The organism is Intrasporangium sp. Soil_C_50, assembly GCF_057656595.1.
This window is the reverse complement of sequence record NZ_JBDGKB010000008.1, coordinates 56680-143745: the sequence shown is the minus strand read 5'-3', so window position 1 is coordinate 143745 and position 87066 is coordinate 56680. Positions and strand designations below refer to the sequence as shown.

The following is an 87066-nucleotide window of genomic DNA, read 5'->3' as shown; positions in this document are numbered from 1 at the left end:
GGAAGCTAAGCCCTTCAGCGCCGATGGTACTGCACTGGTGACGGTGTGGGAGAGTAGGACGCAGCCGGACACACATTCACGACAGAGGCCCGCCCGGGCAGCAATACCCGGGCCGGGCCTCTTTCGCGTACCCGGACTCTTCACACGTTCACCCGGCCCTTTTGTAGGGCCGGGTCGACGTCCGTTCAGGCCTATTCCTGTGTCGCGAAGGCCGCGACCGAGAACTCGTCGAGATCCTCGACCGTCAGGACGAGGTCACCCGCCGCCAGGTTGTCCTCGAGATGGGCCGGCGACGACGTGCCGGGGATGAGCAGCACGTTCTCGGCCCGGGCGAGCAGCCACGTATGGCCCACCCGCGCCGCCGGCGCTCCAAGACAACGCCACCTGACCAACGGCTGACCGAGTCTTCGCGCGGCGGTCACTCCCGCGCCGGGGCGCGTTCGCCTCCGGGCGCGAGGGTGGTGCGACTGATCCACCACCTTCCAGGAGTGCACCCCATGGTCAACCTCGACCGTCGACGCTTCCTCCAGATCGCGGGCGGCGCGGCCGCCGCGACGGTGCTCGACCAGAGCATCGCCCGGGCCGCGTCGATCCCGGCCAACCGCGCGACCGGCTCCATCAAGGACGTCGAGCACGTCGTCGTCCTCATGCAGGAGAACCGGTCGTTCGAGCACTACCTCGGCACGCTGCGCGGTGTCCGCGGCTTCGGCGACCCGCACCCGGTGACGCTGCCGAGCGGCCGGTCGGTGTGGCACCAGTCCGACGGGACCCGCGACATCCTGCCGTTCCACCCGAGAACCGACGACCTCGGCGCCGCCTTCCTCGAGGGCCTGCCGCACAGCTGGACCGACGGCCAGGCGGCCGTCAACCGGGGCCACTACGACGGCTGGGTGCCCGCCAAGGGCACGACGACGATGGCCCACCTCATGCGCCAGGACGCCGCGTTCCACTACGCCCTCGCCGACGCGTTCACGGTGTGCGACGCCTACTACTGCTCCTTCATCGGCAACACCGATCCGAACCGCTACTACCTGTGGAGCGGCTGGACCGGCAACGACGGCAAGGGCGGCGGTCCCGTCCTCTACAACGACGAGCTCGGGTACGACTGGACCACCTATCCCGAGCGCCTCGAGAAGGCCGGCGTCACGTGGAAGGTGTACCAGGACGAGGGCACCGGCCTCGACGGGCCGGGCTCGTGGGGCTGGACCTCCGACCCGTACCTCGGCAACTACGGCGACAACTCCCTGCTCTACTTCAATGCCTACCGCAACGCAGAGCCCGGAAACCCTCTGTACGAGAAGGCTCGTCGAGGCACCAAGGCGCGCGACGGTGAGGACTACTTCGCCCAGCTGCGCAGCGACGTCGAGGCCGGCACGCTCCCACAGGTCAGCTGGATCGCCGCCCCGGAGGCGTTCAGCGAGCACTCGAACTGGCCGACGAACTACGGCGCCTGGTACATCAGCAAGGTCCTCGACACCCTGACGGCCAACCCCGAGGTGTGGGCCCGCACGGCCCTGTTCATCACCTACGACGAGAACGACGGGTTCTTCGACCACCTCGTGCCACCGCACGCGAACAGCCGGGTCATCCCGGGCGCGTCCACGGTGCCGACCGACCACGAGTTCTACGAGGGTGAGCACGGCCCCGGCGCCTACGGCCTCGGCCCGCGCGTACCGATGTTCGTCGTGTCGCCGTGGAGCACCGGCGGCTGGGTCACGAGCGAGACCTTCGACCACACGTCGGTGATCCGCTTCCTCGAGCGACGCTTCGGGGTGCAGGAGCCGAACCTCACGCCCTGGCGTCGGGCCGTCTGCGGAGACCTCACCTCGGCGTTCGACTTCTCGCAGAAGGCAGCCGACGTGCAGATGCTGCCCGACACGACGCACTGGAAGCCCTTCGACGACCAGCGCCACCCGTCCTACCGCCCGACGCCGCCCGCGCAGGGCACGATGCCCCGGCAGGAGCGCGGCACGCGTCCGGCCCGACCGGTCGGCTACGACCTGCGCGACCGCGAGCGCGCCACGTCAGGCGCCGTCACCGTCGAGCTGGAGAACCTCGGTCGCATCGGCGCACACCTGCAGGCCCGGCTGATCGAGCCCGCCGGCGCGCCGCACAGCTACACGATCGGGGCCGGCGACGCGCTCACCGCGGCCTGGCCGGTCAGCGGCGGCTACGACATCGAGGTGCACGGCCCGAACGGGTTCTACCGGCGCTACGCCGGCGACACCGCGCGGCGCGACGGCGCGGTCCACGTCGAGCTGGTCCGCGAGGGCCGCTCGCAGCGCCTCACCGTCAAGGCCGATGCGCCCCGCGGCACCCGCGTGCTCGTGCAGGACGCGTACGGCAGGGAGCAGGACGCCGGACGCCGCGCCGTCGTCGTCGACACGGCGCGCTCGGGCGGGTGGTACGACCTCACGGTGACGGTGCCGGGCACGCCGTGGCTGCGCGCCTTCGCCGGCCACCTCGAGAACGGCAAGCCGTCGGTCAGCGAGCCGGCACTCGGGCGCGCCTGACCGTCACCCCCGGCCCCGTCCCGGCGCCCGACAGGATCGTCGGCTCCACGCGCCGGGACGGGAGTCCAGGGTGGGGACGGGCCCCGTCGGGTCGCGTCCGTGGGCAGTCGTCCGTCAGGTCGACGACGACGGCGTCGCCTCGCCCGTCGAGCCGTTGGAGTCCGTCGACCCGGTGGAGCCGCCCTGCTGGCCGTAGCCGTTCATGCCGCTCTGGCCGCCCATCCCCATGCCGTGCGGTCCCTCGCCGTCCCCGTCACCGCGACCGCCGGGTCCGTCGGGTCCACCGGGTTCGCCCTGCCCCATGACCTGGACGTTCGTCACCGCGTAGCTCTCGTCCACCTGGACGATGATGTGCGTCCCGTCCGTGCGCACCATGTGAGCCTCATAGACACCGTCCGAGTCCGTCTCGACCCGCTCGATCGTCGCGGTGGGCTCCTTGGCCTTGGCGGCCGCGGTGACCTTGGCGGCGACGTCGCCGGTGAGCAGCTGCTCGTCCGAGCGCATCGGCTTGCTCGGGTCGGTGTTCCCGTTGCCGTACCCGCCCCCACCGGCACCGGGCATGCCCTGGCCGCCCTCACCGCCGACGACGCCGTAGCCGGCGTTGGCGGCGAAACCGGTCTCGGCTCCCGAGCCGCCGCTCGCACTCGCGAGCGAGGCCGCCCCGATCGCGATCCCTGCCGCGGCGACGATGCCGGCGCCGGTGAGGGCGATTCGCTTGCCGTTCATGCGTTCTCCCTGCTCTCTGCCTGGCGCTCTGCCATTGACACCCACGGTCCGGAGCCGACCTGTGCGCCGCCCGTCATCCGGCCCAGCCGGGCGTGTGGCTCGCTGTGACGCGCCCAGGCGGGGCCCCATTGAGTCCAAATGGGACAAATCGGGTATGTGGCGCTCAGCCCGGTGCCAGTCCGGCGCCGCGACGCGGAGGTCCGCCCGTGCCCGGTCCGCTCGACCAGCCCTCGTCGCCGACGCGCCCAGCGCGTCACGCCCACCGGACGCAGCGGCTGCGTCGCCCTCGGCGGAGCGCCACGGTGCTCGTCGGGATCGCACTCGTCGGATCGCTGGTGCTGGTCCCGGACGCCAAGGCAGCGGGGACCCCGAGCCCGCCACCGGCGTCGGGACCCTCGAGCACCGTGGACGCGTCGGGCCATGCCGCCACGCCGACACCGGCCGCGACGCCGACCGACGCGTCCACCCCGCCACCGTCGGCGCCGGCCGCCCCGCCGGGCACCGTCGCAGTCACGGGCACCCCGCGCGTCGGCGCCACCCTGACGGCTGAGACGCAGGGTTGGGACCCCGACCTGACCCTGACCTACCAGTGGACCCTCGACGGTGCCCCTCTCGAGGGCGCCACCGACCCGACGCTCGCCGTCCCGGCGTCGGCGCTCGACCACAAGGTCGCGGTGGTCGTCACCTCGCACCGCGACGACACGACCGTCGACGGGGTGACGAGCGACCCCGTCGGGCCGGTCGTGGCGGGCAGCTTCACGGCTGCCCCGACCCCGACGGTCGCCGGCACGCTGCGGGTCGGCCGCGTGCTGTCCGCGGTGCCCGGCGCGTGGGCGCCGGCGGCGACGTTCACCTACCAGTGGCGCGTCAACGGGGTGGTCGTCAGCGGCGCCACGGGCCCCACGTACACGCCTGTCGCGGCCGACCGGACCACGCGGGTGAGCGTCACCGTCACGGGGTCGAGGGACGGTTTCACGTCGGTGTCACGCACGTCCGCGCCGTCGGCCGTCATCGACTGGGGCGTGTTCGCCGCAGCTCCGACGCCGGTCGTCACCGGTACACCACAGATCCGATCGTCCGTGCGGGTCGCCGCGGGCGTGTGGTCGCCGGGTGCGACGCTCGCCTACCAGTGGCGCATCGACGGTCGGGCCCTGTCCGGCGCGACGGCGTCACGCCTGTACCTGGGGCCGACGAGCCTCGGCCACCGGGTCGACGTCGTCGTCACGGCTCGACGTCCCGGCTTCATCACCGCGGTGCGCACGAGCCCGGCGCGCGGGCCGATCACGCGGCCGTTCACGACGGCCCCCACCCCGGTCCTGGGCGGTTTCTTCCGGCGCGTCGGCTGGCCGGTCACCGTGGCCACCGGCACGTGGGGACCCGCCGCGAGCATCGCCGTGCAGTGGAGACGCAACGGCATCGCGATCCCTGGCGCCACCGCCCGGGCCTACCGCCCCACCACGGCCGACCTCGGCAAACGCCTCACCGTCACCGTGACGGGTCGGCGCTCCGGCTACACGACGACGGCCCGCACGAGTGCCGCCTCCCCCGGCATCGGGGCGGCGCCGTACGGCTTCACGAACTCCGGCACCCCGGCGACGCCGCCCGTCGCCGCCTACGCGCCCTCGGCGATCATGCTCATGACCGACGATCAGTGGGCCAAGGTGCGAGCCAGCGGCGTCTGGCGCGACGGGTGCCCCGGGTACCGGACGTCGTTCCGACGCGTCGAGGTGCCGTACTGGGGCCTCGACGGCCAGACCCACCGGGGCTGGGTCAACGTCAACGCCGACGTCGCGTCGAGCACGGCGAAGATCTTCAACACCCTGTACGCCAAGAAGTTCCGGATGCACCGCGTCGAGGGGATCGAGATGTTCGGCGGGTGGGAGTGGCTCGGTTCCAAGGCCAACGCGTCGACCGCGCTCAACTGCCGCAAGCCCTCCGAGCAGAACTCGGCGAACTCGTCGTCGCCGCACGCGTGGGGGCGCGCGCTGGACTTCAACCCGGTGCAGAACCCGTACATCAACCCGCGCACCGGCAGGTGGGACCCGAACGCCCCGGCGTCGGCCGGCGCCCCGGGCGCGGTCCGCTCCGGCGGCCTTGCCTGGACGGTGCTGCGGTCCTACGGCTGGACCTGGTCGGGCACCGACGCGTGGCACGACTACATGCACTTCGACACGGGGTACCCGTCGCGGCCCAAGGCCGGCTACGTCGTGACGCCGGACGGTGACGCCCTGATGCACGGCGCCTTGGCCTGAGGCGTCAGGCGCCGAGAGACGCCCCGAGCCGGCCGAGCAGGTCGGCGAGGGTGGCTCGCTCCGATGCGCCGAGCACCGACAGCAGACGCGCCTCGTTCGCGAGGTGCTCGGGCACGGCCCGGTCCATGAGCGCGCGGCCGGCGTCGGTGAGCGCGACGATGCGGCTGCGGCGGTCACCGCTCGCGACCCGCCGTTCGACGAGGCCTGCGCCCTCGAGGCGGTCGATGCGCTTGGTCACCGCTCCGGAGGTCACCATGGTCTGCTCCATGAGCGCGGTCGGCGTCAGCTCGTAGGGCGGGCCGGTGCGACGCAGGGTGGCGAGCACGTCGAAGTCGCCCTCGCCGAGGCCGAAGCCGTTGTAGACGCGGACGAGCTCGGTCGTCAGGGCGAGTGCCACGCGGTGGAGGCGTCCGATGACGAGGATCGGCGACGCGTCGAGGTCGGGACGCTCGCGGGCCCACTGGTCGACGACGTGCTGGGCGTGGTCCGCCGGCCGTGACGGCGTCGGTGTCGTCGCTGGCCTCGGTGGCGTACGTCGGCTCATGGGACTGGACTATACCTTCCATGGAAGGTAAATTACCTTCCATGGAAGGTAATAGGGGTTCGTGGAGCACGGTCGCCCTCACCGCGCTGCCCGCGGCGATCTGGGGCTCGACGTACGCGGTCACCCAGGAGTGGCTGCCGCCCGGTCGCCCGCTCTTCGCGGCCACGGTCCGGGCCCTGCCCGTGGGGCTGCTCATGCTGCTGTGCCTGCGCCGCCTGCCGCGCGGCGACTGGTGGTGGCGCGCGCTCGTCCTCGGCAGCCTCAACATCGGCTTCTTCTACGCGCTGCTCTTCGTCGCGGCCTACCGCCTGCCGAGCGGTCTCGGCGCGACGCTCGTGGCCACCGCTCCCGTCGTCACCATGGTCGTGGCGCGGATCCTGCTGGGGGAGAGGCCGACCCGCGTGGCCGTCGGTGCGGGTCTCGTCGGTCTCGTCGGCGTCGGGCTGCTCGTCCTGCGGGGCGGGCTCGACCGCCCGATCGACGCCGTGGGCCTCGTCGCCGGCGTGCTCGCCGTCATCTCGGCCTCGACCGGCTTCGTCCTCACCCGGCGTTGGGCGCCCCGCGACGACGTCGTCACCGTCACCGCGTGGCAGCTCGTGGCAGGTGGGCTCGTGCTGCTGCCCCTCGCGGCCGTCGTCGAGGGCGCGCCGCCTGCGCTCGACCTCCCGGCCCTGGGCGCCCTCGCCTACCTCGGCCTGCTGGGCAGCGGACTCGCGTACGTGCTGTGGTTCCGCGGGCTGTCGCTGCTGGGTCCGACGAACGCCTCGATCATCGGTCTCGTCAACCCAGTCGTCGGCGTCCTGCTCGGCGTCCTGCTCCTCGGTGAGGAGTTCGGCATGGTCCACCTGGCCGGGATGGTGCTCGTCGTCGGCAGCGTCCTGTTCGCCCAGCAGCCGGTCCGTGACGGACTGGCGCGAGTGGTCGCTCCGCCGAGGACGGCCGAGGCGATGGTGGCCGTCCCCACCCGGGAAGGGGTCGACGCGGGGGCCTGCCGCGGGTAAGGGTGGGGCATGAGCAGCGGCCCCGACGCAGACCACACCTTCGACGTCATCGTCATCGGGCTCGGTCCCGGCGGTGAGCACGTCGCCGGCACCCTCGCCGAACGGGGCCTGCGGGTCCTCGGTGTCGACCGGCGACTCGTCGGCGGTGAGTGCCCCTACTGGGGATGCATCCCCTCGAAGATGATGATCCGCGCGGCCGACGCGCTCGCCGAGGCCCGACGCGTCCCGGGCCTCGCCGGCACCGTCGGCGACGTCGCGCCTGACTGGAGCGTAGTCGCCCGGCGCATCCGCGACGAGGCCACTGACGGCTGGGACGACACGGTCGCCGTCGACCGGCTCACCGGCAAGGGTGCGACGTTCGTCCGCGGCACCGGCGTCATCTCCGGGCCCGGCCGCGTCGACGTCGACGGCACCGCCTACGCGGCGACGACGGGCCTCGTCGTCAACACCGGCACCACCCCCGCGATCCCGCCGATCGAGGGCCTCACCGACGTCCCGTACTGGACCAACCACGAGATCATCGAGGCCACCGAGCTGCCCGCCTCGCTCGTCGTCCTCGGCGGGGGCGCGATCGGGTGCGAGCTGAGCCAGGCCGTGTCCCGGTTCGGCACGACCGTCACCGTCGTCGAGGCCGCGGACCGGCTGCTCGCGCTCGAGGAGCCCGAGGCGTCGGCGAAGGTGGCCGAGGTGTTCGAGGCCGAGGGCATCACGGTGCGCACCGGCGTCGGTGCCGCGAAGGTCGAGCAGCGCGACGGCGGCGTCCGGGTCACCCTCGCCGACGGCACCCACGTGGACGCCGACCGCCTCCTCGTCGCCACCGGGCGACGCACCGACGTCAAGGGCGTCGGGCTGCACCACGTCGGCGTCGCCGAGGACGCCCGCGTCGCCCGCGTCGACGACGAGTGCCGCGTCACCGAGGGCGTCTGGGCCATCGGCGACATCACCGGCAAGGGGGCCTTCACCCACGTGTCGATGTACCAGGCGGGCGTCGTCATCCGGGACGTGCTCGACGAGGACGGGCCGCCGGCCGAGTACGCCGCGCTGCCGCGGGTCACCTTCACCGACCCCGAGGTCGGCGCCGTCGGCCTCACCGAGGCCGCGGCGCGCGAGGAGCTCGACAACGTCACGGTCGGCGTGACGCCGCTCGGGGAGACGACCCGCGGCTGGATCGCGAAGGCCGACGGCCTCATCAAGGTCGTCGCCGACGCCGACAGCGGCCTGCTCGTCGGGGCGACCGTCGTCGGTCCCGCCGGCGGCGAGGTGCTCGGCGCCCTCGCCGTCGCCGTGCACGGCAAGGTGCCGGTCGAGCGGCTCCGCTCGATGATCTACGCCTACCCGACGCTGCACCGCGGGATCGAGGATGCGCTGGGTCGCCTCGCCTGAGAGGTAGGTGACGCGCCAGTGACTCGTGGGTGACGTCGCGGTGGACGGCGTCGGTCGGCGGCGCGGCGGCACGGCGGACGTCGTGGGTGGCCGCCCGGAACCGTCCGGGGCGGGCGCTACGGTGAGGCCATGCTCCAGCGCCTGCTCGCCCTCGACCTCGACGGGACGACCCTCAACCACATGGGCGAGCTCTCGCCCCGCGTCCGCGACGCGATCCGCGCGCTGCCCGAGGAGATCCGCGTCGTCGTGTCCACCGGGCGCTCGATCATCGCCACGACGCCGGTGCTCGAGCAGCTGGCCCTCACTCGCGGGTACGCGGTCTGCTCGAACGGGGCCGTCACCCTCGAGCTCGACCCCGCGGCGGACCAGGGCTACCGGATCATCGACACCGTCACCTTCGACCCGCGCGCGGTCCTGGAGAAGATGCGCGTGGCCCTGCCCGACGCGCTCATCGCCGTGGAGGAGCTCGGCGTCGGGTTCAAGGTGAGTCGGCACTTCCCCGACGGCGAGCTCATGGGCGCCTCGCGTGAGGTGACGTGGGAGGAGCTCGTCGAGCACCCCGTCACCCGTGTGACCCTCCGCCAGCCCGAGGCCAGCGCCGAGGAGTTCATGGAGATGGTCGAGCGGGCCGGCCTGCACGGCGTCTCGTACGCCGTCGGCTGGTCGGCGTGGCTGGACATCAACCCCGAGGGCGTCTCCAAGGCGTCGGCCCTCGAGCTCGTGCGGCGCCACCTCGGCGTCGAGCCGATCCACACCATCGCCTGCGGCGACCAGCGCAACGACCTCGAGATGCTGCACTGGGCAGCCTGGGGCGTGGCCATGGGCAACGCGCCCGACGAGGTCAAGGCCATCGCCGACGAGGTCACCGGGCACGTCGACGAGGACGGCCTCGTACCGATCGTCGAGGCTGTGGCCGCCGCGGCGCGCGACGGCATCCCGTTCCGCGAGGGCGTCCCGTCCACGGCCACGGCCCGCCTCGAGCTCTGAGCCGGTCGGCTGCTGACGGTCCTCCCGTCAAGAAGTCGGCGGGTCGTGTCGAGACCGGGCCGGCTCGTTCGACGCAAGGGTGAGAGCAGGGGCCACCTGCACCGACCAGAGGAGAGCACCGTGCGTTTCATGATCATCGTCCCGGCCAACGCCGACTCGGAGCAGGGCCGCACCGGGACCGTGCAGCAGTTCGCCGACATGCAGGCCTACAACGACCAGATGCTGCGAGCCGGCGTCTTCGTCACGGGCGAGGGCCTGCACCCGACGACCCGCGGCGCGCGCGTCACGTGGGCCGACGGCGACTGGTCGGTGACCGACGGCCCGTTCGCCGAGGCCAAGGAGCTCATTGCCGGGTTCACGATCATCGAGGTGTCCTCGCGCGAGGAGGCCATCGAGTGGCTCAAGAAGTGGCCGGCCTCGTGCGCCCCCGACCCCGGCCAGCACCTCGAGCTGCGGCAGGTCTACGCACCGGAGGACTTCGGCGAGGAGTTCACCGCCGAGCTGCGCGAGCGCGAGGAGCAGATGCGCGAGGAAGCCGCCCGCAACGCCGCCCGCGGCTGACCCGGCGAAACCTGCCCGCCACGTCACTGCTCAGTCAGAGTGAGCACTGACGTAGCGGCGGGAGCGGTGTCTCCTCCGGGGCGGTGCGGCTCTGCTTCCTACGTCAGTGCTCAGTGAGAGTGAGCACTGACGTGGGGATGGAGGACGAGAGCCGACGCCAGGAGGTCGGTGCGGCGTGCGAGAGTGGCGCCGTGGCTGAGACGACCCAGACCGACCCCGACGAGGTGCGCCGGACGCTCGAGGCGGTGTGGCGCATGGAGGCGGCCAAGGTGACGGCCATCGTCGCCCGCGTCGTCGGCGACATCGGCCTCGCCGAGGACCTCGCCCAGGACGCCTTCGTCCAGGCGCTCGAGCAGTGGCCGCGCGACGGGATGCCCGACAAGCCGGGCGCCTGGCTCACGCAGACGGCGCGTCGCCGGGCGGTCGACCGGATCCGCCGCGACGTCAACCTCGCGCGCAAGCTGCAGCAGGTCGGACACATGGAGGAGCTGATGGTGGCCGAGCTGGCCGAAGGCGACTTCGACGCCGCGCTCGAGGACATCGACGACGACGTCCTCGGCCTCATCTTCGCTGCCTGCCACCCGGCCCTCACGGCCCAGGCGCGGATCTCGCTGACGCTGAGGATGATCGGCGGCCTCACCACCCGCGAGATCGCCCGCGCGTTCCTCACGACGGAGACGACGATCGGCCAGCGCATCTCGCGGGCCAAGCGGACGCTCAGCCAGGACGGCGTCACCGTCGAGGTACCGTCCGGAGCAGACCTCGCGCCGCGGCTCGCATCGGTGCTCGAGGTCGTCTACCTCGTCTTCAACGAGGGCTACGCCGCGACGTCGGGCCGCGACTGGGTGCGCGGCGACCTCATGGAGGAGGCGATCCGACTCGGGCGGGTGCTCGCCGCGCTCGCCCCGCGCGAGGCCGAGGTGCACGCGCTGCTCGCCCTCATGGAGATCCAGGCCTCGCGCACCCGGGCCCGCATCGGCCGCGACGGCGAGCCGGTCCTGCTGCTCGACCAGGACCGCACCACCTGGGACTGGGCGCTGATCCGCCACGCCCTCGCCGCGCTGGACCGGGCCCTCGACCTCGCCGCGTCACCCGGCCTCGACGGCTCGCCGCCGCCCGGACCCGGTCCGTACCTGCTCCAGGCCGCCATCGCCGCCTGTCATGCCCGCGCCCGCACGCCGGAGGACACCGACTGGGCGCAGATGGTCGGCCTCTACGAGCAGCTCGCCACCCTGCGTCCCTCGCCGGTCATCGACCTCAACCGCGCCGTCGCGCTGTCCTACGCCTCCGGTCCGGAGGCGGCGCTCGCCGTCGTCGACGGGCTCGGCGCCGGCGGTGCGCTCGCCGACTACCACCTGCTGCCGAGCGTCCGTGGCGACCTGCTGCTGCGCGTCGGCCGTGAGGACGAGGCGCGGGCCGAGTTCGCCCGTGCTGCCGACATGGCCCAGAACGAGGCCGAGCGGGCGCTCCTGCAGCGCAGGGCCGTCGGACAGGACTGACCGCCAGGTCGGGGTCAGGGCTGACGCCGACGAAACCCGCACCGGCGCCGGCGTATCAGGACTACCGTCGAGAGACCCTGCACAGACAGATCGTCGACCGAGTCCCGACTGTGGGGAGGCGTCCGTGGGGGTCGTCCACCGCTCGTGCACCGGGTACGCATCCGAGCCGTTTGCGACGCTCGTGGCCGAGTACCCCGGCGACGACGTGTACCCCAGCGGCGACTTCCGCACCGAGTGGGGGCCGATCTTCCACCGCGGCCTGCTCGACGGCAGTGCGCGCGTTCTCGTGCTCGGGCAGGACCCCGCGGCCCACGAGTCGGTGGCCCGCCGCATCCTCGTCGGCGTCGCCGGCCAGCGGGTGCAGGGGCTGCTCGCCAAGGTCGGCGTCACGACGAGCTACGCCATGGTCAACGTCTACGTGTACAGCGTCTTCGGCCAGTCCGCGGGCAACCGCCACGCCAACGACCCGGCCATCGCCGCCTACCGGCACCGCTGGCTCGACGCCCTGCTCGTCGGGACCGACGTCACCGCGGTCCTCGCCCTCGGGGACCTCGCGGCCCGCGCCTACCGCGCGTGGGCGAAGACGCAGCCGGACGCGTCGGAGCGCCTGCACCTCGCTGCCGTGCGGCACCCGACCTACGCCGACGCCATAGCCCGTGCGACCGGTCGCCCCCTCGCCGAGACGACTGCCGAGCAGCTCGCCAACTGGAACGCCGCGCTGCCCGGGATCGCCGAGCACGTCGTGGCCGACGAGCCGACGCCGCTCGTGCCCTACGGCGACGCGTGGGCCCCGGGCGACCTCGCCCCGATCCCCGAGCAGGACCTCCCGGCAGGCACGCCGGCGTGGTGGCGCGACGTCGAGCCGTGGGCGGCCCGCACCGGCGACTCCGCCCAGGCCAAGCGCGCCACCCTCACCGTCACCGTCCCGGAAGGAGCCCGCACGTGGCCAGCACTGTGAGCCGGAGCGCCGGTCGGCACGCGACCGGCACGAAGTCCGACCTCGAGCACTGGGAGTCCGGCGCGTCACGCCCCCGCCGCGGCCGGGACCCGTTCGACACCGCCTACGCCCGGGGCATCACCGAGGAGCTGCCCGAACCCGCCGTGCGCAGCCGCGCCCTGCCCCCGGCTCCCTTCGCCCTGCACGGCGCCGTCATCACCCCCGACGGCGCGTGGTCGAGCGGCTACGTCACGGTCGCCAACGGCGTCGTGGCGCGGGTGTCGAGGCGCAAGCCCACCGACGTGCCGGTCCAGGAGACCGACGGCGTCATCCTGCCCGGCCTGCTCGACCTGCACGGGCACCCGGAGTTCAACGTGTTCGCCGCGTGGGAGCCGCCGAAGCTCTACGCCAACCGGTACGCGTGGCGCCGGTCGACGCCCTACCAGCAGCTGGTCCGCGACCCGCAGAACGCCCTCCTGACGCAGGTGCCGCCCAAGACGCAGACGCGGTACGCCGAGGTCCGCGCGCTCGTCGGCGGGGTCACCGGCATCCAGGGCGCCTCCGGCGCGAGCACGTCGACGTCCGAGCCCCTCGTGCGCAACCTCGACCAGTGGGCCTTCGGGGCGCACCGGGCCCGCTCGATGGTCGACCTGCCGTCGGGCTCGTTCGGCCTGCCGACCTTCCAGCGGGTCATGGAGCGCATCACCGCCGGCGACGTCACGGCGTTCTACCTGCACCTGGCCGAGGGCAAGCGGGGAGATGCGGTGAGCGCCAAGGAGTTCCAGCACTTCCTCGACCTCGGCGGAGCGACACCGGCGACGAACGTCATCCACGGCAGCGCCCTCTCGGTCGACGACCTGCGCACTCTCGCGGGCGCCGGGTGCCGGCTCGTGTGGTCGCCGCAGTCGAACCTGCGCCTCTACGGCGAGACGACCCTCGCCGGCGAGGCGCTCGCGGCCGGGATGTCCGTCGCGCTCGGGGCCGACTGGCTGCCCTCGGGCTCGACGAGCCTGCTTGCCGAGATGAAGGTCGCCCGCAGGGAGCTGGCCCGGCAGGGTCACCCGGTGGCCGCGGCCGACCTCGTCGCGATGGTGACGTCGGTGGCAGCGCGCGTCGCCGGGCTCGACGAGCACCTCGGCGCGGTGGCCGAGGGACGGCCGGCCGACCTCGTCGTGCTCGAGCGGCACCACCCCGACCCCTACGAGAACGTGTGCCTCGCCGACCCGTCGTGGGTCGATCTCGTCTGCATCGGCGGCGACGTCACCTATGCCCGCGCGGACTGGTTCGCGACCCTGTCCGGCGCCGCGCAGGCCGCGACGATCGAGGACCTCACGGCGTGGGGCAAGCCGATGCGCCTCGACACCGGGTTCCAGGGAGGCTCCGACGTGCCGTCGCTGTCGACCGTCCGTGGTCTGCTCACCGGCGCCTACGCGGCCGTCGGCCCGATCTTCGCCTGAACCCGGTGCGTGGCTGGTGAAGGCTGGGCGGGAGCCCGAACACGACCCGAACACGACCCGGACCGACGCTTCACCTGAGCACGGCACCGTGGGTGCCATGACGAACCAGACCCGCCGGACGACCTGCACCCTCCGCGCCGCCGCGCGCCCCTCCAGCGCGGTCGCCGCCGCGGTCCTCCTCGCCGGCGCCCTCGCCCTCGGCGCCTGCTCGAAGCTCCCTGCCGGTGACGCGTCCGGGGTCTCCGGAACCGTCGGCACCGCCGCCCCGGCCCAGCAGACCGACGCGTCGGGTGGCGACGCGAGCACCGTCGACCTCGTCGGCGCCGCCCTGACCACGCCGGCCGTCGACACCGGGGCCGCGGCCGACACCCCGCTCGGCGCCGGCGACCACCGGGGCCTGCGGGCCCGGCTCCTGCGGGCCCTGCACGCCACGTGGGTCACCGAGAGCAAGAGCGGGCCCGTGACCCACCAGGCGATCCGCGGTGAGGTCACCGCGGCGTCCGGAACATCGGTCACGGTCAAGGCCAAGGACGGCGTCTCGATGACCTTCTCGGTCACCGGCGACACCCGAGTACGCGCCCGCGCAAACGGCAAGGGCACCGACTCGACGGCGTCGGCGATCCGCGTCGGGGACAAGGCGTTCGTCGCCGGTGTCGGGGCGACGAACCCGCAGGCCCGCGTCGTCGTCTTCAGGAGCGGGACCGCGACCAAACCGGCCACGCCCGCACCGAGCGCGACGAGCTGACGATCCTCCGCCGGCCGCCGACGGGGCGCCGACGGGATCGGGGGGAGGCGCGTCACCCGCGGTGGGTGACGCGCCTCCGGTCGTGCGCAGAAGGATGCGTCAGGAGGTGACGCTCTCGTCGGCGGACACGTCGCTCGACGCGTCGGCCGTCGCCTCGGCGCGACGCCTCGCGACGAGGCTCGTCATCGTGACGACGGCAAGGATGCCGACGATGACGCCGAGCGAGGCGAGGGTCGGGATCTCCGGCACCGCCGACCACACGGTGTGCCCCCAGTGCAGGACGAGCTTGACGCCGATGAAGGCGAGGATGAGCGCGAGGCCGTGGCCGAGGTGAACGAGCGAGGACAGCGCGTTCTCGAGGACGAAGTAGAGGGCGCGCAGGCCGAGCAGGGCGAACGCGTTCGTCGCGAAGACGAGGTACGGGTCGCCGGTGATGCCGTAGACGGCCGGGACCGAGTCGATGGCGAAGACGATGTCGGAGCCGAGGATCGCGATCGCGACCACCGCGAGCGGCGTCAGCATCCGCCGTCCGTCGCGCCTCACCGACAGGTGCGTGCCGTCGTAGTCCTCGGTGACCGGGTGGAAGCGTCGGATCAGCTTGACGCTGCGGAGGTTCGCGACATCGATGCCGTGGTCGGCGTGGCTCAGCGCGTCGCGACCGACCTTGATCGCGGTGACGAGCAGGATCGCGCCGAAGAGCAGGAAGGTCCACGAGAAGCTGGCGATCATCTGCGCGCCGAGGGCGATGAAGATGCCACGCAGGACGAGCGCCCCGGCGACGCCGATGAGCAGCACCCGCTGGCGCAGCTCACGCGGCACGGCGAACGCCGACAGCAGGATGATGAAGACGAAGAGGTTGTCGACCGACAGCGACTTCTCGACGAGGTAGCCGGTGTAGTACTCGATGCCCTGCTGCGAGCCGTACTGCGACCACAGCCAGGCGCCGAAGGCGAGCGGGATCGCGATGTAGAAGGCCGACCAGCCGACGGCCTCGCGCATGCTCGGGTCGTGGGGCCGTCGCGTGATGACGAAGTCGATGGCGAACAGGGCCACGATGCCGAGGATCGTGGCGGTCCACAGGGTCGGCGTCCCGATGGACGCGAGCGACGCCGCGGTCTCGGCGGCGGGTGCGCCAGAGGGCGCGAGCGGGGCCGCGGCGGGCGGCGCAAGGGTCGTGAGCACGGTGGTCTCCTCAGAACGGACACATGATGGTTCGTCTGAGGTCTCCTTCACCGGCTGACGCCGGCTCCCGTCCGGGGCGGGCTGGGCCGCCGTACTGACCGGGTCGGGACGTGGGAAGTACTCCCCTCGTGGTCAAGGGTACGGGACGTCGCGGCCTGTCCCGAACGCGAGGTTCGGCCGCGACGTCCCGATGTGCGCGCTGGGCGTGGTCAGCCCCGGGCGGTCAGACCTGCTCGCGGTAGCGCACCGACGCGTCGGCCGCGGCGCGGACGCCGTCGGCGTCGGTCGGCTTGCCGCCGAGGCTCCAGTCGGTGGGATCCTTCGTGTAGAGCGTCGCGTACGCGGCGGTGTCGCGCTGGGTGCGCCATCCCTCGGCGAGCGGCCCGAGGTCGAGGGTGTCGTAGCCGATCTCGTCGAGCAGGCGGGTCACCGTGGCCTTGGCGTCCGCGTCGTCGCCCGCGATGGCGAGGGCGCTGCGCTCGGGGCTGCCGGAGGGGCGGCCGAGGGTAGCGAGGTGCTCGAAGTAGATGTTGTTGAAGCCCTTGACGACGTGCGACCCCGGCAGGTGGGCCTGGAGCAGCTCGCTCGTCGTCGTCGACTCGTCGTCGAGCTCGGCGACCTGTCCGTCGCGCTGCGGGTAGTAGTTCATGGTGTCGATGACGGTCTTGCCGCGGAGCGCCTCGGCCGGCACGTCGCGGTAGCGCCCGAGCGGGATCGTCACGACGACGACGTCCCCGGCCGCTGCGGCCTCCGCGGAGGTGGCGGCCCGGGCCCGTGGGCCGAGCTCCTCGACGAGGTCCGCGAGCGTCTCGGGCCCGCGGCTGTTGCTCAGGACGACGTCGTGGCCGGCATCGACGGCGAGCCGCGCGACGGTGCTTCCGATGTGTCCGCTTCCGATGAATCCCCAGGTGGTCATGCCGGCGTCAACCGGAGGCATCCTCCGGTCATTCCCGATGGGTCAGCCCGGGGTGGGGGCGGCCGGGAGGCGGAGGGTGAAGCGGGCGCCGCCCTCGGGGGCGTGGCCCGCCTCGACGTGCCCGCCGAGCAGCTCGGTGAGGCGCCCGACGATCGCGAGCCCGAGACCGGTGCCGACGGGGCGCAGGCCGCGGTAGCGCTCGTGCAGCACCGAGGGCTCGAAGGCGACGGCGAGGTCGTCGTCGGTGAGGCCGGGACCGCCGTCGCGCACCTCGACGACGTGCACGGGTGGCCGTCCCGCGACCGACTCGGTGCGCACCTCGACGACGATCGGGCGGCCTGACGGGGTGACGCGCAGGGCGTTCTCGAGCAGCCCGTCGACGAGCTGGCGCAACCGGGCCGGGTCGGAGACGACGGGGGCGCTCGGCGTGGCGGGGACGTAGGCGAACGGGACGCCGACCGCGCCGCACCGGGCCGACCAGACGGCCTCGACCTCGCGGCCCAGCACGACGAGATCGGTGGGCTGCGCGTGGATGCTCGGCGAGTCGGCCCGCAGCCGAGCGAGGTCGAGCAGGTCGCCGACGAGCCGCTCGAGGCGCCGCGACTCCGCGTGCACCACGCCGCCGACCCGGGCCGCGTCTTCCGGCGGCACGACGCCGCTCGCCAGCGACTCCGCGTACCCGCTGATGCCGGTGAGCGGCGTCCGCAGGTCGTGCGACACCGACAGGAGGAAGTCGCGCTGCCGGCCCTCGGACCTCGACAGCGACGCCGACAGCGTGTTGAGCGCGCTCGCGACGTCGGCAACCTCGGCCGGGCCCTCCACGGGCACCGCGACGTCGCGCCGCCCCTCCGCGAGGGCGTGCGCGGCGTCGGCCGTGCGCCGCAGCGGACGCGAGAGCCGGCGAGCCACGGCGGCGCTGACGACGACGGCCACGAGCGCCGCGATGCCGAGCGCGAGCAGCACCCGCCGCACGAACCGGTCCGAGTCGGCCGTCGCGTCGGAGCGGCGCTGGACCAGGACGATGCCGCCGGCGTCGGTCGGGCGGCCCTCGACGAGCACCGTCGTGCCGTCGAGCTCGTCCCGGCCGGACACCTCGCGGCCGGCGAGCAGGGCCTCGCGGCGGGCGGGCGTCAGGGCCTCGCGGGCCAGGCGGCTCGTCGACAGGACGGCGCCGGCCCGGTTGACGCTCGCCGACTCGACGCCGAGTGCGCCGAGGGTCCGGACGGCCCGGTTCTGCGCCACCCGGGCCACCTCGCCGGAGTCGGCGCGGACGGCGGCGGCGTCGGCGATCCGGGCCAGGGTGCTGCGCGCCGAGTCGTCGGCCGAGGACCGGGTCAGGCCGACGGCGAGGGCCCCGGCGAGCACCGCGGTCAGTACCGCGATGCCGACGGCGAGCAGGGTGACCTGTCGTGACAGCGAACCACCTCGCGACGGGCTCACGACGCGTGGCCGGCGTCGCCGGCGTCGGGGGCCGGCGGGCGCTCGGCCGCGTAACCGACGGAGCGGACCGTGCGGATCGGGCTCGCGCCGCCGAGCTTGGCCCGCACCTGCGCGACGTGCACGTCGACGGTGCGCCCGCCCGCCGTCGACGCGTATCCCCACACGTCGCTGAGCAGCTGCTCACGGGTGAACACGACGCCGGGGCGGCGCATCAGATGCGTCAGGAGGTCGAACTCCGTTGCGGTGAGGGCGATCTGGCGTCCGTCGACGGTGACCTCGTGGCTCGTCAGGTCGATCCGCAGCGGGCCGTGGCCCAGCTTGGACGAGCCTCCGGCCGTACCCCGGGTGCGCCGCAGCACGCCGCCGACGCGGGCGACGAGCTCGCGCGGCGAGAACGGTTTGGTCACGTAGTCGTCGGCGCCGAGCTCGAGGCCGAGGACGCGGTCGACCTCGTCGTCGCGGGCCGTGACGAACAGGACCGGCGTCCAGTCGCCCTCGGCGCGCAGCCGTCGGCACACCTCGATGCCGTCCATCGTCGGCAGCCCGATGTCGAGGACGATCGCCGAGGGGCGCAGCTCGTGCACTGCCGCCAGGGCGCGGCCGCCGTCGGTGGCGACCTCGACGCCGTAACCGGCCGCGCGCAGGTTGAGGCGCAGCAGGTCGGCGATCGTGGCCTCGTCCTCGACGACGAGCACGAGGCCGCGCGTCGGGGAGGCGTCGCTGCTCGGGGGCGGGGCCGTGGGCACGCTCGCAGCGTAGGGCGCGGGGGACGCGGCGACGTCACGCCGACGTCAGGATCGTGTCAGGGCGTGTCGGTGACGGGTGCCCCGGTGCCGACTCCCTCGGCGGGCTGTGGGTCGCCCGCGAGCGGTCCGACGACGGCCGGCTCCCCGGCCGCGTGCCGCCGGCGTCGCACGACGAGCGTCGCCACGACAGCCGCGACGAAGGCACCGAGCCCTGCAGCGGCCCAGACCGACCCGGCCTCCGCCGCGAGCCACGTGTCGACGACGGCGAGCCCGACCGTGGCGTAGAGCGTGGCCCAGATGACCGACCCGACGACCGCTGCCGGCACGTACCAGCGCAGCGGCATCCGCATGACGCCGGCGGTGAGGTGGACGGCGGTCTGGAACCCGACGGTGAGGTAGGAGAGGGTCACGGCGACGGGGCCGAGACGGCGCAGCCAGGCCTCGGCTCGGGAGGTCAGCTCGCGGTGGGTGCCGCGGTAGCGCCGCCAGCCGTTGACGGCGCCGCGCCCGACCCAGTACGTGCCGTTGGAGCGGACCATCGCGCTCGCGAACAGCGCGAGGAACGCCTGCCAGAAGGGCAGGGCGGCAATGGCGTCGAGCATGGCGCCAACTCTAGGTGCGGGCTACCCGGCGGAGTCCGCGGCCTCCGGCGGTGAATCCTGGGCCTCCTGCGTCTCCTGGGTCTCGGCGGGCCCGAAGCTGACGGCGGCGGTGTCGACGACGTCGGCGGTGCGCCCACGGACGCTCGACCAGGGCCAGTACGCGTTGGTGAACCCGACGACGTCCTCAGGGCCGATCGGGTGGCCCCACTCGCGGAGGTCCTCGGTGGTGTGCGCGTCGCCGACGAGCGTCGTGTCGTATCCCCGGACGACCGCGCCGTGCAGCGTGGCCCGGATGCACGCGTCGGTCTGCGCGCCCGCGACGACGAGCCGGCCGACGCCCCGGTCGGCGAGCACCGACTCGAGGTCGGTGTCCTCGAAGGAGTCGCCAAAGGTCTTGTGCACGACGGGCTCGCCGTCGGCGAACGGCAGGTCAGAGACGTACTGCCAGTCGTCGGAGTCGCGCGGCATGTTCTCGTCGGAGTGCTGCACCCACACGACGGGCACCTGCTCGGAGCGGGCGCGCTCGACGAGCGAGGCGATGTTGGCGACGACGCCGTCGCGGTTCCAGGCCTGCCCCACGACGCCGTTCTGGACGTCGACGACGAGCAGCGCGGTGTTGGGTCGGTCCTCGAGCGTGGTCATGGGCCCCTCCGTACGACGGTGTGACGGCGATGTCGGTGGCCGGGCTAACCGGTCGATCCCACGGTAGGTCGGTGCACCGACGGTGGGGGTGTTCCGGGGCTACCGTCATCGGGTGGGGCACACACCGACGTCGGGCCGGCGGCCGCGCGACCGGGCCGTCGCGTGGCGTCCGGCCGTGCCCGGCGTCGCCGAGGTGTTCCACGCCGACTGGCACGACCACGCCTACCCGGCGCACACCCACGACACGTGGACCCTGCTCGTCGTCGACGACGGCGTCATCGGCTACGACCTCGACCGCCACGACCACACCGCGGTCCGTGCCGGCGTCACCCTGCTGCCGCCGCACGTCGTCCACGACGGCCACGCCGTCACCGACCGCGGCTTCCGCGGACGCGTCCAGCGGGCGCACGCTGGGGGCATGGAAGACCTGCTCACGCCGCCGTTCGCCACGAAGGTCGCGGTCCTCGTCCGCGACGACCTGGAGCCGTGGCAGCGGCTCAATGTCACGGCGTTCCTCGTCAGCGGCGTCACGGCCGCCAACCCCGACCTCGTCGGGCAGCCGTACGCCGACGCCGACGGCCAGACCTACCTCCCACTGCTCGGCATGCCGGTGCTCGTGTTCGAGGGCGCCGCCGAGACCCTCACGGCCGCCCACGAGCGGGCCCTGCGACGCGGCACGCGCGTCGCCGTCTACACGCGCGAGATGTTCGCCACCGGGCACGACGCCGCCAACCGGGCCGCCGTCGCGGCCGTGCCCACCGCGTCGCTCGACCTCGTCGGCCTGGCGCTGCACGCCCCGAAGAACGGCGTCGACCGTATCCTCAAGGGCGCCCGCCTGCACCACTGACGCGCCGGCGCCTGCGGCACCACGCCGTCCGTGCCGCGAACCACCGCGGCCGGTGGGATGCTGGCTCTGCCATGCCGAACCCCAGCACGCACCCCAGCCACGACGGGCACGACCTCGTCATCACCTCCCCGTCCAACCCGCGTCTCAAGTCCCTCCTCGGGCTGCGCCGCCGGCGGACCCGCGAGGAGACCGGCCGCACCATCGTCGAGGGCTACGAGGAGATCGGCCTGGCCCTGTCGGCCGGCGTCCGGCCGGCGTCGGTCTACGTCTGCGAGGAGCTGTTCAGCCCGGCGGGTGTCGCCGGGTCGCAGCACATCGGGCACCAGTCCGAGCTGCTCGACCGGCTCCGCGACGACCGGGTCGAGGTGGTGCAGCTGAGCCGGGCCGCCTTCGAGAAGGTGTCCTACCGCGAGGGTCCCGACGGGCTGCTCGCGGTCGTCGGGGCCGTCGGGCGGCCGCTCGCCGACCTGCGTGTCGAGGGCCCGGACCACTTGACGCTGCTGTCCCAGGGCGTCGAGAAGCCCGGCAACCTCGGCGCGATGCTGCGCACCGCGGACGCGGCCGGCGTCGATGCCGTGGTGGCCGCCGACCCCGTCACCGACTGGGGCAACCCCAACGTCGTGCGCGCCAGCAAGGGCACCGTCTTCGCCGTGCCGGTCGCCACTGCCCCGACCGCCGACGTCGTCGGCTGGCTGCGTGCCAACGACCTGCGGCTCGTCGTCACGACCCCGGAGACCGACCTGCTGCACACCGACGCCGACTACACCGGACGCGTCGCCGTGGCCGTCGGCAGCGAGAAGCACGGGGCCGACGACGCCCTGCTCGCGGCTGCCGACGTGCGCGTCCGCATCCCGATGCACGGCCGCGCGAACAGCCTCAACGTGTCGGTCGCAGCCGCCGTGGTGCTCTACGAGGCCGTCCGCCAGCGCACCCGCTGACGTCCGGTCTGCGTACGCGCGGGACAGCCGTGTGAAACCTGCGTAACGGCTCGTCGGGGGCCCTACCTGCCGGGGGAGGGGGTGGTCAAGAGCACCCCTTTGGGTGTGTCACGATGTTCTGTATGCGAGTTGACCACGTCTCTTACGCGGCCGAGGCGGGTGGCCTCAAGGCCACGGCCGAGCGGCTGAGCGCGCTCATCGGAGTCACGCCCGTCGACGGCGGTGTCCACCCCCGGTTCGGCACGCGCAACATCATCTTCCCGCTGGCCAAGGACCACTACCTCGAGGTCGTCGAGGTGCTGGACCACCCGGCGTCCGACAAGGCCCCGTTCGGTCAGGCCGTCCGCGCCGCCTCCGAGGCCGGCGGCGGGTGGCTCGGCTGGGTCGTCGCGGTCGACGACATCACCGTCGTCGAGAAGCGCCTCGGCCGCGAGGCCGTCGTCGGCAACCGGCACCGTCCCGATGGCACCGAGCTCAAGTGGCGCCAGCTCGGCATCAAGGGCCTGCTCGCCGACCCGCAGGTCCCGTACTTCATCGAGTGGGACGACATGACCGTCCACCCGTCCGCGGGCCACGACACCCAGGTGTCCATCGACAACCTCCAGATCGCCGGAGACCCCAAGCGCGTGCGCGAGTGGCTCGGCCCGGAGGACACCTTCGACAAGGGCGGCATCGACTTCACGTTCGTCGCACCGCACGGCACGCCGGGGCTGCTCTCGGTCACGTTCGACACCCCGAACGGCAAGGTCACCATCTGACCCGACGCGCTCGGCTCGCATCGCACGAGAGGCCACCATCCGCACGGGCGGACGGTGGCCTCTCGTCATGCCCCGGGTGATCACACCCGGTTCGAGGTATTCGGCGATCACATGTGATCGCCGAATACCTCGAACCAGCGATGGCGGCGGGGGCCGGGGGTCAGGCCGGGGGCCGGCGGGTCAGCGGGGGAAGCGGCGCAGGCGCAGCGAGTTGCTGACGACGAGGACCGAGGACAGCGCCATGGCGGCGCCGGCGATCATCGGGTTCAGCAGCCCGAAGGCGGCGAGCGGGATCGCAGCGACGTTGTAGCCGAACGCCCACGCGAGGTTCTGCTTGACGACGCGCAGGGTTGCCCGGGACAGCCCGATGGCATCGCCGACGGCCGACAGGTCGGGCCGCACGAGGACGATGTCGGCCGAGTCCATGGCGACGTCGGTGCCGGTGCCCATGGCCAGCCCGAGGTCGGCCTGCGCGAGGGCCGCCGCGTCGTTGACGCCGTCGCCGACCATCGCGACGACCTTGCCCTCGCGCTGGAGCGAGGTGACGACCTCGTGCTTGTCGGCGGGCAGCACGTCGGCGCGCACGTGCGAGGGGTCGATGCCGACCTGCTCGGCGACGCTGCGGGCGTTGGCGGCGCTGTCGCCGGTGAGCAGGTACGGGGTGAGGCCGAGGGCGCGGAGCCGGGCGACCGCGGCGGGTGAGGTGTCGCGGACGGTGTCCTCGACGGTCAGGGCCGCCTGCGCGACGCCGTCCCACCCGACGTAGACCGTCGTGCCCGCATGTCGGGCCGCGTGCTCGACGAGCGCCGGGTCGACCTCCTCGAAGAGCAGCGCCTTGCCGACGGTCACCTCGGTGTCCTTGATGCGGGCCGTGGCGCCCTCGCCGGGGTTCGCGCCGAAGTCGGTGATCCGCGGCAGGTCGAGCTCGGCCAGACGGGCGCCGGCGACGATCGCCTCGGCGATGGGGTGCTCGCTGCCCTGCTCGACGGCCGCCGCGGCGACGAGCGCGGCCGTCTTCGACAGGCGCCCGCGCACGGCGATGCTCCGCAGCCGGAGCCGGCCCGTCGTGACGGTGCCGGTCTTGTCGAGCACGACGGTGTCGACGCGTCGGGTGGACTCGAGCACCTCGGGACCCTTGATGAGCGTGCCGAGCTGGGCGCCGCGGCCGGTGCCGACGAGCAGCGCGGTCGGCGTCGCGAGGCCGAGCGCGCACGGGCAGGCGATGATGAGGACCGTCACCGCGACCCCGAGCGAGCGCCCGACGTCGTGGCCGGTGAGCAGCCAGCCGACGAGCGTCGCCAGGGCGAGCACGAGCACGACCGGCACGAAGACCGCCGACACGCGGTCGGCGAGGCGCTGCACGCGGGCCTTGCCGGTCTGGGCGTCCTCGACGAGCCGCTGGATGCCGGCGAGCATCGTGTCGGCGCCGACGCGTCGGGCCTCCACCACGAGGCGCCCGGTGGTGTTGACCGACCCGCCCGTCACCTCGCTGCCCGGGCCGACGTCGACCGGGGTCGACTCGCCGGTGACGAGGCTGGCGTCGACGGCGCTCGACCCGTCGAGCACGACGCCGTCGGTGGCGATCTTCTCGCCCGGGCGCACGATGATCTGGTCGCCGACGACGAGCTGGCCGACGGGGACGCGGGTCTCGCTCGTCGTGCGGGTCGTCGGGTCGATGCGCAGGACCGACGCGTCGCGCGCTCCGACGTGCAGCAGCGTCGTCAGCGCCTGCCGGCCGGAGTCCTTGGCGCGGGCCTCGAGGAAGCGCCCGGTGAGCAGGAACGTCGTGACGACGGCGGCGACCTCGAAGTAGAGGTTCTCGCCGCCCGCGAGCAGCGCGACGAGGGAGTAGGACCACGCTGCGAGCACGCCGAGGGAGACGAGGGTGTCCATCGTCGAGGCCAGGTGGCGGGCGTTGACGGCGGCGGCGCGATGGAACGGCCAGGCGCTCCAGAGGACGACCGGCGTCGACAGGAGCAGCTGCAGCCAGCGGCTCCACGTCGGCTCGGGGGCGAGCATCGCGAGGAGGAACACCGGCACGGTGAGGAGCGCGGCCCCGAGGAGGCGCGGGCGGATGACGGCGGTCGCGGACGGCTGGTCGGGGTGGTCGGCGCTCACCGTGTGGCTGTCGGACGCGCGGCGGTCTGGCCCGTCGTGACCGGCGTGGGCGGGGTGTGGGGTGCCGTTCCCGCGACCCGGGGTCGTCGGGGGCCGACCGGTGCGAGAGTGGCGCGCCTCCTCCCGGGCGCGCAGCTTCTCCAGCAGGGCACCGGCGACCGGACGGGACACGCCGGAGGGGTCAGGGGTGTCGGCGGACGGGGAGGGGGCGGTCGCTCCAGCCGCGCGGGGTGGGGCGGACGCGCGGCGCGCGCGAGCTGCGTCGGCGCGGGACGCGTCGGTGCGGGACGCGTCGGTGCGGTGAGCGCCCGACGCGTCGGGGCCGATGACGCGGGCGCCGTACCCCGTCTTCTCGACCTCCGCGACGATGTCGGCGACGGTGACCGGGGCGGCGTAGGTGACGTAGGCCTTCTCGGTGGCGAGGTTGACGGTGGCCGACTCGATGCCGTCGAGCCGGCCCAGCTTGCGCTCGATGCGGGCCGAGCACGACGCGCACGTCATCCCGCTGATCGCGAGGCGGACCTGGTCGGGTCGCTGCGACCGCGGGGGCGACTGGCGCTCGTCGGTGCTCATCGGCTGCTCATCGGCTCCTCATCGGCTGCTCATCGGCTCAGTGCCTCACCGCAGGGCGTAGCCCGCCTCGGCGACCGCGGCCTCGACGGCGGCCGGGTCGAGGGGTCCCTCGCTCGTGATGGTGACAGGGGAGTCGGAGCCGGCGTGGAGGTCGACGTCGACGGCGCTGACGCCGGGCACCTCGGACAGCTCCTCGGTGACGCTCGCGACGCAGTGGCCGCACGTCATGCCCGACACGGTGATGGTCGTGACGGTCTGGCTCATCGTGGTTCGTCTCCTGCTTCGGCGTTGTTCGGGTCGTTCGGCTGGTTCGTGTGGATCCGGTGGATCCGGTGGATCGGGTGGGTCAGCTGCGGACGAGGCGTGCGATGGCGTCGGCCGCCTCGCGGACCTTCTCCTGGGCCGCTTCGTCGGACTCGCGGGCGGCGTCGACGACGCAGTGTCCGACGTGGTCCTCGAGCAGGCCGAGGCTGACGGCCTGCAGCGCCTTGGTCACGGCGCTGACCTGGGTCAGGATGTCGATGCAGTACGTGTCGCTGTCGACCATCTTCTGGATGCCGCGGACCTGCCCCTCGATGCGGCGAAGCCGCTTCAGGTAGTCGTCCTTGCTTCCGGTGTATCCGGGCACGGGGTCACCTCCTCGTTCTCGAGAACATGGTACCCCGGAGGGGTATTTCGGTCATCGGGCGCCACGTCCGGTCCGCTGTCATGACGGGCGTCCCGTCGTGCCGTCGAGGAAGGCGGCGGCGAGGCGCTTGGGGGCGCGGGCGAGCCAGGCGTCGGTCAGCACCTCGCGCAGCTCGTCGACGGTGAGTCGGCCGAGGTCGCGCTCGAGCAGCAGGACGGCGTTGTAGCCGTTCCAGTGCGGCGTGGTGAACCACGGGGAGCGGGTGTCGGCGACCATCGCCTCCTTGTCCTCGGCCGTGCAGTGGAACGCGAGGACGTCGGTGTAGGGCTCGCCGGTGTCCGGGTCGAAGGCGTCCTTGCGGGGACCGCGGGCGAAGGCGAACGTCTTGCCGCCGACGGCGTACACCGGGCGCTCGCCGTCGGAGGGCTCGCGCGTCACCTCGGGCAGGGCGAGGGCGATCGCGTCGATGTCGGCCAGCCGGGCCCTCCGCGAACGTGCCATGCCTCAGCACGGTAGCCCGCGTCGACGGCACGGTGCAGGAGCCGCGCTGGCAGGGCGCTCGATACATACCCCTAGCGGGTATCGGAACTGATGGGCTATGGTGGCGACGAGATACCCCCTGCGGGTATCGAACCACGAACGAGAGAGGCACTCCCATGACCCGGACCACCACCTACACCGTCGTCGGCATGACCTGCGGTCACTGCGTCTCGTCCGTCTCCGAGGAGGTCGGGGCGATCGCCGGCGTCGAGACGGTCGACGTCGACCTCGCCACCGGCGCGCTCACCGTGACCGCCGACGCCTCCGTCGACGAGCCGGCCGTCCGGGGCGCCGTCGAGGAGGCGGGCTACACCCTCGATGCGGTGGCGTCATGAGCGCCGTCGGGCTCCTCGACCGCATCGGGACGGGGGGCCGGGTGGCCGGGTTCGTCCTCGGTCTCGCCGCCGTCTTCGCGGCGGCGCTCGGGGTCGGCGCCCGCGTCAATCCGGGCACGTCCGTCGCCGCCACGGCCGACCGCGAGGCGGTCCCGCCCGGGGCCATGGGCGCCGGAGGTGCCCATGGCGGGCACGGCGGGCATGACGCGTCGGGTGACGACGGCGCGGGGACGCCGAGCGCGGCCTCGCTTCCGGGCGGTCTCGCGGTGGCCCGGGACGGCTACGCCCTGCGGCTCACGTCAGCCGCGCCCTCCGCCGGGCACGGCGTGCCCGTGACGTTCACGATCGCCGGTCCGGGTGGCCGCGCCGTGACCGCCTACGACGTCCAGCACGAGAAGCAGCTGCACCTCATCGCCGTTCGCCGCGACCAGACCGGGTTCCAGCACGTGCACCCGACCCTTGCCGCCGACGGCACGTGGTCGACGCGCCTGGACCTGACCCCGGGCTCGTGGCGGCTCTTCGCCGACTTCAAGGCCACCGGCGGTGAGGCGCTGACGCTCGGGTCCGACCTCGCCGTCGCCGGCACCTTCCTGCCGGCTCCGGCGTCCCGGGAGGCGCGCACGGCCCGTGTCGACGGCTACACCGTGACGCTCTCCGGCGACCTCACGGCCGGGCGGGACGCACGCCTCGCCCTGCGCGTCAGCAAGGACGGGCGCCCCGTCACCGACCTCGACCCGTACCTCGGGGCCTACGGCCACCTCGTCGCCCTGCGCGACGGCGACCTCGCCTACCTGCACGTCCACCCCGACGGCGAGCCCGGCGACGGCCGCACGGCGCCCGGCCCGGAGGTCGTCTTCCACGCCGCGGTGCCGAGCGCCGGCGGCTACCACCTCTACCTCGACTTCCGGCACGAGGGCGTCGTGCGCACCGCCGCGTTCGTCGTCACGGCGCCCGACGCGCCCGACGCGCCCGACGCGACGTCGCCACGTCCCTCCATGCCCCGCACCACCACCGACGCAGGAGGCTCCGATGGCCACGGCCACTGACCCGCGCCGCGTACCCACCGCGCCCGACGCGTCCGGCAAGCCCGACGCGTCCGGCGTGCTCGGCCCCGCCGACGCGTCCCGCACCGTCGAGCTCGACATCACCGGCATGACGTGCGCCTCGTGCGCGAACCGCATCGAGCGCAAGCTGGGCAGGCTCGACGGCGTCACCGCCACGGTCAACTACGCCACCGAGAAGGCGCGCGTCACCGTGCCCGACGGGCTCGGCGACGCCGACCTCGTCCGCACCGTCGAGCAGGCGGGCTACGGCGCCGCCGTGGTCGTGCCGCCGGCCGCCGAGGTCACGGCCGACGCGGTCCCGGCGGGTGGCGACGCCCGGGCCGACCACCTGCGCTCGCTGCGGCAGCGCCTCGTCGGTTCGGTCGTGCTGACCGTGCCCGTCATCGCGCTGTCGATGGTGCCGGCGCTGCAGTTCACCTACTGGCAGTGGCTGACCCTGACGCTCGCCGCTCCCGTCGTCGTCTGGGGCGCGTGGCCGTTCCACCGAGCCGCCTGGACCAACCTGCGCCACGGCACCACGACCATGGACACCCTCGTGTCGATGGGCACGCTCTCGGCATTCGGGTGGTCGCTGTGGGCCCTCTTCCTCGGTGAGGCCGGTGTGCCCGGCATGGTGCACCCGTTCGAGCTGACCGTGGCCCGCACCGACGCGTCCGGCAACCTCTACCTCGAGGTGGCCGCCGGCGTCACGACCTTCCTGCTCGCCGGACGCTTCGTCGAGGCGCGGTCGAAGCGTCGGGCCGGGGCCGCACTGCGCGCGCTGCTCGAGATGGGGGCCAAGGACGTGGCGGTCCTGCGCGTCGGGCCCGACGGGCGCGACGTCGAGGAGAGGGTCCCGGTCGGGTCCCTCACAGCGGGAACGCGGTTCGTCGTGCGGCCCGGTGAGAAGGTCGCGACCGACGGTGTCGTCGAGGACGGCACGTCGGCCGTCGACGCGTCGATGCTGACGGGTGAGTCGGTGCCGGTCGAGGTCGGCCCGGGCGACGCCGTGGTCGGCGCCACGGTCAACGCCGGCGGCCGGCTCGTCGTGCGGGCCACGCGCGTCGGCTCCGACACGCAGCTCGCGCAGATGGCACGGCTCGTCGAGGACGCCCAGAACGGCAAGGCGCAGGTGCAGCGGCTCGCCGACCGCGTGTCCGGCATCTTCGTGCCGGTCGTCATCACCCTGGCGGTGGCCACCCTCGGGTTCTGGCTCGGCACGGGCGGCGGCGCGGTGGCGGCGTTCACGGCCGCCGTGGCCGTGCTCATCATCGCGTGCCCGTGCGCCCTCGGGCTCGCGACGCCGACCGCGCTCATGGTCGGCACGGGTCGCGGCGCGCAGCTCGGCATCCTCATCAAGGGCCCCGGGGTGCTCGAGTCGACGCGGCGGGTCGACACCGTGGTCCTCGACAAGACCGGCACCGTCACGACCGGTCAGATGCGGCTGCGCGACGTCCTACCGGCCGTCGGCGAGTCGGCCGACGACGTGCTCCGCCTCGCCGGGGCCGTCGAGGACGCGTCGGAGCACCCGATCGCGCGGGCCGTCGTGGCGGGGGCGCGCGAGCGGCTGGGGACCGACGTGCTGCCGTCCGTCACGGGCTTCGCGAGCACCGACGGGCTCGGCGTCCAAGGCGTCGTCACCGACGGGGCCGGATCGCGAGCGGTCGTCGTCGGACGCGCCTCGTTCGTCGCCGACTGGGCCGTCAGCGTGCCGGACGAGCTGACCGACGCGCTGCGCCGGGCCGAGGAGTCGGGCGGCACGGCGGTCGTCGTCGCGTGGGACGGCGCGGCGCGAGGTGTCGTCGTCGTGGCCGATGCCGTGAAACCGACGTCGGCAGAGGCGATCTCGCAGCTGCGCGGCCTCGGCCTGCGACCCGTGCTGCTCACCGGTGACAACGCCGCGACGGCACGGGCCGTGGCCGCCGAGGTCGGGATCGCCCCGGACGACGTCGTCGCCGAGGTGCTGCCCGCCGACAAGGTGGCGGTCGTGACCCGGCTGCAGGGCGAGGGGCGTGTCGTCGCCATGGTCGGCGACGGCGTCAACGACGCGGCGGCGCTGGCCCAGGCCGACCTCGGCCTGGCGATGGGCACCGGCACCGACGTCGCCATCGAGGCGAGCGACCTCACCCTCGTGCGGGGCGACCTGCGGGTGGCAGCCGACGCGATCCGCCTGTCACGGCGGACCCTCGCGACGATCCGGGGCAACCTCTTCTGGGCCTTCGCCTACAACGTCGCCGCCCTGCCGCTCGCAGCCGCGGGGCTGCTCAACCCGATGCTCGCCGGCGCAGCGATGGCCTTCTCGTCGGTCTTCGTCGTGACGAACAGCCAGCGCCTGCGCACCTTCCGCGGCATGACCACGACCACCCCCTGACCGCCAGACCCTGACCGGTCGCCCTCTCACCATCGAGTGAGCACTCGGCCCCACGCGTCACACGACGCGTGGGGCTGGTGAGGTTCCGTGCTCACTCGATGAAGAGCGCGGGGGACGAGAGGGAGAGGAGAGGCTGGGGAGGTTCCGTGCTCACTCGATGGAGGGCGAGAGCGGCGGGCGGGTCAAGGGAGGTAGTCGTCGACGAGGCGGCTCGCGAGGGCGGTGTAGGTCTGCGGCGTCAGGGCGACGAAGCGCGCCTCGACGTCGGCGGGCAGGCCCAGGCCGCGGACGAACTCGCGCACCTCGTCCCCACCGACGCGACGCCCGCGGGTCAGCTCCTTGAGCCGCTCGTACGGCTCCTCCATGCCCGGAACTCCCTGTGCGCCAAGGGCCCTCATCGCCGACTGGATCGGCTCGCCGAGCACCTCCCAGTTGGCCTCGAGGTCGGCGGCCATGCGCTCGGGCACGGCGTCGAGGCCGGCGAGACCGCGCGACACGTTGTCGATGGCGAGCAGGCTGTGGCCGAACGCCGTGCCGATGTTGCGCTGCATGCTCGAGTCGGTGAGGTCGCGCTGCAGACGGCTCTGCACGAGCGTGCCGCCGAGGACGTCGAGCAGGGCGTTGCTCACCTCGAGGTTGGCCTCGGCGTTCTCGAAGCGGATCGGGTTGACCTTGTGCGGCATCGTGCTTGACCCGACCGTGCCCTGACCACGGACCTGGGCGAAGTAGCCCATCGAGATGTAGGTCCACACGTCGGTGCAGAGGTTGTGCAGGATGCGGTTGAAGCGGGCGACGTCGGCATAGAGCTCGGCCTGCCAGTCGTGGCTCTCGATCTGCGTCGTCAGCGGGTTCCACGTGAGGCCGAGGCCCTCGACGAACGAGCGCGAGACCGCCGGCCAGTCGACGTCAGGCAGCGCGAGGGCGTGCGCGCCGAACGTGCCGGTGGCGCCGTTGAACTTGCCGAGGTACTCCTGCCCGCCGATGCGGCGCAGCTGGCGCCCGAGGCGGTGGGCGAGGACGGCGAGCTCCTTGCCCATCGTCGTCGGGGTGGCCGGCTGGCCGTGCGTGTGCGCGAGCAGCGGCACGTCCTTGAGCTCGCGCGCCATCGTCGCGACCTGGTCGACGAGCGCCTGCGCCCGGGGCAGCCACACCTGCTCGACCGCGCCCTTGACCATGAGGGCGTAGGAGAGGTTGTTGATGTCCTCGCTCGTGCAGCCGAAGTGGATCAGCTCGGCGAGGCCCTTGTCGGCCTCGGCCGGGGCGATCTCGGACAGGCGCTTCTTGAGGAAGTACTCGACGGCCTTGACGTCGTGCACCGTGACGCGCTCGATCTCGCCGAGCTCGGCCACCTCGTCGGTGCCGAAGTCGTCGACGACCGTGCGCAGCGACGCCACCTCGTCGTCGGTCAGCGAGCGGACGCCCGGCACGACGCCCTGACGCGTCTGGTGGATGAGCCACTCGACCTCGACGTGGACGCGCTGACGGTTGAGCGCGGCCTCGGACAGGTGGTCGACGAGCGGTGCGACCGCGCCGCGGTAGCGGCCGTCGAGCGCGCCGAGGGCGATGGGCGGGGTCGCGTCAGCGAGGGAAGCCATGGCCCACATCCTCCCAGAGCCGTGAAGGTGCCCCGTCCGCCGTCTCAGGCGGGCCCGACGCCGGATCAGCCCTTCGACGCGTCGGTGCCGGACGCGTCCGTGGTGGCGGACGCGTCCGTGGTGGCGGACGCGTCGGGCAGCTGCATGACCGAGAACGTCTCGCCCTGCGCGCCGGCCACGACGGCCATCCGGCCGTACGGGGTGTCGAACGGCGACTGGACGACCGTGCCGCCGAGACTCGTGACGCGGTCGGCCGCGGCGTCGGCGTCGGGGACGGCGAAGTAGGCCATCCAGTGCGACGGCACGTCGGCGGGCGCCTCGGCCGGGATGGCGCCGATGCCGGCGACGGGTGCACCTCCGTCGGCGAGCGTGGCCACCGAGTAGCTGAAACCGCCTTCGCCGATCTCCTCGAGGTGGAACCCGAGGACGCCCGAGTAGAAGGCCTGGCTGGCCGTGTAGTCGCGGCTCATCGACTCGGCCCAGCACAGTGAGCCCGGCTCGCCGACGAGGTCGGTGCCGGTGTGCGACCGTGCCTGCCACAGCCCGTAGGCCGCGCCCGCGGGGTCCGCGCCGACGGCGATGCGCCCGACGTCGAGCACGTCCATCGGGCCGAGGAAGAAGACGCCCCCCGCGGCACGCGCGGCCTGCACCGTGGCGTCGACGTCGTCGGTCGCGAGGTACACCGTCCACACGTCGCGCTGGCCCGGGTCGTCGGGGCTGCGCTCCATGAGCCCGGCCACGACGTGGCCGTCCTGGCGCGCCATGACGTAGCCGCCGGCCTCGGGCGGGAGGTCCTCGTAGGTCCAGCCGAACAGCGCGCCGTAGAAGTCGCGGGCCCGGGGCAGGTCGCCGACCATGACGTCGGCCCAGCACGGCGTTCCGGGGGCGAACCTCTCCTCGTGGACGGGCACGGTGGTTCCTCCTGCGGTCGGTGGGCACGGCCGGGTCGACGGGTGCAGGGAGTCCGTACCCGGGTTCAGTCGAGGTCGGGCACGAGGAGCGAGAAGACCTCGCCCTCGGGGCCTGCGAGCACCGCCCCGACGCCGTACGGACCGTCGAACGGCCCCTGCAGCAGCGTCGCACCCAGGTCGAGCGCGCGCGCCATCGAGGACACGACGTTGTGGGTCGCGAACGAGGCCACCCAGTGGGGCGGGATCTCGGCCGGCCACTCGTCGTCGATCTCGGACAGGCCGTAGGCCGGGTTGCCGTCGCCCGTGTGGGCCGTGGCCCAACGCGGGCCACCGGGCTCGGTCTCGTCGGTGAAGGCGTGGCCGAAGACGCCGAGCTGGAAGTGCTGGACGCGGTCGTAGTCGCGGGTCAGCAGCTCGTTCCACGTCAGCGAGCCCGGCTCGTCGAGGACGCCGGACCCGGACAGGTCGCCGGGCTCCCAGACGCCGAAGTACGCGCCGCCGGGGTCGACGGCGACGAGCGTTCGGGCCAGGGCGCCGATGGACACGGGCCGGCCGAGCACGCGTCCGCCGTGCGCCCGCACGGCCGTCGCCGCGGCGTCGATGTCGCCGACGCGCAGGTAGGTCGTCCACTGGCTCGCCACGGGGGCGTTCGCGGGTTTGCGGCTCAGCCCGGCGACGGGATGGCCGCCGAGGAGAGCCATGGTGTAGCCGCCGGTGGCGGCGTCGCCGCTCAGCCACGTCCAGCCGAACAGGTGGGCGTAGAACTGCTTGGCACGGGGCACGTCGGTCGTCAGCAGGTCCAGCCAGCAGGGGGACCCGTAGGGGTAATCGGGCACGGTGGGGCTCAGGTCTCGCTCAGGTGTCGCGCAGGTCAGGGGAGGGGTGTGGTGCGCTGGACGTCCAACGCATCCCTGACGTGGTCGAGGATGCCATGACAAGCGGCCTCGACCTCGCTGAAGCACCTGGCGAAGTGATCCTCGCCCCCGTACCAGGGGTCGCTCGTCTCGAGGGTGCCCGCCTCGACGGCGGCCGGGTCGAACTCGCGGACGAGCCGGATCTTGCGGCGGTTGGACGGCGTGCGGGCCAGTCGCTGGAGCGTTCGCACGTGCCCCTCGTCGGAGGCGAGCACGAGGTCGATGTCGTCGAACTCCTCCGGGTCGAACTCCCGGGCGCGGTGGCGCGAGCCGTCGTAGCCGTGCTGGGCGAGCACCGACACGGTGCGCGGGTCGGCGTGCTCACCCACGTGCCAGTCGCCGGTGCCGCTCGAGCTGACCCGGATGTCGCGCTCGAGGCCGGCGTCGGTGACGAGCGACTGCAGGATGACGTGCCCCATCGGCGACCTGCAGATGTTGCCACTGCACACGAAGGTGACGTGGAGGGGGCGATCAGGCATGGTGCCCATTGAACACCGCAGATCCTCGACCGGTGCCCGAAGTGCGCACATTCGCGAAGTTCGCGGTGAGACGGGCTGTCGGTGGTCGGTGCCACGGTGGTCCCATGACGACGACCCGCCCCGCAGCCCACGCGCCGGAGGACCTCGAGGCCCTCCTCGCCGCCGCCGTCGCCTGCGCCGACCTCGACGTCGTGGCGGCCCTGCACGCGCCCGACGCGGTCGTCAGCCTGCCTCACGGCCGTGAGGCCGCGGGGCGCGACGCCGTCCGGGCCGCCTACGCGGCGGCGCTCGACGCCGGGGCCCTCGTCGACACCGCGCTCGGTGCCGCCTCGACGCGCGCGGTCGTGTCCGGCGCGCTCGCGATGACGACCTCGACGTGGCCCGACGGCACCGTGCGCACCCAGGTCGCCCGGCAGGAGGCGGACGGCACGTGGGTGTGGACCCGCGACGGCTCGCGGCTGCGCGACGTCGACGCCTGCCTCCCGGTCGCGGGGCGCGACGCATCGGTGGCGTAGCGTCGGGCGGGTGAGGGCCGGACCGGGGGAGAACGACACCGACGAGCAGGGGACGCGCGCACCGGAGGCGGGGGCATCTGCGCCGCAGCGTCGCTCGCACTTCGTCGACCTGACGCCGCTGCGCGTCAGCCCGGCCTTCGCGCGCCTCTGGGCCGGCAACGCGCTCGCCGGCATCGGCACGTTCGTCACGAACACCGCCGTCGGCCTGCACATCTACGACCTGACGCGCTCGACCTTCATGGTCTCGCTCGTCGCGTGGTTCTCCCTCCTACCGATGATCGCGGCGGGCCTCTACGGTGGCGCGATCGCCGACCGTTTCGACCGGCGCACCGTGGCGATCACGGCCTCGACGGTGGCCTGGCTCTCGACGGTCACCCTCGCCACCGTCGCCTGGCTGCACCTCGAGCACGTCTGGGTCTTCTACGTCATCACGACGGTCAACGCCGTGGCCGCGACGATCGCCTCGGCCACCCGCCAGGCCATAGTCCCGCGGCTGCTGCCGAAGGAGCTGCTGCCCAAGGCTGCCGCCCTCATGGGCATCTCGGCCGGGGTCATGGTCACGGTCGGGCCCGGCGTCGCGGGTGTCCTCGTCGCGCGAGCCGGGTACGCGTGGACCTACACCGTCGACGTCCTGCTCTTCCTCGCCGGCTTCTTCGGCCTGTGGACCCTGCCGCGGATCCGACCCGAGGGCGAGCGGCCCGTCGTCGGCGGGCTCCGGTCCGTCGTCGAGGGGCTCACCCACCTGCGACGGGCGCCCAACGTGCGCATGAGCTTCCTCGTCGACATCATCGCCATGACGTTCGGCCAGCCGATGGTGCTCTTCCCGGCCGTCGGTGCCGTCGTCATCGGGGGCGGCGCGGTCACCGCGGGACTGCTGCTCGCGTCGTTCGCCGTCGGCGGCATCGTGTCGAGCCTGGGGTCCGGGCGCGTCACCGGCCTGCGGTGGCAGGGACTGGCCATCCGCAACGCCATCGTCGTCTACGGGCTCGCCGTGCTCGGGCTCGGACTGGTGCTCGCGGTGACGACGCTCGGGGGCCACGCCGTCGCCTCCCGCGACTTCGCCGACGTCAACCGCCTCGCGCTCGGCCTGGCGATGCTGTGCCTCGCCGTGGCGGGCGGCGCCGACAACGTCAGCGCGATCTTCCGGCAGTCGATCCTCCAGTCGGCCGTTCCCGACCACCTCCGCGGGCGCACCCAGGGCGTCTTCACCGTCGTCGTCACGGGCGGCCCGCGGCTCGGCCAGATGTTCGCGGGCACGCTCGCGACGCTGACGGCCACGTGGGTGCCGCCCGTCGTCGGCGGCGTCCTCGTCGTCGTGCTCGTCGTGCTCTCGGTGGCCCGGGTCCGCTCGTTCCGCGAGTACGACGCCCTCGACCCTCGCCCCTGACTCGCCCCTGACCCCGCGCGTCTCGTGGGGCGGGTGAGACGAGCTGCTCACTCGACAGAGGGGGCGTCGGGGCGTACGCGGGTGGTTCGGTCGTCGGGAGCGGTGCGGGTTCGCGTCAGGAGTGCGGCTTGGCCCGGACGGTACGCGTTGCGTCGCGCCCCTCTGGAGGTAGCGCGCACTCCAGGGTCTTTCTCGCACCGGTGCGTTGCAGAGGCGCGTCGGGGGAAGGCCCCGCGTCGGTCAGCAGGTGAGCTCGTCGAGCCGGGCCTCGAGGCGGGTGGTGAGGAGCTCGCGGTCGGGCACCGCGGCGGGGTCGGCGACGACGGCGACGCACAGCCGGCCCGCGTAGGACAGCACGTCGAAGGTCACCGTCGTGTTGCCGGGAGTCACGGCCACCGGCACGACCCGTGACACCTCGCAGCCGCCGAGGCGGAGCCGCTCGACCGGCCCGGGCACGTTGGTCACGAACGTCGTGACGAGGCGCTGGCGGTCGATGAACCACGCGAAGGCGCCGAGCCGCGCGAGCCATCGGAACGCCACGCCGAGGGGCGCGGCCGAGGCGGCGCGGGGCCGGTCACGCTGGGCGGCCGACTGGGCGTGGACGCGCCGGAGGCGGTCACGCGGCTCGGCCCCCGAGCCCGGCACCCGGAACGGCACGACGCCGCTCGTGTTCCCGAGGTCGCGCGCCGTCGTCGCCCGGCGTGCGGAGTAGGGCACCGACACGACTAGCTCGCCGACGCGTTCGCCGCGCCGGTCGAGCACGTCCGTCAATGCGCCGCCGACCGCCGTGACGACGAGGTCGTTGACCGTGCAGCCGAGCCCGTGGGCGGCCCCGACCACCTCCTCGAGCGGGCGGTCCACGACCGCGATCCGACGCGTCGGCCCCGTCGGTCGGTTGAGCGAGGTGCGCGCGACGAGTCGCGGACGCCCGACGCCGAGGGCGCGCAGACCCGACACGGCGAGGACGACCCGGCGCGGCAGCTCGCGGACCGAGGCGACCCGCCCCGCCCAGGCGTCGAGGGCGAGGTCGCGGCGCGTCGGGTCCCGAGGCCTCGGCCCGACAGGCTGCGCGCTCGCCGCGACGTCCGGTGGGACGGCATCCGACGTGGGTGGGTCGGCGAGCGACTGGAGCAGCGCGAGGCCGCCGATGCCGTCGGCGACGACGTGATGGACGACGACCACGAGCGCGCAGCGCCCCGACCCGACCCCGGTCACCCAGTGCGCCGCCCAGAGCGGGCGGTCCCGGGGCAACGGACGGCAGACGACCTCGGCCGCCAGCCCGAGCAGGCCCTCGAGGCCCTCCACCGCGTGCACGTGCAGGTGCCGCCCCACGTCGAAGCCGGCGTCGTCGACCCAGTACGGACGTCCGAGGCCTGTCGGCGCCTGGTGCAGCCGCTGCCGCAGACGGGGCACCGCCACCGCCCGCTGCCCGAGCAGCCGGGCGACGTCGGCGGCCTCGGGGCAGGAGGCGTCGGTCGGAGGGTCCACGACGAGCACCGCGGCGATGTGCATCGGGGCCGGGCCGCGGTCGGTGACGAGCGTCGTGAGGTCGTTCGCGCTCAGCCGGTCCACGCGGACGGCGGCGCGGCCACCGCGTCGGTGACGCCCACCCACGCCTTCACGGTAGGCAGGAGCGCAGGCCCCGCGCAGGCCGATGCCACGGAGGTGAGGCAACCGACACCCGCGGCGCGGGGGGCGGAGTGTTCTCTCCGTCACGCGTCGATCGAGAGAGCACTCCGTCCGTTGCCGAGGAGCGGCTCCACGGCGGACGGAGTGCTCTTTCGATCGGTGAGGCGGGCTGGCGGGCCGCTGTGTCGGTGAAGAGGGGGTGGGTCAGCCGTCGGCGTCGGGATAGCCGGTGGGGTTGGCCTGCTGCCAGCGCCACGTGTCGACACACATGTCGTCGACGGTGCGCGTCGCGCGCCAGCCGAGCTCGGCGTTCGCCTTGCTCGGGTCGGCGAACGAGACCGCGACGTCGCCGGCACGACGGGCCACGACCCGGTGCGGCAGCTCGCGGCCGACGGCACGCTCGAAGGCGTGGAGCATGTCGAGCACCGACGTGCCCTGCCCGGTGCCGAGGTTCCAGATGCCGACCGGCTCGTCCATCGTGCCGAGCTTCGTCAGGGCGGCCAGGTGGCCGGCGGCGAGGTCCTCGACGTGGATGTAGTCGCGCTGGCCGGTGCCGTCGGGCGTCGGGTAGTCGTCGCCGTAGACCTGCAGGTACTCGCGGCGGCCGACCGCGACCTGGGCGATGTAGGGCACGAGGTTGTTCGGGATGCCCTGCGGGTCCTCGCCGATGGTGCCGCTGGCGTGGGCACCGACGGGGTTGAAGTAGCGCAGCAGCCCGAAACGCATGCCCGGGTGGGCCGCGGCGATGTCGCGCAGGATCTGCTCCTGCATGACCTTGGTCCAGCCGTACGGGTTGGTGGCCGAGGTGGTGCGGTCCTCGGTGGCGGCCTCCTGGTCGAGGCCGTAGACGGTGGCCGAGGAGGAGAAGACGAGCTTGTCGACGCCGTGGCGCCGCATGGCGCGCACCAGCGAGAACGTCGAGCCGAGGTTGTTCTCGTAGTACTCGAGCGGCATCTCGACGCTCTCGCCGACGGCCTTGAGCCCGGCGAAGTGGATGACGGCGTCGATGTGCTCGTGGGCGAAGAGGTGCTCGGTCTTGTCGACGTCGGTGAGGTCGAAGGCGTGGACCGGCAGGTGGGTGTCGGTCAGGGCCTCGAGCCGGTTGACGACCGCCGGCTTGCTGTTGGCGAAGTTGTCGACGATGACGACCTCGTGCCCTGCGGCGATGAGCTGGACCACGGTGTGCGAGCCGATGTAGCCGGCTCCGCCGCTGACGAGTACGCGCATGGCGTCACCCTATCGGCCGCCTCGGCGGCGGGGCACGGGCCGGTGGGGCGGCCCGGGTCAGACGAGCGCGAACCCGGCGACGGCGAGCCCGTAGAGCGCCAGCGGCGCGGTGACGAGCAGGACCCCGGCCGCGTACATGCCGACGCCGACGACTCCTGCCGGCAGCCCGACGATCCGATCGGCGTCGAGCAGCTCGATGCGTGCCTTGGCCACGTGGGTGCTCTCGCGGATCGCCATGGCGCCCAAGGGTTTCGGCCCATCGGCCATGGCGACTATGGCGCGCCCGGTGGTGACGGGGTCGGTGCGCCGCACGGCGGCCCGGTCGGCGAGCACCTCGATGAGCAGGTGCACCTCGTGGAGGGCGGCGTCGGAGCGCAGGAACCGCGGCACTGCCTCGTGGACCACGGTGAAGAACTCCATGACGAGGTCGTGGCGGGCGGCGAGGTGCGCACGCTCGTGGGCGAGGACGGCGTCGAGCTCGTCGGGGGCCAGGCGCGCGAGGGTGCCCTGCGTCAGCACGACGCGACGCCGGACGCCGGGCACGCAGTAGGCGGTCGGCGTCGCGTGCTCGAGGACGCGCATGTCGCGGTCGCGGCCCTCGCCCGGGGCGCCGAGCAGGTCGACGAGGTCGCGGTGGCGGCGCCTGGCTGCACGCAGCTGGCGCCCGACGCGGTCACCGGCCAGCAGGAGGCGCCCGGCGACGACGGCGCTCGTGGCCCCGGCGACCGCGACGACGGGCCACGTGTCGGCGAGCCGGGCCCGGTCACCGAGCAGCGCGGGCAGCGCCGCCGGGGCCGCGAGCAGTGCGGCGAGGACGGCGGCGACGGCCGTGGCCTGCCAGAGCACGAGCGCGGCACGGGGAGCCCGGCGCAGCACCGTGACCCGGGCCAGCAGCCGAGGCACCGGCCACGCGAGCACCGCCGCGAGCACGACGAGCGCGCCGACGACGACCATCGGTCAGGCGCTTCGGGGGCGCGGCCCGGGACCGCGGCGGGCCTCGAGGTCGGCGAGGGCGGCCTTGAGCTCGTCGAGCTCCTCGGGCGTCGACTCGTGAAGGAAGTGCAGCAGCGCGCTGCGGCGGGTCTCCCCGGCGAGCTCGCCGAGCGTGTGGTGCAGCGACTCGGAGGTCAGCTCCTCCCGCGTCGAGGCGGGGGTGTACCGCCAGGCCCGGCCGTCGCGCTCGCGGCTGACGAGGTCCTTCTTGGCCATCCGGTCGAGGACGGTCATGAGCGTCGTGTAGGCGAGGCCGCGCTGGACGCCGATCTCGTCGTGCACCTCGCGGACGGTCAGGCCGTCCGGATGCGCCTCCGCGGTGCTCCACAGGTGCTCCATCACGGCGCGCTCGAGCTCGCCGAGGCGGTTGCGGGGGGTGTTCGGCATGGTGCGTCCAATCTACCGGCGTCGCGCGCCGGATCCGTGCCCGCGGCCGTCGTCGCCGGTCGTGGTGCTGGGTGGCATCGTGCCCGATGCCGGGTGGTGCAGGGTGACGACCCGGTCGAACAGGTCGGTCCCCTCGTCACGGTGGGTCACCATGACGAGCGTCTGGGCGCCGTCGGACGCGTGCGTCAGGTCGGCGAGGACGGCGCGGGCGGTCGGCGGGTCGAGGTGGGCGACGGGCTCATCGAGCAGGACGAGCGGGCGCCGGCTCACGTGCGCCCGGGCGATGCCGAGTCGGGCCCGCTCGCCGCCGGACAGGCCACGGCCGGACGCGCCGAGCGGGGTGTCGAGCCCGTCGGGCAGGTCGGTAAGGAGGTCGCCGAGGCCGGCGGCGCGGAGGGCGGCCTCGAGGTCGGCGTCGGACGCGTCGGGGCGCGCGAGGGTGAGGTTGGCGCGCAGCGTCGTGGCGAAGACGTGTGGCTCGTCGTCGACGACGGCGATGCGGGCCCGGGTGTCCTCGAGGGGCTGGTCGAGGGCGTCGCGGCCGTCGAGCAGGTAGCGACCGCCGCTGGGGTCGAGGTGCCGGGCGAGGACGGCGAGCAGCGTCGACTTTCCCGTGCCGTTCGGGCCCGTGACGACGACGCGGCTGCCGGGGCGCAGGTCGAGGTCGACGGGGGCGAGGTCGGTGCGGATCCCGGTCCACGACGCGGTGAGAGCCGTGGTCGTGACGGCGGCACCGTGCGGCGACTCGGCGTGGGTGCCGGCCTCGGTGGCCTCGGTGGCCTCGGTCGCCTCGGTGGCCTCGGTGCCCTCCGCCGGTGCCCGGTCGGCGACGGCCGGGTCGTGGTCGAGCAGCGCGTCGATGCGGGCCTCGCTGCCACGGGCCCGGGCGAGGGCACGCATCGCGTCGACGAGAGGCGTGATCGCCTCCGACACCGCGACCGGCGTCAGCACGAGGAGCGCCTTGACCGGGGTCGCGACGTCGAGACCCTGGGCGATGACGGCCGTCACTGCGACGGCCGCCCCGACGGCGACGAGGAACAGCGCCGCCGCAGTGGACCGCCCGACGCTGATCCGACGCGTCGTGCGCTCGAGGCTGCGGTGCGCGTCGTCGAGCCAGCCCAGCGCGGTGGGCCAGCCGCCGACGGCACGCAGCTCACGCGCCTGCGTGGCGACGAGCTCGCTGACCCGTGACACCTCGGCGCGAGCCGTGAGCAGGTTCGGCAGGGAGCGGGACTCGAGCGCGAGGGCGACCGCGCAGATGACGGCGACGACGAGCGAGAGCGCGAGCAGCACGAGCCCGACGGGCATCGCGATGGCCGCGACGACGGCGATGACGATGCCGCCCGCGAGGGCCGTCGAGATGACGGGCACGGTGACACGCACCTGGGCGTCGACGGCGTCGGTGAGGTCGTCGACGACGCCGGTGAGCACGTCGGCGCGTCGGCGCCGGCCGAGGCGCGCCGGCGTCAGTGGCACGAGGGCGGCGTACGCCTCGGTGCGTCGCTCGGCGAGCAGCCGCAGTGCGGCGTCGTGGCTGACGAGCCGCTCGGCGTACCGGAAGACCGGCCGGGCGATGCCGAAGGTGCGCACGAGGACGATCGCCGTGAGCAGGGTGAGGATGACGGGGCGCTCGGCGGCCCGGACGATGAGCCAACCGGACGTCGCCGTGAGGGCCATGCCGGACGCGGTGGCGAGGCCACCGAGCAGGCCGCCACGAACGGTGCCGGCGGAGGGCCAGGCGACGCCGTGCCGCCGTGTCGGGGTCAGGGTGTCGGCGCCCGTCCCGGGCTGCGGGTAGGTGGTCGTGGTGCTCACTGCTGGGCCTGCCTCGCGAGATCGGTGGTGGAGGGGGCGGGAGTGGCCGCGTCGGCGTGGTCGCCCGCGCGCGCAGAGCCGGCCGGACGCATCAGCACGACGTGCTGGTCGGCCCGCCGCACGAGCTCGTCACGGTGCGTGACCGCGACGACGACGCGTCGCTCGGCCAGCTCGGCGACGACGTCGGCGAGTGACTCGGCGCCCTCTGCGTCGACGTGGGCGGTGGGCTCGTCGAGGAGCAGGACGGTCTCGGGGGCGAGCCAGGCGCGGGCGAGGGCGAGCCGCTGGCGCTGGCCGGCCGACAGGCCGAAACCGTCGTCACCGAGGTTCCCCGACAGGCCGCCGGGGAGGGCGGCCACGGCGCCGTCGACGCCGACGGCGCGCAGGGCCGCCCACAGCTGGTCGTCGGTGGCCGGGTGCCCGATGGTCAGGGCGGATCGGACCGATCCGCTGGGCAGGAACGGCCGCTGGGTCACGTAGTGCGACGCCGGGGCCGACACCACGCCGCTCGTCGGCGTGCGCAGCCCGGCGAGCAGGTCGAGCAGCGTCGACTTGCCGACGCCGGAGACGCCGGTGACGACGGTGAGCCCCGGCCCGGCGACGAGGTCCAGACCTTCGATGACCGGCGCGCGGTCGACCTCGTAGGCATAGGTCATCCCGGACGTGCGGACCTCGTCGACGCGTCGGTCGGCGTCGGCCGCGCTCGCGAGGTTGCTTGTGGGAGCGAAGAGCTCGCCGAGGATGGCGTCGAGCGCAACCGCCCCGTCGGCGGCGGAGTGGTACTCGGCACCGACGCGCCGGACCGGCCAGTACGCCTCAGGCGCGAGGAGGATCGCCACGAGCGCCGGGCCGAGGTCCATCGAGCCGTGCGACAGCCGCAGGCCCACGGTCACGGCAACGATGGCCACCGAGAGCGTCGCGAGCAGCTCGAGCGCCGCGGACGAGAGGAACGCGATGCGCAGGGTCTCCATCGTCGCGCGGCGGTGCCGGTCGCTGACCTCACGCACCGTCTCGACCTGGCGACGTGCCCGGCCGTAGGAGACGAGCGTCGGCAGGCCGCGGACGACGTCGAGGAAGTGCCCGGCGAGGGAGTCGAGGGCTGCCCACCGGCGCTGCGTCGAGTCGGCGGTGGCGTGCCCGATGAGCGCGGCGAAGAGGGGCAGCAGCGGCAGCGTCAGCACGACGACGAGTGCGCTCGGCCAGTCGACGACCGCGAGGGTCACGAGCGCCACGGCGGGCACGAACGCGGCCGTGACCAGCGTCGGGAGGAACCGGGACGCGTACGGCTCCACGGCACTCGTGCCCGCCGTCGCGAGCGCCACCGCTCGCCCCGGCTCCGGCGCCGCGTCGGCGTCGACCCGTCCCCAGTGGCGCAGCAGGGCCGACCGCAGAGCCGACGACACGGCGACCCCGGCCCAGGCGGACACCCACTCGTTTCCGGCAGCCAGCCCGGCGCGCACGACGAAGAGCGCGCCGAGCCAGGTGAGCGGTCCGACGAGCGATGACCCGGCGACCACGGCCACCACGACGGCCGACAGGGCGAAGGCCGTGGCGATGGTCGCCGCGCCGCTCGCGACACCCATGGCGCCGAGGGCGAGCACCGGCCTCCGGGCGGCGGGGACCGCCCGGAGCAGCCGCGGGTCGAAGGGCTTCACGTCGATCCCTTCAGCTTCCGGTGCTGACGAGCTGGGCCTCGTCGGGAATGTGCTTGACGGTCAGGCGCTTCCGGAACACCCAGTAGGTCCAGCCCTGGTAGAGCAGGACGATCGGGGTGAATACGAGCGCGACGATCGTCATGACCTTGAGCGTGTACTCGGTGCTCGACGCGTTGTCGATCGTCAGGTTGTACGCCGGGTTCGTCGTCGAGGGCATGACGTTCGGGAAGAGCACGAGGAAGTACGTCGCGACGGACATCGCGATCGTCGTCGCCGTCCCGATGAACGCCCAGCCCTCACGGCCGGCGCGGTTGGCCGCCAGCGCCCCGAGCAGGGCCACCGCGGCCACGACGGTCGTGACCCACGAGGCGAGCTTGCCGTCGGTGAGTCCGAGCCACAGCAGCAGCACGACGGCGAGCACCGCGGCCACGGCGCCGACGCGCTGGGCGATGACGCGGGCCTCGAGGCGGATCTGACCGTCGGTCTTGAGGGCGACGAAGATCGCGCCGTGCGTGACGAAGAGGGCCACGAAGACGAGGCCGCCGAGCAGGCTCATCGGGTTGAGGAGGGTGAAGACGTTGCCGGTGAACTCCATGTTCGCGTCGATCGGCACGCCGCGCACGATGTTGGTCAGGGCGACGCCCCACAGGAGTGCGGGCACGAGCGAGCCCCAGAAGATCGCCTGGTCCCAGCGCGCCTTCCACCGGGCGTCCTCGCGCTTGTGCCGGTACTCGAAGCCGAGGTTGCGCACGATGAGCGCGACGAGGATGACAAGCAGCGGTAGGTAGAAGCCGCTGAACAGCGTGGCGTACCAGTGCGGGAAGGCCGCGAAGGTCGCGCCGCCGGCGGTGAGCACCCACACCTCGTTGCCGTCCCACACGGGGCCGATGGTGTTGAGCAGCACGCGGCGACGCTTCTGCGCGTCGGCCTCGTCGGTGGCGTACCGCTTGCCGCCGAGGACGGGCAGGAGCATGCCGACGCCGAAGTCGAAGCCCTCGAGCACGAGGTAGCCCGTCCAGAGGACGCCGAGGAGGACGAACCAGAAGGTTGCGAGGTCCATGGTCACGCGCCTTTCAGTAGGCGAAGACGAGGGGTGCGTCCTCGTCCCGCTCGCTCGGGTCCTGGGGCTTCTCGAAGGGGTCGGCCCCCTTGCGGACGTAGTGGAGGAAGAGCTTGATCTCGACGACGGCGAGGGCCCCGTAGAGGAGCGTGAAGACGACCATCGAGGTGACGACCTCGCCGACCGAGACGCTCGGGGACACGCCCTGCGCAGTGGTCATGAGGCCGAAGACGAGCCAGGGCTGGCGGCCGACCTCGGTGAAGATCCAGCCGAAGCTGTTGGCGAAGACCGGCAGCAGCGGGGCGGCCACGGCGAGCCAGACGAGCCAGCGCTGCGTGGGGGCGCGGCCCTTGCGGGTCATCCAGAGCACGACGAGGGCGATGAGGGCCGTGGCCATGCCGAGCCCGATCATGAGCCGGAAGGTCCAGTACGTCGTCGGGATGTTCGGCGCGTAGCCGGTGGCCGAGGCGACGAGCGGGTCGCCGCTCGCACCGTAGGTCTGGGCGTACTGGGCCTTGAGGTCGTTGATGCCCTTGACCGCGCCGTCGAACGACCCGGTGGCCAGGAAGCTGAGCAGGCCGGGGATCTCGATGATGGCGTTGGCGTGCGACCCGTCGAGCGAGCCGACCGACAGCACCGAGAAGGGCGCACCCTCGCCGGCCGGGACCGAGTCGTAGAGGGCCTCGGCGGCGGCCATCTTCATCGGCTGCACCTCGGTCATGATCTTGCCCTGCACGTCGCCGCTGACCGCGACACCGACCGAGGCGACGAGGCAGAACACGGCGGCCATCCGCGCGGCGCGTCGGTACATCGGCGCGTCCGAGCTGCCCACGGCCGCAACGGTGCCCGACGCGTCGGGCGTGCTGGCACCTGGCGTCTCGGCGGCGCGGCGGGCCTCGCGGCGCATGAGCCACAGGGCGACGCCCATGACGACACCGGCACCGGTCATGTAGGCGGCGAGGACGACGTGCGGGAACGTCACGAGCTGGACCTTGTTGGTCAGCACGGCGAAGAAGTCGGTCAGCTCGGCGCGGCCGGTCACCGGGTTGAACCGGTAGCCGACCGGGTGCTGCATGAAGGAGTTGGCGGCGAGGATGAAGTACGCCGACAGCACGGTGCCGATGTGCACGAGCCACATCGTCGCGGCGTGCAGCTTCTCGGGGATGCGCCCCCAGCCGAAGATCCACAGGCCGAGGAAGGTCGACTCGAGGAAGAACGCGAGCAGGGCCTCGATGGCCAGCGGGGCGCCGAAGATGTCGCCGACGAAGCGGGAGTAGTCGCTCCAGTTCATCCCGAACTGGAACTCCTGCACGATGCCCGTGACGAGCCCGAGCGCGAAGTTGATGAGGAAGAGCTTGCCGAAGAACTTGGCGAGCCGCAGCCACTGCTCGTTGCGGGTGCGGACCCACAGCGTGTGGAAGACGGCGACGATGAGGGACATGCCGATGGTGACCGGCACGAAGAGGAAGTGGTAGACGGTGGTGATGGCGAACTGCCATCGGGCCAGGTCTGTGGCATCCATGAAGGCTCCCGACGCGGTGGACTGGCGAACTACATGACGTAGTAGATGCTACGACCTCGTGTAGTACTACAGCGCGTCGGGCCCTCGTTCGGGGTGTGAAGCGGGTCACGGCGCCGACGAGACGGCAGGATGTCCGCGTGGACGAGCGAACGGTGACGGTCGACGGTTCCGGTGGTGGCGGGCGCCTGCGGGTCGACCACGACGCCGCGACCGCTCCCTTCGAGCAGGTACGGGACGGGCTCGCCGGGCTCATCACGGCCGGACGGTTGCTGCCCGGCGACCGGCTGCCCACCGTGCGGGGACTCGCCACCGACCTCGGCGTCGCCGCGAACACCGTGGCCCGCGCGGTCAAGGAGCTCGAGGCGGCCGGCCTCGTCGTCACCGGCCGACGCGCAGGCACGACCGTCGCGTCCGGAGCGCACGCGAGCGAGGTGGTGCTCGAGGCGCTCGCCGTGCGGTTCGTCGGCGGCGCGCGCGACGCCGGGTTCGAGGAGGGGGACGCGCTCGACGCGGTGCGCCGGGCCTTCCGCGCCTCGCGCGGCTGAGGGCCTCACAGGGACGCGTTGCCCGCGTCGGTCGCGTGTCGCGTCGGCCGGGAGGCACGTCAGGCGGGTGACGCGTCGGGCGGGACGGGCGTCAGGCGGGACGGGCGTCAGGCGGGACGGGCGTCAGGCGGGACGGGCGAAGGGGTGGGCTAGGCGCGTCAGCCGGTGCTGACGCGTCGAGCGGGACTGCGGCTCACGCGTCGCTCGCGCCGGGCGTCGCGGCGCGGCAGGTGTGTTCGGCCAGTTCCCGGCGATGCGGGCGGCCTGCGGAGGAAGGCCCATGGTGGTGCTCCTGTCGGGTCGGGCGATGGGGTGCTGCAGGGGCCGTTCGGCGTGCCCCAGGGTCAGAGCCTGCAACCGGGGTGCTGATACGCGGGCCGCCGACGGGTGGCGTGCGAGCGGCCGCTGCCAGCGCGCGAGGGTCCCTTACCGGTGGTAACTTCCCGACCACACCGCACCCTCACCCCTCGGGGAGGCTTCGATGACGAAGCGCTGGAACCGGTCCACCCGTCGACCCGTGGTCGTCCTGGCGGCCGCGGTCGTCGTCGCCGCCGCCGGGCTGGCTCCCGCCGCCGCGTCCGGCGCCTGGTATGAGCCGGTCCACCCGCAGAGCCCCGACTCGCAGGTGGACATCACCGGACCGCCGCTCGCCGGCACCCAGCCCGACGGCACGGTGCGCGGCTACGTCGACGCGCACACGCACCTCATGTCCGACATCGGCTTCGGCGGCGACATCGTGTGCGGGGCGACGTACAGCCCCAAGGGGATCGGCGACGCGCTCGAGGACTGCGACAACCACTACCCCGACGGCCGGACCGCCCTCATCGAGAACCTCACGAACAAGGAGGGCAGCAACCCGCTCGCCACGCACGACCCCGTCGGCTGGCCGACCTTCCGCGACTGGCCGAAGTGGAGCAGCCTCACCCACCAGCAGATGTACTACCGGTGGGTCGAGCGAGCCTGGCGCGGCGGCGAGCGGATCATGGTCGCCGACGCCGTCAACAACAACTTCTGTGCAGCCTGCCGACCCAGGTCAACCGCTACTCGTGCGACGACATGGACACCGTGCGGCGCCAGATCGCCGAGACGAAGAAGCTCGAGGCCTTCGTCGACGACCAGTACGGCGGCCCCGGCAAGGGCTGGTTCCGCATCGCCTACTCCGCCCAGGCGGCGCGCCGGTACGTCGCCCAGGGCAAGCTCGCCGTCGTCCTCGGTGTCGAGGTGAGCAACCCGTTCGGCTGCAAGCTCACCCTCGGCGTCCCGGGCTGCACCACGGCGCAGATCGACGCCGGCCTCACCGAGCTGCACGACCTCGGGGTCCGTTCGATGTTCCTGTGCCACAAGTTCGACAACGCCCTGTGTGGCGTCCGCTTCGACGAGGGAACCCAGGGCGTCGTCGTCAACCTCGGCAACTTCATCAACACGGGACAGTGGTGGCGGACCGAGCCGTGTCGCACCGAGCTGCACGACCACACCATCGCCACCGCGGTCATCCCGAAGCAGCTCGCGCCGTACCTGCCCGGCGGACTCGTCGCGCCCGTCTACCCGCCCGGCCCGCACTGCAACCCCCGTGGCCTCTCCGCGCTCGGCGAGTACGCCCTCGCCGGGATGATGAAGCGCGGCATGGTCGTCGAGGTCGACCACATGAGCGTCAAGGCCGCCACCCGCACCCTCGACCTGCTCGAGGCGGCGGACTACCCCGGCGTCGTCTCGTCCCACTCGTGGATGGACACCCACCTCACCGAGCGCATCTACCGGCTCGGCGGGTTCATCGCCCAGTACGGCCACGACGCGGGCGAGTTCGTCGACACGATGCACACCGACGAGGCCCTCCGCGCGAGGTACGGCGTCGGCTACGGCTACGGCATGGACATGAACGGCTTCGGCGGCACGCCCGCCCCGCGCACCGGGTCGGCGGTGACCTATCCGTTCACGACGCTCGGTGGGGCGACCGCCGACCGGCAGGTCACCGGCCAGCGCACGTGGGACTACAACCGCGACGGCGTCCCGATGTACGGCCTCATCCCCGACTGGGTGGAGGACATGCGGCGCCTCGGCGGCCAGCAGGTCGTCGACGAGCTGGCTCGCGGCGCCGAGTCGTACCTGCGCACGTCGGCCGGCGCCCAGGCGTGGACGCCGCCGGCCCGTCACTGACCCGCCACGGGCTCAGCTGTCGAGCAGGTCGACGTCCCACCGTTCGTCGGCGCGCAGGACGGGCGCCGTCCACGCGGCGTCCGGACGCCACCGCGTCCACGCGTCGTCGAAGGGCCAGTCTCCGGCGCGGAAGGACGCGCGCCCGTGCTCGGCGTTGAGCCGGATCGCCGCCGTCTGGTCGGCCCCGAGCAGCCCGGCCTGCTCGGCCGCCTCGAGCTCGTCGGCGTCCTTGACGTGGACGGTGCCGCCGGCCTCGATCCAGAGGTCGAGGACGTGGTCGCCGGTGAACGTGTCGTGCCCCGCGCGGTGGTGCGCCGTCTCGAGGTTGACGTACCAGCCGGCGAACTCCCACGCGTCGTGGCCGTCCGGGTCGGCCGGGTCGATGCCGTCCGGCACGTCCCAGAACAGCCACACCGACCACGGCGTGCCCGCCGGCACGATGCGCAGGATCCCAGCGCCATGCCATCGCGCGCGCGCCTGTACCCGATGGGGAGCACGCAGGTAGCGCTCGGCGAGCGCCACGTCCCGCAGGTCCGACCCGTCGGGGTACCGCTTGGTCAGCTGCGGCGTGCCGGGCGCGAGCCAGGCGACGAGCCCGCGCTCGTCGTCGCGCACGACGCGCATCGGCGACACCGTCTCGGGCCGGCCCGGTGCCCAGGCGTGGTCGCGGTAGCGCCACATGACGACCTCGCCCGGGCCGAGGAAGGGTGGCGTCCCCAGCGGGCGTGCGCCGTCGGGGACGCGAACGTCGTACGGCGCCGGGACGGGAGCGTCGGTGGGCGGCTGAGCGTCGGGCATCGGCAGGACCTCGGACATCCGGCCACCCTACGAGGATCCGCCCGGCTGCAGCGGGGACGCACCGCACGCCGCGACGAGCCTCAGCCGACGTCGTGCGTCATGCTGTCGATGACGGCCGTCACGGCCAGGACCAGCACGACGTTCCTGCCGTCCACGACCTCGACGCCGTAGGTGTCCGCCACCCGGAACCACTTCTTCGACACCTCGGCGACGTCCTCGCCACCCTGGGAGATGCGGTACTCGTGGTCGACGATGTTGCCCTGGACGTCCATGTCCTCACCGTCTGCGACGTCGACGCTGAACCGCTCGCGCAGCGGGGTGATCATCGCCTTCTTGACCGTCGCCACGGTGCGTCCGGACGGGTCCTCGATGGTCATGGTGTCGCGCACCCGCAGCTTGCGCTCCTGGAGCTTGAGCAGCTCGTTGCCCGACGCGTCCTCGAAGATGAGGGTGTCGCGGATGCGCATGGCCTTGCCGTTGACCTTGAACACGCGTCTGCCCTGCTCGTCCTCGATCCAGGAGTCGTCGCCGATCGCGACGAGCTTCTGCCGCATCCGGTACGTGGTCCTGCCGACCCCTCGCCGCTCGTCGCGACGTTCCTCACGGCGCTCCCGACGCCGATCTCCCAGTGCCATGGCTGCCTCCTCGGCTCCGACTCTTCGGACGCCCTTCAGGACACCGGGCGCAGGGCGAGGTGTCACCCCTCGATCCGAGTGAGTTGCAGCCGTGTCACGGTGACGTGCGGCACCCAGGGTGTCGGCGTCAGCGTCAGCTTCGCGACGGCGATGGCGTCAGCTTCGCGACGGCGATGGCGCGGCCGGCCTTCGTCTCGTAGGCGGCGAAGAAGGGGGCCCTCGCCACGACGACGTCGGTCCAGGCGGCGTCGCGCTCGGCGCCGCGCAGCACGTCGACCCTCACCTCGTGGTGCCGGCGGCCGATCTGCACCGACGCGTGGGTCGCCGCGCGCAGGTTGCGGATCCACTGCGGCTCCGCCGGCCGGCCGCCCGCCGAGGCCGCGAGGTAGTAGGAGCCGTCGTGCTCGAAGTAGCCGACCGGCGTCGTGTGCGGCGCCCCCGTCCGGCGGCCGACGACGGTGAGGAGCAGCACCGGGACGCCTCGCACGCGACCGCCGACCCGGCCGCCGGTGCGGCGGTACATCCAGACCGACGCCGTGTTGCCGGCCTTCCACAGGCGCTGGCCGATCGATGCCATGGCTTCCTCGCTCGTTCGCTCACTGGCGGGTGTCCGGCCGGCCCGGGCCCTCGACCCGAGTCAAGCACCCCGACCGTGCCCTCACCGGACGAAGGAGTGCCCGACGTGCCGGTTTCAGGCCTTGGGGCGTTCGTCGACGATGCGGCGGGCCTTGCCGATCGACCGCTCGATGGAGCCGGGGGAGCGCACCTGCACCCGGCACGTCACGCCGACGTGGGTCTTGACGGCGTGCTCGAGCCGTCGGGCGATCTCGCCGGACGCGTCGTCGGAGGGGCGCTCGAGCGGCTCGACCAGCACGGTCAGCTCGACCATCCGGCCGGGTTGGGTCAGGACGCACTGGAAGTACGGCGACAGCCCGGGCTCGGCGAGCACGTGCTCCTCGATCTGCGTCGGGAAGACGTTGACGCCGCGGATGATCATCATGTCGTCGGTGCGCCCGGTCACCTTCTGCATGCGCCGCATCGAGGGGACCGCGGTGCCCGGCAGCAGGCGCGTCAGGTCGCGGGTGCGGTAGCGCAGCACCGGCATGGCCTCCTTGGTCAGCGACGTGAAGACGAGCTCACCGAGCTCACCGTCGGGCAGCACCTCCTCGGTCACCGGGTCGATGACCTCGGGGTAGAAGTGGTCCTCCCAGATGTGCAGGCCGTCCTTCGTCGTCGCCGCCTCCTGCGCGACGCCGGGGCCCATCACCTCCGACAGCCCGTAGATGTCGACGGCGTCCATGCCGGTGCGCCGCTCGATCTCCTGGCGCATCGACTCGGTCCACGGCTCGGCGCCGAAGATGCCGACCTGCAGGCTCGTCGCGGCGGGGTCGAGGCCGGCGCGCTCCATCTCGTCGAGCAGGGACAGGAAGTAGCTCGGCGTCACCATGATGACGCGCGGGCCGAAGTCCTGGATCAGCTGCACCTGGCGCTCGGTCATGCCGCCGCTGACCGGCACGACGGTCGCCCCGAGCCGCTCGACGCCGTAGTGCGCGCCGAGACCGCCGGTGAACAGGCCGTAGCCGTAGGCGACGTGGACGACGTCGCCCGGGTGGCCGCCGGCGAGGCGGATCGAGCGGGCCACGAGGTCGGCCCACGTGTCGATGTCGCGCCTCGTGTAGCCGACGACGGTGGGGCGGCCGGTGGTACCCGAGCTGGCGTGGATGCGCACGACCTGCTCGCGCGGCACGGCGAACATCCCGAACGGGTAGTTGGCGCGCAGGTCGGCCTTCGCCGTGAAGGGCAGGTGACGCAGGTCGTCGAGGCCGCGGACGTCGCCGGCGTGGATCCCCCTGTCCTCGAAAGCCTTCCGGTAGTGCGGGACGTTCTCGTACGCATGCCGTACGGAGGCCTGCAGTCGTTCGAGCTGGAGCCCGCGCAGCTCGTCGACCGACAGCGTCGGGATCTCGTGGTCGGGCAAAGCGGGGCGTGGGCGCTCGGCTGACTCCGTCGTCATGCCGCCCATTCTTACCGTCGAGAGGCCACGTTTCGTCCCCTCCCCACCGTCGAGAGGCCAGGAGTGGCTGTCCCGGACGTGTCGAGAGGCCACTTCCCGGTCCGGGGAGTGGCCTCTCGACCCGCCGTCGGCCACCAAACGTGGCCTTTCGACGTTTCTGGGGGCGGGGGGTGACGCGTCAGGCGTCGGGTGTCGCGTCGGGTGTCGCGTCGGGTCGGGGGTGCGACGCGGCGGCGTCGGCGGCGTCGGTGTCGTCCTCGGTGCGCATCCGCTGGAGGAAGGACTTCGTGCGTTCGTGCTGCGGGTTGCCGAGGACGTCCCTCGGGGCGCCCTCCTCGACGACGACGCCGGCGTCCATGAAGACGACGTGGTCGGCGACCTCACGCGCGAAACCCATCTCGTGGGTCACGACGATCATCGTCATGCCGGCGCGGGCCAGCTCGCGCATGACCCGGAGCACCTCGCCGACGAGCTCGGGGTCGAGGGCCGACGTCGGCTCGTCGAAGAGCATCAGCTTCGGGTCCATCGCCAGGGCCCGGGCGATCGCGACGCGCTGCTGCTGACCGCCGGACAGCTGGGCGGGGTAGGAGGTCGGCTTGTCGCCGAGCCCCACCTGCTCGAGCAGCTCGAGCGCCTTGGCCCGTGCCTCCTTCTTGCCGACACCCTTGACCTGCACCGGCGCCTCCATGACGTTCTGGAGGGCCGTCATGTGCGGGAAGAGGTTGAAGCGCTGGAACACCATGCCGATGTCGCGGCGCTGCGCGGCCACCTGCTTGTCGGTGAGGTGGTGCAGCTGACCGTCGTCGTCGCGGAAGCCGACGAGGTCGCCGTCGACCCAGATGCGGCCGCCGTCGATCTCCTCGAGCTGGTTGATGCAGCGCAGGAAGGTGGTCTTGCCGGACCCCGACGGGCCGAGCAGGCAGACCACCTCACCGCGGTGCACGGTGAGGTCGATGCCCTTGAGGACCTCCGTGCCGTGGAAGCTCTTCATGACGTTGAGGGCGCGGACGAGCGGCTCCTCCTCGCCCGGGCGGGAGCGCTCGTGCGGCGTCGTCGGGGTCGTGGTCGTCTCGGACATCAGGCGCCTCCTGCCCCGGCCGGCCGTGCGAACCGCTTGTTGCTCGGGGTGCCGAAGCCGCGCCCGAACCGCTTCTCGAGGAAGTACTGCCCGACCATGAGCACCGACCCGACGATGAGGTACCACGCCGTGACGGCGACGAAGGCCGGCATGATGAGCAGCGTCCGGGTGCCGATGGCGCTGGTCTGGTAGAAGAGCTCGGTGATGACCGGGATCGCCGAGAGCAGCGAGGTGTCCTTGACCATCGCGATGGTCTCGTTGCCCGTCGGGGGCACGATGACGCGCATCGCCTGGGGCAGCACGATCCGGCGCATGGCCTGGCCCCGGTTCATCCCGAGGGCCGAGGCCGCCTCGGCCTGCCCCTTGTCGACCGACAGGATGCCGGCGCGGGCGATCTCGGCCATGTAGGCCGCCTCGGACAGGCCCAGGCCGATGATGCCGGCGACCAGCGTGCTCGAGAACTGGTTGACGTTGAGGGTGAAGAACGTGAAGTCGCTCGAGAGGCCCATGACCGAGGCCAGCTGCTGGCCGAACGGCACGCCGAAGTCGATCGTGTTGTAGAGGTAGCCGACGCCGCTGCCGATCATCGCCAGCAGCACGAGGCGCGGGATCCCGCGGAAGAACCACGTGTAGACGAACGACACGCCGCGCAGGACGGGATTGTGCGACAGGCGCAGGACCGCGATGAGGATGCCGCCGACGATGCCGATGACCATCGAGCCGACGGTGCCGATGATGGTGCCCTTCCACAGGCCCTCGATCACCGGCGTCTGCTCCATGATCTCCAGCGCCTTGGGGAAGTTCCAGCGCGTGTTGGTCAGGAACGAGCTGATGAGCATCGCGACGAGCACGAGGATCACGACGAGCGCGACCCACCGTCCGGGGTGCCGGACGGGCCGGGCGTCGATGAGGCCCGGCCGGTCCGTGGTCGTGCCGGACGGTGTGCCGGTCTTCTCGGTGGTGCCAGTCACGGGATGACTCACGGGTTGACGGCGAAGTTGTCGATGGCGCCCTTCTCGACCGCGTACTTCTTCAGCGCCGCGTCGTAGCTGCCGTCGGCCTTGGTGGCCTTGAGCGCCTCGACGAGGAGGTTGGCAAAGTCGGTCTGGTCCTTGGGCACGACGTAGCCGTAGGGGGCGGAGTCGTAGATGTCGCCGAGCGGCTCGAGCTGGCCGGTCTGCTTGACGGCGTAGAGGCCGACGGGCGAGTCGGCGAGCATCGCGACGGTCTTGCCGCTGACGACGTCGGAGGTGACCTGGTCCTGCCCCTTCTGGATGACCATGGTGATCGCCGGCTTGCCGGCGTCGGTGCACTTCTTGCTGCGGGCCGCGAGGTCGTCGGCCTGGGTCGTGCCCTTCTGGGCGCCGACCGCCTTGCCGCAGACGTCGTCCATGTTGACCTTCTGCGGGTTGCCCTTCGCCACGACCCACAGCGTGCCGGCCTTGTAGTAGCTCACCATGTTGACCTGCTTCTTGCGGTCGGCGTTGATGCTGAAGCTCGAGACGCCCATGTCGTACTTGCCGCTCGTGACGCCGAGGATGATCGTGTCGAAGCCGGCCGGCTGCCACTCCGTCTTGAGGCCGAGCTTGGCGGCGACGGCATTGAACACGTCGACGTCGAAGCCCTCGACGGTCTTGCCGTCGCTCGCGAGCATCTCGTTGGGTGCATACGTCGGGTCGGTGCCGATCGTGATGACGCCCTTGCTCTTGAGGGCGGCCGGGACCTTGGCGGCGAGCGCCTGGTCGACACCTCCACCGGCCGGGGTCGTGGCGGCACCGCCGGACGCGGAGCCCCCGCTGCCCGGGTTGGTCGACAGGGAGTTCGACCCGCAGGCCGACAGCGAGAGGCCGGCGGCGACGAGGCCGGTCACGGCGATGAGGGACATGCGGCGCATGCTGGTGGGTCCTTCCGGGCGTGCAACGGTCGAGCCGGCGCGTCGGCGCACTGGCTGGGTCTGGCCGATACTGCCACCTCTGCCTGTACGTGCACACCGGATACACCGAACCGTTAGGTGGGCCACGTCCGGTCGTCGACGGCGACGCGGCGTCAGCGCTCGCGGGGCAGGACGGCGTCGCGCAGCCGCTGGTCGCGGGCGATGCGCGTCAGGTCGCGCCGGTAGCGCTCGGCGGCGACGGCACGCAGGACGGTCTCGAGGTGGTGACCCGGCGGTGGCGGGGGCGCGACCGAGGAGAGCACGCGTCCGAGCAGCTGTCGACCGTGCGCGTCGCGTGCGGCCGGCGCGAACGACGCTGCGCGGGGGAGGAACTGGCGCAGCGCGGTGGCGAGGCCCGGGTCGAGCGGGGCGATGTCGGCGCGGGCCGCCCACGCCTCGAGCTCGGCCGGCATGCTCGGAGGTGCCGGCAGCCTGAGTCGGCTGCGTTCGGACACGACGTACGTGCCGGCCGCCTGGTCGCCGAGCCGCTTGACGCGTGAGCTGGACAGGGCGGCGATGGCCGCGGCGACGCCGGTGGTCAGGTAGATCTCGGGCCAGCCGACGAGCGCACGGGTCAGCGTGTGCCGCGAGGACACCGGGCCGCCGTCGTCACGCACGACCCGCAGGCCCGTGACGAGCTTGCCGAGGGTCTTGCCACGGGTCAGCGCCTCGGTGGTGGTCGGGACGCCGACGAGGACCCCGACGAGCACCACGATGACGGCCGTCCGGGCCACGGCCTCCGAGGACCCCTGGGTCAGGCTGGTCGCGACGACGATGAGGCCCCAGCACACGAGACCGTTGACGACGACGTCGATGAGCCCCGACACGATGCGCGAGCCGATGTTGGCCACCGGCAGCTCGAGGGCCACGCCCTCACCGGTCACCGACTCCTGGGCCGCGTACCCCCGGTAGGGCGCGGGCGCGCTGCGCGCATTGGCCGTCACGGGAGGCAGGGTAACCCCGCGGGCGACCCTCTGGAGGCCGGACGCGAACGGCTGTGGACCGACACGGCCCGCGGCCGCGTGCGCGCGGTTAGGGTGACGCCGTGAACGTCGACGCGCTCGTCACCGCGCACCACGAGCAGTGGGCGCGCCTCGACGCGCTGAGCAAGCGGCGTCGCCTCTCGGGGGCCGAGGCCGACGAGCTGCTCGACCTCTACGAGCGCGTGTCGACGCACCTGTCGCAGGTGCGCTCGACCGCCCCCGACCCGGCGCTCGTGCGCCACCTCTCGATGCTCCTGACGCGGGCCCGGCTCTCGCTCGCGGGGCGCCACGCGTCGACGTGGTCGGGCCTGCTCACCTTCTTCCGCAGCACCTTCCCCGCCGGTCTCTACGACCTCAGACGCTGGTGGGTGTCGACGCTCGTGGGCAGCGTCGTCCTCATGGCGCTCGTCACCGCCTGGACCCTGGCCCATCCCGAGCTCTACACCTCGCAGCTGTCCGCGGAGCAGATCCGCGCCTACGTCGACACCGACTTCGCCGGGTACTACTCGGAGTTCGCCCACCACGAGTTCGCGACGCAGGTGTGGGTCAACAACGCGTGGGTCGCGGCCCAGTGCATCGCCTTCGGCGCCCTCGGGCTGCCGGTGATCTACGTGCTGTGGCAGAACGTCGTCAACGTCGGCATCGTCGCGGCCCTCATGGTCAGCCACGACCGCGCCTCGCTCTTCTTCGGGCTGATCCTGCCGCACGGGCTGCTCGAGCTGACCGCCGTGTTCGTCGCGGGCGGCGCCGGGCTGCGGCTCTTCTGGTCGTGGGTCGATCCCGGACCCCTGTCGCGCTCGGCGTCGTTCGCGCGCACGGGACGCAAGGTCGTCGGCATCGCGCTGGGGCTCGTCGTGGTGCTGCTCGTCAGCGGCGTCATCGAGGGCTTCGTCACGCCGTCGGGACTGCCGACCGCCGCGCGGATCGCCATCGGCCTGGTCGCCTGGGGTGCCTTCCTCGTCTACGTCTTCGTCGTGGGGCGGCGGGCCCACCGCGCCGGCGCCACCGGTGACGTCGCCGACCACGTGGCCGGCGACGCAGCACCGGTCGCCGGCTGAGGCGTCCGAGCACCCCGGCCACTCGGAGCGCTCGGAGCGCTCGGAGCTCAGAGAAGACCCTCGCTCTTGAGGCGGAGGTAGTGGTCGGCGAGTCGCGGAGGGAGCGCGTCGGCGTCGGCGTCGATGACGTCGACGCCCATCCGCTCCAAGGCCTCGGCGACGCGTCGACGCTGGGCCGCCGTGCGCTCGGCGGCCGCGGCGCCGTAGACCTCCTGAGCGGAGTCGCGCGCGAGCCGCAGAGCCGTGACGGCAGGGTCGGCGACGCTCGCCACCACGACGCGGTGGCGCGCGACGAGCGCGGGCAGCACGGGGAACAGGCCCTCCTCGACGGCGGCCGGCTCGAGCGGGGTCAGCAGCACGACGAGCGCACGGTGGTGCCCGCGACCGATGAGGCCCGACACGAGGGCGGTCCAGTCGGCCTCGACGAGCGAGGCCTCGACCGGCGCGAGTGCCGACACGACGTCGGCCAGCAGGGTGCCCCGGTCGGCCGACCCGCCGACGCGGACACGGACCACCTGGTCGCCGGCGACGACGTCGACGCGGTCGTGGGCCCGGCTCGCGAGGGCCGTCAGGAGCAGCGCGGCGTCCATTGCGGCATCGAGGCGGGGCACGTCACCGACGCGCCCGGCGCTCGTGCGCGAGGTGTCGACGACGATGACGACGTGACGGTGCTGCTCGGGCTGCCACGTGCGCACGACGACCGAGCGCCGACGTGCCGTGGCGCGCCAGTCGATCGAGCGGACGTCGTCGCCCTCGACGTAGTCGCGCAGCGAGTCGAACTCGGTGCCCTGGCCGCGGCGCCGCACCGCGGAGCGGCCGTCGATCTCGCGCAGGCGCGCGAGTCGGCTCGGCAGGTGGCGCCGTGAGGGGAACGGGTGCAGCACCCGCACCCGGCCGGGCACCACGGTCGAGCGCTGCCGCCCCGCGAGGCCGAGGGGGCCGAGGGCGCGCACCGTGACACGGTCGGCGACGCGGTCGCCCCGACGCGTCGGCCGCAGGGGCGTGCGGACCCTGACGCGCTCGCCGCCGGGCACGCGCAACGGGTGGCGGTCGGGCGACGCGCCGGTGGAGGGTGGCCACGCGTCGCGCAGGACGCCCCGGACCGTGCGGCGCCCCGGGTTGGTGACGAGCAGGTCGGTGGCCACCGTCTCGCCGAGCCGCACCTGTGACGGGCCGGTGCGCTCCAGGCCGAGGCGACGCGGCGACGGTGCGAGGGCGACGTCGACGGCCGCGAGGACGGCGACCGCGAGGACCCACAGCGCCACGGTGCCGGTGGTCGGCCACCACACGAGCAGGACCGCGCCGGCGAGCAGGGCCCACGCCGTGCGCGTCGTCACGACCATCGGTGGGCTCCGGTCACCGGGGGACGGGGACGGACGAGAGCGCGCTGTCGAGGACGGCCGCGATGCTGACCCCCTCGAGCTCGGCCTCCGGACGCAGGGCGAGGCGGTGGGCGAGGGTGGCGTGCGCGAGAGCCTTGACGTCGTCGGGAGTGACGAACCAGCGGCCGTTGAGCCAGGCCCACGCGCGGCTCGTGGCGAGCAGGGCCGTGGCGCCGCGCGGGCTGACGCCGAGCGAGATCGACGGCGAGGTGCGGGTGGCCCGCGCGATGTCGACGATGTACCCGGCGATCTCCGGCGACACCTCGACGCGGCGGACGGCCTCGGCGCCGGCCTCGAGGTCGGCCCGGCCCGCGACGGCCCGGATGCCGGCGGTCGACAGGTCGCGCGGGTCGAACCCCGAGGCGTGCCGCTGGAGCACGGCCACCTCGTCCTCACGCGGCGGCAGCGGCAGCGTCACCTTGAGCAGGAACCGGTCGAGCTGCGCCTCGGGCAGCGGGTAGGTGCCCTCGTACTCGACGGGGTTCTGCGTGGCGGCGACGAGGAACGGCGTCGGCAGCGGCCGCGGGAGCCCCTCGACGCTGACCTGGCGCTCCTCCATCGCCTCGAGCATCGCCGACTGGGTCTTCGGCGGAGTCCGGTTGATCTCGTCGGCGAGGAGCAGGTTGGTGAAGACCGGGCCCTCGCGGAAGGTGAAGTCGGACGTGCGCGGGTCGAGCACGAGCGAGCCGGTGACGTCGCCGGGCATGAGGTCGGGGGTGAACTGGACCCTCTTTGCGGTGAGGTCGAGGGCGGCGGCGAGCGATCGGACGAGGAGCGTCTTGGCGACGCCGGGCACGCCCTCGAGGAGCAGGTGGCCACGGGCGAGGAGCGCGACGATGGCCGCGCTGACCGCGGCGTCCTGCCCGACGACGGCCTTGGCGACCTCGGCCCGGACCGCGTTGAGGGCGTGGCGCGCCGCGTCGGATGCGTCGTCGGACGCCGGGGCGGACGCAGGGGTGGACGCAGAGGCGAGCGCGGCGGCGTGGTGGGCGTGGGAGGGTGCCGGGGCGCCACGTGTGGGGTCGGGCACGGGGGCGGCGCCGTTGGTCGAGGTCGTCGGGTCCGGCTGTGCCACAGGGGCGCCGGGCGCCTCGCTGGTCTGGGGTTCGGGCGTCTGGCTCATGCGCTTCGCACGCTCTCCTCGAGGTCGGCCAGCCGCTGCGCGAGCAGCAGCAGGTCGCGGTCGGTGGTCGGGTCGGGCCCGTCGAGCAGGCGCTCGACGTCGGGACGGGGGGTGCCGGACGCCCGGGCGGCGGCGTCGACGAGGGTGGTGACCGGCGTGGAGCGCGGCAGGCCGAGACGGTCCGCGAGCCGGGTGCTGCTGCCGACGCGCAGGGCGCGCGCCGCGAGGGGTCGGTCGGCGGCTCGGTGGTACAGGCGGCCCCGGGCCTCGGTGGTCTCGGCGGCGCGGACCACGACGGGCAGCGGCTCGACGACGAGGCGCCCGAGCCGCCGGCCTCGCGCCAGGGCGAAGGCGACGACGGCCGTCGCGAGCAGCCAGGCTGCCGGCCCGAGCCAGTCGGGGACGCCGCGACCGGGGTCGGCGACGTGCTCACCGGACGGGTCGACGGCGTCGAGGTCGGACAGGCCCGGCACGTACCAGAGCAGGTGCGGGGTGGAACCGAGTGCGCGCAGGGTCAGCGCGGCGTGGGCGTCGTCGAGCACCTGTCCGTTGCTCACGGCTCGCTTCGACCCCAGGACGACCGTCTCGGGCGCCTGACCCTCTCGAGGCAGCACCACGAGGGCTCCGGACTGCCCGGAGTCCGACGCGCCCGGAGTGGTCAGCCCGGGGCGGAAGCACAGGGTCGCGCCCGCACCCGAGCGGGTCGTCGGGCCCGATGCGCCCGATGCGCCGGATGCGCCGGACCCGCTGGACGCGCCGGACGTGCTGCCCCCGTCGATGAGGGCGTAGCTGCTCCAGCTCGCGGTGAGCCGGTCGGTGGGGTCGGCGATGTCGGACGTGCAGCCGGCGGCGCGCGGCGTCCGGTCGCGGTCGATGACGGTGAGCGGCAGGGCGAGGTCGTCGAGCTCGACGTCGTCGGGCTCGACGACGACGAACCGGCGGGTCTGCTCGACCGCGCGGGTCAGGCGCTCCGCCGCACCCTGGCCGAGGTAGCTGGCGTCGGTCAGCACGACCGTCCAGTCGGTCCGGGCGTCGGAGGAGTCGAGGGTCCGCTCGAGGTCGTCGATGCTCCGCACGACCGACACGTCGACGTCGTGGCGGCGCAGCACCTCGGCGACGGCGTGGGCGCCGCCGTGCCCGGTGTCGTCGGGGTCGAGCGGCAGGCCGGAGACGCGCGGCCCGGTGACGACCATGAGGAGCAGGCCGATCGCGACGGCGCCGGCCAGGAGGAGGGCGAGGACGCGGACGACCGCGCGCCGCCGGCTGCGCGGCGCTCGCGGCGGCACCGTCGTGTTCCACGCAGCGAGCCCGGGCGTCGAGACCCCGGTCGGCTCCGATGCCGAGGACGCCGTGGGTGCACCCGATCCGCTCGGCGCGCCCGACGCACCGGACGCGTCACGGGTCGGGACGCTCACCGGGCACCTCCGGCGCCCACGGCTACGGCGCTCGCGGCGTCGAGGACGGGACGCGTCGCCCGCAGCCGGGCATCGAGGTCGAGGACGCCGCGGGCGTCGGCAGCGCCCACGGGGACCCGGCCGTAGACGACGCGGTCGAACAGGTCGGCCGCGCTACGGACCTCGCCGGCCTCGCCCGGGAAGACGCCGGAGAGTGCGGTCCCGATCTCGTGGGCGGTGCGTCCCGGCACGTCGTCGAGCAGGGTGCGCTCGGCCGCTGACGCCGCGACGGCCCGGAACGCGTCGGCCGTGGCGGCGGCCGCGTCGCCACGGGCGAGGGCGGCCTCGGCGCGCGACCGGTAGTCGGCGGCGGTGAGGTGCGGCTCGTCGAGGACGCCGCCGCCCGCCCGGGCGCGCGAGGCCGTGGGCGAGCGCCGCACCGCGACCAGCAGGATCGCGGCGACGACGAGCGCGAGGACGACGAGCACGACGGGCAGCGCCCAGCCGGGTGCCGGGGCCTGGCCGCTCAAGCCGGCCAGGTGCTCGTTCAACCAGTCGACGAACCGGTCCATCAGGCTGCGGTCGTCGGCATAGGCCGGCGAGGAGAGCTCCTCGGCCAGCCAGGCACGCGCCTGCTCGACGGTGGGGTCGAGGGGCGGGCTCTCGGGCAGCAGCGCAGCGAGCGTCACGGGACCTGCGCGTCGCGGCCCTGCTGCGACTGCTGGAGGAGCGCGACGTCGAGGCCCTCGTAACGGATGCGCTGGTCGACGTAGAGCAGCGAGTCGACCCCGGCGGTGAACGGCGTCGTGAGCACGCTCTGGACGAGGACGGTGCCCGCCTGCGCCAGGACGAGCACCCAGGCCGTGCTCGCGGCCGAGTCGCTGGCCACGAAGCCGACGAGGAAGCCGAGCGGCGCCGTGATGACCGCGCCGGCGACGGCGGCGACGATCCCGGTGAGCAGCCGGATGCCGAAGATCCGCCAGAAGCCGCGCTTGCGGGTCAGCGACCACGAGCGTCGCAGGGCGAGGGTCGGCCCGGCGCCCTCGAGCACGACGATCGTCATGGCGAAGCCCCACCGCACGCTGAAGAAGACGAAGAGGACGACGAGCACGACGACGGCGAGGAACGTCAGGAGGGCAGCGCCGCCTCCGCCGCCGTCGCCGCTCCCGACCCAGGCGGCGACGACGATCCCGATGAGGACGCCGAGGGCGAGGAAGGCGGCCAGGCCGATGAGCAGGACGACGCCGAGGGCCGGGAGGATGCGGCCGCGAGCAGCGCGGGCCGTCCCGCCGAGACCGATGCGCCGGCCCTGGACGCCCTGGCCGATGACGACGGCCATGAACAGGGGAAGCAGCAGGGCGGTGACGTACATGGCGAGCTCGGGGACCAGGGAGGCGAGGGTGCCACCGAGGAACGCGGACGTGCTGCTGCCCGAGTCGGCGTAGCCGCCGAGCCCGGGATCGAACGACGAGTCGAAGCTCGCCGTACGGGCCGTGACGGTCGAGGCGATCCAGATGCCGAGGAGGGTCAGGGGGACCAGGACGACCGCGGTCGTGACGAGGGCAAGCCCGATGGTGGCGGCCGGGTTGCCCCGGACCGCCGTCATGACGCCACCCCAGATCTCGCCGAGGTTCAGCGGCCGGAGCGGGATGATGCCGGGCCTGGGGGCCAGCTGAGGGGGGACGTATCCCGGGGGCTGGGTGGGCGCGGGGCGTCCTGGTCCGGACGCCTGCGGCAGCGGCGTGCCCGACGGGGCGGGGTAGGCGGCGCCGGGCGGCGGCCCGCCGACGCCACCGGGGGGCGGGTAGCCGACGCCACCGGGGGGCGGGTAGGCGGCGGTGCCGGGGGGCGGGGAGGCGGCGGTGCCGGGGGGCGGGTAGGCGGCGGTGCCGGAGGGTGGCGCCTGGGCCGGGCCCTCCGTCGGCTGCTGCCCCCACCAGGCCGGCGACGGGTACGCAGAACTCGCCGTGCCGGCCGTGCCCGACCGGCCTGCGGCGTCGGAGGCACTCGACGGGCCGGAGGGGCTGGACGCGTCGGACTGTGGGAGGGGGACGGTCGGCGCGGCACCGGACGGCGGGCCCCAGCCGGCGTCGGAGGTCGGGTCGCCCGCGACCTCGCCGGGCGCCTCGCCCAAGGCGTCGCGCGCGGCGCCGCCGGAGGCATCAGACGCGTCACCACGTGCGGCGCCGGTCGTGTCACCGGTCGCATCACCGGGCCCGTCACCGGGCGGCGTCGACGCCCCCGGAGCGGTCCACCCCTGCTGGTCGCTCACAGTCTCCGAACCTCCCTGTCGGTCGGCGGCAATGTACCCCGCCGGAGCGTCCCACCGAGGTGGGAGATCCACAATCGTCACGACTCCGTGTCCGGTTCCGTCCGGTGGGACGGCACCCACGGTGCACGACGCACCGGCCCGCGACCCGAAGAGGGTCGCGGGCCGGTCCCCGAAAGAGCGGCGTCAGAACTTGACGCGCTGGATGCTGCCGGGCGAGAGAACCGCACCGGTCTTGGGATCGACCTGTCCGGCGTACCCGACGTAGAGCGAGTCGCCGCGAGCCTCGACCGACAACGGCGCGCCGCCGCGCAGCACGGTGCGTACGTGGCCGTGCCGGATACGGTCCACCTTGCCGCCGAAGAACTCGGTGACGTACACCGAGCCGTCCTCGCCGACGGCGACGTTCGTCGCGCCGAGGAACCCGGTGGCGAGCCTCTTCGAGCGGCCCGACGCCATGTCGACCGAGTAGACCGAGCCGCGGGCGCCGAGGCTCGGGTCCTCCGGGCCGCCGGGCAGCGTCGACACGACGAGCCGCCCGTGGTGACCGGTCTCGACGTCGGTCGGCACCGCCTCGAAGGCGTACGTGACGCCGACGAGACAGGAGAAGCTGCCGGCCGGCACACCGAACGACCCCTCGAGGCCCGACACCATGGCCTTCGTCAGCGTGACCGGCTGCGGCGGCAGCACCGCGATGGTGCTCACGGCGCCTCGGTCGGACACCCGCAGGATCGCGTTGGCCCCGGCGTCGGCGACCGCCCAACCGCCGCGGATCCTGGTGACCGAGTACGGGTGGGAGTCGACGGCACCGGTGTACGTGGCCGCGCCCCCGGTGAGGTTGCCGAGGATGCCGGCCGCGCACGGGTTGCCGCCGGCGACGATGCCGTAGGTCTGGTGCTGGTCGGGGTTGGCCCTCGCCTCGTAGCCGCTGAGGTCGGCGACGACGTCGTGTCGCCCGGCGCGCCGGATCGTCAGGGTCGTCGTGCTGTGGTCGCCGTTCGACGCGCCCCACGCGATGGTGCGGCCGCCGTCGGCCACGTCGACGCCGGCGATGTCCGAACCCTCCGGTGCCGTCACCAGGGTCTTCTTCTTCCCGTGGTGGAACACCGAAAGCGATGCGGGCATCCCGTCGGTGACGTAGACGCGGTCGCCCGACACCGCGAGCTGGAACGGCAGCACCACCGAGGTGGTCAGTGTCTTCGTGCGGGGCCCGCCCGGGTGGCCGTGCCGTTCGTTCTCGGACGTGAGTGCCCGCGCATCGAGGGAGTGGCCGAGGCCGGGCCTCCCGTCGTTGGAGGAGTGTGCGCTGGCGGTCGGCGCCGCCGTCAGCCCGATGGCTGCAGCGGTGCAGGCGAGCATGACGAGGCTCTTGGAGGGTCTCATCGACATGTAGTTGTCCCTGTCCGTCGTTCGAGGAGCGCGGTCCCGACTGCGTGCGGGCACCCTGCCCCGCGGCGTCCCATGACGTCGATCCGGCAGACGCTAGTGCGACGGGCGCGACGTGTCCGGCGAACGAACAGCATTGTCACCAAAGGCGTCCGGGTCGCGTCGGTACGTCCGGGTTCGTCTTCGACCGGATGTCAGCGCGGTCGGGCGACCGACCTGCTGCGCCCGCGGAACTCGGCGACGACCGCACCGTCGTCGGCGCGGGTCACCGTGACGTCGGTGAGGCCGCTGCGACCGTACGCGGTGCGCACCCGTGCGTCGGCGACGAGCACGTCGCCGAGGCGTCCGGGCGTCGTGAAGGTGACGTCGGCGCCGGCCGCGACGGTGAGCGCGCCGCGCGAGTTGCAGGCCAGCGCGAACGCGGAGTCGGCGAGGGTGAAGATGAACCCGCCGTGGCAGATGTCGTGGCCGTTGACCATGTCGTCGCGCACCGGCATCCGCACCACGGCGTGGTCGCGCTCGAGCAGCACCGCCTCCATGCCGAGCCGCCGCGAGGCCTCGTCGTCCGCCCACATCCGGCGGGCGAACGCGACGCCGTCGCTGGCGTCGTCCACCGCCGCGCCCGACGCGTCGACGGTGCCCGACGCGTCGACGGTGCCCGCCGCGTCCGTGGCGCCGGACGCGTCGCCGGGCGTCACGCGAGACTCCCGTCGGTCAGGGCGGGGCTCGGTCGGTACCGGCCGCCGGGGAACGCGGCGTCGAGCTCGGCGACCTGCCTGGCCACGACGTCGAACCCGATCTCGCGACCCCATGCGATGGGGCCCTTGGGGTAGCGGGTGCCGAGGCGCATCGCGATGTCGACGTCGTCGGCGCTGGCCTCGCCGCGGTGCACGAGGTCGACGGCCTCGTTGACGAGCATCGCGAGCGTCCGCGCGAGCGGGTCGGTCTCGAGGGGCCCGCCGACGAGCCGCTCGGCGAGCCCGAGGTCGGGCTCGGCGTCGGTCGGGGCTCCGTCGGCGTCGTAGGTGTAGACGCCGGCGCCGGTCTTGCGGCCGAGGCGACCGCCGTCGACGAGCCGGCGCTGCAGGTCGGTGGGGGCGTAGCGCTCGTCGTGGCCGGTCTGCTCCCACACCGACGTGCCGACGGCGAGGTTGACGTCCTGACCGATGAAGTCGGTCAGCTCGAGCGGGCCCATCGGGAAGCCGCCCCGCTCGCGGAGGATCCAGTCGACGGTCGCGGCGTCGGCGACGCCTGCCTCGACGATGCGCTGCGCCTCGCCGTAGAACGGCCGCGCCACGCGGTTGACGATGAACCCCGGCGTCGACGCGCACCGCACCGGCGTCTTGCCCCACGCCTCCATGAGGGTCGTGGCGTGCTCGACGTAGGCGCGCGAGGTGGCCGAGCCGTGGACGACCTCGACGAGGCGCATGACCGGGGGCGGGTTGAAGAAGTGCAGGCCGAGGAGGCGCTCGGGATCGGTGACGTCGCGGGCGATGTCGTCGATGTCGATGCTGCTCGTGTTCGTCGCGAGGACCGTCGTCGAGGGCTGGTGCTCGGCGAGCTGGGCGAAGAGGCTGCGCTTGAGCTCGAGGTTCTCGGGGGCGGCCTCGATGACGAGCGCGCACTCGGGCAGACCCTCGATGCCGTCCCGGGCGACGATGCGCCCCAGGGCTGCCGACGCCGGGGCCTGCTCGACGCGGCCCTTCGCGACGAGGCGTTCGAGGGCGGCGCCGATCCTCTCCCGGGCCGACGCGGCGGCTCCCGGCACGGCGTCGACGAGGACGACCTCGTGGCCCGCGACGGCAGCGACCTGCGCGATCCCGGCGCCCATGGCGCCCGCGCCGATCACGGCGACGCGCCCGAAGGAGCTCGTGGGCACGTCGTCGGGGCCGGCGGTCCGTGTGCTCGTGTCGAGGTCGGAGTCCATGGCCCCATCCTGCCCACACCCCGGGGGTGACGGGACCTTGGGCCGTGGAGCCGCCGGTACCGCGGGTCGAGTCTGAAGGTGTGGCATGCCCTCGTCCGAGCCGCGTCTGGTTCGTGGGCACCCTCGCCCTCGCGGTGCTCACGGGCTGCGGCGCGCCCGGCGCCACCACCCCGGCCACGTCGCCGGGCGCACCGACGGCCGCCACGGCCGCCCCCACCACGCCGGGCCCGTCGCCGGGCGCGTCGCCCGGCGCGTCGGGCCACACCTCGGCGAGCCCGTCACCCGGTGGGTCGCCCACGGCCGGACCGACGCCAGCGCCGAGCGCCCCGCGGCCGACGCGCTCACCCGCACCGACGCCGAGGCTGGCGGTCGGCCGCGCGGCGTGGGTGTCCGTGTCCGTCGCCACGCTGTGGCGGTCACCGTCGGCGCCGCGACCGGTCGACCTCCCGGCCCTGAGGGCCCCGGCGGCGATCCGCACCTGGCTCGGGTCGATGAGCCTGGCCGACCGCCGCGGGCTCAGCGGCCGCGCCGACACCCAGGCCCTGCTCGGTGAGCGCGTCGTCGTCACCGCACGCCGTGGCTCCTGGCTGGCCGTCGTGGTGCCGGACCAGCCCTCGCCACTCGACCCCCGCGGCTACCCGGGCTGGGTGCCGGCGGCGCAGCTGACCGCCATCGCTCCGCGCGCGTCGAGCCGTGAGGCCACGGTCACGTCGAGGACCGCGTGGCTGCGGGAGGACTCGGCGGCGTCGGGAGGCGTCGTCGAGGTGAGCTTCGGCACCCGGCTGCCCAGCGTCGGGGCCACCGGTGCGTGGGTGCGCGTGGGCCTGCCCGGCGGCCGGGTGCTGCGCGTGCGTGCCGCCGACGTGTCGGTGGTCGCCGCCGGCGCGCCGGCGCTCTCGCCGGCAGGCAGCGCACGCGTCGCCTCCGCGAGGCAGTTCGTCGGGCTGCCGTACCTCTGGGCGGGCACGTCGGGCTTCGGGTTCGACTGCTCGGGCCTGACGCACCTCGTGCTGCGGGTGCACGGCGTGCGGATCCCACGAGACGCGGGCCCGCAGTCGCGCACGGGGCGTGGGATCGACCCGGCCGACCTGCGGCCCGGTGACCTGCTCTTCTATGCGGCGTCGGGCTCGGTGCACCACGTGACGATGTACGCCGGTGCCGGCCTCGTCGTGCACGCGCCGCGCACGGGCGCCGTGGTCGAGGTCGTGCCGGCCGCGACGCCGTCCCTCGCCGCGGAGTTCACCGTCGCGCGGCGCTACTAGCATCGAGGGCGTGACTGCACCGGCAACGACGCCCGCCACCCACCCGCTGCTCGACCGCCACGCCGGCGTCCTCGACGAGATCCGTCAGGCGCTGGCCGGCCGCACCTACTACTCGCGCTACCCCGAGTCGCCGAGCCCCCGCGTCTACGGGGAGGACGCCGCGAAGGAGGGCCTCGCCGCCCACGAGGCGCACCTCGGTGCGCCGTTCGCCGCGCTCGCGAGCCAGCCGACCGACGGCACGACCGTCGGCAGCGAGGTGTCGCCGTACGGCCCGGCCCTCGGCGTCACCTACCCGGCGCTCGACCTCGACGCGGCCCTCGACGCGGCCCGGGCCGCCATGGTCGCGTGGCGCGACGCCGGCCCGCAGGTCCGCGCGGCCGTGTGCGTCGAGATCGTCGACCGCATCAACGCGCGCTCCTTCGAGATCGCCAGCGCCGTCATGCACACCTCGGGCCAGCCGTTCGTCATGTCGTTCCAGGCTGGTGGCCCGCACGCCCAGGACCGCGCCGTCGAGGCGGTCGCGGCCGGGCTCGTCGAGCAGGAGCGCGTGCCGGCGTCGGTCGTCTGGGAGAAGCCGGGCAAGGACCGCGAGGGCAACCCCGCGCCGCTGCGGATGCAGAAGGACTACCGCATCGTGCCGCGCGGCGTCGCGCTCGTCATCGGCTGCAACACCTTCCCGACGTGGAACGCCTACCCGGGCATCTTCGCCTCTCTCGTCACCGGCAACGCCGTCGTCGTCAAGCCGCACCCGCGGGCCGTCCTGCCGCTCGCGATCACCGTGGAGACCGCCCGCTCGGTGCTGACCGACGCCGGCTTCGACCCGGCGCTCGTGCAGCTGGCGCCGGAGGCCGACGGTCAGGGCCTGGCCAAGGTGCTCGCCGAGCGGCCCGAGGTCGCGATCATCGACTACACCGGCGGCCCGACGTTCGGGGCGTGGCTCGAGGAGCACGGCGCTGCGCTCGGCAAGCTCGTCTACACCGAGAAGGCCGGCCTCAACACCGTCGTCGTCGACTCCACCGACAACCTGCGCGGCACCCTCGGCAACCTCGCCTTCAGCCTGACGCTCTACTCCGGCCAGATGTGCACGGCCCCGCAGAACCTCTACGTGCCCGCCGGCGGCGTCGACACCGACGAGGGCCACCTGTCCTTCGAGGAGTTCGGCGAGAAGCTGGCCGGTGCCGTGTCGCGCCTCACCGGCGACGACGCCAAGGCCGTCGAGCTGCTCGGCGCGACCGTCAACGACCAGGTGCGCACCAACGCCGACTCGCTCGACGACCTCGCCGGTGACGCCGAGGGACGCGTCGTGCTCGAGTCCCGACGCGTCGTGCACCCCGCGTGGCCCGACGCCGTCGTGCGCGCCCCGGGGCTCGTCGCCGTCGACGTCGCCCGCGAGGACGTCTACACCCAGGAGTGCTTCGGGCCGGTCGGCTTCCTCATCCGCACCGCCTCCACCGAGCAGTCGCTGGCCCAGCTCGCCGACACCGTCCGCGAGCACGGCGCCATGACCGCCGCGGTCTACTCGACGTCCGACGACGTGCTCGACCGCGCCCGCGAGGCCGCGGCCGAGGGCGGCGTGGCCCTGTCGGAGAACCTCACCGGCCAGGTGTTCGTCAACCAGACGGCCGCGTTCTCCGACTTCCACGGCACCGGGGCCAACCCGGCCGCCAACGCCGCGTACACCGACGCCGCGTTCGTCGCGAACCGGTTCCGCGTCATCACCTCGCGCAGGCACGTGTGACCGCTGACGAGGGAGTCCGGCGGCCTTCCGACGCGCTGCACGCGTCGGAGGCCGGCGCCTCGGGCGTCCCCGACGGTCGGGCTGCCTTGCAGCGCAAGGTGGTCCGCACGCTCGTCGGCTCGCAGGTGCTGGGCGGCGTGGGCATGGCGTGCGGCATCGCCGTGGGTGCCCTCATCGCCGAGGACCTCAGCGGCACCGAGGCGCTCGCCGGTGTGGGCACCACCTCGCAGGTGCTCGGCACGGCGCTGCTCACCATCCCGGTCGCCCGCGCGACGGCGGCCCGTGGCCGACGCGTCGGCCTGCGGCTCGGGCTGTCGGTGGCGTTCGTCGGGGCCGCACTCGTGCTCGTGGCCGCCGTGCTGCGCTCGTTCCCGCTCTTCGTCGTCGGCATGTTCCTCTTCGGCGGCGGCACGACCGCGAACAACCAGACGCGCTACGCCGCGGCCGATCTCGCCGAGCCGGCGCGTCGCGGTCGCGACCTGTCGATCGTCGTCTGGGCCACGACGATCGGCTCGGTCGCCGGGCCGAACCTCGTCGGCCCGGGCAAGGCGGTCGCCCAGGCGCTCGGACTGCCCGAGCTCGCCGGGGTCTTCACGTTCTCGCTCGTCGGCTTCGTCCTCGCCTGGCTCGTCGTCGACCGCTTCCTGCGCCCCGACCCGCTGCTCACCGCACGCCGTCTCGACGCCGAGGCCCGAGTCGCGGACGCCGCGTCCCGACGTGTCGACGCCGCGGCGTCCGGCGCGTCGGGCGTGTCCGGCGCGTCCGGCGCCGACGGTGACGAGGCGGCCGGAGTGGGTGCCGCCGCGGCGACGGCCGACCCGGCTGCCGCGTCGGTGGCCGACGTGCCGAACCACGACGGCTCGATGCGTCGCGGGCTGGCCGTCGTCCGGGCCAACCCCCGCGCCCTGGAGGGCATGCTCGTCATGGCCCTCGGGCACCTCGTCATGGTCAGCGTCATGGTGATGACCCCGATCCACATGAAGCACGGCCACGCCGACCTCGAGGTGATCGGCTTCGTCATCTCCGTGCACATTCTCGGCATGTTCGCCCTGTCGCCACTCGTCGGGATGGCCGTGGACCGGTGGGGGAGCCAGTGGGTCGCGACCGTCGGCGGGGCGGTGCTCATGGCGGCGGCCGTACTGGCCTCGTGGACCCAGGCCGGCTGGTCGGGCCTGCTGCTCGCCGCGCTCTTCCTGCTCGGCGTCGGCTGGTCGTGCACCCTCGTGTCCGGCTCGACCCTGCTCACGGCTGCCGTCTCGACCGACGAGCGGCCGGCCACCCAGGGCCTGTCCGACGTCGTCATGGGCCTGGCCGGTGCCACCGGTGGTGTGGCGGCGGGCGTCGTCGTCGGGTCGCTCGGGTACGGCGCGCTCGCCAGCGGGTCGGCCGTCGTCGGCGTCGTCATCCTCGTGCTCGGCGCCGCGTCGGTCGTGCGCACCGGCGGGCCGTCACCTGCCTCCGCCTGACGCGTCCGGGGCGCCCTTGCGCTCGGGTTGCGGTCAGGCCAGGAGGGTCAGCACGAACCCGACGAGGGGGACCGTGCCCTGGGTCAGGGCCGCGCGCAGGTAGCCGGGGCCGGTCGTCGTCAGGACGACGGCGGCGGCGACCATCGACCCGGTGCAGAAGAGCATGAGCGTCGTGCCGGCCGCGTCGTGGCCCATCGCGAGGAGCACGATGCCGAGGATCGCGCCGATGCCGAGGAACAGGTTGTAGAAGCCCTGGTTGTAGGCCATCGGGCGGGTCGTGTCGGCGGCGGCCTGGTCGGCGACGCCGAACCGTCGCCACACCTCGGGCCGGGTCCAGCCGACCGACTCCATCCAGAAGATGTAGACGTGCAGCAGGGCGGCCAGGCCCACGACCACGCTCGCGACGACGCTCATGCCCGCAGCGTAGGCCTGCGTGTGCGCCAGGGCCCGGTAGGCGCTCGGGCGGTCGGAGGCCGCGCGGATGGTCCGGGGTGCTCAGGCGGTGACGCGGAGGGTCGACGTGCGGTCGGGGCGGACGAGCACCTCGATGCGGTCGGCGACCCGCGACTTCAGCTCGGTGACGTGGCTGATGATGCCGACGGTGCGCCCGCCCTCGCGCAGACCCTCGAGGGTGTGCATGACGTCGTCGAGGACGTCGGGGTCGAGGGTGCCGAAACCCTCGTCGACGAAGAGCGTGCCGAGGTCGACGCCGCCGGACTCCGCCCGCACGACCTCGGCCAGCGCGAGCGCGAGCGCGAGCGACACGTAGAACGTCTCACCGCCGGACAGGGTGCCGACCTCGCGGACCTGGTTGGTGTGCATGTCGTGGACGCGCACGCCGAGGCCCGACTTGGCGTTGCCCTTCTTGGCGTCGGTGTGCTCGAGCGTGTACCGGCCCCCGGAGAACCGGGCGAGCTCGGTGTTGGCCGCCGACAGCACCTCGGTGAACCGGCGGATGAGCACGTACTTGGCGAGGTCGAGGTTGAGCTGGTTGTCGCCGTTGCCCGACACGAGCAGCCCGACACGGACGGCGTCGGCGGTCTCGGCGATGACGGCGGCGTTGCGCTCGAGGGCTGCCGTGATGTGGCCGACGCGCTGCTTGGTGCGGTTCACCTGACCGCGCAGGGCACCGTGGTCGCGGGCGGCCTCCTCCATCTCCTTCTTGGCGGTCTTCTCGAGGGACACCATCGGCTCGAGGTCGTCGAAGAGCGCGCCGAGCTGCACATCGGCGAGCTCGGGCCCGGACAGCCCGGCCTTGACCCGCGTGCAGGCCGTCTCGAAGTCGGCGATCTCCTTCTCCCTGGCCGTGATCCACTCCATCGGGCGGTCGGCCTCGAGCCACTGCCCGATGTCGGTGAACCCGGCCGCGCGCAGGTCGGCGTCGCGGGCTGCCTCGTCCTCGGCGACGCTCGCCCGGGCCACGTCGCGAGCGCCCAGGGCGTCGACGAGCGCGTCGACCCGCGACGCCTCGCCGCTCAGTGCCTCGCGCCGGGCCGCGACGCTGGGGTGCCCGTCGCGGGCCACCTCCACCTCGGCGGTCTCGGTGTCGACGCGCTCGGCGAGCTGCTCGACGCCGTGCTCGAGCCGCGCGACCTCGGCCGTCAGCGCGTTCGACGCCTCGGCGAGCTCGGTGTGCCGGGCACGCAGGGCGGTGATGCGGTCGGTGCCGCGGGCGACGTCGTCGCGGGCGGCGAGGGAGGCGGCCAGGTCGGCAGCCGCCTGCTCGGCGGCGGCGCGGGCCGCGTCGAGGCCGAGACCGCCGGCGGAGGCGGCGAGCTCGCGCACCTCGGCCCGCAGGCCGCCGAGGGCCTCGGCACGCGCAGCGGCCACCTCGCGGAGCCTGGTCACGGCATCCTCCTGCTCGGTGACCTGGTCGGCCGTGACGGCGTCGGCGGTCGGCCGGGCCGGAACGGGGTGCTCGACGGCGCCGCACACCGGGCACGGCTCGCCCTCGCGCAGCGCGAGCCCGAGCTCGCCGGCGATGTCGTCGATGCGGGCCCGGCGCAGGTGCGCAAGGTCGGCCTCGCCCGCGCGGAGCGCCTCGAGGGCACCGGTGGCAGCGGCCTCGGCCGCCGGTACCCGCGCGAGGGCGGCGGCGTGCGCCGTGGCCGACTCGAGGCGGCGGCGCGCCGACTCGGCAGCCCCGGCCCGCACGTCGAGGAGCGACACGAGGTCGCGGGCGGCGGCGAGGGCGACCTCGTGCTGCTCGAGCGTGGCCGGCAGCCCGGCGAGCTCGGCCCCGACGGCGTCGAGCCGGCGGCGCGCGGCGACGACGGACCGGCGCCCCTCGTCGAGCCGGTCGCGTCGGGTCGCGACCGCCCGCTCGAGCTCGAGGGCCGAGGAGAGGCCGCCGATGACCTCGCGCAGCGACGCCGCGGCCACCCGCAGCTCGGCCACCGACCCGTCGCGCACCGACGGGTGGACCGTGGCGCGCGCCGCCGCCAGCACCGACTCGGCCCGCTTGAGCGCGGCCTCGCTCTGGGCGAGGGTGCGCACCGCACCGGCCACCGGGCGTGCCTGGCGCGCCAGCGACACGGACCGGCGCAGCGCGTCGAACTCGACGGCGCGCGCGCCGAGGCTCTCGTCCTGCCGCTGCAGCTCGAGAAGGCGCTCGCGGCGCTGCATCCGCAGGCGCGCGTCGCCGACCATCGAGGCCATCTGCTGGTGCGACTCGATGGCCTCACGGCTGCGCTTGGCGGCGTGCCGCTCGCGGGTGATGAGGTCGTCGAGCACCTCGGCGAGCTCGGCGGCCAGCAGGTCGGGCGCCGACCGGCTCGTCTCGAGCAGGGTGTCGCGGGCGGGGTCGTCGAGGCCCGCCGACACGGCGAAGGCGTGGACGGCGTCGCGGATCTCGGCGACGGCACCGGCGCGGCGAGCCTGTGCCGCGCGCCCCGCCTCGACGACCTCGTCCTGGACGCGGCGGAAGAAGGCTGTGCCGAAGACCTTCTCGAGCAGCTTGCCCTTGTCCTCGGACCGGGCCCGCAGGAACGTCGCGAACTCTCCCTGCGGCAGGATCACGGTCTGCACGAACTGGTCGCGGGTCAGGCCGACGGCGCGGGTGATCTCGTCGTCGCAGTCGCCGAGGTTGCTCGAGAGCAGCTCGCCGCCGAGCAGGTCGTCGGGGGTCTGGACGCGCCACAGCTTGACCGACGGGTTCTGCACCGTGGTGCCCTCGCCGCGGGTCTTGGGCCGCTCGAAGCGAGGCGTGCGCTGCACCCGGTAGATGCCGCTCTGGGCCTCGAAGACGAGCGTGACGACCGGCACCGTGCGCGGGTCGGCGTGGTGGGAGTGGATGCGCTCGACGTCGGCCGACGCCTGGGCCACCTTGCCGTAGAGGGCGAAGGTGATGGCGTCGATGATCGTCGACTTGCCCGAGCCGGTGGGCCCCTCGAGGAGGAAGAGCCCGGCGCGCCCGACGGCCGCGAAGTCGATGGTCTCGGTGCCGGCGTACGGACCGATCGCCGTCATCGACAGGTGGTGCAGCTGCACGTCACCCCACCTCCTGCGCCTCGGCGAGGTGCTGGGCCTTGACCGCCGCCTCGTAGCCGGCCGCGAAGACGTCGACCTCCCCCCTGCTCGCCTCGGTCTTGGTGACGTAGGCGATGAAGTCGGAGCCGAGCTCGCGCGGGTCGCGCTCGCTGACGACGGTCGTGCTCGCACGGGCCCGCTGGACGGTGCCGTCGGGCTCGTGGAAGACCTGCAGGGCGTGCGGGAAGCGTGACTTGACGCGGTCCATGAGCGAGTCGGGCCGGACGCGGTCGGTGACGGTGACGCGCACCCACGCCACCTCGGCGGACGCGTGGCCGGGCGCCTCGAGGAGCTCCTCGAGGGTGCCCCGCAGCGTCGCCATCGGCCGCGGCTGGGCGATCTCGACGGGGGTGACGCGGGACGGGCCCGACGCGTCGAGGTCGACGAGGAGCACGACCTTGGTGTGGTCCTGCTCGGAGAAGGAGTAGCGCAGCGGCGAGCCCGAGTAGCGCACCTCCGAGCCCTCGGCCGACTCGGGCGCCTGCGGCCCGTGCAGGTGCCCGAGGGCCGCGTAGTCGATGCCGTGGAAGGCCGTGCCGGCGACACGGTCGACGCCGCCGACCATGATCGAGCGCTCGGAGTCGCTCGGCTCGGCCCCGGCGACGAAGGCGTGCGCGAGGACGACGGACCGAACGCCCGGCCGGTCGGCGAGGTCGGCCCGGATGCGGTCGCAGGCGGCGCTGACGACGGCCTGGTGCGATCGCGGCAGCGGCTCGCCGCCCCCGGACAGGGCCACGCGGGCGTGGTCGGGGTCGAGGTAGGGGATGCCGTAGATCGCCGCGCGCACCCCGTCGCTGCCCTCGAGCAGGACCGGCAGGTCGAGCTGACCGAGGTCGGTGACCATCCGGATGCTCTCGCGGAACAGGCCGGCGCCGTAGCCGAGGCGGATCGCGGAGTCGTGGTTGCCGGAGGTGACGACGACCGTGGTGACGGCCGACAGGCGCGAGAGGGTCCACTCGAGCAGCTGGACCGACTCGACGGGCGGGACGCCGCGGTCGTAGACGTCGCCCGCCACGAGCACGGCGTCGACCGGGATGCCGTCGGGTGGGTCCTCGACGAGCTCGCATAGGCGCTCCAGGACGGCCGCCTGCGCCTCGTGGAGGTTGACGCCGTGGAGCGTCCGCCCGAGGTGCCAGTCGGAGGTGTGGAGCAACCGCATGCCACGACGGTAGGACCCGCCGCCGACACGGCCGAAGCCGACACCCCGGACGGACGCGCGGCACCCCGCGGACACCACCGGACGCCGAGAGCCCGCCCCCGGCGTCGGGGACGGGCTCTCGGTGGACGGTGAGGCGTCAGTCGCTCTTGACGAAGCTGAGGATCATCGAGACGAAGGTGATGATGAGCGAGCCGAGGATGGCGTCCCAGAAGAAGTGCTCGACGTGGAAGGACAGGTCGAGCTTGCCCGCGATCCACGACGTCAGCTGGAGCATCAGGGCGTTGACGATGAAGACGAACAGCCCGAGCGTCAGGATGATGAACGGCAGCGACAGCAGCTTGGCGATGGGCCGGATGAACGCGTTGATGATGCCGAAGATCAGCGCGACGATGACGACCGTCTTGACGACCTCGCCCGTCGAGCCCTCACCGAACGTGATGCCGGGGATGAGCCACGCGGCGACCCAGAGGGCGACGGCATTGATGACCGTCTGGAGCGCGAAGTTGATGAGCATGCGCTCAGTGTTCCACGGGCACGTCCGGGATGTGGTGGTCCGTCACGACACCGCCCCGGATGTCGGCGAGGTGGCCCCCCGACCCGTCGGCGGGGAGGCCCGGGTGCTCGTCGCCGGGGATCCGCGGCTGGAACATCGAGTTGAGCCGGAGCAGCTCGGGCTCGACCATCTTGAGGTGGCTGATGGCCTCGGCCACGGGGACGCGCTCGATGTGTCCCTGCTGGAGGGCGACCATCTGGCCCCACGCGCCGTCGATCGCGGCCTCGACGGCGGCGACGCCGAAGCGCGTGCCGAGCACCCGGTCGAAGGCGACCGGCGAGCCGCCCCGCTGGATGTGGCCCAGCGCGGTCATGCGGCTCTCGATGCCGGTGCGGCCCTGGATCTCGCGGGCGAGGATCGAGCCGATGCCGCCGAGGATCTGGTGGCCGTACTTGTCGACCTCGGGCGCGGGGATGTCGATGGTGCCCTCCTTGGGCACGGCCCCCTCGGCGACGACGACGATCGTCGCGAACCGGCCCTTCTTGTGCCGGTGCACGATCCGCTCGCAGACCTCGTCGATGTCGAAGGCCTCCTCCGGGGTCAGGATGATCGCCGCACCACCGGCCAGGCCCGACCACACGGCGATGTGTCCGACGTGCCGGCCCATGACCTCGACGACGAGGACGCGGTGGTGGGACTCGGCGGTCGTGTGGAGCCGGTCGATGGCGTCGGTGCAGATCTGCACGGCGGTCTGGAAGCCGAACGTCATCTCGGTCAGGGAGATGTCGTTGTCGATGGTCTTCGGGACGCCGATGACGGGGAAGCCGTGCTCGTGCAGCCGGTTGACGACGCCCATCGAGCCCTCGCCGCCGATGCCGATGATGGCGTCGAGGCCGTGGCGGTCGTAGGCCTTGCGGACCCGCTTGAGGCCGTCCTCCTGGGCGAAGGGCTGGTCGCGGCTCGTCCCGAGGATCGTGCCGCCGAGGGGCAGGATGCCGCGGCACCGGTCGACGTCGAGGATCTCGTAGTCGTTGTCCATGACGCCGCGCCACGCGTTGCGGAAGCCGATGACGGTGCTGTCGTAGGTGACCTCCGCGGCGCGGGTGGCGCCGCGGATGACGGCGTTGAGGCCGGGACAGTCTCCGCCTCCGGTGAGGATGCCGATGCGCATGAGCTGGACTTTCGCTGTGTGGGCACGATGAAGGGTGTCGAGGCGGCACTGACGCGACGATGTGAGCCTAGCCACACGCGGGCCGCCACGTCAGTGGAGCGTTCAGAGGCCGGGCACCACGCTGAGACGGGCGGTGGGGCCCACCCTCTAGAGTGCGCCGTATGAGCGACGCCGCCGACCGCCCCGCGAGCCCCGAGCCCACCGCCGACCCGGGCGCCGGCGCTGCCGACGCGTCGAGCCCCGACGCGTCGAGCCCCGACGCGTCGAGCCCGGTGCGTCTGCGCGACGTCCTCTCCCGGATGCCCGACTACAAGCCGGGCAAGCCCGCGAGCGCCCCGGCCGGCGTCACGGCCTACAAGCTGTCCTCGAACGAGAACCCGTACGGCCCGCTGCCCTCGGTGCTCGCCGCGATCGGTGACGCCGCGACGACCGTCAACCGCTACCCCGACATGGCTGTCACGGCCCTGACGCAGCGCCTCGCCTCGGCCCTGGACGTGCCGGCCGAGTGCCTGGCCACCGGCACCGGCTCGGTCGCGGTGCTCGCGCAGGTCGTCAACGCGGCCTGCGACGCCGGCGACGAGGTCGTCTTCGCGTGGCGGTCCTTCGAGGCCTATCCGATCGTGGCCCAGCTGGCCGGCGCCGAGCCGGTCATGGTCGGCCTCGACGCCGACGCCCGGCACCGCCTGGACGCCATGGCCGCGGCGATCACCGACCGCACCCGCGTCGTCCTCGTCTGCACGCCGAACAACCCCACCGGCCCGTGCGTCCACGAGAAGGAGCTCGAGGCGTTCCTCGCGAAGGTGCCGAGCGACGTCATCGTCGTCGTCGACGAGGCGTACGTCGAGTTCGTCCGCGACCCCGACGCCGTCCGCGGGCTGGAGGTGTGGAAGCGGCACCCCAACGTCGTCGTCCTGCGCACCTTCTCCAAGGCGTACGGCCTGGCCGGCCTGCGCGTCGGGTACGCCGTCGCCCACCCGCCGGTCGCGGCCGCGATCCGCAAGACGGCCACGCCGTTCGGCGTCAACTCCCTCGCGCAGGTCGCGGCGATCGCCTCGCTCGACGCGTTCGACGAGCTCGCCGAGCGCGTCGAGACGATCGTCGCCGAGCGCGACCGCGTCACGCAGGCCCTTGCCGACCAGGGCTGGAACCTCCCGCGCACCGACGCCAACTTCGTGTGGTTCCCGCTCGGCGCCGACTCCACCGCTTTCGCTCGCACGTGCGAGGAGGCCGGCCTGATGGTGCGCCAGTACGGCGACGACGGCGTGCGCGTCACGATCGGCGAGGTCGAGGCGAACAGCCGTCTCGTGGAGGTGGCGCAGGGGTTCGGCCCGCGCTGACTCGTTCCGTCCTTCGCCCGGCCACGTCCTCGGCCCGCCCCTTGCGTCCGTCGCTCGGCCGGCACCCGGTGACGTGACGGCCCTGCGGGCCGACAATGGGGTGACGTCGCGGTCGACCGCCGGGTCGACGGGGAGTCGCCGCGGCAGGCAGGAGGCGGCATGCGACTCGAGCGGGGGCGCTGGCCGGCCGGTCTCGTGGCGCTGGCCGGGGTGGCGCTCGTCGTGCCCTCGCTGGGGAGCCCGACGTGGCAGCAGACCGTGTCCGCTCCCGAGCGCGGCGAGATCCTGTCCCGCCAGCAGCAGTTCAGCTGGGGCCGCCAGGTCGTCGAAGGTTTCGCCGGCTCGCTCTTCGGCATCGTCGAGAACCCGGCCGGACGTGTCGTGCTCACCGCCCTCGTGGTGGTCGCGGCGGGCGCCGCGCTGACCTGGCTCGTGGTGCCCGGGCGCGTCGCGGTGCTCGGCCCGATCGCCGTGGCCCTGCTGCTCGGTCACGTCGCATCGAGCGCCACGCTTCGCCTCGGACGCTCGCTCGCCGACCGGGCGCCGGCCGCTCCCGGCCTCGAGTACGTCGGGGGCAGCACCGACGCGGGGTCAGCCGAGACCGCGGCAGCGGTCGTTCTCCTCGCGGCGCTCACTGCCATGGTCGTGACGCTGCTGCGTGGCGCCCGCCTCGACGCGTCGCGCCGGACCGCGACGGAAGGCGATGCGGTGCTCGAGCCCGTGGGGCGCCACCTCGACGGTCCGGCGGTCGATCTCGTCGACACCGACCACCCGGCCGTCCCGCGCCGAGGGGGAGGGGCGCCGTGAGCGCCGACGACGTCGACCCCGTCCGCGCGGGAGACCCGCAGGAGCCCGCCCCCGACGCGTCGGGGGACCCGGCCCGCGGGCGTCCGCAGGTCGTGCGCGGCCGTGAGCTCGTCGCCGTGCTCGGCGTGGCCGGAGCGCTGCTCGCGGTGCCGCAGCTGTTCTGGCCGACCCACTCCGTCGGGGTCCGCGGCGAGGGCCCTTCGGGCGGCTACGACTTCAAGCAGTCGATCTGGAGCTGGGGCCGGTATGCCGACACGACGACCGTCGACGCCGGCCAGTTCGACCTCTTCAACCCGTTCACCCTGACGCTCTTCGCCGCGTCGATCGTCGTGGGCCTCGCCGCGTGCGCCGCCTACGCCCTGCGGGCCGGCACCGACGGGCGGGTGCTCGGGGCGGCGGGCCTCGGCTGGGCGCTGCTCGGCCTCGGCGCGCCCCTCGCCCAGCGCGTCGGCGACACCGTCACCGGCCTCTACGGCGACAACCCCAACATGGAGGTCGACACCCACGTGACCGGGTGGCTCCAGTGGCTGTCGGTGGCGCTGCTGGTCGGGGCCTTCGGCCTCGTGGTCGCCGGCCCGACCGTGGCGACGGTTCGTGTCGCGTGGCCGGGACTCGTCGCGTGGATCGTCCGGCTGCGGGAGTCGCGCGAGGTCGACGACGAACCGGACCCGGTCGCCGACACGTTCGGCGACACGGGCCCGTCACCGGGCACCGACACACCGGCCGGTGGGCCGGATCCGGCGAGCGGCGGAGCCGGGCCGCGCATCGGCATCGCGACGCTGCGCGACCTCCCCGCCGGCGACCGCTCCGGGCCCGGTGCGCGCGTCGTCGGGTTCAGCGACGATGCCGACGACGGTGGCCCCGCCCCCCGCACCGGTGGCCTCGGACGGCGCCGGGACCCGGACGCGTCGTGACATCGTCGCGAGGGACATGGCGCGGCCCGTGGGGCTGGTCGTCACCGCTGCGTGCGGCGCGACTCGTGCCTGGGCGCGCGGCGGCCGGCGCGCTCGCGCTCGTCGGCCTGCTCCTCGCCGCCACGCCGGCCGTCTGGCCGACCCGCGCGCTGGTGCTCACGACGGCCGAGGTCGGTGAGTTCCACCGCGTCCTGCGGACCGAGCAGTGGTCGTGGGGGCGCGCGCTCACCGTCGCCGAGAACGGGTCCACCTACGACGCTGCCACCGCTCCGCCGAACCTCGTCGCCCTCGTCGTCCTGTGCGTCGTGCTGGCCCTCGCCGTGGTCGGCGTCGTCGCGTGGCTCGTCGTGCCCGGCCGCACCGGTGAGGTCGCCGGAGCGGCGGGCATGGCCGCGGGGCTCGCGACCGTGGCGCAGTCGTGGGCGGCGCGGGTCGGCAGCACCGACGCGTCCGGCGGTCTGCTGCCCGGGCTGACGACGCAGACGCTCCCGGCGGGCCACCTCGAGTCGGTCGCCGGCGTGCTGCTCGGCGTCGCGCTCCTGCTGGCTCTGCGCCCGGCGCTCTCCGTGGGTGCCGCTCGGGCCTGGCGCAACGTCCTCGGGGCGGTCGAGCGCGACCGGGCTGCCGAACGACAGCGTGACATCGAGCGGGACGGGGAGCGGGGGACGGGGAGCGGGACGGCGCGCGGGACGGCGCGCGGGACGGCGCGCGGGACGGGGAGCGGGACGGGGAGCGGGACGGGGAGCGGGACGGGGAGCGGGACGGCGCGGCCGACCCGGCCGCGCCGCAGCGCTGACGGCGAGGACGCGTCGGGTGGACGGCGGGACCGACTGCGCCGCGTCGGGCCCCCCGGCGTCGGTGGTCGGCCCTAGCGTGGGTGCATGGACATGAGGCTGGAGCTCGTCATGGTGCCGGTGACCGACGTCGACCGCGCACGCGACTTCTACGTCGACCGGGTCGGGTTCGTGCTCGACCACGACCAGACCGTCAGCGAGGAGGTGCGTTTCGTGCAGCTGACGCCGCCCGGGTCGGCCTGCTCCATCGCCCTCGGCAAGGGCCTCACCGAGATGGCGCCCGGCGCCCTCGACAACCTCCAGGTGGTCATCGCCGACGCCGACGCGGCCCGCGCCGAGCTCGTCGCCCGTGGCGTCGAGGCGTCCGAGGTCGACGACCAGCCGTGGGGCAGGTTCGTCCGCTTCGCCGATCCCGACGGCAACCGCTGGACGCTCCAGCAGCTGCCCGCGTGGTCGACCGGGGCCGGCGGCGACGGCACGAACCCCGAGGGGTGGAGTGCCGGCACCGAGCCCGACGGCGCAGCCGCCGACGCCTGAGGCGCGGGGGTGCTGACGGCCGTCGCGGTCTCGGGTTACCGCTCGCTGCGCGACGTCGTCGTGCCGCTGCACGGGCTCGACGTCGTCACCGGCGCCAACGGCAGCGGCAAGTCGAGCCTCTACCGGGCCCTGCGGCTGCTCGCCGGCTGCGGGCGCGGCGACGTCGTCGGCACGCTCGCCCGCGAGGGCGGCCTCCAGTCCGCGCTCTGGGCCGGGCCGGCGACCCTCGGCGGCGCCCGGCGCGGCCATGCGGTCCAGGGCACGATGCGCAAGGGGCCGATCAGCCTGCAGCTCGGGTTCGCCTCCGACGACTTCGGCTACCTCGTCGACCTCGGCCTGCCCCAGCAGGCCTCGGGCGCCGATGGTTCCAGCGGGTCGGCGTTCCTGCGTGACCCCGAGATCAAGCGCGAGGTGGTCTGGGCGGGGCCGGTCATGCGGCCGGGCTCGGTCCTCGTGCGCCGGCGCTGGGGCGTCGTCGAGACCCGCGCCACCGCGGCCGCCGACGACGACTGGGGCTCCGACTGGGGCGACTCGTCCGACGACGGTGAGTGGGAGTCCGACCCGGTGGCGCGCGCGGGTGGTCGTTCGGGTGGCGGCCGTTCGTCGGGAACGGGTGGCCGCGGCGCGAGGGGCTGGACCGAGCTGACCCGCTCGCTGCGCCCGTGGGAGAGCATGCTCACCGAGCTCGCCGACCCCGACCGTGCCCCCGAGCTGCTCCGGGTCCGGAGGCTCGTGCGCGGGTGGCGCTTCTACGACGGCTTCCGCGCCGACGCCGACGCCCCGGCCCGCCAGTCGCAGGTCGGCACCCGCACGCCGGTGCTGGCCGACGACGGCCGCGACCTCGCCGCCGCCATCCAGACCATCCGCGAGGACGGCCGGGGCGAGCTCGACCGCGCCGTCGCCGACGCCTTCGACGGCGCGATCCTCGACGTCACCGTCGATGCCGGCCGGTTCGACCTCGCGCTGCACCAGCCCGGCATGCTGCGCCCGCTCGGGGTGGCCGAGCTGTCCGACGGCACCCTGCGCTACCTGCTCCTCGTCGCCGCCGTGCTCACCGTCGACCCACCGCCGCTGCTCGTGCTGAACGAGCCCGAGACCTCCCTGCACCCCGACCTCGTGCCCCCGCTCGCGCGGCTCGTGCGACGCGCCGCGGAGCGCACACAGGTCATGGTCGTGTCCCACTCCGGCGCGCTCGTGCGCGAGCTGGGTGCTGATCCCGACGGCGACGACGAGAACGATGAGGACGACGACGTCCCGGTGGGGCTCGGCTCCGCGGCCCGGGTCGTCACCCTGGCCAAGGAGCTCGGCGAGACCGCGGTCGTCGGCCAGGGCCTGCTGTCGACGCCCCCGTGGGCGTGGGGCACGCGACGCTGAGGCCACCCGCCCGGCCGGGGGCCGTCGCACGGGCGGGGGCCGGGATCAGGAGCCGACGGGAACCTCGGCCGTGCCGGCGAGGGCGGCCTCGAGCGACTCCTGGTTGCTGAAGGCGTCGGGCAACCCGGCCCCGGTGCGCACGCGGTCGCGGAGGCTGCCGAGCACGTACTGGCTCCACGCGGTGCGGCAGACGTCGAAGCACTCGTGCCCGGCGTTCAGCCCGACGTGCGTGAAGGTGAGCCTGGTGCGGGCGAGGCCACCGGCGTCGGTGCCGGCCGGTTCGCGCGTGATGTCGAAGCGCACGGTCGTGCCGGTCCACTCCTGCTTGTCCTCGGGGAAGGTCAGGTGGCTGTCGAGGACGAGCCACTCGACGCCAGAGCCGGCGTCGAGGCGCGTCGTGCGGAACTTGCTGAAGTGGATGTCGGGGACGGTGTAGACCCACTCGGCGCCGAGGGTCGTGGTGTCGCCGACGATGCTGCCGGACCACCAGCTGCGCACGTCGGTGACGGCGTCGAAGACCTCCTGCGGAGTCTGCTCGACGGTGAAGCTCATCGTGAGGTCGGTACCCATGGTCGTGCCCTTTCCGAAGTGACTTGCATGATGCAAGTCACGCTAGCGGCATCCACTTTCATGATGCAAGCATTTTGGTAGGCTGGTCCCGTGCTCGGACGGACCTACGACTCCCAGGTGTGCTCCATCGCGCGGGCTCTCGAGTTCGTCGGCGAACGGTGGAGCCTGCTCATCGTCCGCGACGCCCTCTTCGCCGGCGTCACGCGCTTCACCGACTTCCAGCACAACCTCGGCATCGCGACGAACGTCCTGCAGAGCCGCCTCGACGCCTTTGTCGACGCCGGCGTGATGGAGCGCCGCGAGGTGGCCGGTTCGGGCGCCCAGCGCGAGTACGTCCTGACCGACAAGGGCCGCGACCTCGCTCCGACGCTCATCGCGCTGACCGAGTGGGGCGACCGGTGGGCCGCCCCCGGCCAGCCGCCGATCCTCTACGAGCACTCGGGCTGCGGCGACGCCGTCTCCGTGGCGACGGCCTGCGCGACGCACGGCCCGGTGCCTGCGGGCGAGGTCGCCGTGGCGATCGGGCCGGGCATGCCGGCCGACTACCTCGCCGCGCGGCGTCCGCGGCGTGACGCGTCGGGCAGCTGACGCGTCGGTGCGGGAGGCCGCTCTCGGTGCCTGTTCCGGTGACCCACCCGACCGCCATGCGACCACGGGCGGCGGCCCGTCGTCCCGCATTGTGAGATTCGCAGGGCCCTCCGGTACGGTTCGAATCGGAGACCCGCATGTGTTCGCCGTCACCCTCGGCGGGCGTGTGTGACACAGCCGTCGGGCGGGTGACCCCCGTACGCGGCCCGATTCGAAGCCGGACCCTGCTCCGGCGAAGGAGCCCCAGTGAGCGACAAGGTTGTCGCCGAGCTGCAGGAGCCGACCCCCGCGGTCGGCGACGGCGGCCCGGACATGATCCAGCTGCTGACCCCGGAGGGTCAGCGTGTGTCCCACCCCGACTACGACAAGTACGTCGCGGACCTGACAGCCGAGGACCTGCGGAGCTTCTACCGCGACCTCGTCCTCATCCGTCGCCTCGACGCCGAGGGCTACGCGCTCCAGCGCCAGGGTGAGCTCGGCCTGTGGCCGAGCCTGCTGGGGCAGGAGGCCGCCCAGGTCGGCTCCGGTCGCGCGCTCAGGCCGCACGACTTCGTCTTCCCCACCTACCGCGAGCACGGTGTCGGCTTCGTGCGCGGCATGGACCCGCAGAGCTCGCTGCAGCTCTTCCGCGGCGTCAGCCAGGGCGGGTGGGACCCCAAGGAGAACAACTTCCACCTCTACACGATCGTCATCGGAGCCCAGGCGCTGCACGCCACCGGCTACGCGATGGGCGTGAAGATGGACGGCAACGTCGGCACCGGCGACCCCGACCGCGACACCGCCGTCATCTGCTACTTCGGTGACGGCGCGTCCTCGCAGGGCGACGTCAACGAGGCGTTCGTCTACGCCGCGTCCTTCGATGCGCCCGTCGTGTTCTTCTGCCAGAACAACCAGTGGGCCATCTCCGAGCCGGTCACCAAGCAGACGCGCATCCCGCTGTTCCAGCGTGCCCGCGGCTTCGGCTTCCCCGGCGTCCGCGTCGACGGCAACGACATCCTCGCGACGTACGCCGTCACGCAGCACTGCCTCGACGAGGCCCGCAACGGCAACGGCCCGCTGCTCATCGAGGCCTTCACCTACCGCATGGGCGCGCACACGACGGCCGACGACCCGACGAAGTACCGCGTGTCGGCCGAGGTCGAGGAGTGGAAGTTCCGCGACCCGATCCTGCGCCTCAAGACCTACCTGGCCCACGAGGGCATGGCCGACGACGAGTTCTTCGCCCGCGTCGACACCGAGGCCGACCAGTTCGCCGCCGAGCTGCGCGAGGGCTGCATCACGATGGAGACGATGGCCGGCAGCACGATGTGGGACCACGTCTACGCCGAGGACCACCCCGTCATGGAGGCGGAGCGTGCCGCCTACCTCGCGTACAAGGCGAGCTTCGAGGAGGCGAACTGATGGCGCTCGAGAAGGTCACCCTCGGCAAGAGCATCACCAACGGCCTGCGCAAGGCCATGGAGGCCGACCCCAAGGTCGTGCTCATCGGTGAGGACATCGGCAAGCTCGGTGGCGTCTTCCGCATCACCGAGGGCCTGCAGAAGGACTTCGGCGAGGAGCGCGTCATCGACTCCCCGCTCGCCGAGTCCGGCATCGTCGGCACGGCGATCGGCATGGCGCTGCGCGGCTACCGCCCCGTCTGCGAGATCCAGTTCGACGGCTTCGTCTACCCGGCCTTCGACCAGATCGTCTGCCAGGTCGCCAAGATGCATGCCCGTGCCCTGGGCGCGGTGAAGATCCCCATGGTCATCCGCATCCCGTTCGGCGGCGGCATCGGCAGCCCCGAGCACCACTCGGAGAGCCCCGAGGCCTACTTCGCCCACACCGCCGGCCTGCGCACCGTCGCGTGCAGCAACCCCGAGGACGCCCACTGGATGATCCAGCAGGCCATCGAGTGCGACGACCCGGTCATCTTCTTCGAGCCGAAGCGTCGCTACCACGACCGCGCCGAGTACGACACGGCCGCGACGTCCGCGCCGCGCAGCCTCTTCGAGGCCAACGTGCTGCGTGAGGGCACCGACGTGACGCTCGTCGGCTACGGCCCCGTCGTCAAGACGATGCTCGAGTCGGCGGCCGCGGCCGAGGCCGAGGGCACGAGCATCGAGGTCATCGACCTGCGTTCGCTCTCGCCGCTGCCGATCGACGCCGTCGTCGCTTCGGTGAAGAAGACGGGGCGTCTCGTCGTCGTCCACGAGGCGAGCACGTTCCTCGGCATGGCGTCCGAGATCTCCGCCCAGGTCACCGAGCAGTGCTTCTACGAGCTCGAGGCGCCGGTT

General features: G+C 73.5%; 80 protein-coding genes (1 of these 80 only partly in view). 33 read left to right on the top strand and 47 right to left on the bottom strand.

All coding sequences use genetic code 11. From position 1 onward, the window contains the following. Positions 1 to 191 precede the first annotated feature (191 nt). A complete protein-coding gene (locus tag AC3A5R_RS16580; protein WP_487621860.1) occupies positions 192 to 353 on the bottom strand; it encodes an aldo/keto reductase in 162 nt (53 codons plus the stop codon). 144 nt (positions 354 to 497) lie between these two features. Here AC3A5R_RS16580 and AC3A5R_RS16575 point away from each other — a divergent pair, with 144 nt between their 5' ends. After that, complete coding sequence (locus AC3A5R_RS16575) at positions 498 to 2513, top strand: phosphocholine-specific phospholipase C (RefSeq protein WP_487621859.1); 2016 nt, start codon at positions 498 to 500, stop codon at positions 2511 to 2513. Between the two features lie 114 nt (positions 2514 to 2627). On the opposite strand, the gene AC3A5R_RS16570 is transcribed toward AC3A5R_RS16575, so the two are convergent. Then, positions 2628 to 3239 (bottom strand): hypothetical protein, encoded by a 612-nt coding sequence (locus tag AC3A5R_RS16570; protein ID WP_487621858.1) that lies wholly within the window; start codon positions 3237 to 3239, stop codon positions 2628 to 2630. Between the two features lie 302 nt (positions 3240 to 3541). Between AC3A5R_RS16570 and AC3A5R_RS16565 the strand changes: the two genes are divergently transcribed. Continuing rightward, positions 3542 to 5491, top strand: coding sequence for a M15 family metallopeptidase (locus tag AC3A5R_RS16565; RefSeq protein ID WP_487621857.1), 1950 nt, complete (start codon positions 3542 to 3544; stop codon positions 5489 to 5491). A 4-nt stretch (positions 5492 to 5495) separates the two neighbouring features. On the opposite strand, the gene AC3A5R_RS16560 is transcribed toward AC3A5R_RS16565, so the two are convergent. Continuing rightward, complete coding sequence (locus AC3A5R_RS16560) at positions 5496 to 6035, bottom strand: MarR family winged helix-turn-helix transcriptional regulator (protein WP_487621856.1); 540 nt, start codon at positions 6033 to 6035, stop codon at positions 5496 to 5498. Between the two features lie 41 nt (positions 6036 to 6076). Between AC3A5R_RS16560 and AC3A5R_RS16555 the strand changes: the two genes are divergently transcribed. From AC3A5R_RS16555 to AC3A5R_RS16520, 8 genes are all read left to right on the top strand, one after another. Further along, entirely contained in the window at positions 6077 to 7036 is a 960-nt protein-coding gene (locus tag AC3A5R_RS16555; protein WP_487621855.1) for an EamA family transporter, read from the top strand. A gap of 9 nt (positions 7037 to 7045) precedes the next feature. Next, positions 7046 to 8419: a dihydrolipoyl dehydrogenase family protein gene (locus AC3A5R_RS16550; RefSeq protein ID WP_487621854.1), complete on the top strand. Its 1374-nt coding sequence runs from the start codon at positions 7046 to 7048 to the stop codon at positions 8417 to 8419. Between the two features lie 129 nt (positions 8420 to 8548). After that, complete coding sequence (locus AC3A5R_RS16545; RefSeq protein ID WP_487621853.1) at positions 8549 to 9406, top strand: HAD family hydrolase; 858 nt, start codon at positions 8549 to 8551, stop codon at positions 9404 to 9406. 129 nt (positions 9407 to 9535) lie between these two features. Further along, entirely contained in the window at positions 9536 to 9967 is a 432-nt protein-coding gene (locus tag AC3A5R_RS16540; protein ID WP_487621864.1) for a YciI family protein, read from the top strand. A 254-nt stretch (positions 9968 to 10221) separates the two neighbouring features. Continuing rightward, entirely contained in the window at positions 10222 to 11466 is a 1245-nt protein-coding gene (locus tag AC3A5R_RS16535) for an RNA polymerase sigma factor (RefSeq protein WP_487621863.1), read from the top strand. A 124-nt stretch (positions 11467 to 11590) separates the two neighbouring features. After that, positions 11591 to 12424 carry a uracil-DNA glycosylase family protein gene (locus tag AC3A5R_RS16530; protein WP_487621852.1) on the top strand — a complete coding sequence of 278 codons (834 nt, stop codon included), beginning with the start codon at positions 11591 to 11593 and terminating at the stop codon, positions 12422 to 12424. Beyond that, complete coding sequence (locus AC3A5R_RS16525) at positions 12409 to 13860, top strand: amidohydrolase family protein (RefSeq protein ID WP_487621851.1); 1452 nt, start codon at positions 12409 to 12411, stop codon at positions 13858 to 13860. Before AC3A5R_RS16530 ends, AC3A5R_RS16525 begins: the two co-directional genes overlap by 16 nt. 97 nt (positions 13861 to 13957) lie before the next feature. Then, complete coding sequence (locus AC3A5R_RS16520; RefSeq protein WP_487621850.1) at positions 13958 to 14605, top strand: hypothetical protein; 648 nt, start codon at positions 13958 to 13960, stop codon at positions 14603 to 14605. A 99-nt stretch (positions 14606 to 14704) separates the two neighbouring features. On the opposite strand, the gene AC3A5R_RS16515 is transcribed toward AC3A5R_RS16520, so the two are convergent. The 6 genes from AC3A5R_RS16515 to AC3A5R_RS16490 form a co-directional block, all read right to left on the bottom strand. Further along, positions 14705 to 15787 carry a TerC family protein gene (locus AC3A5R_RS16515; RefSeq protein WP_487621849.1) on the bottom strand — a complete coding sequence of 361 codons (1083 nt, stop codon included), beginning with the start codon at positions 15785 to 15787 and terminating at the stop codon, positions 14705 to 14707. A 223-nt stretch (positions 15788 to 16010) separates the two neighbouring features. Next, positions 16011 to 16724 carry an NADPH-dependent F420 reductase gene (locus AC3A5R_RS16510; RefSeq protein WP_487621848.1) on the bottom strand — a complete coding sequence of 238 codons (714 nt, stop codon included), beginning with the start codon at positions 16722 to 16724 and terminating at the stop codon, positions 16011 to 16013. 21 nt (positions 16725 to 16745) lie between these two features. Continuing rightward, the gene (locus tag AC3A5R_RS16505; RefSeq protein ID WP_487621847.1) at positions 16746 to 18143 is read right to left on the bottom strand and encodes a HAMP domain-containing sensor histidine kinase; all 1398 of its coding nucleotides are present in this window, start codon (positions 18141 to 18143) and stop codon (positions 16746 to 16748) included. Beyond that, the gene (locus tag AC3A5R_RS16500; RefSeq protein ID WP_487621846.1) at positions 18140 to 18889 is read right to left on the bottom strand and encodes a response regulator transcription factor; all 750 of its coding nucleotides are present in this window, start codon (positions 18887 to 18889) and stop codon (positions 18140 to 18142) included. Before AC3A5R_RS16500 ends, AC3A5R_RS16505 begins: the two co-directional genes overlap by 4 nt. Before the next feature lie 56 nt (positions 18890 to 18945). Continuing rightward, positions 18946 to 19491 (bottom strand): DedA family protein, encoded by a 546-nt coding sequence (locus AC3A5R_RS16495; protein ID WP_487621845.1) that lies wholly within the window; start codon positions 19489 to 19491, stop codon positions 18946 to 18948. A gap of 21 nt (positions 19492 to 19512) precedes the next feature. Continuing rightward, positions 19513 to 20133: an isochorismatase family protein gene (locus AC3A5R_RS16490; RefSeq protein WP_487621844.1), complete on the bottom strand. Its 621-nt coding sequence runs from the start codon at positions 20131 to 20133 to the stop codon at positions 19513 to 19515. Positions 20134 to 20245: 112 nt separating this feature from the next. On the opposite strand from AC3A5R_RS16490, the gene AC3A5R_RS16485 reads away from it, so the two are divergent. From AC3A5R_RS16485 to AC3A5R_RS16475, 3 genes are all read left to right on the top strand, one after another. Beyond that, a complete protein-coding gene (locus tag AC3A5R_RS16485) occupies positions 20246 to 20980 on the top strand; it encodes a DUF2000 family protein (RefSeq protein ID WP_487621843.1) in 735 nt (244 codons plus the stop codon). 71 nt (positions 20981 to 21051) lie between these two features. Next, positions 21052 to 21918 carry a TrmH family RNA methyltransferase gene (locus AC3A5R_RS16480; protein ID WP_487621842.1) on the top strand — a complete coding sequence of 289 codons (867 nt, stop codon included), beginning with the start codon at positions 21052 to 21054 and terminating at the stop codon, positions 21916 to 21918. A 122-nt stretch (positions 21919 to 22040) separates the two neighbouring features. Further along, positions 22041 to 22676: a VOC family protein gene (locus tag AC3A5R_RS16475; RefSeq protein WP_487621841.1), complete on the top strand. Its 636-nt coding sequence runs from the start codon at positions 22041 to 22043 to the stop codon at positions 22674 to 22676. 180 nt (positions 22677 to 22856) lie between these two features. On the opposite strand, the gene AC3A5R_RS16470 is transcribed toward AC3A5R_RS16475, so the two are convergent. The 4 genes from AC3A5R_RS16470 to AC3A5R_RS16455 all read right to left on the bottom strand — a co-directional run bounded on the left by AC3A5R_RS16470 (position 22857) and on the right by AC3A5R_RS16455 (position 26496). Beyond that, positions 22857 to 25367, bottom strand: a complete 2511-nt coding sequence (locus AC3A5R_RS16470; RefSeq protein WP_487621840.1) for a heavy metal translocating P-type ATPase — start codon at positions 25365 to 25367, stop codon at positions 22857 to 22859. A 45-nt stretch (positions 25368 to 25412) separates the two neighbouring features. Next, the gene (locus tag AC3A5R_RS16465) at positions 25413 to 25631 is read right to left on the bottom strand and encodes a heavy-metal-associated domain-containing protein (RefSeq protein ID WP_487621839.1); all 219 of its coding nucleotides are present in this window, start codon (positions 25629 to 25631) and stop codon (positions 25413 to 25415) included. A gap of 82 nt (positions 25632 to 25713) precedes the next feature. Next, a complete protein-coding gene (locus AC3A5R_RS16460) occupies positions 25714 to 25995 on the bottom strand; it encodes a metal-sensitive transcriptional regulator (protein ID WP_076262306.1) in 282 nt (93 codons plus the stop codon). A gap of 78 nt (positions 25996 to 26073) precedes the next feature. Beyond that, the gene (locus AC3A5R_RS16455; RefSeq protein ID WP_487621838.1) at positions 26074 to 26496 is read right to left on the bottom strand and encodes an MmcQ/YjbR family DNA-binding protein; all 423 of its coding nucleotides are present in this window, start codon (positions 26494 to 26496) and stop codon (positions 26074 to 26076) included. A 155-nt stretch (positions 26497 to 26651) separates the two neighbouring features. On the opposite strand from AC3A5R_RS16455, the gene AC3A5R_RS16450 reads away from it, so the two are divergent. The 3 genes from AC3A5R_RS16450 (at position 26652) to AC3A5R_RS16440 (ending at position 30284) form a co-directional block, all read left to right on the top strand. Further along, a complete protein-coding gene (locus tag AC3A5R_RS16450) occupies positions 26652 to 26870 on the top strand; it encodes a heavy-metal-associated domain-containing protein (RefSeq protein WP_487621837.1) in 219 nt (72 codons plus the stop codon). Next, on the top strand, positions 26867 to 27916 hold the full coding sequence (locus tag AC3A5R_RS16445; protein ID WP_487621836.1) for a hypothetical protein: 1050 nt from the start codon (positions 26867 to 26869) through the stop codon (positions 27914 to 27916). The genes AC3A5R_RS16450 and AC3A5R_RS16445 overlap by 4 nt, the downstream gene beginning before the upstream one ends. 106 nt (positions 27917 to 28022) lie before the next feature. Continuing rightward, positions 28023 to 30284, top strand: a complete 2262-nt coding sequence (locus tag AC3A5R_RS16440) for a heavy metal translocating P-type ATPase (RefSeq protein ID WP_487621862.1) — start codon at positions 28023 to 28025, stop codon at positions 30282 to 30284. 182 nt (positions 30285 to 30466) lie between these two features. Here the strand turns inward: AC3A5R_RS16440 and purB are convergent, their stop codons facing one another. The 4 genes from purB to AC3A5R_RS16420 all read right to left on the bottom strand — a co-directional run bounded on the left by purB (position 30467) and on the right by AC3A5R_RS16420 (position 34183). Continuing rightward, the gene (gene purB / locus AC3A5R_RS16435) at positions 30467 to 31879 is read right to left on the bottom strand and encodes an adenylosuccinate lyase (protein WP_487621835.1); all 1413 of its coding nucleotides are present in this window, start codon (positions 31877 to 31879) and stop codon (positions 30467 to 30469) included. Positions 31880 to 31944: 65 nt separating this feature from the next. Further along, complete coding sequence (locus AC3A5R_RS16430; protein ID WP_487621834.1) at positions 31945 to 32790, bottom strand: VOC family protein; 846 nt, start codon at positions 32788 to 32790, stop codon at positions 31945 to 31947. Between the two features lie 65 nt (positions 32791 to 32855). Next, the gene (locus AC3A5R_RS16425) at positions 32856 to 33626 is read right to left on the bottom strand and encodes a VOC family protein (RefSeq protein ID WP_487621833.1); all 771 of its coding nucleotides are present in this window, start codon (positions 33624 to 33626) and stop codon (positions 32856 to 32858) included. A 35-nt stretch (positions 33627 to 33661) separates the two neighbouring features. Next, on the bottom strand, positions 33662 to 34183 hold the full coding sequence (locus tag AC3A5R_RS16420; protein WP_487621832.1) for a low molecular weight protein-tyrosine-phosphatase: 522 nt from the start codon (positions 34181 to 34183) through the stop codon (positions 33662 to 33664). Positions 34184 to 34287: 104 nt separating this feature from the next. Between AC3A5R_RS16420 and AC3A5R_RS16415 the strand changes: the two genes are divergently transcribed. Together AC3A5R_RS16415 and AC3A5R_RS16410 are read left to right on the top strand one after the other, a co-directional pair. Then, positions 34288 to 34698, top strand: a complete 411-nt coding sequence (locus AC3A5R_RS16415; RefSeq protein WP_487621831.1) for a DUF4440 domain-containing protein — start codon at positions 34288 to 34290, stop codon at positions 34696 to 34698. Positions 34699 to 34708: 10 nt separating this feature from the next. Beyond that, a complete protein-coding gene (locus tag AC3A5R_RS16410; RefSeq protein WP_487621830.1) occupies positions 34709 to 36085 on the top strand; it encodes an MFS transporter in 1377 nt (458 codons plus the stop codon). Between the two features lie 240 nt (positions 36086 to 36325). Here the strand turns inward: AC3A5R_RS16410 and AC3A5R_RS16405 are convergent, their stop codons facing one another. The 8 genes from AC3A5R_RS16405 to AC3A5R_RS16370 form a co-directional block, all read right to left on the bottom strand. Further along, positions 36326 to 37699 (bottom strand): wax ester/triacylglycerol synthase domain-containing protein, encoded by a 1374-nt coding sequence (locus AC3A5R_RS16405; RefSeq protein WP_487621829.1) that lies wholly within the window; start codon positions 37697 to 37699, stop codon positions 36326 to 36328. 219 nt (positions 37700 to 37918) lie between these two features. Next, a complete protein-coding gene (gene galE / locus AC3A5R_RS16400) occupies positions 37919 to 38941 on the bottom strand; it encodes a UDP-glucose 4-epimerase GalE (RefSeq protein ID WP_487621828.1) in 1023 nt (340 codons plus the stop codon). Positions 38942 to 38998: 57 nt separating this feature from the next. Beyond that, the gene (locus AC3A5R_RS16395; protein ID WP_487621827.1) at positions 38999 to 39895 is read right to left on the bottom strand and encodes a M56 family metallopeptidase; all 897 of its coding nucleotides are present in this window, start codon (positions 39893 to 39895) and stop codon (positions 38999 to 39001) included. Between the two features lie 3 nt (positions 39896 to 39898). Next, complete coding sequence (locus AC3A5R_RS16390) at positions 39899 to 40321, bottom strand: BlaI/MecI/CopY family transcriptional regulator (protein ID WP_487621826.1); 423 nt, start codon at positions 40319 to 40321, stop codon at positions 39899 to 39901. A gap of 12 nt (positions 40322 to 40333) precedes the next feature. Then, complete coding sequence (cydC, locus tag AC3A5R_RS16385; protein WP_487621825.1) at positions 40334 to 42136, bottom strand: thiol reductant ABC exporter subunit CydC; 1803 nt, start codon at positions 42134 to 42136, stop codon at positions 40334 to 40336. Then, a complete protein-coding gene (gene cydD, locus AC3A5R_RS16380) occupies positions 42133 to 43791 on the bottom strand; it encodes a thiol reductant ABC exporter subunit CydD (protein ID WP_487621824.1) in 1659 nt (552 codons plus the stop codon). Before cydD ends, cydC begins: the two co-directional genes overlap by 4 nt. Positions 43792 to 43801: 10 nt before the next feature. After that, positions 43802 to 44851, bottom strand: coding sequence for a cytochrome d ubiquinol oxidase subunit II (gene cydB, locus AC3A5R_RS16375; RefSeq protein WP_487621823.1), 1050 nt, complete (start codon positions 44849 to 44851; stop codon positions 43802 to 43804). 13 nt (positions 44852 to 44864) lie between these two features. Continuing rightward, positions 44865 to 46373, bottom strand: coding sequence for a cytochrome ubiquinol oxidase subunit I (locus AC3A5R_RS16370; RefSeq protein WP_487621822.1), 1509 nt, complete (start codon positions 46371 to 46373; stop codon positions 44865 to 44867). Positions 46374 to 46510: 137 nt separating this feature from the next. On the opposite strand from AC3A5R_RS16370, the gene AC3A5R_RS16365 reads away from it, so the two are divergent. Both AC3A5R_RS16365 and AC3A5R_RS16360 read left to right on the top strand, forming a co-directional pair. Beyond that, a complete protein-coding gene (locus tag AC3A5R_RS16365; protein ID WP_487621821.1) occupies positions 46511 to 46918 on the top strand; it encodes a GntR family transcriptional regulator in 408 nt (135 codons plus the stop codon). Positions 46919 to 47974: 1056 nt separating this feature from the next. Further along, the gene (locus tag AC3A5R_RS16360; protein ID WP_487621820.1) at positions 47975 to 49072 is read left to right on the top strand and encodes a hypothetical protein; all 1098 of its coding nucleotides are present in this window, start codon (positions 47975 to 47977) and stop codon (positions 49070 to 49072) included. A 12-nt stretch (positions 49073 to 49084) separates the two neighbouring features. On the opposite strand, the gene AC3A5R_RS16355 is transcribed toward AC3A5R_RS16360, so the two are convergent. The 8 genes from AC3A5R_RS16355 to AC3A5R_RS16320 form a co-directional block, all read right to left on the bottom strand. Next, positions 49085 to 49888: a ribonuclease FAU-1 family protein gene (locus tag AC3A5R_RS16355; RefSeq protein WP_487621819.1), complete on the bottom strand. Its 804-nt coding sequence runs from the start codon at positions 49886 to 49888 to the stop codon at positions 49085 to 49087. A gap of 62 nt (positions 49889 to 49950) precedes the next feature. Continuing rightward, positions 49951 to 50505 (bottom strand): LURP-one-related/scramblase family protein, encoded by a 555-nt coding sequence (locus AC3A5R_RS16350; RefSeq protein WP_487621818.1) that lies wholly within the window; start codon positions 50503 to 50505, stop codon positions 49951 to 49953. Between the two features lie 133 nt (positions 50506 to 50638). Further along, on the bottom strand, positions 50639 to 51082 hold the full coding sequence (locus AC3A5R_RS16345; protein ID WP_487621817.1) for a nitroreductase/quinone reductase family protein: 444 nt from the start codon (positions 51080 to 51082) through the stop codon (positions 50639 to 50641). A gap of 114 nt (positions 51083 to 51196) precedes the next feature. Beyond that, the gene (gene paaK / locus AC3A5R_RS16340; RefSeq protein ID WP_487621816.1) at positions 51197 to 52519 is read right to left on the bottom strand and encodes a phenylacetate--CoA ligase PaaK; all 1323 of its coding nucleotides are present in this window, start codon (positions 52517 to 52519) and stop codon (positions 51197 to 51199) included. 178 nt (positions 52520 to 52697) lie between these two features. Then, the gene (locus AC3A5R_RS16335; RefSeq protein WP_487621815.1) at positions 52698 to 53597 is read right to left on the bottom strand and encodes an amino acid ABC transporter ATP-binding protein; all 900 of its coding nucleotides are present in this window, start codon (positions 53595 to 53597) and stop codon (positions 52698 to 52700) included. After that, positions 53597 to 54568, bottom strand: a complete 972-nt coding sequence (locus tag AC3A5R_RS16330; RefSeq protein ID WP_487621814.1) for an amino acid ABC transporter permease — start codon at positions 54566 to 54568, stop codon at positions 53597 to 53599. The genes AC3A5R_RS16335 and AC3A5R_RS16330 overlap by 1 nt, the downstream gene beginning before the upstream one ends. A gap of 8 nt (positions 54569 to 54576) precedes the next feature. Beyond that, on the bottom strand, positions 54577 to 55491 hold the full coding sequence (locus tag AC3A5R_RS16325) for an ABC transporter substrate-binding protein (protein WP_487621813.1): 915 nt from the start codon (positions 55489 to 55491) through the stop codon (positions 54577 to 54579). 152 nt (positions 55492 to 55643) lie between these two features. Further along, the gene (locus AC3A5R_RS16320; RefSeq protein ID WP_487621812.1) at positions 55644 to 56474 is read right to left on the bottom strand and encodes an RDD family protein; all 831 of its coding nucleotides are present in this window, start codon (positions 56472 to 56474) and stop codon (positions 55644 to 55646) included. Positions 56475 to 56575: 101 nt separating this feature from the next. Between AC3A5R_RS16320 and AC3A5R_RS16315 the strand changes: the two genes are divergently transcribed. Continuing rightward, positions 56576 to 57571: a stage II sporulation protein M gene (locus AC3A5R_RS16315; protein WP_487621811.1), complete on the top strand. Its 996-nt coding sequence runs from the start codon at positions 56576 to 56578 to the stop codon at positions 57569 to 57571. Between the two features lie 47 nt (positions 57572 to 57618). Here the strand turns inward: AC3A5R_RS16315 and AC3A5R_RS16310 are convergent, their stop codons facing one another. The 8 genes from AC3A5R_RS16310 to AC3A5R_RS16275 form a co-directional block, all read right to left on the bottom strand. Further along, entirely contained in the window at positions 57619 to 58914 is a 1296-nt protein-coding gene (locus AC3A5R_RS16310) for a DUF58 domain-containing protein (protein ID WP_487621810.1), read from the bottom strand. 13 nt (positions 58915 to 58927) lie between these two features. Further along, positions 58928 to 60076, bottom strand: a complete 1149-nt coding sequence (locus tag AC3A5R_RS16305) for an AAA family ATPase (protein ID WP_487621809.1) — start codon at positions 60074 to 60076, stop codon at positions 58928 to 58930. Continuing rightward, positions 60073 to 61491, bottom strand: coding sequence for a DUF4350 domain-containing protein (locus AC3A5R_RS16300; RefSeq protein ID WP_487621808.1), 1419 nt, complete (start codon positions 61489 to 61491; stop codon positions 60073 to 60075). Before AC3A5R_RS16300 ends, AC3A5R_RS16305 begins: the two co-directional genes overlap by 4 nt. Beyond that, positions 61488 to 62159 carry a DUF4129 domain-containing protein gene (locus AC3A5R_RS16295; protein WP_487621807.1) on the bottom strand — a complete coding sequence of 224 codons (672 nt, stop codon included), beginning with the start codon at positions 62157 to 62159 and terminating at the stop codon, positions 61488 to 61490. Before AC3A5R_RS16295 ends, AC3A5R_RS16300 begins: the two co-directional genes overlap by 4 nt. Beyond that, complete coding sequence (locus tag AC3A5R_RS16290) at positions 62156 to 63742, bottom strand: DUF7847 domain-containing protein (protein ID WP_487621806.1); 1587 nt, start codon at positions 63740 to 63742, stop codon at positions 62156 to 62158. The genes AC3A5R_RS16295 and AC3A5R_RS16290 overlap by 4 nt, the downstream gene beginning before the upstream one ends. A 183-nt stretch (positions 63743 to 63925) precedes the next feature. Next, entirely contained in the window at positions 63926 to 65128 is a 1203-nt protein-coding gene (locus AC3A5R_RS16285) for a ScyD/ScyE family protein (RefSeq protein ID WP_487621805.1), read from the bottom strand. Between the two features lie 191 nt (positions 65129 to 65319). Next, positions 65320 to 65823 carry a hydroxyphenylacetyl-CoA thioesterase PaaI gene (paaI, locus tag AC3A5R_RS16280; protein WP_487621804.1) on the bottom strand — a complete coding sequence of 168 codons (504 nt, stop codon included), beginning with the start codon at positions 65821 to 65823 and terminating at the stop codon, positions 65320 to 65322. Then, positions 65820 to 67052, bottom strand: a complete 1233-nt coding sequence (locus AC3A5R_RS16275; protein ID WP_487621803.1) for a 3-hydroxyacyl-CoA dehydrogenase NAD-binding domain-containing protein — start codon at positions 67050 to 67052, stop codon at positions 65820 to 65822. The genes paaI and AC3A5R_RS16275 overlap by 4 nt, the downstream gene beginning before the upstream one ends. Before the next feature lie 113 nt (positions 67053 to 67165). Between AC3A5R_RS16275 and AC3A5R_RS16270 the strand changes: the two genes are divergently transcribed. From AC3A5R_RS16270 to AC3A5R_RS16260, 3 genes are read left to right on the top strand one after another with little or no spacing between them, the layout of a single operon-like run. Then, a complete protein-coding gene (locus tag AC3A5R_RS16270) occupies positions 67166 to 68314 on the top strand; it encodes a C40 family peptidase (RefSeq protein WP_487621802.1) in 1149 nt (382 codons plus the stop codon). 10 nt (positions 68315 to 68324) lie between these two features. Then, a complete protein-coding gene (gene paaN / locus AC3A5R_RS16265; RefSeq protein ID WP_487621801.1) occupies positions 68325 to 70052 on the top strand; it encodes a phenylacetic acid degradation protein PaaN in 1728 nt (575 codons plus the stop codon). Beyond that, positions 70049 to 71518, top strand: a complete 1470-nt coding sequence (locus AC3A5R_RS16260) for an MFS transporter (protein ID WP_487621800.1) — start codon at positions 70049 to 70051, stop codon at positions 71516 to 71518. Before paaN ends, AC3A5R_RS16260 begins: the two co-directional genes overlap by 4 nt. A 33-nt stretch (positions 71519 to 71551) precedes the next feature. On the opposite strand, the gene AC3A5R_RS16255 is transcribed toward AC3A5R_RS16260, so the two are convergent. The 5 genes from AC3A5R_RS16255 to AC3A5R_RS16235 all read right to left on the bottom strand — a co-directional run bounded on the left by AC3A5R_RS16255 (position 71552) and on the right by AC3A5R_RS16235 (position 77869). After that, positions 71552 to 71932 carry a DUF1304 domain-containing protein gene (locus tag AC3A5R_RS16255; RefSeq protein WP_487621799.1) on the bottom strand — a complete coding sequence of 127 codons (381 nt, stop codon included), beginning with the start codon at positions 71930 to 71932 and terminating at the stop codon, positions 71552 to 71554. Positions 71933 to 72013: 81 nt separating this feature from the next. Beyond that, on the bottom strand, positions 72014 to 75007 hold the full coding sequence (locus tag AC3A5R_RS16250) for an AAA family ATPase (protein ID WP_487621798.1): 2994 nt from the start codon (positions 75005 to 75007) through the stop codon (positions 72014 to 72016). A 1-nt stretch (position 75008) separates the two neighbouring features. Beyond that, positions 75009 to 76205, bottom strand: coding sequence for an exonuclease SbcCD subunit D (locus AC3A5R_RS16245; RefSeq protein WP_487621797.1), 1197 nt, complete (start codon positions 76203 to 76205; stop codon positions 75009 to 75011). 136 nt (positions 76206 to 76341) lie between these two features. Beyond that, positions 76342 to 76719, bottom strand: a complete 378-nt coding sequence (locus AC3A5R_RS16240) for a phage holin family protein (RefSeq protein WP_487621796.1) — start codon at positions 76717 to 76719, stop codon at positions 76342 to 76344. 4 nt (positions 76720 to 76723) lie between these two features. Beyond that, the gene (locus tag AC3A5R_RS16235; protein ID WP_487621795.1) at positions 76724 to 77869 is read right to left on the bottom strand and encodes a 6-phosphofructokinase; all 1146 of its coding nucleotides are present in this window, start codon (positions 77867 to 77869) and stop codon (positions 76724 to 76726) included. A 161-nt stretch (positions 77870 to 78030) separates the two neighbouring features. On the opposite strand from AC3A5R_RS16235, the gene hisC reads away from it, so the two are divergent. The 6 genes from hisC (at position 78031) to AC3A5R_RS16205 (ending at position 83632) form a co-directional block, all read left to right on the top strand. Beyond that, positions 78031 to 79206, top strand: a complete 1176-nt coding sequence (hisC, locus tag AC3A5R_RS16230) for a histidinol-phosphate transaminase (RefSeq protein WP_487621794.1) — start codon at positions 78031 to 78033, stop codon at positions 79204 to 79206. Between the two features lie 159 nt (positions 79207 to 79365). After that, positions 79366 to 80013 carry a hypothetical protein gene (locus tag AC3A5R_RS16225; RefSeq protein WP_487621793.1) on the top strand — a complete coding sequence of 216 codons (648 nt, stop codon included), beginning with the start codon at positions 79366 to 79368 and terminating at the stop codon, positions 80011 to 80013. Then, positions 80010 to 80927, top strand: coding sequence for a hypothetical protein (locus AC3A5R_RS16220; RefSeq protein ID WP_487621792.1), 918 nt, complete (start codon positions 80010 to 80012; stop codon positions 80925 to 80927). Before AC3A5R_RS16225 ends, AC3A5R_RS16220 begins: the two co-directional genes overlap by 4 nt. Positions 80928 to 80992: 65 nt before the next feature. Continuing rightward, entirely contained in the window at positions 80993 to 81799 is an 807-nt protein-coding gene (locus AC3A5R_RS16215) for a hypothetical protein (protein ID WP_487621791.1), read from the top strand. 9 nt (positions 81800 to 81808) lie between these two features. Further along, positions 81809 to 82258, top strand: coding sequence for a glyoxalase superfamily protein (locus AC3A5R_RS16210; RefSeq protein WP_487621790.1), 450 nt, complete (start codon positions 81809 to 81811; stop codon positions 82256 to 82258). 9 nt (positions 82259 to 82267) lie between these two features. Then, positions 82268 to 83632, top strand: a complete 1365-nt coding sequence (locus AC3A5R_RS16205) for an AAA family ATPase (protein WP_487621789.1) — start codon at positions 82268 to 82270, stop codon at positions 83630 to 83632. A gap of 45 nt (positions 83633 to 83677) precedes the next feature. Here the strand turns inward: AC3A5R_RS16205 and AC3A5R_RS16200 are convergent, their stop codons facing one another. Next, the gene (locus AC3A5R_RS16200; protein WP_487621788.1) at positions 83678 to 84202 is read right to left on the bottom strand and encodes an SRPBCC family protein; all 525 of its coding nucleotides are present in this window, start codon (positions 84200 to 84202) and stop codon (positions 83678 to 83680) included. 90 nt (positions 84203 to 84292) lie between these two features. On the opposite strand from AC3A5R_RS16200, the gene AC3A5R_RS16195 reads away from it, so the two are divergent. From AC3A5R_RS16195 to AC3A5R_RS16185, 3 genes are all read left to right on the top strand, one after another. Beyond that, positions 84293 to 84790, top strand: coding sequence for a winged helix-turn-helix transcriptional regulator (locus AC3A5R_RS16195; RefSeq protein WP_487621787.1), 498 nt, complete (start codon positions 84293 to 84295; stop codon positions 84788 to 84790). Positions 84791 to 85036: 246 nt separating this feature from the next. Beyond that, entirely contained in the window at positions 85037 to 86191 is a 1155-nt protein-coding gene (gene pdhA / locus AC3A5R_RS16190; RefSeq protein ID WP_323097312.1) for a pyruvate dehydrogenase (acetyl-transferring) E1 component subunit alpha, read from the top strand. Next, positions 86191 to 87066, top strand: the 5' portion of a protein-coding gene (locus AC3A5R_RS16185; protein WP_487621786.1) for an alpha-ketoacid dehydrogenase subunit beta. 111 nt of this gene lie beyond the right edge of the window; only the first 876 of its 987 coding nucleotides appear in the window; its start codon is at positions 86191 to 86193; its stop codon lies beyond the right edge, outside the window. The genes pdhA and AC3A5R_RS16185 overlap by 1 nt, the downstream gene beginning before the upstream one ends.

Excerpts from the sequence above, each read along its gene's own strand:
- AC3A5R_RS16285 (WP_487621805.1), bottom strand. The coding sequence starts at position 65,128 with ATGTCGATGAGACCCTCCAAGAGCCTCGTCATGCTCGCCTGCACCGCT.
- AC3A5R_RS16275 (WP_487621803.1), bottom strand. The coding sequence starts at position 67,052 with ATGGACTCCGACCTCGACACGAGCACACGGACCGCCGGCCCCGACGAC.
- AC3A5R_RS16520 (WP_487621850.1), top strand. The coding sequence starts at position 13,958 with ATGACGAACCAGACCCGCCGGACGACCTGCACCCTCCGCGCCGCCGCG.
- AC3A5R_RS16490 (WP_487621844.1), bottom strand. The coding sequence starts at position 20,133 with ATGACCACGCTCGAGGACCGACCCAACACCGCGCTGCTCGTCGTCGAC.
- AC3A5R_RS16575 (WP_487621859.1), top strand. The coding sequence starts at position 498 with ATGGTCAACCTCGACCGTCGACGCTTCCTCCAGATCGCGGGCGGCGCG.
- AC3A5R_RS16560 (WP_487621856.1), bottom strand. The coding sequence starts at position 6,035 with ATGAGCCGACGTACGCCACCGAGGCCAGCGACGACACCGACGCCGTCA.
- AC3A5R_RS16305 (WP_487621809.1), bottom strand. The coding sequence starts at position 60,076 with ATGAGCCAGACGCCCGAACCCCAGACCAGCGAGGCGCCCGGCGCCCCT.
- cydB (WP_487621823.1), bottom strand. The coding sequence starts at position 44,851 with ATGGACCTCGCAACCTTCTGGTTCGTCCTCCTCGGCGTCCTCTGGACG.
- AC3A5R_RS16335 (WP_487621815.1), bottom strand. The coding sequence starts at position 53,597 with ATGTCCGAGACGACCACGACCCCGACGACGCCGCACGAGCGCTCCCGC.
- AC3A5R_RS16550 (WP_487621854.1), top strand. The coding sequence starts at position 7,046 with ATGAGCAGCGGCCCCGACGCAGACCACACCTTCGACGTCATCGTCATC.
- AC3A5R_RS16540 (WP_487621864.1), top strand. The coding sequence starts at position 9,536 with ATGATCATCGTCCCGGCCAACGCCGACTCGGAGCAGGGCCGCACCGGG.
- AC3A5R_RS16245 (WP_487621797.1), bottom strand. The coding sequence starts at position 76,205 with ATGCGGTTGCTCCACACCTCCGACTGGCACCTCGGGCGGACGCTCCAC.
- AC3A5R_RS16415 (WP_487621831.1), top strand. The coding sequence starts at position 34,288 with ATGACGACGACCCGCCCCGCAGCCCACGCGCCGGAGGACCTCGAGGCC.
- AC3A5R_RS16255 (WP_487621799.1), bottom strand. The coding sequence starts at position 71,932 with ATGAGCGTCGTCGCGAGCGTGGTCGTGGGCCTGGCCGCCCTGCTGCAC.
- AC3A5R_RS16455 (WP_487621838.1), bottom strand. The coding sequence starts at position 26,496 with ATGGCACGTTCGCGGAGGGCCCGGCTGGCCGACATCGACGCGATCGCC.
- AC3A5R_RS16360 (WP_487621820.1), top strand. The coding sequence starts at position 47,975 with ATGGACACCGTGCGGCGCCAGATCGCCGAGACGAAGAAGCTCGAGGCC.
- AC3A5R_RS16240 (WP_487621796.1), bottom strand. The coding sequence starts at position 76,719 with ATGCTCATCAACTTCGCGCTCCAGACGGTCATCAATGCCGTCGCCCTC.
- AC3A5R_RS16420 (WP_487621832.1), bottom strand. The coding sequence starts at position 34,183 with ATGCCTGATCGCCCCCTCCACGTCACCTTCGTGTGCAGTGGCAACATC.
- AC3A5R_RS16350 (WP_487621818.1), bottom strand. The coding sequence starts at position 50,505 with ATGGCACTGGGAGATCGGCGTCGGGAGCGCCGTGAGGAACGTCGCGAC.
- AC3A5R_RS16510 (WP_487621848.1), bottom strand. The coding sequence starts at position 16,724 with ATGCCTCCGGTTGACGCCGGCATGACCACCTGGGGATTCATCGGAAGC.
- AC3A5R_RS16495 (WP_487621845.1), bottom strand. The coding sequence starts at position 19,491 with ATGCTCGACGCCATTGCCGCCCTGCCCTTCTGGCAGGCGTTCCTCGCG.
- AC3A5R_RS16355 (WP_487621819.1), bottom strand. The coding sequence starts at position 49,888 with ATGTCCGAGGTCCTGCCGATGCCCGACGCTCAGCCGCCCACCGACGCT.
- AC3A5R_RS16310 (WP_487621810.1), bottom strand. The coding sequence starts at position 58,914 with ATGGTCGTGACGACGCGCACGGCGTGGGCCCTGCTCGCCGGCGCGGTC.
- AC3A5R_RS16235 (WP_487621795.1), bottom strand. The coding sequence starts at position 77,869 with ATGCGCATCGGCATCCTCACCGGAGGCGGAGACTGTCCCGGCCTCAAC.
- AC3A5R_RS16325 (WP_487621813.1), bottom strand. The coding sequence starts at position 55,491 with ATGCGCCGCATGTCCCTCATCGCCGTGACCGGCCTCGTCGCCGCCGGC.
- AC3A5R_RS16480 (WP_487621842.1), top strand. The coding sequence starts at position 21,052 with ATGCCGAACCCCAGCACGCACCCCAGCCACGACGGGCACGACCTCGTC.
- AC3A5R_RS16470 (WP_487621840.1), bottom strand. The coding sequence starts at position 25,367 with ATGAGCACCGACGAGCGCCAGTCGCCCCCGCGGTCGCAGCGACCCGAC.
- AC3A5R_RS16475 (WP_487621841.1), top strand. The coding sequence starts at position 22,041 with ATGCGAGTTGACCACGTCTCTTACGCGGCCGAGGCGGGTGGCCTCAAG.
- AC3A5R_RS16370 (WP_487621822.1), bottom strand. The coding sequence starts at position 46,373 with ATGGATGCCACAGACCTGGCCCGATGGCAGTTCGCCATCACCACCGTC.
- AC3A5R_RS16465 (WP_487621839.1), bottom strand. The coding sequence starts at position 25,631 with ATGAGCCAGACCGTCACGACCATCACCGTGTCGGGCATGACGTGCGGC.
- AC3A5R_RS16445 (WP_487621836.1), top strand. The coding sequence starts at position 26,867 with ATGAGCGCCGTCGGGCTCCTCGACCGCATCGGGACGGGGGGCCGGGTG.
- galE (WP_487621828.1), bottom strand. The coding sequence starts at position 38,941 with ATGCGCGTACTCGTCAGCGGCGGAGCCGGCTACATCGGCTCGCACACC.
- AC3A5R_RS16570 (WP_487621858.1), bottom strand. The coding sequence starts at position 3,239 with ATGAACGGCAAGCGAATCGCCCTCACCGGCGCCGGCATCGTCGCCGCG.
- AC3A5R_RS16200 (WP_487621788.1), bottom strand. The coding sequence starts at position 84,202 with ATGGGTACCGACCTCACGATGAGCTTCACCGTCGAGCAGACTCCGCAG.
- AC3A5R_RS16390 (WP_487621826.1), bottom strand. The coding sequence starts at position 40,321 with ATGCCGAACACCCCCCGCAACCGCCTCGGCGAGCTCGAGCGCGCCGTG.
- AC3A5R_RS16440 (WP_487621862.1), top strand. The coding sequence starts at position 28,023 with ATGACGTGCGCCTCGTGCGCGAACCGCATCGAGCGCAAGCTGGGCAGG.
- AC3A5R_RS16395 (WP_487621827.1), bottom strand. The coding sequence starts at position 39,895 with ATGGTCGTCGTCGGCGCGCTCGTCGTGCTCGCGGCGGTGCTCGCGTGG.
- AC3A5R_RS16210 (WP_487621790.1), top strand. The coding sequence starts at position 81,809 with ATGGACATGAGGCTGGAGCTCGTCATGGTGCCGGTGACCGACGTCGAC.
- hisC (WP_487621794.1), top strand. The coding sequence starts at position 78,031 with ATGAGCGACGCCGCCGACCGCCCCGCGAGCCCCGAGCCCACCGCCGAC.
- AC3A5R_RS16345 (WP_487621817.1), bottom strand. The coding sequence starts at position 51,082 with ATGGCATCGATCGGCCAGCGCCTGTGGAAGGCCGGCAACACGGCGTCG.
- purB (WP_487621835.1), bottom strand. The coding sequence starts at position 31,879 with ATGGCTTCCCTCGCTGACGCGACCCCGCCCATCGCCCTCGGCGCGCTC.
- AC3A5R_RS16545 (WP_487621853.1), top strand. The coding sequence starts at position 8,549 with ATGCTCCAGCGCCTGCTCGCCCTCGACCTCGACGGGACGACCCTCAAC.
- AC3A5R_RS16225 (WP_487621793.1), top strand. The coding sequence starts at position 79,366 with ATGCGACTCGAGCGGGGGCGCTGGCCGGCCGGTCTCGTGGCGCTGGCC.
- AC3A5R_RS16555 (WP_487621855.1), top strand. The coding sequence starts at position 6,077 with ATGGAAGGTAATAGGGGTTCGTGGAGCACGGTCGCCCTCACCGCGCTG.
- paaK (WP_487621816.1), bottom strand. The coding sequence starts at position 52,519 with ATGACGACGGAGTCAGCCGAGCGCCCACGCCCCGCTTTGCCCGACCAC.
- AC3A5R_RS16450 (WP_487621837.1), top strand. The coding sequence starts at position 26,652 with ATGACCCGGACCACCACCTACACCGTCGTCGGCATGACCTGCGGTCAC.
- AC3A5R_RS16535 (WP_487621863.1), top strand. The coding sequence starts at position 10,222 with ATGGAGGCGGCCAAGGTGACGGCCATCGTCGCCCGCGTCGTCGGCGAC.